Below are 115,343 nucleotides of genomic sequence, written 5' to 3' on the forward strand. Positions count from 1 at the left end.
ATGCATAATTTCAATTTGTTGCGGAAACCTGCCAGCCGCGCGCGACAGCGTGGTTGGCACCAACCTTTTTGGCACTGCAAACAAGAACGGCGGAAACGGGTGGTGTTACGTTGCTTGTCAGCAACACGGAGATGACGCCGTACTCGATTTTCGTTTATTTTAGACGACTACCCTTCCTGGCCCGGCCCAGGGCGTCCGCGACGATGAGGGCGTGCAGGACGTTTTCAGGACGGATCTGGATGCACCAGATGCGCAGGCCTTTTGCGCCACCTGGATCAATCCGGCCCGATCGACGTTCGCGAGGCCGAGGTCGTCCACGCAGACGAAATCCTGATCGGCACGGACGACGGGCAGATCGGTCTCGGTCAGGTCTTCGGGATTGGAGGCAAAGCCGCCGGTGAGGGCGAAAACGCCCGTGGGGGCGCGACCTTCGGCTTCCCTCTTTTCCGGTTCATCCGCGAAAGCCGCGTCCGGCGGATGTGCCCCCATCCGGCATGCGTTCCGTGGCGCTCTGGGTCAATCCGGCTTTTGCCCGTTACCTTGAGGGGCTCGCCGATTCGAAGCAAATGCAGGCTGTTACGCAATTCCACATCCAACGTCGAAGAACCGTTTATCTGAGTGTTGAAAAAGTCCTTATCCGGCAGTCCGTTCAAAAACCCCAAGTGCAAGGAGCAAAAAAAGTTCAAGGTCGAAGCGTATTTATTCATACGTGAGAGTTTGAACTTTTTGCAGCGACGCAGCAATTGGGAGTTTTTCAACGGACTGTTATTCCGGATCATCCTGGTTCCACGCCCCAGCCGAGCCCATGGACAGGAACAAATTGCTCCATATTCCCAATCAAGGGCAAATATGCTCACCTTTTGCGCCACTGCCGCAATCTTTGGTTTTATAAATGCAGTTATTTCTGCACATATTATCGTTTTTGCAAGCATTCAAACATTCAATGTATTGCAATCGACAGCGCAAAACTACAGGTTCAAAAGCCTTTTCACAGCATTGCTTACAAACTGTTTCATCAAGTTCGACGCAGCCTTCGATACACCTGTTGTAGGCCCTTTCCAGTGCCGTTGATGCTGCGACAGGAGAAACAAAAACAATAGCACAGAAAACAAGATTCATCATCACAATTCGCATTACAATCTCCTTATTTTTTAAAAATTGTGCTATATTACGAACAATTCTTACCAAATAGCGATTTTCTCAAATTATCACTAAGCAAAACGTATCCTCTCAGCATTTTTTGTGTCCGCTCTTGCTCCAACAATCAGGATCGGTATCGGGGTCGGTTTCGGAATCGGAACAGGAAGAATTTAGAACGCTCCCCGGCGTTTTCGATTCCGATCCCTATTCCGACTCCGACCCAGTCAACAGCATTACTCTGTGATGAGTAGTTACGTATCGAAAAATATGGAAGGTATCTGTATCTATTCCACCACGAAGTCAGAATAGATACCAGGGAACGGTTCATCGGCCAGGGTGAAGTGCCGCCATCATCATTGCTAATCGTTAATGCATTGCGGAAGGGAACTTCCGCTCATCTTCCCGCAGTTCCAGCCTGAATCCGGGTAATATCCGCATTGCGAGTTTCCTGAAGTTACCTGACCGATGACTCCGGGGGGAATATAGCTGGAGAGAGTGTCACGGGAGATGTCCCTTGTCACCGCGCCTTTGCTGCCACCGGCAAAACCGTTTCCGCAGTTGCCATATGAGGGTACGAACAGAATCCAGTATTTAATACCTTTACACCTACAGGCATAATTCTCGTCAGCCAATGCAGGCGTGACCGCTGTAAAGACCAGGGCGCAGGCGATGATCAGCGCACAGGCAACTTTTTTTGAATCTGTTTTCCACATTGTATTCATGATCGTTCCTCTTTGATTGGATGGTGAGATGCTGACTTGATAATGAATGTTCCATGCCTTGCAAAAAAAATACATAATTTAAAAATGTTAGAATAAAATACCAACCAGTTAAAGCCGTGCTGTTTGAGGAGCTTGGTGCAAAAAGTGCTTTTTGCACCAAGCTGTGGTCAGTGGTGAGTGGTTAGTTTGCTAGCAAAAACAATATGTTGCCGGAAGTCCATAAGGCATTTTGTTTGGTCCAAAGGACTTTTTGCACTGACCTCTAAAATGGTACAATGCCGCTGGTCGTATCGCCGGCCCCCATGCCTTTCGTTTTCGTGCCAGGACCGGAATAGGTTACCCGTACCATGCCATTATGGATACCGACAGTATTTATCGTGTAACCATAGCTTCTTATACAGCCCGGAATCTCATAAACAATATCAATGGTTGAGTTGGGTATTGTGTTTCTGTATCCCCAGGCATTCAGGTTAGTTCTCATGCAGCTCATTCCGGAATCGGCATCGGCCTTTGGCACAGTGACCACGCAGAACAAGACAATTGAGGCAAAGAGGACGCCTGACACAAAACAAAAGATACCGTTAATCAGTTTTTTATCTCCCATCATTTCCTCCGGTTCAGTGGTTGAACCACCACTTCTGAATTGTTTGAATGCCCCGGGTAGCTCCCCAGGACTGAAACACGATGTCACGCCATGATGCTTTTCATTCGATCGCGAGGCGATGCCGGAGAATGTCTATCAAATATCGAAATGACTCTACCGGTCATCCTCATGACAAAACCTGCACTCTGATGTCTTCGTCATACCCGGCTGCGGGCCGCCGGCCTTCCAGTGCGGGCAGTCGAATTCCCGCGTGTCCTGCTTGAGGCAATCGTTCCTGGCCATCATGCATGCGTCGAGACAGTCCATGTTCCCCGGCGGGCACAGAGCCTCGCAATTGTCCCGGTTCGCGTTACAGGTCGCCAGGATGCTGCTGAACGTCTCGTTGCAGCAGTTGGTGCAGACGATCAGGTCGGGACAGCCGTGGATGCAGTCGATGTAGGTGCCGGTGGCGGCATGAAGGTTGGGGGTTGCCATGAACAGCAGGGCCAGGGCCGCTGTTCCGAAAATCCTTCTCCACGTTTTTCTCATGACGATACTCCTTGGTTGAGTGTTGCAGGCATTATACTCTTTTTAGCACGATCCATGCCATGAAAAAATTAAACGATTTCATGATATTATAAAAAAGTGTCAACTGTATCAGGCCGCACAGTTTGCGCCCATTTTGTTGGCATTGCCAACATTGGTGGCAAAGTCGGCTGGTTCGGCCTGGGTTGCAACGACCAGGGCGGTCAGGTCGCTGCTGAACACTGTCTGGACCGCGGCCGAGAACGGGGACATGACGGTCAGCAGGGCGTAGCCACCAGGATCGCGGGCTCCACCGGAAGGCCAAGGGGCTCGCAGATGATGGGCAGAAGCAGAACATGGGACAAATGGCCAGGGCCCCGGTGGCGGCCACGGCGCTGAGGGCCGCGCCGAAGACGATGAACGCGTACTGGGCAAGCGTGAACTCCACCTGGGGCCACGCTTTCCATTGCGAATTTGTCGCGACAATTCCGTAATGGACTTGCTTATTGCCAGAGAGATGAAAGTTCATCCCTTCGCGCCAGGCCGAGACGTCCCGAAAACATCGGCCGAGGATGATTTCTGGTGAATCCTCTTCATGGCGTGTGCGAGTTTCGCGGCTTGACCCGTAGCAGAACGGCCAGGGCCAGGGCCGCCGCGGCCACGCCAACCGGGTTGGAGAGGCCCGGAGAGAGATTGAAGCCGATGGATGCCTGGAGAATGAAGGAGACGGTCACCGCGGTCATGAACAGGGCCGGGACCGTTGCGATCCAATGGAATTTGCCGCTTTGGCGCAGAAAGATCGCCGCGGACCACAGGACCAACATGGCCAGGGTCTGATTGCTCCAGCCGAAATAGCGCCAGATGAGATTAAAATCCTGGGTGCTGACGAGAAAGGCCACGATGAACAGCGGGACGGCCAGAAGCAGTCTTTTGGCCGCCCGGGCCTGGGGCAGGCTGAAGGTTTCCGCCAGGATCAAACGGCTGGATCGAAAGGCCGTGTCCCCGGACGTGATGGGCAGGATGATCACGCCCAGGATTGCCAGAAACCCGCCCACCGGACCTAGCAGGGTCCGGCAGACCTGGTCCACCACCAGGGAGGGCGTACCGCTTTGAATGACCTGAAACAAAGCCTCCGGGCCATAAAACAGGGTCATCCCGGCCGCGGCCCAGACCAGGGCGATGATCCCCTCGGCGATCATGGCGCCGTAGAACACCAGGCGTCCACTGGATTCATTGCGGATGCAGCGGGCCATGAGCGGGGATTGGGTGGAATGAAAGCCGCTGATGGCCCCGCAGGACAGGGTGATGAACAGCAGCGGCCAGATGGGCAGGCCTTGCGGGTGCGTGTTCACCGTCACGTCCAGGTTCGGCAGGACCGGGGCATCGCCCAGGGCCATGCCCACGAGCACGCCCAGGGTCATGAAGAGCAAGAGCGCGCCGAAAAAGGGGTACAAGCGGCCGATAAGCTTGTCGATGGGCAGGATGGTGGCCAGGAAGTAGTAGCCGAAGATGCAGGCCACCAGAAACTGGACGTTCAGGCCGGTCAGATTGCCCAGAAGCTGGGCCGGACTGAGGACGAACACCACGCCCACGAGGAGCAGCAGCAACAGGGAAAAGAACCGCATCACCCGGCGGGCGTGCAGGCCCAGGAAGGCGCCCACCACGTCCGGGATGGACGCGCCCTTGTTGCGTACCGAAAGCATCCCGCTGAAATAGTCGTGCACAGCGCCCGCGAAAATCGCGCCCACCACGATCCAGACCAGAGCCACCGGGCCGTACAGAGCGCCCAGGATCGGCCCGAAGATCGGTCCGATCCCCGCGATGTCCAAAAGCTGGATAAAAAAGACCTTCCAGGTGGGCATGGAAGCGTAGTCCACCCCGTCGGCCATGGTGGAACACGGCGTCGGACGGCTCGGATCCGGGTCGAATATCCGCTCAACCACCTTGCCGTAGGTGAAATAACCCAGAACGAGCAGGCCGATGCACAAGAGCAGAGTTGTCATAGGATTACCTGGTCGGATCAATGACGACGATCTCACCGGAGATGATCTTCGTCTTGGCCGATTCCACGGCATCGAGCACAGCCTGGGGGATGATGTCGCGGGTGTATTGAAAATCCGAGGTGCCGACTCCGCCTTCGGCCACGCCGAAATGTCGCTCTCCCGGCTGGAGATCCCCTTCCACCAGGCTTCGAATGGTTTCATAAACAGCGACGTCAACACGCTTGACCATGCTGGTTAGAACCGTGCCCGGAGCCAGATGGTCCTGTACCGAATCCACCCCGATAGCATAGAATCCATTTTCCTGGGCAGCGAATATGACTCCAATTCCTGTTGCACCACTGGCATGGTAGACGATATCGGCCCCACGTTTGTTCTGCGAGATGGCCAATTCCTTGCCCAATGCCGGGGCGCGAAAACTTTGCGCATAGTCAACCAGCACACGGGCATCCGGATTGACGGAGCCGACTCCCTGTTCGAATCCGCTTTGAAATTTGCGAATGATTGGAACCTCCAACCCACCGACAAAGCCGACGATATTGCTTTCCGTCATCATTCCAGCGAGGACGCCCACCAGAAATGAGCCGTCATGCTCCATGAAGACCAATGAGCTGACATTCGGGGCGGACACCACGCTATCGACTATGGCAAACTTGATGTGCGGGAAATCCTGGGCAACCTGTTTCAAGGCAGATTCATGTTGAAACCCGACCGCGAAAACCAGGTCGTAATTTTCCGTGGCAAATGCTATCAGGTGGTCTTCCAGGTGTTCAACATCCTTGGGCTCGATGAACTGGAAAGAGATACCCATATCTCTTTTGGCCTTCTGCAGTCCGTGTAGTGCGGCATCATTGAATGACAAATCGCCCAAACCACCCGTGGAGAAGACAATTCCCACTCTCTGTTCGGCTGATGCGGTAACAGTCATAGCCATCAACCCGACCAGAACGACAACCATCACACAACCTGATTTCCGGAACATACGAGTCACCTTTGTTTTAGAGATGTTCAGCACGGAATTTTCCTCGGAGTGGCCTTTGTCTGCGTACGTGGTGCTGATATTTTCAAGCGCGCTGCACAAATTTTTCTGATATTCAATGCTTCAGCTGCATAATGCTCATTTGTCCAATGCTGCGCTGATGCATGGCTGGAAAACAGCCTGTTAGGGTGTCTTGCCCATGTAATCATAAAGCTTCACTGATGGGCATGATGCCGGATTGCCTTGCGTCGTCGATGTCGATGATCGCGTAGCCTTCCGAGGTTTCCTCGTTCATGGAGTCGCTGATAAAGAAAGGCAGGGCTTTCAGGAATTGATCGTTGCCCGCGGACACGGCCTTCTCGAAGGATGCGATTCCGACCATGGTGGTCTCAATGCACAAGGTTTCTTCCTGCTCCTCATCCAGGTGAACGCAGACGAACATGTGGCCCGGCACGGAGACCAGAAACGGACTCATTTCCAGTTTGCGGAAGACCGAGGCAAAGAGCGCGCTGCCCTCGACGCAGTTGGCCTGGGCCGTGCGGACCTGCTGGCCGATCAGGCGGACGTGCTGCATGGCCACGACTCCGGATTCCCCGGAGGATCTGGTGATGTTGCTGTACTTGAACCCCCGGGCCTGGATGGCCCGGTAAACGGCCTTGATCTCCTCGGCCACTTCGTCGGCGTCTTTCTGATAACCGGCAAAGGAATCCACGTATCCGGCCTTGAGGGCCTCCCCCAGAAGCGCGTCCACCACCGGATGGTTCTCGTTGACGTAGGCGGCAAACAGCCATGACGTGTCCACGAAATCGCCCTCTTCGTCCTCAAAACCCAAGATGCAGTCATTGATGGTGCGCACGGGCACGCGCTTGCTTTTTTCGGTGTGGGGCTGACCGTTGAGTGCAACCCGGGCCGTGACCACCTCCGGGAAGGGCTGGTGAACGGCAAGCAGGGCGTCGTAATCGAACTTCAAGACCGGGTTGATCAGATAGGTCTCGCCCTTTTTGGGCAACAGGCCCTCCCAGACGCTGGGGCTGATCAGCTTGCCGCTGGAAATTTCCACGCGCACGAGTGTTCGGTCGGCGGGCGCGACGATGCTCACGCCCACGAAACCCCATGGGTCGCCAAGAATGGTGGGATCGGGGTCGTCGGCATCGTCGAGCAACGTGGAGGTGGCGATAATCAGCGAAGGGAAGATGCTGTCGTCGATCCCGACCTCGATATCCCATTCCAGATCAGCCGCGTGAACGGGCACCACGAAAAGCAGAGTGAGCAGCAGGGTGCAAAGCAGACGTGACAAGGTCATGATTGTTCTCCGTGGGGATTGCCGGGCAGGATCGGCAGGTTGAATGGGTTTGGGAAAAGGTGCTGTCCGGGAATACGGTGAAAATATTCCTGGCCGACGTATAGGCGATGTTGCCGTACCTTGGGAAGATGTTGAAATTTCGGGCAACCTGCTCCAAGGCCGGAGCAAGCTGAAAACCGACCGGGAAAACCAGATCGGAATCCAGTCTTTTCACCGCCCGGGCCTGGCCGAGGCTGAATCCGCGATGGGAATGCGGTGAATGATTCTGCCCTGAAACATGGTCAGGCTGGCCCTGGCCTGGGAGATTTCGTCGGGCGGGACCTTGAGGATGTCGCGGTCCAGGACAACGAGGTCGGCGGATTTGCCGACCGTGATGGACCCGGTGACGGCTTCCTGAAAGTCGGCATAGGCGCCGCCCAGGGTGTGGGCGTGGAGCATGGCGGCCAAGGGGACGCACTGGGTCGGGTTGTAGGCCTGAACCTCTTGCGGGTCCAGGCCGCGGCGGGTGACGCCGATCTGGATGGATTCCAGGGGATTGAAGGTGTTCAGCTCCCCGCTGAACGGCCAGTCCGTGCCGCAGGTCAGGGCCGCGCCGCTGTCCAGGAGATCCCGGACCGGATAGAGGCTCCAGGCCCGCTGCGCCCCCAGGGAGACCAGGGTGGTATGGGCAAAATGCTTTTCCTCGCAAAACCAGATCGGCTGGAGGTTGGCGATGACGCCCAGGGCCCGGAAGCGGGGAATGTCCCGGGGATGGATCAGATCGGCATGGGCGATCATATGCCGGGCGCCAGGACGTGTTTCCGGACGGCCGTTTTCACGTTGGGCCTGCTCTACTGCATCCAGGGCCAGGCGAACGCCCTGATCCCCAACAGCGTGAAAATGGATCTGGAAGCCGTGGGCGTCCAGGGCCGTGACAATCCGGTGCAGTTCGTCCAAGGCCCACAGGCATTCGCCCCGGTAGCCCGGCATGTCCGCGTAGGGCTCCAGAAGCAGGGCGGTGCGGCCTTCGATGACCCCGTCCACGAAAATTTTGACCGTGCGCGGCGTGATCAGCGCGGATTGAAAGGACTCCCGGAGATGGAGCAGGTGATCAATCTGGGCCAGGCCTTTTTCCGGTTCGCAGAGCAGGGAGGCCTGCACCCGCATGTGCAGGTCGCCGTCTCGCTCCAGGGCCTGATAGGCCAGGAGCTCTTCTTCATGGGCCATGGCCTCATGGACCGAGACAATGCCCATACCGGCGGCCCGCTGCAAAAAGGCCCAGCCGGCCATGACCCGATCCCGCAAGGTCGGGGCCGACAGGCGTGACTCCACCAGCTCCATGGCCGTCCACTCCCGGAGGATACCGGTTGCCTCGCCGCTGAGCGCATCCCGTTCGATGATCCCGCCGGGCGGGTTGGGCGTGTCCCTGGTGATTCCGGCCAGAACCAGGGCTCTGGTGTTCACCCAGGCGTTGTGGCCGTCAATGGATTTAAGCAGCACCGGACGGTCCGGAACAATGGCGTCCAGATGCTCGCGGCGCGGCGCAAGATCCGGCAACCAGCCCCCGCCCCGGATGAAGTCCTGGTCCTGGTTGGCCCGGGCATAGCTCGCGATATGGGCCAGGCAGGCATCCCGCTCCACCAGACCGGTCAGATTGCACTCCACCAGATTCATGCCGCCGAGGATGGGGTGGATGTGGGCGTCCCGGAACCCCGGCAGGATCAGTCCGCCCGCAATGTCAACAACCTCCGTGTTCGGCCCGATCCAGGCCCGAATCTCCCGGGCCGTGCCCATGGCCGCGATCCTGCCCTGGCGCACGGCCACGGCATCGGAGCGTGTTTCTGACGCGTCTTTTGGCGCATCATTTGGTGCGCCTGGCCCGGCAACACGCCCCGCCAACAGGACGCTGTCCGCATAGGGTCGTCCGTGATTCATGGCCTACAGATTCTCGTTGGGGTCATGGCGCCTGATGTAGGCCAGCAGGTCCCGGGCCAGGTCCGAAAAGACCTGCACCTTGTCGTAGTCAAAGGGAATGTTGTTCAGATACTGCAGGATCAGGGCGTCTCCCCGGCCGGCTTCGGGTTGGATGCCGGAGAAGAAGAAGCCGAGTTTTTCCAGTTCCGTTGTGACGAAACAGGTTGTCGGGTCATCCAGGGGCAATAAGAGGTCGATGGCCGCCACCTGCTTCAGGCAAAGCTCGCGGAGGATGCGCCGCACCTCGCGGACACAGTCCGAGCCATAGTCATGGACCTTGATCATGGCGCAATTTTCCAGGGGATACACCTTGGTATTGATGCGCGAGGCATGGGCAGCGAGAGACGGCGGATTTTGCGGCGGCGAGGCCAGGACATGGGGGGCGCCGATATGTTCGAGAATGCGTCCGATCATCTCCCGGTGGTGCGGAGGGGCGAAAACTTGACGCGGGCTGGGCTGTTCGAGGTAGACAAAGCTTACGACCACGCTGATCCGCTGGGTGCCGGGCTCGTCAATGCCCTTGAATTTCCAGGTGGCCGGGCTGGTGGCCAGGAGAATGCCGCAGTCCCGGTAACCCAGCTTGATCAACCCGCGCTGGGTAAAGACGTGATTGGCCACGGAATAGGAATACACCCCGGTCAGGGGACGGGTTTTGGGGGTTGTCAGCAGAAACCGGGTCAGCCGCTCCATGCAGCCCTGGTTGCGAAAAGCCTGGTTGACGAACAGAAAGGTGTACTCCGCGGTCCTGGCCTCGGCATCCTCGAACACCAGCGCGGCATGGCCCATGAACTCATTGGCTCCGGTCACGGCCACCGCGGAGATCATGTCGTCCGCGGCGTTCATTTCCGCCATCCGTTCCGGATAGTAGATGACCTCGTTGAAAAAGGTGTAGCCGTGGTTCTTGTACGCGCTGCGGGAAACCTCGATGGCCTCGTCCGCGGTCATCCGGCGCACGGTGTAGTCGATGCGCGGCGGAGACGTCTTCGGTGCGGGGGCGCTGTCCGTGGGTTGCGGGTCAAAGGCGGTCTCCGTGGGGTCCACGTCCTGTCCCTGGGCCTCGAAACCCGGGTGGACGCTTTTTCCGGGCAGGTATTTGACCAGGCGGGTTTCCTTGCCGTCCGGCCCCAGGTTGTGGAAGGCGACCTCGTCCATGGTCTGGCGCATCAAGGCCATGCCCATGCCCCTGGCGGAAACCTGCTCCAGGTCGTCGCCCTGCTCGAAAACAGGAGCCTTGCCCGGGTCAAAGGGGATGCCCTTTTCCCGGATGATGATCCGCAGGCCCAGGGTGACCTGCTCGCAGACAATATCAAAGGCACCCGGCTCGTCGTCTTCCAGAAAGGCGTGTTGCACGACGTTGGACACCGCTTCCTCCACCGCCAGTTCGATCCGGGAAATGTCGTCCCCGGCAAAGCCGACGAGTACGGCAGCCTCGCGCACGTATGCCAGGACAAGGGGAAGGGCCGCCATATCGCAGGGGGCGGTGAGCTTGAAGGAAAGGGAATGGTTGCGCATCAATCAACTCCTGTGTCTGTTCCCAGGAAAACCGGTAAAAGATTATCTGGTCGGATCAATGACGACGATCTCATACCATTTCCAATTCAAAGCTTCTCTTTCGGTATCGGTATCGGTATCGGGGTCGAATTAGGATTATTGGCGAACAAACAGTATCTATCCCGATCCCGATCCCGATACCGACGCCGACCCCGATAACTGCATTTTCTCAAGCGAAAAACGCATTGCCGAAGCTGACCCCGGCCCGGGATATCTCGCTTGGCGGGACCTCCAGGACATTGCGGTCCAGGACGACCAGGTCGGCGGACTTGCCGATACTGATGGACTTGGTGACGGCTTCCTGGAAGTCGACATAGGCCCCGCCCAGGGTGTGCGCGTGGAGCATGGACACGTGGCGCGGGCTATTCCCGTGTTTGCGTGATGGGCAGGTCCGCTGTCCCGGCATAGAAGACCACGATGTGCGCGGGTTCGTCGCCCAGGCTTTCGCCCCAGTGCCAGGTGCCGACCACCTCGACAATGGCCTCCCCGGCTTGCAAGTCCAGGACCTGGCCGTCCAGGGTATGCACCCGCAGGCGGCCGCTGAGCAGGATGCCCGCATTGATGACCGGGTGTTGGTGCACGGGCAGCTTTGTTCCAGGCGGAATGGTGATGCTCAGAATGCGGACCTCCGGCTGTCCTTCCGGGTAGGACGGCAGCAATGCTCCATCCCAGCTCGTTTCCGCCCTGGCCAGTTCCCGGACCAGAACACCCGTGCCTTTGGCGGCAACCGGACCAGGGCCAAGCCCAGAACCAAGGAAGACGAACCAACCGATGGCTAAAAGACTGGTCAAACGACGTCGCATGGGATGTCCTTTGTTGCGTTATTTTCAAGTTCAGCCGTCAATGAAAAAAGAAATGTACGTATTCCCGGAGAGATGGTAGTGCAACACGTCGCGGGCCATTTTGGCCAGCAGGAACAGCCCCAGTCGCGACAATTCCGCTTCGTTGGCGCAGGAGGGGTGGACGGGCGGGGGGCAATTGTCCACGTCTTCGACCCGTGAACCGCAGATGATTTCCACGAACATCCCGTCTTCCCTGCGCTGAATGTCGAACAGGCAGGTCTCGTCCCCGTCGGCGACGTGCCCGCAGAGATGATCGAACGTCTCTTCGCAGGCCAGGCGCAGGCGATGGAAGCTTCCGTCGCTCATCTTGAATTCGTGTCGAACATCCTCCAGCGTGGCCAGCAGCCTGGGCATTTCCTCCGACCGCGGCGCAAGCCGGAAGGTCTTGCGGGGCTTGGGAAAGAGGACCAGCAACAGACTCATGAACATGGCCACGAACCCACCCATGGCCACGCCGTTTTGCAGCATCGGGGCCAGAGCCACGGGCATCACCTCGGGAAAGAAACTGCGGGTTTCGGCCACGAGCCCCGTGCACAAAGACAACCCCAGGATCAGGCCGATTTGAAAATCCAGTCCGGAACTGATGATCAGACCGATGCCCGCGGCAAAAAGCATCCCGCAGATGACCACGAGCATTCCACCGATGACCGGGGCGGGCAGGTCCAGCAGAAAACCGGAAATCTTGGGCAGAAAGGCCAGGGCGAACAGGATGGCCGCGCCCATCAAGCCGACGCGGCGGGACGCCACCCGGGTCATCTTCAGTAGCGGCAGGTTGTCGCAGAACGTGGCCACCGGCGCGGCTCCGCTCACTCCGGCCAGAGCCTTGGCCGCGGCGTCGCCGTACAGCCCGCCCTGAACCTGCTGGTAGTCCACCTTGCGAAACCGACGCAACGAAAACTGCTGCACGAGCATGATGTTCCCGGTGCCTTCCATGGCACTGACCAGCGCGGCCATGACGAATGCGGCCAGCAGGGGGACATGGGTCAATCCCAGGTTGAGTTCGAGCCCGGGCCAGGCCCATTGAGGCAACCCGATCCAGGGCGCGGAGAGGACCTGGTCGAGTTGGAGAATCCCGAAAAACCAGGCCGCCGCGCATCCCGCGCCCAGGCCCAGCAGCGGAGTCCAGAGCCGCAACGTGGTGGTGCCGAACAGCATCAGCAGCACCAGGACGGCCATGGTGACCACGCCCACGACATAGTTGGGATACGAGCCGAATCCGGGCCGATCCGGAAAGCCGCCCTGCCACAGCTCGATGGCGATGGGCATCAGGCTCAGCGCCACGAGGATGATCATGATCCCGCCGATTTGCGGGGTGACGATATGGCGTAAAAACCGCAGGAAGTAGGAGTAGAAAAAAACCACCGGCGCGCTGAGCAGGGTCATGGTGGCCATCAGCTCCAGCCCGCCCATGCGGATCGCGCTCAGGGTGCAGGCCAGAAAGGCGGAATAGGAGCCCATGAAGAGCACGAACCCGCAACCGATGCGCCCCACCCGCAGGGTCTGGATCAAGGTGCCCAGGGCCGCGACCAGGATCGTGGCAAAGGTGACGAAGGCGACCTGTTCCGGCGGAGTGTGGGTGGCCTTGCCGATCATGATCGGCAGGAAGATGATCCCGTCGAAAATCAGGGAAACATGGGTCAAACCCAAAAGCAGCGACAGCCCCCAGCCCGGCTTGTCGTCCACGGCATGCAGGATGCGATCCGAATCGGCGCGTAGGGTCATGGATGGCTATCTTCTTGAAAAAATATGGAAGAGACTGTCTATTTTACCACAAAATCGAAATAGGTGTCCGGGAACGGTTCGTCGGCCAAAGTGAAGTGCCACCATTCCTTGTCATAGTATTTGAAGCCGTGTTTTTCCATGAGGGTCTTCAGCAGCAGCCGGTTCAGCCGTTGCCGGGTGGTCAGGTTGGAATCCTCCGGGTGGGAGCGTTCATGGAAGCAGTCAAACCCCGTGCCCATGTCGATGCCGTTGTCCGGAAAGCGCTGGTCCGCCGGGAGGAAGCATTCCTTTTGCCCCGTCTCGCCGAGGATGAATGCGGGCTGCTCCGCGGGCGGCAGTTCCACGATGGTCAGATCAACGGTGCTGCCCCGACTGTGTCCCGACCTTTCGGCAATGTAGCCGTCCCGGAACAGGTTTCTTTTATCCACCGTGGGATAGAATTCGGTCCTGGTGGCCGTGTCGTCCACGTCCTTGGCCCAGCGGACAAAATGGTCCACGGCGCGCTGGGGCCGGAAGCAGTCGTAGATTTTGATCCCGAAGCCGAACGGCGCGAGGTCCGCCCGCACCCCGGCCAGGGCCTGGGCCGCCTCCCTGGTCAGATAGCACTTGGGGGCCGCGTAGCCGTCCACCCGTGCGCCGACAAAATTGTGCTCGGTGAAATACCGGATATCCATGATCGCATCCGGAATCACCTCCCTGATTTCCACAAAGGCGTCCGGCCGCTCCGAGGCCTGGACCCAACCCGACACGACGACGGCAAGCAGCAGCATGATCATTCTTTTCATGATGTTAACCCGTGATACGCTGTTAGAGCTTTGGAGGATTGCTCCTCATAGCAACGGCCCCAAGTCCATGCCTCGACGACCCGCGAGGGCGTGGAGAAGCTGATGAGGCTTTCCTCAGCGACACCCCATCCCGCCTAACTGAGTGCTGTACCGACATATTTGTCGGGAGTCGGCGGCTTGACGTTTCTTGGAGCGCCTTAGTCCATTTCAGGCCGCACGGATAGTGGGGGGGGAGGGGCTCGTGTGGGTGCCGCAGCGCTGTTCGGGATTGCGGACCCTGTCGCTTCCGGATTTACGCGGACATTTCTTGCGCGGGGATTTCGAGGGTCTGGATGGGATTGAGGGCCGCGGCCCTGGCGGGCCGGGTAGGAGCCGAAGGAGATGCCCAGGGCCGAGACGAAATGGCCCCAGGGATTACTCGAAGGATTCAAACTGCCAGTGCGGCGTGGAACTGACGTTCAGCGTCTTTCTTGACAGGCGGCTGGCGGTCGGCTTTGAGGCGATATACGTTCGCCTCCAGCATCCTTTCCAAATCCTCCATCCGCACCGGCTTGGCCAAATAATCGTCCATCCCGGCTTCAATGAACTTCTCCCGGTCCCCGGTCATGGCATAGGCGGTCAGGGCGATGATGGGGACATCTTTCTTGGGACCGAGGTCGGTGGATGAGCGGATGGCTTTGGTGGCTTCCACTCCGTTCATCACCGGCATCTGAATGTCCATCAGGATAACGTCGAAATCCTGATCCTTGAACACGTCCAAAGCCTGTTGCCCATCCTCGGCCAGGGTCACGGCGTGGCCGGCTTTTTCCAGTAATTTACCGATCGGCAGGGCGTTGGACGGGTCGTCTTCGGCCAGCAGGATGCGCAGTTTGTGTTTGGATTCATGCGGTCGTGCCGGCCCATTTCGGCCATGTCGGCCATGGCGGCCATGGCGGTCAAGAGCGCTCTCCCCGGCGGTCGGTCTGAACGGCAGGACCACATGTACGGAGGTTCCTTTGCCGACCTCGCTTTCAACGGAAATTTTCCCATCCATCAGGGCCACGAGGCGTTTGACGATGGCCAGGCCGAGCCCGGCCCCCTGGAAGCCGCGGGCATAGGAGCCGTCCACCTGGACAAAGGGCTTGAACAGGCCGCCCAGCTTGTCGTCAGGAATGCCGATGCCCGTGTCGGATACGCAAAACCAGATTTTGCGGACATTGTCCGTGTCCGTGTCCGTGGCCAACGGCGCGATTTCCAGCCGGACGCTCCCCTGTTTCGTGAACTTCAGGGCATTGCCCACCAGGTTGAACAGAATCTGACGGACCCGCGCCTCGTCGCCGATGAGCCGTGAGGGGGTGTCTGGATCAATGGAACATTCCAGATGGACGCCCTTTTCCCTGGCCGCGACCTCGAACAGGTCGGACACGGAATCGCCAAGCTCCCGGACCAGGAACTCGGCCTCGTGGATGGTCATCTTGCCTGCTTCGACCCGGGACAGATCCAGGATATCCGAGAGCAACCGGGTCAATCGGCGAGCAGAGGATGTGCACAATTTGACGTATTCCTCCTGCTCGGCATCAAGGAGCGTGGTGTCCAGAAGCTGCATCATGCCCATAATGCCGTTGAGGGGAGTGCGGATTTCATGGCTCATGTTGGCCAGGAACTCGCTCTTCGCCTTGTTGGCGGCCTCGGCCTGGTGCTTGGCCTGGATCAGGGCGGCTTCGGCCTGCTTGCGATCCATGATATCCAGGCAGTGGCCGATATAGCCGAGAAAATTCCCCTGGGCGTCATAGCGGGGAGTGCCGTCGTCCTGGATCCATCGATATTCGCCGTCGTGGCTGCGCAGACGGTAATCCATGCTGAACGGCTCGCGGCGGTCAAAGGCCGTGGTGTAGATGTGCAGGCACCGATCAAAGTCGTCGGGATGGACGCCCTCGATCCACCCGTTGCCCAGTTCCTGCTCCAAGGGCCGCCCGGTGAAGGCCAGCCATGGCTGGTTGAAGTAGTCGCACTTCTTGTCCAGGCCCGCGGTCCAGATCAGGGCCTGGCCGAAGTCGGCCAGGTGCCTGTAGCGCTGTTCGCTCTCCCAGAGCGCCTCTTCGACCTGTTTGCGCGCGGAAATGTCGCTGATCACAAGGTGATAGACCCATGCGTCGTCTCCGTCCCGTGCGCAGGCGGCGGACAGATGCGCCCAGAAAAGCGCCCCGTCCAATTTGACCAGCCGCAAATCCCATTTCTGGGGTTCGCCCGTCTCAACGAGTGTTTTGCGATGCAGATAGAAGATGTCCTGGTCTTCGGGAAGGATGAAGCGGGTCAAGGGCTGCTTGGCCAGCTTGCTTCTGGTCGTGCCCAGCAGGGTGGCCATGGTCAGGTTGGCCTCCAGGATCCGCCCCTCTTCATTGACCGTGCAGTAGCCCGCCGGGGCCAGGTTATAGAGGTCGAAATAGCGTGCCCGGACCGTATCCAGTTCGGCCTGGGTCCGGCGCAGCTCTTCGTTCTGCAGCTCCAGTTCGATCTTGTGCACCCGAAGCTCATGGAGGGTTTGCCGGACTTCCTCGGGAACCTGGCCTTCCAAATTCCCGGACGACCAGTCGTCATTGTCCCGCAGGTAATCCTCGGCCCGTCGCCGCAGAAGAATCCGGTCAGCGGGGCCGCCCCTTTTCTTTGAAACAACGCTCCCGCCGCCTTGTCTTGCTTTCCGTTTGGTCATGGCTTCTCTCCTTGCGACGTGTCCCCGACATTTTTCGGTCTTTTGGACCGACGGTTGCTAGGGAGTGGCGGGTCCATGCCTGGACACGCACAACGCCCAGGCGGGCTTTCCATGTTCGTCGCTGACCGATTCAGCCTGCAACGTCGAGAACCTTTCCACTCCGGCGTCTGTAACGACCCTGCTCCGGATCTCTTCCTTCTTTCCCGTGCCCAAGACCCGGCGGACCAGGGCAAGCTGTTCCTCCGCCTGCTCAGGAGGAAAAAAGTCATGGGGCGTTTTCCCGATCAGTTCAGCGGGCTGGACATGCAGGACTTCGGCAAAGGCGTCGTTCACGAACCGGTATGTTCCGTCGCGATTGACGCTGAAGATCGGATCGCTGGAGAATTGGACAAGCAGACGGAACCGCTCTTCGCTCTGCTGCAACGCCTCACGGGCCTTTTTCATCGTCGTGATGTCCACGAAGGTCAGCACCGCGCCTTCGATGACGTTGTCCAGGGTGCGGTAGGGCTGGATGTGCATGGCGTACCACCGGCCCTCGGTTGTCCGCACCTCCACTTGCTTGGAGACCAGGGTGTCCAGCACGGACTGGGTGTCGGATACCAGCGTGTCGTAACCGGACAAGTTGGAGACGATGTGGGCCACGGGCCGACCGATGTCGCTCAGGATCAGGTTGATGATCCTGGTGGCCGCGGGGGTGAAGCGCAGGATGCGGAGTTGGTGGTCCACGAAAACCGTGGCAATGCCCGTGCCGGCCAGCAGATTGTTCATGTCGTTGTTGGCCCGGGACAGGTCGGCCACCTTGGTCTGCAGTTCGACGTTGACCGTGGACAACTCCTCGTTGACCGATTGCAGCTCTTCCTTGGAGGTTTCCAGCTCCTCGTTGGTGGATTGCAGTTCCTCGTTCACGGACTGCATCTCCTCGTTGGAGGACTTCAACTCTTCATTCGATGTCTCCAGTTCCTCGTTGGCGGCCTGAAGGTACTCATCCTTGGCCAGCAACTCCTGCTTCAGGGCCGCGATGCGGGCGTCGGCATCCCCCCTCTCCCCCGTGCCCGGCTCTAGGGACGGGATGCCATCCGGCCCGATGGCCATTGTTGCCGACTTCGGCTCTTGTGCCTGCTCCCGTGCCTGTTCCAGGACGACCAGGCACAGGGGGGGCTCCAGCGAGGCGGCAGGGGCGACGGGCACCGGACGGACAATCAGGTTGACGGTGATGAAGTCGCCGTTGGTTTTGACCCGCAGACCCGGATGGTGCACGGTTTCCCTGGTTTGCGAAACGTTGTGCAGGGCGCTCGTCAGGGCGCGGCGCAGGCCCTCGCGGGCCATCTTCAAGATGTTCAGGGTGTCGCTCTCCCCGGGGGCCGGTTCCAGGTACATGCCCGTGCGGCCGTGCAGGTAAAGGATGTCGCCCTGGGCGTTGACCAGGGCCCCGGCCTGGACGACCTCTTGCAGCAGGGCCTGTTCGGTCAGCTCGCGCACCGACGGTCTTTTGGGGGCGGACGTCCTTTCGGCACCCTGTGGGGATGCGGCCCCCATGGCCGTCATGGACGGCACGAACCGCCCCAGGCTCGTGCGCTGGCCCCCCGAAAGGTCGTCCTTGCGCTGGAAGAGCTTTTGCTTGCGCTCCAGCGCGGCAAAGATGTCCAAAAACTCGCCCACGGTCTCGGAAGACCCCAGAAAGAGAAAACCGCCCGGACGCAGAGCGTAGTGGAACAGCGGGATGATTTTTTTTTGCAGCTCGGCGCTCATGTAGATCAGCAGGTTGCGGCAACTGATCAGGTCGAGCTTGGAAAAGGGCGGGTCCTTGATCACGTTCTGCTCGGAAAAGACCAGCATGTCGCGAATCTTCTTGTGGATGCGAAAGGCGCTGTTGTCCGGCTCGGTCGTAAAAAAACGCTCCAGCCGCTCCGGTGAAATATCCGCGGCGATGGAAGCCGGATAGATCCCGGCCCGGGCCGTGGCAATGGCCCGGCTGTCAATGTCCGTGGCAAAGACCTGGACCTGGAAGTTCTGGCGGATGGCCGCCTGGTGTTCAGCCAGAAGGATGGCCAGGGAATAGGCCTCCTCACCGGTGGAGCAGCCCACGGACCAGACCCGGATGACGGCGTTGGCCGACCTGCCGGCAAAGAGCTTGGGCACGATCTGTTCCTCCAAAGCCTTGAAGGCTTCGGGGTCGCGGAAGAAATTGGTCACCCCGATGAGCAGGTCGCGGAACAGGGCGTCCACCTCTTTCGGCGCCTGTTGCGCGAACCGGACGTAGTCCTCCATGGTTTCGATCTGATGAACGGCCATGCGCCGTTCGATGCGCCGCAGGACAGTGGATGGTTTGTACTGGGAAAAGTCGTGCCCGGTCTGGCTGCGCAGCAGGACATAAATTTTTTTCAACGCCGTGTCGGCCTTGGGCGCGGGGGTCGCGGGCTTGGGAGGCCGACCAAAGGCATGGGCCGCGTAGGTGACAAGCTGGGCCGGCATCTCGGCCGGCGGCAGCTCGAAATCCACCAGGCCCGTGGCCAGGGCGCTGCGCGGCATGCCGTCGAATTCCGTGGATGCCGGGTTCTGGGCCATGACCATGCCGCCCTCGCCCTTGATATCCCGGACGCCAAGGGTGCCGTCGCTGCCCGTGCCGGAAAGCACGATGCCGATGGCCCGTTCGCGTTGATCATGGGCCAGGGAGCGGAAGAAGAAGTCGATGGGCAGACGATGACCACGCGGGGCGGCGGGCTCCAGCAACTGGAGCGAGCCGTTCAGGAAGGCCATGTCCCGGTTCGGCGGGATGATGTAGGTGCAGTTGGGACGGACCTGCATCCCATCCTCCACCTCGAAGACCTCCATCCTCGTGTAGCGCCGGATCAGGTCCGTGAGCATGCTTTTGTGATCCGGGGCCAGGTGCTGCACCAGGACAAAAGCCATGTCGGGGTCGGCATTCTCGGGCATGGCGGAGAAGAAGGCCTCAAACGCGGCCAGGCCCCCGGCCGAGGCCCCGATGCCCACGATGGGGAAGTCCGGGCCGTGACCTGGATCGGGGCCTGGATCGGGGCCTGGATCGGGCACGGGATCGGGCTGTTGCGACGCTTCAGCCGACTCCGGCGCGGCTGCTTCCTGTCCGGCGGCCTTGCTCGGCTTGGCCTTGCTTTTCTTGCTTTTCTTGCTTGTCTTGCTTGTCTTGCTTGTCTGGCTTGTCTGGCTTGGAGACATGACGTGGTCCTTGGCTAGAGAGATCGCTGAGAGTAAAGTGGGGAACTATCGCCCTCAGAATCGGGCCAGTCAAGGATAAGATGGAATCCTTGCAGGGCAATCATTGTTTCTCCTCAAAATCCAAATCGCGATCGAAATCGAAATCGAAATTGAAAAATACTGTTCATCTTCCCCCGTGATGACGCCATCTTCTTGGATATGACGCTCGATTTCGATCACGATTTCGATTTCGATTTCGATTCAGATAGCGGAATGGTAAAGGAAAACGTGCTGCCCTGGCCGGGAATGCTTTCCACCCGGATTTGCCCGCCGAGTTTCTCCACGAATTCCTTACACAGGACCAGTCCCAGGCCGGACCCTTTTTCTCCGCGAGTGCCGGGATGCGACGTCTTGTGGTCAACGGCGAAAATAGTGTCCATAAATTCCTGATTCATGCCGATACCGTTGTCCTGCACGGAAATCGTGACCATTCCGTCGTCTTGGGTCGCCGCGACGGCCACGTGGCCCCCGGGGCCGCTGAATTTGACGGCGTTGGAGATGAGGTTGCGCAAGACGGCGTTCAGCATATGCCGGTCGGCGAAGACCTTCAAACCTCGAGGAACGATGCGTTGCAAGGCTACGGCTTTCTGATCGGCTCTGGTTTTGGCCAGTACGAGGTTGTCTTTGACCAGATCGTCCACATCCAGCTCCACTGGTTCATATTTAAATTCCCCACGTTGCAAGGAGGACCATTCCAGCAGATTGTCCAGCAGGCGAAACAGTGTTTCCGCGGATTCCTTCAGATTTAAGAAAACATTTTTCAGCTTGTTCGGCGACCAGTCAACGACACCGTTTGCCAGGAGTCTGGCAATCCCGACAAAGCCGACCAGGGGAGAACGCAGATCATGGGCAATGATGGCAAATAATTTGTTCTTTTCGGCCAACGCCCGCTGAAGCTGCTCCTCGGCCTCCTTGCGCTTGGAAATATCGCTGATCACCATGCGGCAGACCGGCTTGCCGTTGTCGTCACGGGTACTGGAGGATGCCAGGTGCGCCCATGAATATCCTCCATCCGCCCGGACAAGCCGCAGCTCTCGCTCCAGGGGCTTGCCGGTCTTGAAAACCTGCCTGTGGTACAAGTGGTAGGCGTCCAGGTCCGCCTTGTGAATAAATCGGACCAACGGCTGGGTGACCAGGGCGTCTTGATCCGTGCCCAGCAGGGCGGCCGCGGCAAGGTTGGCCTGCTGGATCAGTCCCGGCTTGGAGATGGTGACATAGCCTACGGGGGCCAGATTGTAGAGGTCGTAGTAGCGGGCCTTGACGGCCTCGAGTTCATCATGGGCCGTGCGCAGCTCCTCGTTCTGCAGCTCCAGTTCGATCTGGTGCATCCGCAGTTCGTGGAGGGTCCGGCGCACGTCGTCGGTGGACAACGCGGCGGCCAGCTCCATGTTTTCCATCTCCAGCTTGATCCGCTGCACATGCTGTTCGCGAAGATATTCTTCAACCGACAAGGCAACCTGGTTGTCGGGTGGCGACTGCGAGTCCTGCTTGCGCACAATCGCTTCGGCCTTTTGGCGCAGTTTCTCGGCGTACCCGGGGTCAGATCTTTTTTTCATTGGTCCCACCAACCGATAAAAGCCAAATCTTCCCACCGCGTTCGTTTCAGCCTGATCACCCGCATGGTTCCTCTTTTTTCATGTTGGAGTGATCGAAAACATCAGCAACACGCTCGCCGAACTCCACCAGTTCGGCGTCCAGGACCAACAGTGATTCTCTGATGGTGTTCACGATGCTTTCGGCATATTCAGCGGCATGGCCGGTCGTGAACACGCCCACTCTCTTCAGTTCTTGTGCGGGCCGCTTTTCTGCCGTGTCGTCTTTCACCATAACCCCGCCGATTTGTCGTCCTGCCTCTTTTCCAGCAATCCGTCGCTTCTTCCACTCTGCTTTCAAATCTGTAGGGGCGGACCTATGTGTCTGCCCCCGCGGATGGTCGATCCTGCTGTTTATGATGCCGTTTGCAGCGTTTAGCCATTCAACCGTGGGCATTTTCCGCCCATGCGACGTGTCGCCTCAGCCCGCAAGGGGCGCACACACAGGTGCGCCCCTACGGCACGGTTGCTATTCCGATTTCGATTTCGATTCCGATTTCGATTTTGATCCAGTGCCGGCCTTGGCGATGCATCTTAAATTGAACGCAAACTACAATTACAACACCCGCAATTCGCAGACCCGCCGAAAATGGTAACCGTAGATGGCCAGGGTCACGGCCAGGGGCAGGGATCGTGGCCGCCGGAGCAGGGTCCAGAAGAACAGCTTCCAGTAGTGGAACCGTTCCTGACCCAGGATGCCAAGACGGATGATGGATCGGGACAAGGCCAGCAGACTTTCGGAGAGGCCCCGGATTTGCCATGGTTTCTTGGTGCTCGGCAGGTTGTACTCCCGCAAAAAGGTGATCACCCGCTGATAGTACGCCTCGGGCGAGTAGATGTTTTTCAGGATGTCCTTGTACCCGTCGCGCAGCGACTCCAGGGTCATGGCCGGCAGGATGTTCGTCGTTCCGTCCACGTTGTCGCCGGAAATGCCTTCCCGCAGCCGCCCGGCCTGCTTAAGCCTCTTGTAAAGCCTGGTGCCGGGAGGAGCCTGGAGCAGGCCGACCATGGCGGTTGTGATGCCGCTTTGCTGGATGAACTCCACGAGGCGGGTGAAAACGGCCGGTTCGTCGTTGTCAAAGCCGACGATGAACCCTCCCTGGACCTGGATCCCGAACCGCTGGATCCGCTTCACGTCCCGGATCAGGTCGCGACGGATGTTCTGCCCTTTGCCGCATTCGGCCAGACTGGCTTCGTTGGGCGTTTCAATGCCGATGAACACGGTATCGAACCCCGCCTCGACCATCATGGCCATCAGCTCTTCGTCGTCAGCCAGGTTAATGGACGCCTCGGTGCCGAAGGGCATACCCTTCTTGTCTTTTCGCCAGTTGACCAGGGCGGGCAGCAGCTCGGTTTTCAGCCGCCGCTTGTTCCCGATCAGGTTGTCGTCCACGAAAAAGATCCCGCCCCGCCAGCCGTTGGCATACAGACCGTCCAGCTCGGCGATCATCTGGGGGGCGCTCTTGTTGCGCGGCGTTCGGCCCAGCAGGGCCGTGATGTTGCAGAAGTCGCAACTGAAGGGACACCCTCGGGAGTACTGGACGCTCATGCTCGCGTACTGTTTCAACTCCAGAAGGTCCCACCGCGGAATGGGCGTTTGTTCGATATCCGCGTACGCATCCGAGGAGTAGACCCGTCTGGCTCGTCCCTGGGCCAGGTCACGCAGAAATTCGGGCAGGGTCAGCTCGGCCTCGTTGAGCACGAAATGATCCACCTCGGGAAACTGTTCATGCTCCACCGTGAACAGCGGCCCGCCGGCGACGACCAGCAGGTCGGCGTCCTTGCACAATTTGATCGCCCTGCGCGATGATTCCCGTTGCACGGTCATGGCGCTGATCAAGGCGTAGTCAGCCCAGATCAGATCATCCAGGGACAATTCCCGGATATTCAAATCCACCAGGCGCAGGTCCCAGTTTTCCGGTAGCATGGCCGCGATGGTCACAAGTCCTAATGGCGGCGAAGAAACTTTCTTGTCTATGAACTTCAAAGCGTGCTTGAAGCTCCAGAACGTATCCGGGATCTCGGGATAGACCAGCAGGACGTTCACGGTGCGCGGTGATGATGCAGGAGTCATGTGCTCTCCCTGTGATAGAGGCTGACAAGAAGTCCGAACAGGCTATTCTTGTGTATGGCAGCCTTTGCAGTCGACGGGTCCGCCGGGCTGTTCCCGTTTCTTAAAGTCCGCATGACAGCCGATACACAGATCATGATACGCCTTTTGAAAATACCTGACGTCCCTTCTCTGCTCGGGAGTCTCCACAACGAACATGTCGTGACAGCCGGTATCCTTGCACCCCTGATCGACCTCGGTGCCTCCGGAGGTGTGGTGGCATGCGATACATTCCATGGTTTCGTGCTTGCCGTGGGAGAAAACTACGGACTTCTGCCTGGTCTCGATTCCTTCCGGTTTGGCGATCAATTCGGTCCGGGCCGCCGAAGTGGACGACCACATAAAGAGCAGTGCAAAGGCTACCGAAGCCAGAATCGCGGACGATGATTTTTTCATGGGGGTGACTCCGTCGATAAAAACGCGGGAACAAATCGTGATTCGTTCCCGCGTGGCGTACCGCTCTACTTTCCCGCGGCCCTTTTCACATCGCCGACTTTTTCCTGCACGACTCCGCCGAGTTTTTCGATTTTGCCTTCGGCTTCCATTTCGGGATTGTTGACGGCCCTCCCGAGGACCTCTTTGATCTTTCCTTTTCCCTGATGCAACTTGCCTTCAGCCTCATCCATCGTGCTGGATTTCATGATGGTTTCTCCGTTATTGTCAGTGATTATCAAAAACTCGGAATGCTCCCAACGATTCCGGTCATCCAATCAACCCGAGAATACCGAATATGATCAGATAGACGGCGACGATGTAATTCAACAGTCTCGGAAACATCAGAATCAGGATCCCCGCAATGAGCGCAACCACCGGCTCAGGCGCGATGTTCAGTTGCATATTTTTCAACCTCCCATGAAAATAGCGGCGATTCATGGACCGCCTTGCCGTGATGCCGTGCATCATGACCATCTCAAATACGCCCCATGAGCAGGAGAATGACCAGGATCAGCAGGATCAATCCGATTCCGCCACTGGGGTAAGGTCCCCAGGATCTGCTGTGGTTCCAGGTGGGCAGAGCGCCGATGAGCAAAAGGACAAGGACGACGACCAGAATGGTTCCCATGACATGCATCTCCTGTTTTCAATGCTTTTTTAGCTAATAGATGATCGAACCCCGCTGAATCTGCTCTTTCCTGATGTTGTATTCCTGTTCGTTGATTCTTCCTTCACTGTAATCCAGCTCGAGCTGATCCATCTGCCGCTTATTTTGATATTCGTATGCCGCTCCCGCGCCAAGCACGCCTACGGCTGCTCCCGTGGCCGCGCCGCCTGTAAACCGATCACAACCGAAAAAGGCGAACGATACGGCGATCAACAAAGATCCGATAAGAATTCTTGATTTCATACAGCCTCCCGCACGAATAAATCTTCTGGCTATGTTTATCCATGTGGCTCACACCCCATGGTGACGTCCAGAACCGTGCGCTTCTTCGTGCCCGGTCCTGAAGGCCCCATGATCCACTATTTCAGGACCAGATCGTTCTTGATGGCGTCGACATTACGTAACTCTTCTTCCCTGAAGTACCTGAATCACGACGACAATGAGGGCGATGACCAGCAAAACATGCACAACGCCGCCCATAGTGTACCCTGTCATCAGACCAGCCAGCCATAAGACCAATAGAATGACGAAAATTGTCCACAACATATTGACCTCCTAAAATGCTGAATTCATCTATAATACTGAATCACAGCTACTGTTTCTCCATGGGCTGATCACAGCATACCAGTTCGCCTTCACCTGCTTCTTTCACTTCCACGACATTGCCGCATAATTCACACTTGTAAATCTCATTTACCTTGGTCATGATCTGTCCTCCATTTTTTATTTCCCGTTGCGAAATTGCATGCCTGGAGATCCTCTTTTTCATTTTCCGAACCACCAGCCGCCCTTGTTGAAAAGGATCCGCGAAGATATATTTCCCTTTCCAACACAATAGCATTTTGCTTGGCCGTGTCTGTAGGGGGATCACTTGTTTTCGCCCAGGAAAAATCCCGGAGAACGGGAATAATTCCCGAGTGGATTGCGAATTGGGAGATTGCATGCCGGTATCCGATCGGATACACTCGACTGCATGAATAGCTTTTACCGCTCCGACGAATTCGATTCCTGGCTCGCGGCATTGAAAGACAAGGTGGGTCGTGCCCGCATAGCCCATCGCATCCGGTCTGCCGAGCACGGAAATTTCGGTGACTGTGAGCCTGTGGGCGAAGGGGTCTCTGAAATGCGTATTCATTTCGGCCCCGGCTACCGAGTCTACTTCACCCGTCGCGGCGGGTTGCTCTATCTGCTTCTGTTGGGCGGCGACAAGTCCTCGCAGAAGCGCGACATCAAACGCGCCATTGAGATGGCGCGGACTTTGGACAAGGAGTGAACCATGACCAAATTTGCCCCCTTCGACGCTGCCGACTACCTGGACAATGAAGACACCATCGCGGAATATATAGCTGCCGCACTGGAAGATCCGAATCCCGACGTATTTCTCTCCGCGGTGCGTGATGTGGCTCGCGCCCGGGGCATGGCCCAACTCGCGAAAGACGCCGGCCTTGGCCGCGAGAGCCTTTACAAGGCGCTGACGCCCGGCGCCAAGCCACGCTACGACACGATGCTCAAGCTGTTACATGCTCTCGGCGTAAAGCTCTCAGCTTCCCCGATCCATTCGTGAGCAATTTACTGTTTCCCACCGTGAGGCCCGCGCCTGTGAAAAGAGGCAAGGCCTTTTATTGCTCCTTGCCATCAGTTTTTTGACCAACCCGCGCGGAATCTGGCTTCTTTCAACCGTTACCGCGCGCTCTTCATGTCCGGCCTGAACATCTGATAGTTGTTGCGCCCGTTTTTCTTGGCATAATACATCGCGGCGTCGGCATTGCAGAGCACCGTGTCCATGTCCTTGGCGTCATCCGGATAGATGCTGATGCCGATGCTCAGGGTCACCTGGTGGAAACTCTGGTCGCCGACAAGATGCGGCTCAGCCACGGCCTCGATCAATTTTTGCGCGGTGAGGGTAACGCCGCCGACATCCTCGACATCGGTCAACAGCACCACGAATTCGTCGCCTCCCTGGCGGCTGACGGTATCCGAGAAGCGGACGCACGTTTGCAAACGCTTTGCAACGGACTGCAACAACTGGTCGCCGATGGAATGTCCGAACGTATCATTGATTTGCTTGAAGTTGTCGACGTCCAGATACATCAGGGCGACCTTCGTGCCGTGACGCTCGGCGAGCGCTATCGACCGTTCCAATCGGTCGGCCAGCAGGGCCCGGTTCGGCAAGCCCGTGAGAAAGTCGTGCTCGGCCTTATGGGTCATTTGTCGGACGGTCTGCTCAGCGGCTTCAGCCGCGGTTTGGGCGCGGACCGTCGCGACGACGAGTTTTTCATTGACTTCGCGGAGCAATGCCTCGGGTTGCCCACCCTCCGCGAACGATGTTTTCTCATACAACCTCCCGGCACGCGAATCATTCCTGCGCGGTCCGAAAGTTTTCCTGCGCCGCTCCGCGAAACCTTGGCGCCTGTCAGTGTCCCTCCTGCGCCTGTCAGTGTCCCCTTTGCGCCTGTCTTCGACATGTTTGCCGACAAGGGCCGTTTGTCTGGCGGCAGCAGGTAAAGCCATACGTCGTGCAAGGTCGTTCATGATCGCCAAAGCAGGATATCCGGGGCTTACGCGCGTCGTTTGCCGCTCACCGGGAGCGGTATTGTGCCGGGAACGTCCATTCATGCGCATTGCTGTTTGCCTCCCTTGATCGTGTCTTCCGTCCTGATAAGCGACGGCTGACCACCAAGAATGCCTTCGTAGTCGAGCACCGGGTCGCCGATGACGATGCCCTCATCGGTTATCTCATACCGCCTGATCTCTTTGTTGTGAGCGCTGGCACGCACCTTGACCACCGCCATGACCCGCTGCAGACGGCTTCCCACCTCAATGTAGCGCTGCACGATGATCGCATCGGTGAGAAAGGCCGCCCCATAGGGGCTGAACCGCAAATCATTGTAGCGATCTTCGAGTTCCGACGTCATCAGCACCGTGACCCCGAGTTTGGACAGCACGGTGAACATCCGAAAAAGAGACTCTCGAAAGTCCTCGCGAAAGGTCGGCGCCACGGCCAACTCGAACCCGGACAATGAATCGATCACCACACGGGCGGCGTTCATGCGCTGAATGAGTTCGGTCAGACGATAAACAATCTCGTCGATGGACAGATCCAGGGAACGGGTATTGATCAGGCCAACTTGTCCGTTACAAATCATATCGTAAAGCGTGCGCATACAGGATTGATTCGGCGTTTGTTCAAAAGCAACGATCACGCCCGGCTCGCCCCGGCGGACGCCTTCGGCAAGAAAGGCCGTGGCCAGAACGGTCTTTCCCGATCCGGACGGCCCCGCCACCAACAGGGAATACCCCGACGGCAACCCACCGCCCAGCATTTCGTCGAGGCGCGCCACGCCGGTGGCCAGCCTCACCCTTCTGCACGGCTTCCCGGCCACCGACGAGGCGCCCCCGATGGTGTCCAGAACCAGCGCGGTCGGGTAGACGGCGATCCCCGCGCTGGTGATACTCAAGGTATGCATCCCCGGGCTCGTCGCCTGGCCGCGCATTTTCAGAACCTGAATTTTGCGGACCATGGAATTGCGATAGACGCTTTGATGCAGCGAGAGCAGGCCGTCGGCCACGGTGAAGACCGGATGGTATTCGCTTTCCGACGAGTATTCACCAATCAGAAAAGAGGTGGCCTGCCAGCAGCTCAGTTGGATTCCGAGCTGCTGGATGAACTGTTGCAGGTTGATGGTGTCCCTGGGAAGTTGCCGCGCCTCATACATCACCGAGCGGAAGGAATCGACGAAAACCAGACCCGGTGGTGAAACCTGGACTTCCTGGGCGATGCGCGCCAGCACCCGATCATAATCGCCGGATGCGATGTCCTCGCTCAGGCTGACGAAACGAATCGTGTCATTGACTTTGTCTGGGTTGAAGAACGAAAACTGCTGTTGATAACGCAGCATCTTCAGCGGCGGTTCGCCGAGCACGGTGAAAAACAATGCGGGTTTCTCCCGGGTTGCCAGGGAGAACATGATTTGGTTCACCAGCGTCGTTTTGCCGGAACCCGGGGGCCCAATAATGATGTTGAAGGAATATTCCGGCAAACCGCCGCCCAGGATCGCGTCAAGGCCCGCTACGCCCGTGGGCAGACGACGGATGACTGTTTTCTCGTTCACGATAATCTCTCCTGTTCAGACTGAGGAGATGCCCAAACCGGGCCCAACAAGCGCTCGACCAATGGCTCTCCAATCATGTCCACCAACAGTTTGATGAAGGTCGCAAGCAGAGCATGGCATGCCTCCGCCGCGGCATCCGGCTCACTGTTCGCCAAGCGCGTCTTGATCTCCGCGAGTACCGCGGAATTGTTGTCTGTATCCTCGGGAACCGCCAGCCACGGGTATGCCTTGCTCGTCATGTGCAGCGTGCAGGCAAAGAGAATGTTGAAGCCCCGCACGCCGATCACCGGCGAAAGCTGGGCACTCATCTGGAGCCAGATATCGAATACAGCGTCAGCGACGGCCGCGGCGTCCGGGGAGTCTCCGACGCGATCCGCCAGGGTTCGCCGAATCGCTTCTCGATCCAAGCCACTGTCTTTTTTCGGCATTGAAGCATCTCCCGTGACGCGGCGTTGACTTTGGAATCAGTAAAAAAATCAGTGCAATAATCCAATAAGATTCGTAACTACTCAGTACATTTTGTGTCCGATCTTGCTCCGGCAATCGGTGTCGGGGTCGGCGCTTCGCTATCGGAGTCGGAATCGAAACAGAAATTTAGAACGCATCCCAGCGTTTTCGATCCCGATCCCGATTCCGATTCCGACCCCGGTAACAGAATTACTCTGTGCTGAGTAGTTACTTAAAATTCTTGCCCCACCTGTCGTTGGGCTTGGGATGATTTTACGGCTGCGCGGATCCCAACAGAAAACGGATTTCATTGTCCGTCATGACATGACCGGCCTGTCCACGGGCCTGGTAGGTTCCTCTTCGGTCATTGCCGACCCGACGCTCCTCCGCGGCATCATGCTTGAATCCTTTCTTTTGTGAGGATTTTCCATCATTCATGTGCAGCGTCCCATGAACCCCACGCGCACGTCTTTCATCTTCCAACCGTCTGTCCAGGCCGCTTCTGCGGTCGGTCTGCTTCCTGCGATCCGTGTCCGGTTTTCGTCGCCCTGCGCCGGTACGCCCGTCCTGTTGTGTCTGCATACTCCCTGCGCCCTCCTTTGATTTCGACCTTCATCAGGAAAAACCCTGTTCCCGGTGTTTTTCGGCAATTGTGTCCGCCATGACATCAATGGCCGCAAACACCTCTTTCGTCGGCAGTCCCTTGCAAAGAACCGGATCGATGACCTCCACCTTGAGGTTGGGGATCATGGCGGAGAGTGTCTCCACCGTTTTGCCGCCCCACCCGTAGGACCCGATGATGGAAAGGTACTTGGCGCGGGGACGCAGGGCGTTGGCCAGAAACGCGGCATACGCGGCCAGGGGGTGAGGACCCGCAAGAACAGTGGGCGTTCCCACGACAATGGTTGCACCGTCCACCAGGGACATGGCCAGCTTGCCGATGTCGGTGACCGTGAGATCATACAGCTCGACCCGCACCCCGTTGTCGACAAGCTTGGTCGTCAGGTGATCGACCATGCGGGCCGTACTTTCATGCATCGACACGTAGGGCAAAACCACAAGATTTTTGGGCGGGGCGAACACCCAGTCCCGCCAGGCGTCCATGATCCATGCCGGGTCGTCATAGATCTGGCCGTGGGAGGGCGCGATCATGTCGATGTCGTACTTTTTCAGCTTTTCCAGATTCTTTCCGATCACGTCGCGAAACGGCATCATGATTTCGGCAAAGTACCGTTTGCCTGCCTCGTGTACACGGCCCTTATCCACCACGAACATGTCGGAGGTGGCGATGTGAGAGCCGAAAAAGTCGCAGGAGAAAAGGATCCGGTCTTCCCGCAGGTAGGTCACCATGGTTTCGGGCCAGTGCACCCAGGGCGTGTAGATAAATTCCAGGGTTTTGGCGCCGAGAGACAGCGTTGCCCCGTCTTCGACCGTGTGAAACGATTCCTCCGGAATATGCAGCAGATCCATGAGCATGCCCCGGGCTTTTGTGGTGCAGACCACCTTGGCATCCGGGTATTTCTCCAGAAGCATCGGAATGGACCCGGAATGATCCTGTTCGGCATGGTGGGACACGATGTAGTCGATTTTGGCTACGTCCGTTATCTGTGAAAGCAGGACATCCGCCATGCAGGGATCCACGCTGTCCAGCAAAGCCGTCTTTTCACTTCCGCAAACCATGTAGGAATTGTACGACGTCCCATCCGGAAGAGGGATCAGGGAATCAAACAGCCGCCGGTTCCAGTCCACCGCGCCGAGCAAAAACACATTGTCTTTCATTCTTCGCCTGTTCATTTTCCACCTGTTTTTTAACCGGTTATTGTCTGTTGCCATTATTTACGGACTGACGAATAAGGACTTCTTCAACACGCGATTTTGGAAATCCAGCAATCCAACGGAGTTTTCCGCAAAAAACAGATTCGTTCTTTTCAACGTCTTGTTCTTGCAAAAATCTAACCGGACAACACAGATATGATTTACTTTACACACTCCCTGTATTCAAAAACAGAAAATGCATCATCCAAATAGCTGCAAAAAGCCTGGAATAAAAATTTTCAAGTGTTGCCCGACTAGTATATTTAATCTTAACGCGGCGAAAGCTGGGCTGGAGAATATCGTTTTGGAAACCCCTCGTCTGTAGGAAAATCACATGGTTAGTGCGAGGAAAAATCACAGGCAACGGGAATAATTCCCGTGCGGAAGTGTTGAAATTAAATAAAAAAGGGGCCGAGGATGAACATCCTCGGCCCCTTTGATCATGAGCAGGCAAGTTCTTTGCCCCTCAATCCCCCTTCCGTCTCTTCCTGCGCTGCTCCACCTTTTCCATTTCCTCCTGGCGCAAGGCCCGCCGCAAAACCTTGCCCACCAAGGTCTTGGGCAATTCGGTCCGGAACTCCACCCGGCGGGGGACTTTGTACTTGGCCAGTTTCTGGGAGCAGAACTCGATGATTTCCGATTGTTCGATCACTTCGCCGTCCTTGGGCACGATGAAGGCCTTGACGATTTCCCCACGGGTGGGATGCGGGATGCCCACGGCCACGGCTTCCTTGACCTTGGGGTGCTCATAGAGCACCTCGTCCACATCCCGAGGATAGACGTTGTAGCCTCCGGTGATGATCAGGTCCTTCTTACGGTCCACGATGAAGCAGAAGCCGTCCTCGTCCATGTAGGCGATGTCCCCGGTGTACAGCCAGGTATTACGGATGGTGGAAGCGGTCTCGTCGGCCCGGTTCCAGTAGCCCTGCATGACCTGTGGCCCCCGGACCACCATCTCGCCCAGCTTGCCCACGGGTACGGGTACGGCCCCCCCTTCCATGTCCACGATGCCCGCTTCGGTACCGGGCAGGGGAATCCCGATGGAGCCGGGCTTGTGCTTGCCGTCCAGGGGGTTGAGGTGGGTCACCGGCGAGGCTTCGGTCAGGCCGTAGCCTTCGATGATCTCGGCTCCGGTCAATTTCTGGAATTTCTGCATGACTTCCACGGGCAGCGGCGCGGAGCCGGAAATACAGTAGTCGATGGAAGACAGCTTGAACCGGCCGAGATTCTTGTGCTGGACCATGGCCACGAAAATTGCCGGAACCGCCGGAAAAATCGTGGGTTTGTACTTCTGGATGGCCTTGAGCAGGTCCGGAACCACCAGCCTCGGAAAGGGGATAATGGTCGCGCCCAGTCCCACGGCGAAATTCATGCAGACCGTCAGGCCGAAAATATGAAAAAACGGCAACACGGCCAGCAGGGTGTGCCGGGACTTCGTGAGCCTGGGCAGCATGGCCAGACACTGCTGGACATTGGCGGTCAGGTTGGCATGGGACAGCATCACTCCCTTGGGCACGCCGGTGGTCCCGCCGGTGTACTGGAGCATGGCCAGATGGTTGCGCGGATCGTCGACGACCTGGCTATAGACCTCCCGACCTTTGACGATCTCTTTCCACGGAAGTATCGCCCCGTCATCGTAAGGCACGTCCTTGCCCATGCCCTGTTTCCAGGCCTTGAGCTTGTAGAGCTGGCGCAGGGGAAAGCCCAGGGCGTCGGCGATGCTGGCGACGATGATCTTTTTCAGGTGCACCCGCCGTCGCAACCCCGCGACCTTGGACCAGAGCAGATCCAGGGTGACCAGAAATTCCGCCGAGCTGTCCGATATCTGGTCTTGCAGCTCGTTTTCCATGTACAGAGGATTCATCATCACCACCACGCCCCCGGCCTTGAGGATGGCGAAGTAGGTGATCAGGGTCTGGGGCAGGTTCGGAAGAAGCACAGCGATCCGTGTCCCGGAGGTCAGGCCCAGCCGTCGCAGATTCGCGGCCATGACCCCGGTCAAACGATCGAACTCGGCGTAGGTTATGGACCAATTCTGAAAAACAATGGCCTTGCGCTGGGGATTCTTCCGGGCCGACCGGGCCAGCAGGTCATGGATGGCCATGGCTTCCGGCTCAAACGGGGAAGGAACTTCGGGGTCATAGAATTTTCGCCAGGGGCTTGGAACGTCGATCATGGTCACCTCGAGGCAATGGGGGTTGGTTAGCTGTTGGCGAGCTGCACGGGCAGCATCATGATGAAGGCACTGCCGCCGTCGGGTACGGATTCGGCCCTGATCAGGCCATGGTAGTGCTCAATGATGCTTCTACAAAGGGCAAGACCCAGACCGGTTTCCCGGGGAATCGTCATCCAGGATGCATCCCGGCTTTCCGCCGAGGGCTGGTGAAAGGGTTGGAACACTGCCTCCAGGTTCTCCGCGGCGATCCCGACACCCGTATCCTGAACCTGAATCCGGATAGTCTCGTCCACGAAATCGGAGGCAAGGGTCACGCAACCGGACGGCGTGAAGCGAACGCCGTTGGAAAGCAGATTGACCAGGACCTGGATCAGTCTGTCCCGGTCCATCCGGAGAATCGGCAAGGCGTCCGGCACGTTCACCTCCAGGCGCACCTCCGGCTTGGCGTCGTAGAGAGGCTGAACCTGTCGGACCGCTTCGGAGACGGCGTCCGACACGGCCACGTCCTGGTCGTGCCACTCCATGCGTCCGCTTTGAATCCGATGCAGATCCTGGACGTCCCCGACCAGCCGGGAAAGCCGCCAGCCGGCCTGCTCGATCATGGACAGATTTCTGAGAATTTTCCGACCGCGTTCACGGATTTTCTCGTCCTCCGCCAAAGGCAAAAAATGGCGCTCAAACCCTTTTTTGCCCAAGGCGGAAAAGCCCAGCAGCGAGGTCAACGGGGTGCGCAATTCATGGCAGACCGCGGCCCAGAAGGCCTCTGAAGCCTCGGGATCACCAGAATGTCCGCTGGAGACGTCGTCCCGGACAAGGTTTTGAGAACCGGGCGAATCGGCTGAGCAGGAACAGGGCTTCATCCCGTTCATTCTCCCCTTTGCCCGTGCCCGCCGACCGAGGAACCAAGGGCGTCCGCCTCCTGTTCTTCGGGCAGGATCATGATCAGCACGTCGTTGATTCTGGAGATGGCCCCAATCACTTCGGGGGGCTGGGCCCCTCGTCCGGGCAGGTATACCGTGCCCGCGAACTTGTCCGAAAAACGATCGGCCAACTCCTCGGGCCGGACATAGCGCAACTTTCCGGCGGCAATCATCAGCATGTTGCCTTCCGGTTTGGCATTGGGAACCAAAATGCACTTGCGCCCCTTGATCCGCCCGCCGCGGATCAGTCCCCGGACGGTTTGCACCAGCATGCTCTCGTCCACGGGCTTGGCCAAGGCCGCGTCCTCCCCACTGGAGCGTCGATGCGGATAGGCGGAAAGGATAACCACCGGAATGTCCTTGGTGACCGGGTTCTCCCGCAGTCGCCGGATGACCTCGCCGCCATCCATTCCGGGCATCATCAGGTCCATGATTATGCACTGGGGCAGGACTTCCTCGGCCACCCGCAAGGCCGTCACCCCGTCGGGCACGGTGACCACCCGGAAGCCCTCGTCCACGAAGAGCTGATCCAGATACTCCCGGATGGCCGGGCTGTCGTCCACGGCCATTACCAACGGAGCCTCTTGGGCCGTGGTTACTGGAGACGCCTGAACGATCGGCTCGGGGAACCGCTCGCGGGATTTCGGGCCGGCCGCCGGAAGGCGAAATTTAAAGCAACTGCCCCGGCCCACCTCGGACTCCACCCAGATCCGTCCTCGGTAGTGTTCCACGATTTCCTTACAAATGGCCAACCCCAGACCGGTCCCCTTGACCTCCTGCCCCTGGCCGCGCTGCTCCATTTGGTGGAACTTGTCAAAGACCTTGCTCAGCTCGGACTCGGGGATGCCCATCCCGGTATCGGCCACTCGAATTTCCACGAACTGGTTGTCCACGTTCAGGGCTTCCACGGTCACCCTGCCCCGGTCCGTAAACTTGGCCGCGTTGCTCAGCAGATTGATCATCACCTGGAGCATCCTGTCCACGTCCACAAAGACCATGGGCAGATCGTCCTCCACCAGAATGCGCAGTTCCAGGTTCTCCTTGGCCTCGAACTGGCCCTGCAGGGAATGGCCGGCATGGAACACGAAATCGGCGACATGGACCAGCTTGTCCTGCCAGTCCACCCGACCGGCCTCGATCTTGGTCAGATCCAGAAAATCGTTGATCAACCGAGCCATCCGTTCGCCCTCGTGGACGAGGATGTCGAGATTGCCGAGAATCTTGGCGGCCTGGGCGCGCAGTTTGTCGTCTTCCTGAACCAGTGGTCCGAAATGGCGGGAAAACGTCTTGCCCGTGATCTTCGCGAACCCCAGCAGGGAGGTCAGAGGAGTACGCAACTCGTGGGACACCGAGGATAAAAACGCGGACTTGATCTCATCCAGGTGCCGCAACTGTTGATTGGAAAACTCCAGTTCCTCGCTTTTTCTGGTCAACTGCCGGGTCCGTTTGCGGACCATGAATTCCAGGTTGGCGTGACGCTTGATCAGCGTGGCCACCATGTCGCTTTGCGTGATCAGACCGATCAGGAGACCGTCGGCGTCGTTGACCACAAGGTGACGCACCCCGAAATCGTTCATCGCCGCCACGGCCTCAAAAGCGTACATTTCCCCGGACACGGCATGCACCGGCTTGCTCATCACATCGCTCACCGGACTCAGAAGGGCGGACGCGTCCGACGTGGTCAACCGGCTCAAGTCCCGTTCCGTAAGAATGCCCACGGCGCGTCCGTGCTCCACCACCGGAACGCAGCTGATGCCGTGCTCCAGCATCAGATTCAGCACCGAGCGCACGGTGTCCTCTCGTGACGCGGTGACGGCATCCCTGGTCATCACGTCGCCCACGGTCTTGATTTCCGCCAGGTACTCTCGACCCAGACCGGACATCAGGTCCGTGAAGGTCTTGACTCCCGCCACGGCTTCCCGATCATCGGTGAGCACCAGGTGCCGGATGCGGTTGCCGCACATTCGAGAATAGATTTCGTAGAGATCGTCATGCTCCGAGGCGACGACCACCCTGGAACTCATCACGTCCCGGACCAGATAGCCTTCAAGGTCCAGCCCGGTATTCAGGACGATCCGCACCAGATCCCGTTCGGTGAGGATGCCCACGGCCACGCCGCCGCGCAGCACCGGCAAACAGGAAATGTTTTTCTCCCGCATCAGGGTCACGGCGGCCCGCAACGGTTGATCCGATTCAATGGAATAGACATGGGTCGGCATGATTCTCTCCGGTGGGTGCTCGGGCATGGCTACTCCAAAGCCAGCAATTGCCTGGCCAGTTCCAGTATATCGTCAGGGTCAAAGGGTTTGGTCATGTACCGGCACGCTCCCAGCTCCAGTCCCCGACGACGATCCAGATCCTGGCCCCTGGCCGTGAGCAGGACGATAGGCAGGTCGCGTAAATGCTCGTCCCGGGCCACCTGTTCGCAGACCTCGTGCCCATTCATATGGGGCATCATCACGTCCAGGAAAACCAGGTCCGGACGGTGCTCGCGAATCATCTCCACCGCCTCGCGACCATCCGAGGCGGTCAACAATTCAACGCCGTTTTCCTCGACCAGATCTTCCAGGGTCTGTTCCAGCAGCATTCGAAGGTGCGCCTCGTCGTCCACGATCAGAATTTTTTGGGGCATCGCTGTATCAAAGGTTATGGTGGCGTAACTATTCAGCACAGAGTAATGCCGTTGTCAGGGTCGGAGTCGGGATCGGTATCGGGATCGAAAACGCTGGGAAGCGTTCAAAATTTTTCCTGTTTCGATTCCGATTCCGATAGCGACCCCGACTCCGATTGCCGGAGCAAGGGCGGATACAAAATGTGCTGAGCAGATACATGGTGGCAAACATAGTAACGATCCAGCACATCCAGGGTAACGCCTCAGTCCGATGCTGGATTCATTCGATCTCGACGACTGGAAGAAGCGGGTCGCCTCCGAGCAGCCTGATTCGAGAAGCGCGTCGGCGTCCGGAAATCGAAATTGCTTTGCATAACAAAGAACGTTTGATTTCGAAAGGCCCGAAATGGCCCTCGCCGCTCCAGGACGAGCCGACGGGGCGCCCAAGCTTGATCCGAGTGTAGAAAAAATCCTTATCCGGCGGGAGAAAAAAAACGGCTCATTGAGGGGCGAGCGGCCAGGGAAGAACTAGCAAATATTTCTCGGCATGGCGGCGCCGATGGCCGCGGCCACGATGCGCAGCACGCTTTCCTCGGCCGCCGACCATATCCTGGGCGTGCGCACGGAGTCGAACCCGAGAAAGCCCCAGAAGCGATCCTCCACCTGAATCGGAACCACCAACAGGCTTTGAATCTCCTGGGCCTCCAGAATGAGCTTTTCCTGTTCCGAAAAATCCTGCACGAATCCCATGATGGAGTTCCCCGCATTCATTTCCCGCACCCAGCGCGGGGTCAGATCGCAAAGCGGAACATTTTGCAGCATCGGATTGTCGATCTGCGGGGTCACGCCGGATCTGGACCATTCCAGAATCTGGCTGGACAACAGCTTTCCGGTGGGTTCGTCCTGGTGATTTTTGAAGATGTAGACGCGGTCCGTGTTCGTGCGCAGACCCAACTGAGCCAAAATGTCCGGAAGCTTCCGTTCCGGACTCGACGAGCGCAGCAGCTTCAGCGCGGTCGTCGCCGCCAGTTCCAGAAGCAGATCCCGTTGCTGCAACGCGTCCTCGTCCTGCTTGCGGACGGTGACGTCCCTGCCCACGGCGTAGACGAGATCACCCATAACCTGGAGATTCCATTCAATGGTTCGGTAGCCGCCGTCCCTGGCGCAATATCTGTTGATGAAGGACCGCACGTATTTGGCGGTGGCCAGCTTTTCGAAGGTGGCGACGCTGTCCGTCTGGTCCGCCGGGTGAATGAACCGGAGGTACTTGTAGCCTTCCAGTTCGCTCCGAGGGTAGCCGAGGAGATGCTCCCAGGCCGGGCTGAGCCGCAGAATGGAACCGTTTTTATGTTTGATCGCCAACAAGTCCTGGGAAATCGAGAAAAAACAGTCCAGTTCCTGAATCTTGGCCCGCAGGGCCGCCTCGGTATGGCGCAGTTGTTCCTGGATCGTCATGACGTCCGTGACGTCGTGAATCGTGACGACTACGCCCACGATATCCCTGTCGCGTCGGCACGGCACGTAAGTCCGCTTCACGAACCGCGGCCCGCGACCATAATCCACCCATCCTTCGCGTTGGGCCTTGGCGCCTCGCAGCAAGGCCCGATCAAGGTGGAGGCGGATTTCCTTCTCAAAAAACTCATCTCCCCAGAATTGACGGAGAAAGTCGGCGTAGCAGGTACCGTGAAGTTCGTCCGCGGACACGCCGACAAGCTGTTCATACGCCTCATTGACCACGACGATGGTCCCGGAATGGTCGACAAAAGCCTGGGCGTCCTGGGAGTTGCGCACCATCAGCCCCCAGATGCGTTGATGATACTCGGCCTTCGCCTTTTCCTCGGTCTCCCGCTTGTAATTATCCAGGGCCAGAGCCAGGTCCTTGTTTCGCACCCGGACATGCTCTTCCAGTTCCTGCTGGTTCTGCATCAACGTTCCAGCCATGGCCGTCACGTCCGTGACGTCCTGAAGAATCAACAGCATCTCTCGACCCGTCTCCGACCGCATTGCATTCTTTTCTTCAAGACCTTTCTCCACACGGCCTTTGTCCACATGAATGGAAACGGTCCGCGGCCCCAGGGATTTGGTGTCCACTTGGACCAGTATATGGCGGCCACGCCCTTGCCCGGCCTCCTCAAAAAAAATCCGTGCTTCGTCGCACTGATCCGGGCGAACATGCTTCAGAAAGCGTTTCAACGTCGGTTTGACGGAAAAGGGCGGATACCCCAGAAGTTCAAAAACCGACGCGGACCAGCGCGTCTTTCCCGAACCGACCTCCAGGCTCCATACGCCGATCCTCGCGGGCGTACGGATATCCATGACCCAGGGACGATCCTCCTCCATGAAAGGGATTTTTTGCGAGGCCGGGGAACGACCAGGAGAGTCCTGATCGGGAAACAGAAACAGACTGACCATGCTGACGTCCAGCACCTGGCCGAATTTTTCCAACACCGCGAAGGACGGTGAGGACGATCCCTGTTCGATGCGGCTGATCTGACGCAGACTCAATCCGACCTTGTCGGCCAATTCCGCTTGCGTCATGTTCCGCAAGGTTCGCAAATAGCGCAGACGAGCGCCGAATCGGCGCGCCGTGAGAGAAGGTTCGGGCATGTCGTTGGTTTTTGGAGTTCAAAAAAGATTCATCCGACTGGAACGTCGCCGATCGGGCGATACCTTCCAGCCGGATGAATCTCAAGTATGACGGCGTCGCGAACCGTTCCTTCGCGGTCGCCTTTTGACGACCGCGAAGAAACAGTCCCTGCGCATCAAGCTTCTTTCAGCTGCCGGACCAGCTCCCGCAGCTCGTTTCCTTGCCTGGCCAGTTCGGACACGGCTTCGGCGGACTGGTTCATGACCTCGCTGGTTTGCGAGGCGATGCGGTTGATGTCCTCCACGCCGCGATTGATCTCCTCACTGGTGGCGGACTGCTGTTCCGCGGCCGTGGCGATGGACCGGACCTGGTCAGCGGCCTGTTCGGCCAGGGCCAGGATTTCCTTCAGGGCTTCGCCCGACTTGTTGGCCAGTTGCGTGGCTTCCTCAATGGCGGCCACGGACTGATCCATGCCCTGGATGTTGTTCCTGGTGCCCTGCTGGATGGCGGAAATGGCGTCGCCCACTTCCTTGGTGGCGTTCATGGTCTTTTCCGCCAGCTTGCGGACCTCGTCGGCCACCACGGCGAAGCCGCGTCCAGCGTCCCCGGCCCGGGCCGCCTCGATGGCCGCGTTCAGGGCCAGGAGGTTGGTCTGATCCGCGATATCCTCGATCACGTTCATGATCCGTCCGATCTGTTCGGCCTGCTGTCCCAGTTGACTGAGATTGTTTTTCATTTCTCCGGCCTGCCGCTGAACCTTGTTGATGGCGGCGACCGAGGCGCTGACCACGTCCGCGCCGTTCACGGCCTTGGTCCGGGCCATATCCGAGGCCTCGGCGGCCTGGGAGGCGTTCTTGGCAACCTCCAGAACCGTGGCGTTCATCTCTTCCATGGCCGTGGCCGTTTCGCCGGTGCGGGAGCGCTGCTCTTCCGCGCCCCGGCTGGCCTGCTCCACCTGAGCCGCCAACTGTTCGGAGGCCGATCCGACCTGTTCCACCACGCCTTCAATGCGTCCGGCGGCCTGGAGCATCCCGTCGCGTTGGGCTTGTTCGGCTTGGCGTTTGGCTTCCTCGGCCTCCTGAGTGGCCAGGTTGCATTCCTCGGCCTTCTGCTCCGCCTCCTTGGCCTTGACGTCGGCCTCTTCCATTTTTTCGATCAAGGTGCCGACCATGGATTGAATGCTCCGGTTCAGCTTCCCGACCTCGTCCTGTTGATCAATGTTGGACTGGGCGTGCAGGTCTCCACCGGCCACGGCTTCGGCGTACTTCATCAAACGATTGATGGGTCCGGTAATCCGGGAGGCCAGCAGCAGCCATAAGGCCACCACGGCGATCAGGGTCGCCGCGAGAACGCTCCAAATGACCATCCGGCCCTGGCTGTTCGTGGTCCTGATCAATTCCACATCCTGAAAAATTTCCTCGTCGAAAGTTCCCGCGCCGATAATCCAGTCCCAAGGCGCAAAGTAAGCGATGCTGACGGTCTTCATCCGGGCTTCGGCTTCCCCCGGATTTTTCCAGGGATAGCGGTCTTCGGCGAATTCCCCGGTTCTCAAGGCCTTGGCTCTGGCGATCATTTCTTGAACAAACAACCTGCCGCCGGCGTCCCGGGCCTCCCAGATGTTCTCGCCGTCCTGTGCGCCATGGTGGGAAATGATATATTGGCCTTTGGAGTCGACCACGAACACATAGCCGGTCTCGCCCACCGTGATCTCCATGATCTGTCGACGCAGACTCTCGGCGCTTTCTTCCGGCACTCCGACATACAACACGCCCACGACCCTGCCGCCATCGTCCATAATCGGCTCATAGGCCGTGACATACCAGGCGTTGACCACAAAGGCCCGACCGATAAAACGCTGTCCGGACAGCACGCGCTCCAAGACCCGGTTGGGGGTCCCGTCCGGGTTGCGCGCCGGAATGTAGGTGCCGATGGCCCTGTTTCCGTCCAGGGTCTGGACGTTGGTGCTCACCCGGAGCATGTCTCCGGCCTCGTTCATGCGTTGAAAAATGGTGGCGGTGCCGCCCACCAGTTCCCGGGTGTCGTCGACAATCGGCGAATAGCGGTCCACGTTGGCGTTCTGGCCCAGCCAGGTGTCGCCGACCATCATCCTCGGCAGGCGGATATTTGTCTCTTCACGGGAAAATTGATTGATCGCCCGCCATTGCACGGTGGCCTCCGCGAAATGCACCCGGCCGGTCCGGCGCAAAATGTCCCGGGCCACGTTCAGGTCGCTGATGGTCTTTTGCTCCAGCACTTCCTGCATGCTGGTGACCATGGCCACGACCCCGGACACGACGCCCTCGTTCTGATTCCTTGCGAGCTGCTCCACCGCGTGCGCCGCGATCTCCTCGGCCTGCTCGGCCTTCCACATGGCTATCCCCGCGATAAGCACCAGGGGAATGATGGTCGCCACCACCCCCGCGATGATCAGCTTCATTCGAATGGTCATGTTCTTCATTGCCTCGGTCTCCTTCTGTTTCGTTACGTGAGCGGCTATTCGAACCAACGCGCTTCAGGCCGGAAACAACCTAAATGCCGGCCAGCATGCTCTGTTCGCCCCTGCTCAACAGGCGATCCAGGTCCAACAGGATCAACAACCTGTCGGCCAGCTTGCCCACTCCGTTGATGTATTCGGATTCGATCCCCGAGATGATGGCCGGGGGCGGTTCCACCGTATTCGCCGGGATGCGCAGCACTTCGGAAACCGAATCCACCACGAAGCCGACGATGACGTTGTTGATTTCGATGACGATGATCCGGGTGTGCTTGTCGTGCTCCTGGGTCGTCATTCCAAAGCGCTTGCGCAGATCGATGATCGGAATGACCTTGCCCCGCAGGTTGATCACTCCTTCCACGAAATCCGGGGCCTTGGGCACCCTGGTGATGCCCATCATCCGGATGATCTCCTGGACCTTGAGGATCTCCACGCCGAATTCCTCTTCCCCGATGTGGAAGGTGACCAATTGCAGCAGTTCCGCTTCCGGACCTTTTTGAACGAGGTTCTCCTGTGCCATCCTGCCTCCGCGCATGTTTGTCGTGGCGGGACGCCGCCAACGACATGAAAAGTCCATGGCCCGATCGTCCGAACTCCGCGCCGTCGTGTCTCGCGAACGCCGCCGCATTTGACGAAGCGTCGTGATAAACTCTTTTTGTTTCAGCCTTATCGACAGGTCACGTGATTTTTTTAACAATCTTAACACGAGGGGCGACAAAAAGAAATGACACTGAATGTCTTATTTTTCCAAGCCTGAAATGCCGTTGTGTTTGCGTTTACAGGCGCTCTCTTGTAAACGACCGAACGGTTGATCCACGCGCCGCTGTATCGTGACCGGCTCGGCGAACAGTCCAAACCGGACGGCCTAAGGTCACGGCGCGACGCGTTCCCGTTCCAGGTCCATTCATTTCGCCACCACCCCAAGAACCCGTTTTCGAGACATTCCAACATGCCCAAACGAACCGATCTTCGCCGCATTCTGCTCATCGGCTCCGGCCCCATCGTCATTGGTCAGGCCTGCGAATTCGATTATTCCGGGACCCAGGCCCTCAAAGCCCTGAAGGAAGAGGGCTACGAGGTCATTCTGGTCAATTCCAATCCGGCCACGATCATGACCGATCCGGAATTGGCCGATAAAACCTACATCGAACCCATTGATCCGGAAGTGGTGGCCAAGATCATCGCCCGGGAGCGTCCGGACGCCCTGTTGCCCACTCTGGGTGGTCAAACCGGTCTGAACACGGGGCTGGCCCTGGCCGAGTCCGGGGTCCTGGACCAGTACGGCGTGGAACTCATCGGCGCGACGCAGGAGGCTATTCGCAAGGCCGAAAGCCGGGAAGAATTTCGCCAGGCCATGCACAACATCGGCCTGAACGTTCCCAAAAGCCTGATCGCCCGGAACATGGAGCAGGTCCGCCAAGCGGCCCGGGAGATCAGCTTTCCGATCATTGTCCGTCCGGCCTTCACCCTGGGCGGCACCGGCGGCGGGGTGGCCTACAACCAGGAAGACCTTGAAGCCCTGGCCGAACAGGGCTTGACCGCCAGCATGAAGACCGAGGTGATGCTGGAAGAGTCCGTCCTGGGTTGGAAGGAATTCGAGCTGGAGGTGATGCGGGACAAGAACGACAACTCCGTGATCATCTGCTCCATCGAAAATCTGGATCCCATGGGCGTGCATACCGGGGACTCCATCACCGTGGCCCCGGCCCAGACCCTGACCGACGCCGAATACCAGCGGATGCGCAACGCCTCCCTGGCCATCATGCGCGAGATCGGCGTGGAGACCGGCGGGTCCAACGTCCAGTTCGCGGTCAATCCGCAAAACGGCGACCTGGTGGTCATTGAGATGAACCCCCGGGTGTCCCGCTCTTCAGCCCTGGCCTCCAAGGCCACCGGCTTCCCCATCGCCAAGATCGCGGCCAAGCTGGCCGTGGGCTACACCCTGGACGAACTGCCCAACGACATCACCCGGGAAACCATGGCCTCCTTCGAGCCGGCCATCGACTACTGCGTGATCAAGATCCCCCGGTTCACCTTCGAGAAATTTCCCGGCTCCCAGGACTATCTGACCACATCCATGAAAAGCGTGGGCGAGACCATGGCCATTGGTCGGACTTTCAAGGAAGCCCTGCAAAAAGGCATGCGTTCCCTGGAAGTCGGAGTCACGGGGCTCAGCTCGGATCTTTCCCAGTCCGTCCCGGACCATGAAACCATTCTCAGCGGGCTGCGCCTGCCCCACTCCAAGCGGCTGTTCGTTCTGCGCCAGGCCCTGGTAGCCGGACTCGGCGAAGCCGAAATCGTGGAGGCCACGGGCATTGATCCCTGGTTCATCCGCCAGATCGCGGAGATCGTCGTCTTTGAGAACGAGCTGAAGCAGTTCGCCCTGGCCGAGAACCTCTCCGCCGCCAACCCGAACATGGCGGACATCCTGCGCCGAGCCAAGGAGATGGGCTTTTCCGACGCCCAGTTGGCCGCGGTCTGGAAGCGGGCCGAGACGGACATCCGCAAACTGCGCCAGGAGTTGAGCATCCTGCCCACCTACAAGCTGGTGGACACCTGCGCCGCGGAGTTTGAGGCCTACACGCCCTATTACTATTCCACCTACGAGCAGGAAAGCGAGACCCGGGCCGGCGCCCAAGGCAGCAACGGGCGCAAGGTGGTTATTCTGGGCGGCGGTCCGAACCGCATCGGCCAGGGCATCGAATTCGACTACTGCTGCGTCCACGCCTCCTATGCCCTGCGGGAAATGGGCGTGGAATCGATCATGGTCAATTCCAACCCCGAAACCGTGAGCACGGACTACGACACCTCGGACCGGCTCTATTTCGAGCCCCTGACCTTCGAGGACGTGCTGAACATCGTGGAGACGGAACAGCCCGAGGGCGTGATCGTCCAGTTCGGCGGCCAGACGCCGCTGAACCTGGCCGTGCCCCTGATGCGCGCCGGCGTGCCCATCCTGGGTACCAGCCCGGACAGCATCGACCGGGCCGAGGACCGGGAACGCTTTCAGGCCCTGCTTCAGAAGCTGAATCTGCGCCAACCGGCCAACGGCACGGCCATGACCCCGGACGAGGCCATCGTCATTGCCGGACGCATCGGCTACCCGGTGGTGGTCCGGCCTTCCTACGTCCTCGGCGGACGGGCCATGGAGATCGTCTTTGACGAGGCGCAGTTGCGCTCCTACTTCACCCAGGCGGCCCAGGTCTGCCCCGGCCACCCCATTCTCATCGACAAATTCCTGCAACACGCCATTGAAGTGGACGTGGACGCCCTCAGCGACGGCCGGGATACGCTGGTGGCCGGGATCATGGAGCATATCGAGGAAGCCGGAATCCACTCCGGCGACTCGGCCTGCGTCCTGCCTCCGCACACCCTGCCCGAGGCAATCATCGCCGAGATCCGTCGCCAGACTGAGGCCCTGGCCCGTGAACTGGGCGTGATCGGACTGATGAACATCCAGTTCGCGGTCCAGGACGGGACGATCTACATTCTGGAGGTCAACCCCCGGGCCTCGCGCACCGCGCCCTTCGTGAGCAAGGCCACCGGCCTGCCCCTGGCCAAACTGGCCACCCGGATCATGCTCGGGCAAAAACTGAAGGATCTGGGCATCCCGGCCCAGGTTCCGCTGAAGTACATCTCGGTCAAGGAATCCGTGTTTCCGTTCCGCCGCTTTCCCGGCGTGGACGTGCTCCTGGGCCCGGAAATGCGCTCCACCGGGGAGGTCATGGGCATTGACGAGAGCTTCGGCCTGGCCTTCATGAAGAGCCAACTCGCCGCGGGCCAACGCCTGCCCGAATCCGGCACGGTGTTCATCTCCGTGAACGACGCGGACAAGCAGGAGGTGCTTCCCGTGGCCAAAATATTCCAGGAACTGGGCTTCCGCATCCTGGCCACCAAGGGCACCGCCGGCCTGCTCCAGCAACACGGCCTCAGCGCGGAGCACGTCTTCAAGGTCCACGAGGGCCGTCCCCACGTGGTGGACCATATCAAAAACAAGGCCATCGACCTGGTGATCAACACCTCCTCCGGGAAGAAAACCGTGCACGACTCCTCCTCCATCCGGCAAACCACCCTGCTCTACGGCATCCCCTACACCACCACCCTGGCCGGAGCCAAAGCCATGGCCCAGGCCCTCCAGGAACTCAAAGGCCGGGGCATGGAAGTGAAGAGTTTGCAGGAGTATCATCGTGGGTGAATCTCATGAGCGAGAACACTATGCTGAAAGCCGATGAATTTGATCGACGTTTCGATGATGGAGAAGATATTTCCGATTTTCTCGAATTCTCTCAAGCATCAAGGCCAGGCTTGGAAAAACAGACCGTTTCCTTTTCCTTTCCGAGTTGGATGATTGCATCAATGGCTGATCAATCAAAAATCCTCGGGGTCTCCACGGAAGCCATGGTGACCATGTGGATTTCCGAAAAATTGCCGAAAACACACCGACACACTTTTCAGGAACACGCTCAATGAAACGAGAATACTGCGGACTCGTCGGCATTTCCGGGCATCCGGAGGCGGCCAGAATGGCCTATTTCGGACTGTACGCCCTGCAGCATCGCGGCCAGGAAAGCGCCGGCATCGTAACCTGGGATGGGACCAAGATTCGCGAGCAGCGGGGCATGGGCCTGGTGGCCGACGTGTTCAACGAGCGCCACCTGGGCAAGGAACTCAAGGGCTCCACCGCGGTGGGTCACATCCGCTACTCCACCACCGGGGCCTCCCTGCTGCGCAACGCCCAGCCCTTCATGGTCCGCTTCGGGGAATACCGTCTGGCCATCGGTCACAACGGGAACCTGGTCAACGCCCAGACCCTGCGTCAGGAATTGGAAGAGCAAGGATCGATCTTCCAGACCACCATGGACAGCGAAGTCATCGTTCACCTGATCGCCCGCAACCTGAACGGCAAAAGCCTGGAAGAAGCCATCGCCCTGGCTTGCTCTCGGATTCAGGGGGCCTATTCGCTGGTCATCCTGGCCAACAACAAGCTCATCGCCCTGCGCGACCCCCTGGGTTTCCGCCCCTTGTCCCTGGGCCGGATGGGCGACGCCTACGTGGTGGCCTCGGAAACCTGCGCCTTTGACCTGCTGGAGGCGGAATACCTGCGCTGCATCGAGCCCGGGGAAATGGTGATCATTGAGGATCGCTGTCTCAGCTCACGGCGCTTCGCCGAGGTCGCGCCCTCCAAGTCCTGCATCTTCGAGTTGGTCTATTTCGCGCGGCCGGACTCGTTTGTCTTCGGTCGGGAGGTCTACGCGGCCCGCAAGAGAATGGGCGAGCTTCTCGCCCAGGAAGCCCCCGTGGACGCGGACTTCATCATGCCGTTCCCGGACTCCGGGATGTACGCCGCCGTGGGCTACGCCCAAGCCTCGGGCATGCCCTTCGAACTGGCCATGATCCGCAACCACTACATCGGCCGGACCTTCATCCAGCCCTCCCAGGACATGCGGGACTTCGGCGTGCGCGTCAAACTCAACCCGGTCCGTTCGCTGATCAAGAACAAGCGCCTGGTGATCATCGAAGACTCCATCGTTCGCGGCACGACCATCCGGACCAGGGTCAAAAAGCTGCGCGAGCTGGGAGCTCGGGAGATCCACATGCGGGTCAGCTGCCCGCCCATCCGGCACCCCTGCTATTTCGGCATCGACTTTTCCTCCAAGGGAGAACTGATCGCCTCCAACCATCCGGTCCCGGACATCGCCCGCTACATCGGCCTGGACAGCCTGCACTACCTGAGCATCGACGGCCTGCTGACCTCGGCCGGCAAGGACATGGGCTATTGTCTGGCCTGCTTCGACGGACGCTATCCGTTGGACGTGGATCCCGCCTGCTCCAAGATGTGCCTGGAAGACAAGTGTTGCGGATAACCTCCGGAGGACGGCGATGACCCAGGTTCCGCCCCAGGCTGCACATCAAGCCCTGTCTCCCCCACCATCCCAGGCACCGGCCCGCGACTGGCTGGCCCTGAGTCGGGAAGTCCTGGACGTGGAGATTGCCGGCCTGGTCGCCGTACGCGACGACCTGGGCCGGGGCTTTCTGGACGCCCTGGAAACCCTGGCCGAATGCTCCGGACGGGTCGTGGTCATCGGCCTGGGCAAGTCCGGCCTCGTGGGCCGCAAGATCGCGGCCACCCTGAGCAGCACCGGCACTCCGGCCTTTTTTCTGCATCCCGTGGAAGGGGCCCACGGCGACCTGGGCATGATCCGTCCCGAAGACGTGGCCCTGGCCATCTCCAACAGCGGCGAAACCGACGAGTTGAACGCCATTCTGCCCACCCTGCGCTCCCTGGGAGTGCGCGTCGTGGCCCTGACCCGCAACGAGCACTCCTCCCTGGCCGGGTTGAGCGATATCGTGATCAAGGTCGCCGTGCCCAAGGAGGCCTGCCCACTGGGACTGGCCCCCACGGCCAGCACCACCGCGGCCCTGGCCGTGGGCGACGCCCTGGCCGTCTGCCTGATTCACTGGAAGCGCTTCGACGCCTGCGCCTTTCGGCGCTGCCACCCGGGCGGCACCCTGGGGCAGCGGTTGCGGCTGCTGATCCAGGACGTCATGCATCGGAAAAATCTTCCAGTGGTCCGCTCCGGAGTCGCCCTGGCCCAGACCCTGACCGCGTTGAACTCCGGCGGCCTGGGCACGGTGGCCGTGGTGGACGACCAAGGCCGTCTCACGGGCATTCTCACGGATGGCGACGTCCGGCGGCTGGTCTGCCAGGAGCGGCTTGACCCGGCGATCGCGGTGGACGCGGTGATGACCAAATCCCCGCGCAGCGTCTCTCCGGACCAGACCGCCGCCCTGGCCCTGGACGTCATGGAATCCGCCGCCATTACGGTTCTGCCCGTGGTGGACGCCGCGGGCCGACTCCAGGGCATGGTCCATCTGCACGACCTGCTGGGCAAGGGAGGCGTCAAATTTGCCGGGTGAGCCCATACGTGCGTCTGCTCAAAAAGATTCAATGAATACCCAGTCTGAACCAGTCGACATTTGCGGCCGATGCGCCGAGAAGTTTCCGACCTGTTGCCGGATCATTCCCGGGATGGAGGCCTCGTGCATCCCCATCAGCCCGGAAGAACGCTTGCGGCTGGAGCCCCACGCTTTGGAGCCCGGTGTTCCGGCATGCGTCGAGGAGCCCAATTCCGAAAGTTTTTTACGGGCCGTGCATAAGCTGTTTCCAGGCCGTCGCGAAGAAATCCAAAAGCTCTATCCATCCCGGAACACCCACTATCGTTTGTCGGTAACCACTGACGGAAGCTGTATTTTTCTCGACCAAAACGGCTGCGTTCTGCCCGTGACGGACCGTCCCTATTATTGCCGACTCTATCCATTCTGGTTTATTCATTCCAAGCTGTTCACGTTGACCTCGCCGGAATGCCTGGCCGTGAACACCTGTTCGTCAACTTCGGGGCTTCTCGCCCTGTTCAAGACCGATCCATCCGCCCTGCGTTCCTTGCACGACTCCTTGCTGACCGCCTGGGGGCTCTTCGCGGATGAACCGAGACCAAGATAATGCGTAAACTGTTGATCATTGGCCTTATACTGGTGGTTTTTCTGGTCCTGGCCGGGGCCGGAGGCCTCCTTGGACTGTATGTTTGGGCCGCGCGGGACCTGCCCAGCTTCAAGAAAATCACGGACTACAACCCGTCATTGGTTACCACGGTGCTGGCCCAGGACGGCGAAGTCTTGGGCTACTTCTACAACGAGCGTCGTTTTCTGGTGGAATCCTCCGACTTGCCCCCCCACGTCGTCCAGAGCTTCCTGGCCGCCGAGGACAGCAATTTCTATCAACATGAGGGCATCGACATCTCAGGGATCATGCGCTCTTTGATCCGCAATATCCAGGCTCGGGGCATCGTTCAGGGCGGCAGCACCATCACCCAGCAGGTGATCAAGTCTTTGCTGCTCACTCCGGAACGCAGCTATGAGCGCAAGCTCAAGGAAGCCATTCTGGCCTACCGGCTGGAGCGCTACCTGACCAAGGACGAAATCCTGACCATCTATCTGAACCAGATATTCTTCGGCGCCGGGGCCTACGGCATCGAAGCCGCGGCCAGGACCTACTTCAACAAACACGCCCATGAGCTGGATTTGGCCGAGGTGGCCCTGCTGGCCGGTCTGCCCAAGGCGCCTTCCTTGAACAATCCGTTGCGCAACGCCGCCGGGGCCAGATCCAGGCAAGTCTATGTGTTGGATCGTCTGCTGGCCCTGGGATGGATTTCCCCGGCAGAGTATTCGGCGGCCCTGGAACAACAGTTGGTCTTCGACAGCGGAAGCGACCCCTCCTGGCAACGCGGGTCCTGGTACCTGGAAGAAGTCCGCCGGGATTTGGTCGCCAAGTACGGAGAGGAAAAGGTCTACACCGGCGGACTGAAAGTCCGGACCGCGGTGGACCTGCGCCACCAGATCGCGGCGGAACAGGCCATGCGCTCCGAGCTGATCGCCCTGGGCAAGCGCCAAGGCTGGCGCGGCCCCATCGAACGGCTGACCGGCGCGGCGGCGGATATTTTTTTACAGAACCAGCATGTGGACATGGACGCCGTGCTGAGCGGCGACTGGATTCGGGCCCTGGTCACGGACGTGCGTGCCGACGGCGCATATGTCCGCTTCGGTCCGTATCATGGATGGCTGGACGTCGCGGCCATGGGCTGGGCACGAACTCCAAACCCGGCCCGAGCTCCGGAAGATGTTCCGCCGATCCGGGACGCTCAACGCGTCTTGGAGGTCGGCGACGTTGTGTGGGCCTCGTTGCTTCCCATGGAGAACGAGAGCCTGGACGAACTGGCCCTGGACTTGGAAGCGGAGAACGGCGAGCAGGCCGATGATATCGCCCAGGCCTTGCTGGGCAGGAAGTGGGAACTCGCCCTGGAGCAGGAACCCACCGTGGAGGGCGCTCTGGCCTCCATCGATCCGCTGACCGGCGATGTCCTGGCCCTGGTCGGAGGCTACAGCTTTCAGCGCAGCCACTTCAACCGAGCCACCCAGGCCGTTCGCCAACCCGGTTCCACGTTCAAGCCCATCGTTTATTCCGCGGCCCTGGATCACGGCTACACGGCGGCATCCATCGTGATGGACGCGCCCATCGTCTTTACGGACGCCGCGACCAGCGACACATGGAAACCGGAAAATTTCGAGGGCCGATTTTACGGCCCGACCCTCCTCCGGACCGCCCTGGTCAAATCCAGAAACCTGGTCACCATCCGGGTGGCCCAGTCCGTGGGCATCACCAACATTATCGCACGAGCTCGGGAACTCGGCCTCCAAGGCGACTTCACCCCCGACCTCTCCGTCAGCCTCGGTTCCATCCCGGTCAATCTGGTCAATATGTGCCAAGCGTTCTCCGCATTTGCCCGGGACGGCTCCACGGTCGAACCCCGAACCATTCTCTCCGTGCATACGGCCTGGGGTGAAGTGCTGTTGGAAAACGAAGTCCACGCCACTCCGGCCATATCCCCCCAGAACGCATACATCATTACCAACATGCTGGAGGAGGCCGTGCGCGACGGGACAGGGCGCCGGGCCCGCGCCCTGGGACGCCCGGTGGCCGGAAAGACCGGCACCACCAACAACCACCACGACGCTTGGTTCATCGGCTACACCCCGTATCTGCTGACCGGGGTGTATATCGGTTTTGACCAACTCGCCCCTCTGGGCCGCCTGGAGACAGGTTCGCGGGCCGCGCTTCCGGCTTGGCTGGCATACCGCCAGGAGGTGGAAAACATGTATCCCACGCAAAACTTCACCCCTCCCCCCGGGCTGGTCATGGCCCGGGTCGACGCCGGCAGTGGTCTGTTGGCCGGACCGGCCTGGGAGGGAGAAACTTATCTGCTGCCCTTTGTTTCCGGAACCCAGCCCCAGCAGGTGGCCAGCTCACGAAAGAACGGCGACGCGGGGCGACCGAGTTCGGAAGAAGACCTGTTGCGGCAAATATTTTAGCCAATATATCACATTGCCAACACTTTTTTTTGTGGCTTGTTGCCGGCCCGGCACCAATCCATCCAGGAGCACCATCCATGAGCATAGAAATCGCCAAGTCCTTCATCAAGGCGACAACGGAAGTTCTGTCCACCATGGCCATGATCACCCCCGTGGCGGGCAAGCCGTACGTCAAGAAGGACAGCATGGCCAAAGGCGATGTTACCGGCGTGATCGGCCTGACCGGGGACAAGAGCGGGACCATCTCCGTGACCTTCACGCAAAAATGCGCCTTGGCGGTGGTCAAGAACATGCTGGGCGACGCCATTGAAGACGTCATCACGGACACAAAGGACGCCGTGGGGGAAATCACGAACATGATTTCCGGGAAGTCCCGACAACTTCTGGCCGAAACCGGTCTGACCATCCAATCGGCCACGCCCACGGTGATCATGGGCAAAGGCCACACCATCCATCACATCTCCTCCGAGCCGATCATGGCCATCCCGTTCACCACGGATCATGGCGAGTTCACGGTTGAATTTTGTTTTCAATGATGCGAACCTCCCATGCCGACGGAGCGGAATAGACCTCCCGTGCTCCCCGCCCCAAGGACATCCAAGCATATTGCGGATGCCTCAACCTCAGGCTCCGCATCATCTGACTGAAAACATTTTTCCAGGATGGCGTATCATGCGACTACTCCGTATTTCTTTTCTTTTTTTCCTTTTCCTGCTTTTGGCCGCGTCGGTCCACGCCCGCCTGGACATCAACCCGCCCTCCGAGCTGACGGCCCGCAACTATTTTCTCATGGACGCCCGCAGCGGCGCGACCCTGGCGGACAAAGACGCGGATCAGCGCGTGGAACCGGCCAGCCTGACCAAAATCATGACCGCCTACCTGGTCTTCCGCGAACTGCAAGCCGGCAAGTTGACCCTGGACGAGAACGTACCGGTCAGCGAACAGGCTTGGCGCACCGGAATGACCGGAGCGTCCCGGATGTACATCGACGTGGGCAGCCACGTCTCCGTGGAGGACCTGATCCGGGGGATGATCGTCCAGTCCGGCAACGACGCCTGCGTGGCCCTGGCCGAACGGATCGCCGGAACCGAAGCGGCCTTCGTGGACCTGATGAATGCCCAGGCCCTGGCCCTGGGCATGAACGACACCCAATTCCAGAACAGCCACGGCCTGCCCAGCGAACAGACGCAGTACACCTCCGCCCGAGACATCGTCACCCTGGCCAGAGAGCTGATCATCAACTTCCCGGAATATTACGGTTACTACTCGGAACGCAGCTTCACCTACAACAACATCACCCAGCACAACCGCAACCTGCTTCTCGGCCGGGACCCCTCGGTGGACGGCGTGAAAACCGGCTGGACCTCGGCGGCCGGATACAATCTGGTGACCTCGGCCCAACGCGACGACATGCGATTGGTGGCCGTGGTCATGGGCATCGAAGCTTCCAGTTCCCGTGAAGGCGGACTGGCCCGGGCGGACCAATCCCAGGCCCTGCTGAATTGGGGGTTTCGGCAATTTGAAACCGCGACCATTCAACAACCCGGAGACATTCTCGTTGAACCTCGGCTGTGGTTTGGAGCGGAGACCCGCCTGCCCGTGGGCGTTGAAACGACGTTTTACGCCTCCATACCCAGAGGCAGCCGGGAAAATCTTCGCCAGGAGATGGCTCTTCAGGAACTGATTGAAGCTCCGGTGGAGGTCGGTCAGCCCGTGGGAGAGTTGCGTGTTTATCTCCAAGACGACCTGATCGCCGAGCATCCTCTGGTTGCCTTACGCACCGTGAGCAAGGGCGGCATCTTCCGCTATCTTCTGGACACGATTCTGCGTTGGTTTCAGTAAAGGCTCCGTTTTTTTGGAGCAGAGAGTCGAAGCCTTTTAGCCGAACATCCCCACCCGTCCCCGCCGCTCAGCGGTTGCCATTCACTTTTTCCGCGGCGGTACGCATTCCATGTCGCCTTCCCCCGACTCTTCCTCCATTCATTCTTCCGATTCCCCTCCACTCGATGCAGCGCCGCGACAAAGCGCGGTCGCTCGGTTACGCGGCGAGCGCGACGATCTTTTGCGGGCCACGTTGGCCGAAGGGCTGGTCCCAACTGATTTTCCGGTGTGCTTGTCCCGGCTTACGGACCGCTACTTCCAGACCAGGGTTTCGGAAATCCTGACGCAATCCACCGAGGATACAAGCCGGATTTTCGCTGACTCTTTCGTCGTTCTGGGCGTTGGTGGATATGGTCGGGAATCTCTGTGCCCCTATTCCGATCTGGACGTGCTGGTGCTGTTCCAGGATAGCGTGCCTGAAACGGCCGGGCCTTTTTGTCGAGAGCTCTTTCTCCCGCTCTGGGATCTGGGGCTGGATCTGGGGCACGGGGTTCGCGGCCTCCAGGAATGTCTCACCCTGGCCCAGGAAGACCATAAGACCTTCACCGCCCTGCTTTCAACGCGGTTTCTGGCCGGAAGCCGTCCCGTGATGCATCGGTTCGCCGAGGCCTTTATCGAACTGGCCGCGCACCACGACCTCGCACTCCTGGCTGATACAGCCATCGCGACCGATAGTCTTGGTGGTCGGGACAGGCATGGAGCGCATGGTTCCAATCCGGCGGAGTCCGCGCAGGAAGTTCCAGGGGAAGTCTCGGGGGAACTCTCAGAGGCACTCTCGGGCGGAGCTCGAAAACGAAACGCGGATTTCTTTTTCGACCTTGCGACGGAAAATCTCCTGGAACCCAATATCAAGACCAGCCCCGGCGGCCTTCGGGACTACCACGGCCTGCTTTGGCTGGCGATCCCGCGCTTGGCCCCGGGCAAGAACCAAATAACCACTCAACCGGCGGGGCCATTCTCTGAAGCGGACGTTCTCCAACTGGAACGGGACGTGACATTTCTGCTCCAAACCCGCACGGCCCTGCACCTAACGGTCGGCCGCAAGGCGGACGTGCTGCATCTGGAACTGCAACCCCGTGTCGCCCGTCTCCTGGGGTTCGAAGCAAACAACGCCGGGTTGGCCGTGGAGTTGTTTCTGAGCAAACTACACAAGGCCATGGAGCGCATCCGGGCCATGTACCTGGCAGTCCTGCGGACCATCCGCGGACTGGACCGTCCCCGGTCCGTTGTCCCCTGGCCGGAAAGAGAAAGCAAACAGGGCATCGTCCTGGCCGCGGACGGGTTGACCTTTGCCCAGATATTCCCTCCTCGGCACCTCCCGCCTGGAAAACAGGTCATGGCCCTGTTCACCGCTATGGGGCAAAACGGCCTGCCCCTTTCCTGGACGGTTCGTGAGGCGGTGGCTTCCGCCTGCACCACTCTGCTTCAGGACGTGGGAGAACGCTTCGAAACCCTCCAGGAACTGACGGCCATTCTGATGGCTCCCGGCGGTGTTCAGGCCGGACGCGACCTGCTCGCCTCCGGCGTACTGGGCGCCCTGATCCCGGAATTGGGCCGGGTCCAGGACCGAATCCAGTTCGACGCCTACCATCTGCGCCCTTTGGGGGCGCATACCATGGAAACTCTGGGTTGGCTGAACAGGTGGAACAAGAGGGGCGTGGAGGAGCAAACTGCCCGAAATGGGGAACGAAGGTCGGTGTTGGCGGGAGACATCCTGCAACGCCTGCCGGACGCCACGTCCTTGGTCCTGGGGGCGTTGCTGCACGACATCGGCAAAGGCGCTCCCGACCATGCCGCGGCCGGGGCGGAACTGGCCGCGAGGATACTGGGGCGCTTCCGGGTTCCGGAGCCGATCGTCCGGGAAACCATTTTCCTGGTCCGTGAACACCTGCTGCTGTTCAAGACCGCCACCCGCAAGGATCTGCACGACGAACAGGTGGTGGCCGCCTGCGCCGAGCGCGTCGGCGACGAAGCGCGGCTGGATCGCCTGTTCCTGCTCAGCATGGCCGACGCCCGGGCCACCGGCCCCAAGGCCTGGAACGAGTGGACCGCGTCCCTGCTTCAGGATCTCTACTTCAAAATCCGCAAGCTCTTCGCCCATGGCCCGCTGTCCGAACCCCAAGCCGTGAAGCGGGTCGAAAGGGTTCGAGAAGAGGTCAGGCACCTTTTCTTGGGACGCGACGTCCCCAAAAAACTGGATGACAAACTGGATGACAAGCTTGATGCCGACCTGGATGAACTCCTGCGAAAAATCCCCTTACGCTACCTGCTGACCACCCCGCCCGGCACCATCCGCGGCCACATCCACCTCGTCGCCCGCCTGGGTCGGGAGGTGGCCGAGGAAAGAAGACGCATTCCCGGCGGCCGCGGCGGCCTGGGGCTCGCAACCGTTGAAGCGGCGGACCTTCCGGAAATGGGCTGCCATGAAGTAACCTTCGCCGTCATGGGCCAGCCCGGCATCTTTCCGGTGCTCTGCGGCTCACTGGCCCTGCACGAGGTGAACGTCCTGGCCGCGGAAGTGGTCACCTGGCCCGACGGCGTGGTGCTCACCGTGTTCAAGATTCAGGACCCGCCGGACCCTTTGCACCTGGAAGAATTGGCCTTTCGCCTCAAACAGGCGGTCAAGTACGCCATGACCGGCAAACTTTTTCTGGACTACCGTCTGGAAGAAAAACGCCGTTCCCGGTTGAACGCCAAAGTCGTCCCCCACCCATTGCCGCCAACGGTCCACATCGACAACGAGACCAACGACTTTTCCACCCAGATTGAGATCATCGCCGACGACCGCCCCGGCTGCCTCTACCAGATCGCCGATTCCCTCGAACGTCTCCAGGTCCGGGTCCATCGCGCCAAAATCGCCACCCAGGCCGACCGCATCGCCGACACCTTCGACGTCCGGGACCACCTGGGCCAAAAAATCACCGACCCCGCCCACCTCCGCGAAATCCAAAACGCTCTGCTTTTCGCACTCCGAAGCAGTTCCTCTCCGACCCAAATTGGGTAAAATCGGCCAGTAGTGGAGAACAGAGCGATATCCTTCCCGTCGCGCTACACCGCCTCGTCGACGATCTGCCCCGCGGCCTGCTCCGGGGCCCTGGAGGCAGCAGCCAATTCCTCTTGGCGGCGAATATCCTGCTGTTGAAGCCGTTCCTGCTCCGCGATTTCCCTGCTCCGCTCGCGCTCCGCTTCAATTTTGGCCGCGGCCACCTGGGCCTGTGCCGAGGAAACGTCCATGGGCAACCTCCTTGTTCGGTTAAAGAAAAATGATCCAGCCGACCTCGATCGAGATCGGTCAAACCTTGTCTTGCTGACGGCGTTGCTCTACGATCAAGCCGTTCCCCCTACCCCGCAATGATCTGAAATCCTTCCAGACGGAGGCAACCATGGGCAGAGCGCAACCCGTCGAGACCATCAGCGTTCAGGAGTACCTGGCCGGTGAGTTGGAAAGCGACGTCCGCCACGAGTATATCGACGGCGCGGTCTACGCCATGGTCGGCGCCAGCGACCGGCACGGCCTGATCGCCCTGAATATCGCCACGGCCCTGCGGCCTCATGTCCGGGGCACTCCCTGCCAATTGTTCATGTCAGACATGAAAGTCCGCATCCAGCTTCAAGGCAAAACCATCTTCTACTACCCGGACCTCATCCTATCCTGCGACAAAAACGACCGACACACTTACTTCCGAACCAGCCCGTGCCTGATCGTCGAGGTTCTTTCCGCCTCTACACGCCGGGTGGATCAGCAGGAAAAGCTGTCCACCTACATCACCATCCCCAGCCTGCGGGAATACGTGCTCGTTGATCAGGATCGCGAACGGGTTCAGGTGCATCGCCGGTCCGACAACTGGGTCGGCCAGACCATGACCTCGGGATCGGTCCTGTTTGAGTGTCTGGCCGTGGAACTGCCGCTGGAATTGATCTACGAAGACGTCCCGCTTCCGGGCCCAGGCGTTGACGTCCTTCGGGAGCAAGATGCTTTGGAGTACGGCGAAGAGGCTGAAGCCCCCCTGCCCCACCCATGACGCCCCCGTCCGATCAAGTCGTTTTTTCCAGGATTTCAGCCAGGGCTTGACTGAACCGTCGCAAATCCGCCTCCGTAACGACCAACGGCGGAAGAAGCCGAAGCACCCGGTCCTGGGTCAGGTTCAGGACAAAGCCCGCTTCCAGAAGCCCACGCCAGACGTCCTGGCCGGGAAAAGACAGTTCGATGCCCAGCATCAGGCCGCGACCGCGCACGTCGACGATCTTGCCCGGATGGGCCGCCTGAACCTGGCGGAACAGTCCCTGAGCCAGATCGCCAAGGCTCGCGGCCCTGCCGGGCAGGTCGTCCCGGAGCAGGATGTCGACCACCTTGGCGGCCACCATGGACACCACCGGCCCGCCGCCGAAGGTGGTGGCGTGACTGCCCGGCTCGAACCCCAGGGCCGCCTCGTCGGTGCAGAGCATCGCCCCCATGGGCAGGCCGTTGGCCAGGGCCTTGGAGGTGGTCAGAACATCCGGACGAAGCCCGGCATGCTGATGGGCCCAGAATCTTCCGCTGCGTCCCATCCCGGTCTGCACCTCGTCCACCATCAGCAACACGCCCCGCTCCCGGCACAGTTCCTGAACAGCGGCCAGGTAGTCGTCGGTCAAGGGCCGCACCCCGCCTTCCCCCTGGATGATCTCCAGGAGCACGGCGGCGGTTTTCCCGGACACGGCCCGCTCCAGGGCGGAAAAATCCCCGAACGGAACGGTCAGAAACCCCTCCGGCAACGGCGCGAAGCCGTCCTTGACCTTGTCCTGTCCCGTGGCCGTCAGCGTGGCCAGGGTCCGGCCATGGAACGACCCGGCCAGGGAGATCACCTCGTAGGCCTCGCGGCCCTTGACCTTGCGCATGTACCGACGAGCCAGTTTGATGGCCGCCTCGTTGGCCTCGGCTCCGGAATTGCAGAAAAAGGCCTTGTCCAGGGAGCAGGTGGCCAGCAACTTCTCAGCCAGGATCAACTGCTCCTCCTGATAGAACAAATTACTGACATGGATCAGCCGCTCGGCCTGGTCCCGCATCGCGGCCAGCAGTTCCGGGTGGGAATGCCCGAGGTTGCACACGGCGATTCCGGCCAGCAGGTCCAGATACTCCCGTCCGTCCGGATCGACGAGGGTACATCCCGAGGCTGAAGCCACGGCCAAAGGATAGCGACCGTAGGTCCGACACAATACGCGCTGTTCGCGCTCCTGAAGCAATTCAAGGGAAGATGTCATAGGCATAATTCGTCAGTTACACGTTGCATGTTGGTGAATTCCACTCCACTTTCCAAACGACATGAGCAATCAGACTTGGCATTGGAGCCGGAATCGAAATCGGTATCGAAATCGAAATCGAAAATAGCCCCGTCATTGAATGGCGATGATGCCGATCTCGATTTCGATCGCGATTTCGAGTACGCCCCTGGCTCTATTCACCCCGTATGCCCAAACCCCCCGGCCCCGCGCCGGGTGGCGGTCAGCTCGTCCCGGACCGTGAATTCGGCCGGGAAAAAGGGCTGAAAGATCAACTGGGCGATGCGCTGGCCGCGGGTGATGGTCCTTTCCTCCCCGGAGGTGTTCAGCAAGGAGACGATGATCTCCCCGCGATAGTCGGGATCGATCACGCCCACGCCCTGGCTGACCACCAAGCCCTGCTTCGTGCCCAGCCCGCTGCGGGAGTAGACGAACCCGGCGATTCCCGGTCGGCGGATGTCGATGGCCAGACCGCTGGGTACCGCCGTGCGTTCTCCCGGAAGCAAGACCCGCTGTTCTTCGGTAAAACAGGCCATCAGATCCAGTCCGCAAGACCCCGGCGTGGCGCCCCGCAGATCGGACTGGGACCACAGCGGGCTGAGAAGGCGTACATCGACTGGAATGGAATGCATGGAAAAAATCCTCGGTTTTTGAAATGTATTTTTTCGGCGTGCCGCCGCGTTTTTTTCAATAGCCCTTGCGCCCAGCCCTCGCAAGTAGGGCGACGTGATGTGCGGAGTAATTTTATTCTTGACTTACCCCCTGTGAAATCAAGATGATACAGACCCAGCGTTTACAGGACGATTTATCGCGGTCGAAATCGAAATCGAGATCGAAATCGAGATCGAAATCGAGATCGAAATCGAGATCGAAATCGAGATCGAAATCGAGATCGAAATCGAGATCGAAATCGAGATCGAAATCGAGCGTCATATCCATAAAGATGGCGGCTTATCGAGGTGATACACAGCTATTTTCCGATTTCGATTTCGATTTCGATCGCGATTTGGATTTTTGATGAGAACAAAAGAACATATTTCCCCTCCTCGACGACATTCTCAACCATTGAATTTTCGGACGTTCCCTGGCACAACTCCAAAGCAAGCCCGGATATTGCCCTGACCATTTCACCGCACCCTCGGCAACGGCCCGCGGGAACGGGCCTTCCGGGAAACTCCCGGCCCTCGCCAAACGTGTTCGATTCAGGAGAACCCCATGAAACCGCTCCGCACCTATAGCGTCATTCCCAAGCTCCCCGCCAAGCTGCACGCCTTGTGGGACTTGGCCTACAACGTCTGGTTCGATTGGAACCACGAGGTGACCGGGCTCTTTTCCCAGATCGACCCCAAGTTATGGGCCAGAAGCTACGGGAACCCCATCGCCTTTCTCAACCATCTGCCCCAGGCCACCTTGGAATCCCTGGCCAAGGACGACTTTTTCCTGGAGCGCCTGCGTGCGGTCAAACACAGCCAGGACATCTACATGGAGCGCAAGAGCACCGCGCTGCCTTTTGCCTACAAGGAAAACCAGCCTTTGGTGGCCTACTTCAGCCTGGAATACGGACTGAGCCTCTGCCTGCCCATCTATTCCGGGGGCCTGGGCATCCTGGCCGGAGATCACCTCAAGTCCGCCAGCGATCTGAACATCCCCCTGGTGGGCGTGGGCCTGGCTTATCAGCAGGGCTACTTCCGGCAGTACCTGACCGCGGACGGTTGGCAGAACGAACGCTACCCGGACTACGACTTCTCCCAGATGCCCATGGAGCTCGTCCGCGACACGGATCAGAAACCGATCACCGTCAGCGTGGATCTGGCCGGTCAGCCGCTGTCCGCCCAGATATGGAAGGTCCGGGTGGGCCGGATCCAGCTTTATCTGTTGGACTCCAACATCGCCGAGAACCCGCCCCACTTCCGGCAAATCACCTCCCGGCTCTACGGCGGAGATCTGGAAATGCGCATCTGGCAGGAAATCCTGCTGGGCATCGGCGGGATCAAGGCCCTGAACATCCTGGGCCTGACGCCCCGGGTGATCCACATGAACGAGGGCCACTCCGCCTTTGCCGGCCTGGAGCGCATCCGGGTGTTCATGGCCGAGTACGGGCTGTCCTTTGAGGCGGCCATGGAACTGACCGCCTCCACCAGCGTGTTCACCACCCACACCCCGGTCCCGGCCGGCAACGACCGCTTCCCCGCGGAGCTGATGCAGCGCTATTTCGACGGCTACGCCCGCAGCCTGGGGCTGGCCTTCAAGGTGCTTTTGGCCCTGGGCCGGGAAGATCCGCGCAACGACGGGGAATGGTTCTGCATGACCGTCCTGGCTCTGCGCCTGTCCCGGTTCAACAACGGGGTCAGCGAGCTGCACGGCCATGTTTCCCGGCGGATGTGGCAAAAGGTCTGGCCTCAGTACCCGGTGGAGGACATCCCCATCGGCACGGTGACCAACGGCGTGCACATCGCCTCCTGGGTGGCCCGGGACATCGCCATGCTCTTCGAGCGCTACCTGGGCGGCAACTGGAAGGAGGATCCGGACTGCACACGGGTCTGGCAGCAGGCCGAGACCATCCCGGACGGGGAACTGTGGCGGGCCCATGAACGGCTGCGGGAACGGGTGGTGGACTACGCCCGCTTTCGTCTGCGCGAGCAACTGGTCCATCGCGGGGCCCGGCGCAAGGAACTGCAGGAAGCCGACGAAGTGCTGGATCCGCAAGTCCTGACCATCGGCTTTGCGCGGCGTTTCGCCACCTACAAGCGGGCCACCCTGCTCCTGGCGGACCAAGAGCGCTTCCTGCGCCTGCTCACGAACCCCGACCGACCGGTACAGTTCATTTTTGCCGGAAAGTCCCACCCCCACGACAACGAGGGCAAAAAGTTCATGCAGCAGCTTGTCCAGTTCTGCCAGCAGCCCGAGGTGCGCAAGCGGGTGGTCTTTCTGGAGGACTACGACATGGAGGTGGCCGAGTACATGGTCCAAGGCTGCGACGTCTGGCTGAACACTCCCCGCCGCCCCCTGGAAGCCTGCGGCACCAGCGGAATGAAGGCCATTGCCAACGGTGTACTCCAGGTCAGCACCCTGGACGGCTGGTGGGTGGAGGCGCACCGCATGGACAGCGCCGTGGGCTGGGCCATCGGCCAGGGCGAGGAGTATGAAGACTCGGCCTACCAGGATTTCGTGGAAAGCCAGATCCTCTACACCCTCCTGGAAAAGGAGGTCATCCCCACCTTCTATGAGCGCGGCCAGACCAACCTGCCCCGGGAGTGGATCCGTCGGATGAAAAAATGCCTCCAGCTCTTCACCCCGGTCTTCACCTCCCACCGGATGGTCGCGGATTACGTGAAGAACGCCTACCAGCCGGCCTACAAGAACTCCGTCAGCCTGATGGAGGAGAACTTCGCCCCGGCCAAGCAACTGGCCTCCTGGCGGATGGAAATCATGACCAAGTGGAACGCCCTGCGGATTACCAACGTCCAGGCCAGTGCCCCCGATGTCCTGCATGTGACCCAGCCCATGGACGTCCAGGCCGACGTCTACCTCGACGGCCTGACTCCGGAGGACGTCCGGATGGAAATCTACGCCGGTCCGGTCACCGCGGACGGCTCCTTCGCCCAGCGCGGCACGGCCCGCATGGACCTGACCGGGCCTCTCAAGGACGGCTGGTACCGCTACTCCGGCCAGTTCATCCCCGAGGTCCCCGGACGCTTCGGCTTCACCGTGCGCATGCTCCCCAACCACAAACTCCTCCTGGACCCGCACTCCCTGGGATTGATTCATTGGGCGCAGTGAGGGGGGGAATCAGAAGTCAGGATTCAGTAGTCAGAAGTCAGAAGTCAGGATCGAAATCGAAATCGAAATCGGAATCGAAATCGAGCAAAACAAGTCCGTCACTTGAATGACGGCGATTTCGATCTCGATTTCGATTTCGATTTCGACGAAACCATTCAAACCCTTCAACCATCACCCCAAATGCCCTTCATCCCCCAAACATCGCCCGAACAACTGATCGACATCCAGACCGCCGGGCTGCGCTGGACCGTGGAACACGCCTACGCGGGCAGCCCGTTTTACCGTGAGCGCATGGACCAGGCCGGAGTGCGGCCCGAGGACGTCCGGACTCTGGACGATCTGCACCGCCTGCCCTTTTGCGACGCCGGGGATTTGCAGACCGGCTACCCGTACCCCCTGCGCAGCGTGCCCTTCGAGGACATCGTCCGCATCCACGCCTCTTCCGGCACCACGGGCAAGCGCAAGGTGCTCTGCTACACCCAGCGGGACATTGACGACTGGCGGAATATGTTCGCCCGCTGCTACGAGCTGGCCGGGCTGACCCCGGCGGACCGGGTCCAGATCGCCGTGGGCTACGGACTGTGGACCGCGGGGGCCGGATTTCAGCTCGGGTGCGAGCGGTTCGGGGCCATGGCCGTGCCCCTGGGGCCGGCCAATTCGGACATGCACTGCGAAATGATGGTGGACATGGAAACCACGGTCTTTTGCGCCACGGCCTCCATGGCCCTGCTCATGGCCGAGGAGCTGCACCGCCGGGGCCTGATCGACCGGGTCAAGGTCTCCAAGATCATCCTCGGCGCGGAACGCCACGGCGACTCCATGCGCCAGCGGATCAAGGAACTGCTGGGCGTGGAGCACATCTTCGACATCTACGGCCTGACCGAACTCTATGGTCCGGGCACGGGGCTGGACTGCGCATTGCACCGGGGCATCCATTACTGGGCCGACTATTTCATCCTGGAAATCCTGGACCCGGTCACCCTGGAGCCGGTCCCACCCGGTGAACCCGGCGAAATGGTCGTCACCACCCTGCGCAAACAGGCCGCCCCGCTGATCCGCTACCGCACCCACGACGTAAGCCGCCTGATCCCCGGCGAGTGCCCCTGCGGCGTGGATTTTCCGCTACATGACCGGGTCCTGGGCCGTACGGACGACATGTTCATCTACCGGGCCGTGAACATCTACCCCGGCCAGATCGACGACGTGCTCAGCCGCATCCCCGGCCTGGGCAGCGAATATCAGATCCACCTGCTCCACCGGGACGACGGTCGAGACATCATGACCCTGAAGGTGGAACGCGGGCCCAACGTGGACGCCTCCGCGGACAAGGACCTGGCCGAGGCCGTGGCCGGAGAGATCCGACGCAAAATCATGGTCCGCTCCCAGGTCGAAATCCTGGATTACGCGGCCTTGCCCCGTACCGAGCGCAAGAGCAAACGGGTCTTCGACCATCGGGAAAGCATGTCCAGCTTTTTGGACCAGGCCGAGGCCAAGACCGAGACCAAGACCGGGTGAACGTGATGAGCGCAGCTTCCCAAGCCCCTTCAGAGCGCCCTCTCTACCGCCATACCCAACGCGGCACCCTGATGATCGCCTCTTTCGTGCTGGCCGGGGCCTTTGTCCTGCATCAGCTGATCCAGGGCGGAGCGTCCTGGCTCTGGGCGCTGCTGGCCGTGGCCGTGGCAATCGGCTTCACCTTTTCCAGCCTGACCGTGACCATCACCTCCTCCGTGCTGACCGCCGCCTTCACGCCTGGCTGGCCACGCAAGGTTGAGCGCCTGGAAAACATTGCCCAGGCCCGCGTGGTCCGCAACCCGTGGTACTACGGCTGGGGCATCCGCCTCACGCCCCACGGAACGCTCTACAACGTCTCCGGCCTGGACGCCGTGGAAATCCGCACCAACCAAGGCAAAACCTTCCGCATCGGCACGGACGAACCTGAAGCGATGGTTCAAGCGATACAGAGGGCAACCGGGCGCTCTGTCGGCATGGAGTCGAAGCCGGGAGCATATCCTTCTCCGCAAGTGAAATGATCACCAGCTTTTCGCATAAAGGTCTTGCCGAGTTGTTTGCAAAGGGGTTCACGAAAAAGATCAATCCGGAACTCCATGCTCGGATACTTCGACGCCTGGAAGTGCTGGATCAAGCCGAGACATTGCGAGACCTTCACTTGCCGGGCTTCTTCTGTCATCCTCTTCAAGGAGAACCACCAAAGCGTTACAGCATATCCGTGAATGGTCCATGGCGCATCACGTTTGAATGGCAAGACGGAAATGTTCTCCGCGCCGACCTTGAGCAGTACCACTGAAGGAGTTTATAGCATGTCTGAATATTTCGTTAATCGCCCACTCCACCGCGCTCCGGTCCACCCTGGAGAAATTTTGCGTGAAGACGTTTTGGAGCAGTTGGGAATTTCGACGCATGAAGCGGCGGAACGACTCGGCGTTTCCCATCAGCATCTGCGCCAAATACTTGACTGCTCTCACCCCATCACGGCCGAAATGGCTTTGCGAATCGGCAAGTTCGCTGGGAATGGGCCGGGGATTTGGCTTAGATTACAACAGAATTATGATATTTGGATGGCGGAACAGCGCCTTTCCGATGAGCTGTCTCGTATCGAAACAGCCTCCGTGCCTTGTTACACCGCTTGACCCCACAACCTTCAACCCCACTGTATTGGGAGGAATAATCAATGGATATCCGCATCGAACCGGCCCCGGAGGCCCAACGTCGCGGCAAGCCGACGGACGAGAGCAAGCTGGTCTTCGGCAATACCTTCAGCGACCACATGTTCCGGCTGGACTACCGTGAGCCCCAGGGCTGGGTGGACGCGCGGGTCGCGCCGTACCAGAACATCACCCTTGATCCGGCGGCCATGGTCCTGCATTACGGCCAGGGCATCTTCGAGGGCATGAAGGCCTACCGCTGTCGCGACGGTCGGATTCACCTGTTCCGGCCTTTCCAGAATTTCGAGCGCATGAACCGCTCGGCCACCCGGCTGTGCATGCCCACCATCGACGTGAATGACCAGCTTGCCGCCCTGGAGACACTGCTGCGCGTGGACCACGGCTGGATTCCCCATAGCATGGGCTCGTCCCTGTACATCCGCCCGACCATGATCGCCTCGGAACCGCACATCGGGGTCCGACCTGCCAAGGAATACATCTACTACATCATCACCGGACCGGTGGGCGCCTACTACGCCGAGGGCTTCAGCCCCGTGAGCATCTACGTGTCCGACGAGTTCGTACGGGCCGTGCGCGGCGGCGTGGGCGAGGCCAAGACCATGGGCAACTACGCGGCCAGCCTCTTCGCCGCCGAAGTGGCCAAGAAGAAAGGCTTCACCCAGGTGCTCTGGCTGGACGGCATCGAACGAAAGTACATCGAGGAAGTGGGGACCATGAACATCTTTTTCCGGATCGGAGACACCCTGGTCACCCCGCCCCTGACCGGCTCCATCCTGCCGGGCATTACCCGGGATTCAGTCCTGACCCTGGCCAAAAAATGGGGAATGGACGTCCAGGAACGGCTGATCGACATCCAGGAGTGCGTGGACGCCATCCAAAGCGGAACCATGACCGAAATCTTCGGTTCCGGCACCGCCGCGGTCATTTCCCCGGTGGGCTCCATTTCCTACAAGGACAAAAAATACACGGTCCGGGACGGCGGCGTGGGCGACCTCGCCCGGCGGCTGCATGACGAGATCGTGGGTATCCAGTACGGCGAAAAGGAAGATGTATTTGGCTGGGTGCATGAAGTGAAAATCTAACCGAGGCCATAGCCATGACGCGAAACACCCCAAAGCCCGGCACACGGGCGACGCGAATTCTGTCTGCCCTGATCCTGGCCCTGGTTCTGGCCATAATCCCCTTGGCGGCATCCGCCCAGGACGCCGCCTCACCCGCCCCCGAGGGGGCTCAACCGTTGGAGAAGATGATGACCAAAGTCGTGATGACTACCAGCCATGGAGCGTTCACCATTGAGCTGGACGCTGAAAAAGCGCCGATAACCGTGGAGAATTTTCTGCGTTACGTGGATGATGGCTTTTTCCAAAACACCATTTTTCACCGCGTGATCCCCGGCTTCATGATCCAGGGCGGCGGCATGACCGAGGACATGACGCCCAAAAGCGGCCATCCGCCTATCAAGAACGAGGCGGACAACGGCCTGAAAAACCTGCGCGGCACCCTGGCCATGGCCCGCACCGCGGACATCAACAGCGCCACCAGCCAGTTCTTCATCAACCTCAAGGACAACGCCTTCCTGGACCATGGTGGCCGGGACTTCGGCTACGCCGTGTTCGGCAAAGTGGTGGAGGGAATGGACGTGGTGGACGCCATCGCCGGAGTCAAGACCGGTAACAAGAGCATGCACCAGGACGTCCCGGTGGAACCGGTGCTGATCACGGACGCTGTCCGCGCCGAGTAGTAGCCGCAGGGAAATCCGCCGGACGCTCGCTGGCGAGCTCGCCCCACAAAAAAGGTCGCTCACTGAAACCGACCAGCCATGCTTGGCTGGATGCAGGTTTCACGAGCGACCTTTTTTTATCTCCCGATCCGAGAGTGCTCCACCTCGGCATACCCGCCGGGATGTATGTCAACGCTGTACATTGGCGTTCCGGTAGAGTCGATCTCGCACCTCTTCCCACGGAACGCATTTTACGGTGCCGTTGTCGATTTCGTGCAACCGCTTATCGATCTCCGTCCGCCAAGCAAGTTCGACCTCCCTGTCCGTGGGAACATCGAGACTTGCAATCAGCGCCTCGGCGATCCGTGCCTGGTCAGTCTCCGATTGCTTGAAAGCGCACATCAGCGCGGCCGCTGGGCTGACTTGAGTGCGGAGATGTCCTTGAGTCCGCCGGAAACAAACTTGTGCAGGACACTGGACACCAGGGACTGGTAGGGAAGCCCCTCCTCCAGCGCCCGGCGCTGAAGTGCTTCCAAATCCCGGCTGGAGATTCGGACATGAATGCGCTTGTCTTTCTTGAACGTTTCTTCTGCTGCCCTGGCAAGAGACTCCCTCCGGTCGGCATTCAGATCCGATTCAAACCCACCTGACTCATAAGCTTCCAGCAACTCTTGCTCTTCCGGGTCCAATCTTGTCTTGGTCATACTCAACGTTTGAGCTGCATCGCCTCCGTAGCAGGTCGGCTGCAGCAAAGAGTTTAGGCCTCATCGCTGGGAAAGACGACGGGGACCGAGAACTTTATCCGCGAGTGCGAGGACGACTCTCCATGCGACGAACCTTGGGAACCAAGGCCGACAGTCCCGAGAAAGACACCGATTCCGCCTTTGGTGTCTTTGGCGCTCGCCTCGGCAAGAGCGATGTCAAACTCAACCGTTGTGACAGGACGGTCCTTTTCGTCGGTGATCACCTTCGCATCTTTGACATGACCATAGACGCGGTTTGAGCCGACGTTGGCTCCGTGCTTGTGCGCTTCTGGGCGGGCATCGGCAACGCCCGCGATTATGTCGGCGAGCGCGGTCTTGACGAACTCTTGAAGATTCACATTCGACTCCAATGGGGTAACTTAACAACAAATACATTCTACAGTCTGCTGAAAAACAGTAAATACTACTCTCCATCAACCGTTCCCGTATCGGACATCGCAAAGTATCTTGAACACCTGACCAGATCAAGGGAGCAGTGGCGGATTGAACAATCCAAGTTGCGAGGACATGCCGAAGCCGGACCCCAGGCCGGTGTTTCGGCGGGGTCCGGCCAAGGACGGCGCTATGAAGTGCGGCGTCCAGGCTGGAGGAACAGCACGGCCAACAGCCCGATGAAGCCGGTCAAGGCAACGGGGATAAGGTCCGCAAGTCCCGGCAGGGTTTCGTTGCGGGCGCGACGGATCAGCAGGAGGGCGGCCAGGGCCGTCAGGATTCCGCCGATGGACCAGGGGCCGCCGAGCTGGATGTGAGGGTCGGCTTGGCCGCGCCAGGGGCTTTGTAGGTGCAGCTCGACGGGGAAGAGAAACTCGCGCATCCGGAGAACCCAGGATGGTGAGGAGTCCCGGCGGGGGAGCTCGAATCGGTGGAGGGGTTCGTAGGCCGTGTTCATGGCCACGCCGAATACGCTGCTGGCCGAGCTGACGGTGACGGTTCGGTACAGGGGATCGATGAGCAGTTTGAAGTCCATGCGGGCGGGATCGTAGCCTTGCACCGGCAGGTGAATCAGCCGGTAGTCGTCCCAGGCAATCAGGAACGCTTCGCCCTGCCTGGTGATGATCACCCCGTGAAACTCCCGGCGCTCGTTCTCGTTGACGATGATGTCCAGCACGTCCAGGGACGGATCAATGGCCGTGGCGACCACCTCGGGCTGGTTCAGGACCCGTTTGACGTGGAATATCCGCCCCACGGCGTCACGGATGAAGTAGCCGTCGTCAAAGGGCTTCAGGTTCGTGGGCTTGCCGCCGATCACCGTGGCCGGGAAGAAAAAACCTTGCTCCTTGAGGGCATTGGTGAAGATTTCCGTCAGGTCGTGGTCGATGCGGTTGAAATCCGCATTGAGGAATTCCATGGCCGAATCCGTGAACCGGAACATCTCCACGGGAAAGCGCATCATGGCGATTGCCGGGTCGATGTTGAACAGCGGATAGAGGTCGATGCGCGGGTGATGGCCGCGCAGGTGGCGGGCCCGGATTTCCAGGCCCTGGCGGTCGGCGGCAATGGCTTCCGTGTCGAAGGTTCGCCCGGCGATGGTCATGGGCAGCAGGTTGCGCCGTTCCAGATTGCGAAAATAGACAAAGGGCAGTTGATCCTCGAACTCCTGCCGACTGTAGTCGCGGCCCTGTTCATCCCGATACACGAATTGGTGGCCTCCCAGGGACTCTTGATAGATGAAGCCTTCCGAAAGCGGACTGTAAAACAGCAGCGGCTCGTCCCCTCCGGATCCCGCGACCTTGTTGAAAATCGCGGGCAGAAGAAAGCTCAGGGCCAAGACAGCCAGGACGGCCAGGACCGTCGTGCTCCACCGCGAGACCGGGGTCAGCACGCGGGACGGTATAAGTGGGGACATCACGCGCCTCCCTGGTGAAATCGGCGGCAGGGTTCAAAGACGCCAAGCAGCGCCAAGGGCAAAAGAATCACCAGCCAGGGCAAGGCCGGGGTGAACCAGCCGTAACCGAGGCCCATCAGGAGGACGAAAGCCGCCGTCCCGTACATGAGCCCCAGGAACAGGCGTCGCGGCCAACCGGGCTCCAGGAACAGGACCGCCGCTCCCAGGTAGCCCATCAGCCCGGCCGCGTACCAGGGAGCCATGGTCGCCAATGCGGACAGGCTCACCTCGGCGGGAAAATATCTGGTCATGGTCAGATGGGTCAGTCCGGCGACCATCCCGATCACGACCAGGACATGCCCCAGGCCCGCCAGCAGGCACCAGACAAGCATGGTTTCCCTGGCAACGGGCAGATGCAGGGCGATGCGCATCCGGCGGCCCAGCAGTTCGGGAACGAACTGGGCCGCGGCCAGGGCCAGGCCCGTGAGCAACGGCAGGTGGCGCATCTGATACTGGAACACGGTCTGGAGATGAACGGCCTGGTACCAGACCATCTGGGCGTGCTCCGTGTTCATCTGCTGCCGGATGTCCAGGAACACCTTGACGCAGAACGCCACGTTCACGGCCAGGGCCGCCAGAAACACCCAGCGCAGTTTCAGCCCTTCCTTGAGCAGTATGGATCGAATCATTCCCCCTCCCGGTCAATATTTGCCCATCAGGCCGATAAATCCATCCTCCAGGCTCATGGACGCTCGGCAAAGCTCCAAGGGTTGGATGCCCAGGCCGACCAGATGGCGCTCCACGGTCTGGATGTCTTCGTAGGAATACACCGAAATTTTTGTCCCCCGCCGTTCAAAGCCCTTGATCACCTCGTCCTGGGGCGGTTCGGCCACGGTTTCGCCGTGAAAGACGTACTTGCAAAACGTGCCCATGAACTCGTCCAGACCGACCTGCATGATCTCGCCCCGGTCGATGAAGATGATGGAGTCCACCAGTTGCTCCAGATCCTGGACAATGTGACTGGTGACGAAGATGGTCTTGCCCTTCCCGGCCGCGAAATCGTGCAGCACGTCCAGGAACAGCCGCCGGTATCCGGCGTCCAGGCCCATGGAATAGTCGTCCAGGATCAGCAGGTCCGGGTCCTGGGCCAGGATCACGCCCAGGACCACCTGGGAACGCTGGCCGCAGGACATGTTGCCCACCTTGTGGTCCAGGGGCAGGCCCATCTTGTTCACCAGCCCGAAAAACACCTCCGGATTCCAACGGGGATAGAAACCGCGATAAAAACGTTCGGTCTGGGCGATGGTCATGAACTCATAGGCCAGGTGCCCTTCGTGGAGCAGGCCGATCCGGGCACGCACGGACGGAGGCAGGTCGTGGGAATCCTCGCCCAGCACCAGGCACTCTCCCTTGAAGGGTTTGAGAAAGCCCATCAGGATGTTCACCAACGTGGTCTTGCCCTGCCCGTTCTTGCCCAACAATCCGCAGACCGACCCCTCCGGGACGCTGAAATTGAGGTTCTCGTAGATCGTTCGTCCGTCGTACCGGTGGCCCAGGCCGCGGACCTCGATGGCGTTGCTCATTGGGCGATCCGGCTGCCCGGCACCCGCAATTGATGCTCGGGGCCCGCGTCAAAGACCACGAGGAAATCCGCTCGGGGCTTCATGAAGGTGAATTCCGAGCTGTCATCCATTCGGCCTTCCTGCAACACGCGCCCATCCGGGGACTTGATCCGCATGATCACCCCGGCGGCGGACGAACCGTCGGAAAATCCGCCCTGGCAGGTGATGGAATTGTCGCCGTTGTCCATGCACAGACAAAGCGGCATATGCGCCCAGGCTGGGGAACCGGCTGAGAGCAGCAAAGCAAATGCCAGACAAATGATCGTTCTTTTCAAAATCATCCTACACCTCGATGTATTTATTCTTGTAGTCCAGTCGCGAAAACCAGATTAATCATATCAATCACCAAACCCAAAAAGTCAATGGTGATGAAAACAATTTTCATAATACTGATTTTAATTTGATGTCACTTCTTTACAACCCACAAACTATTCGCTAGTCAAAAATCTTTACACTCAAACAATATTTCCAAACACAAACCTGCTTCACTATCCGGAGTTGACCATGATCGGCCGCTTCGCCACCCTGGGCGTGTACAGGGAGTTGTTCGTCTTTCGGGATTTTCAGGTGTGTCTGGCCGGAGGCGGGTTGGCCCTGGCCGGGTATCTTTGGGAGGTCTTCGGGCCGGTTTGGGCGTGGCCCGTGCTCGTGCTCTACGCCGGGTCCATCGGCCTGAACGGCGGGCCGATCATCTGGGGGGCAATCCAGGGCCTGCTGGAGCGCCGGGTGAACGTGGACGAGCTGGTCAGTCTGGCCTTGATCGCCTGCCTGATCCAGGGCGAACTGCTCACCGCGGCGGTGGTGGCCTTCATCATGACCCTGGGCACGCTGATCGAGGAGGCCACCAGCGATTCGGCCCGCCGCTCCATCCATGAACTGATGCGCGTGGCCCCCCGGACCGCCCTGCTTCTGGACGGCGACGGTCAGCGGGAAATCGCGGTCCGGGACATCGCCCCGAACGACCTGCTCCTGGTCAAGCCCGGAGACCGCATTCCCGTGGACGCCCGGATCGTTTCCGGGGCCTCGGCCTTGGACGAGTCCGCCATCACCGGGGAATCCCTGCCCGTGACCAAAAGCGAGGGAGACGAGGTGCTGGCCGGAACCCTGAACCACAACGGCGTGCTGCGCATCCGGGCCGAGAAAGTGGGAGAGGACACGCTCCTGGGCCGGGTGATCCGCCTGGTCGGCGAGGCCGAGCAGCACAAGCCCCTGGCCACCCGGTTCATCGACAGATACGCCGCCTGGTTCACTCCGGTGATCCTGGGATTGGCCGGACTGGTCTGGTACTGGTCCGGCGATTGGAGCCGGGCCGTCAGCGTGCTCATCGCCGGTTGCCCCTGCGCGCTGATCATGGCCGCGCCCACGGCCACGGTGGCCGCGGTGGGCCGTCTGGCCCGGGCCGGAGTACTGGTCAAGGGAGGTCGCTACCTGGAGCAGGCCTCCAAGGTGGACGCCCTGCTCTTCGACAAGACCGGCACCCTGACCAGCGGACGACCCAGGGTGGAGGAAGTCCGGGCCGATGCGGGATGCACGCCGGAAGAAGTCCTGGCCTGCGCGGCCTGCGTGGAACAGGACGTCAGCCATCCCCTGGCCCGGGCCGTGCTCAAGGCCGCCCAATATGCCAGGATCACCGTGGACAAGGCCACGGAAGTCGTAGCCGAGGTAGGCCGGGGCGTGCGGGCCGTGGTCCGGGGCCGACACATTGAGGTGGGAGGCGCAGCCCTGGATACCGGGCCCGGAGCCGGGGCCGGATCTTTGCCGCCGGACTTGCGAACCTGCCTGGAAACCATCCAGGCCAGGGGCGCCACCCCGCTGCTGGTCTACCGGGACCAGCACCCCATCGGCGTGATCGGCGTTTCGGACACGATCCGGAGCGAAGCCGCCCAGACCATGCACCGCTTGCGCAACCTGGGCATTTCACACCTGGGGATTCTCTCCGGGGATCATGACCGATCCGTGCGACGGGTGGCCGAACAGCTCGGCATTACCTGGACCAGGGCGGGGCTCAAGCCGGATCAGAAACTGGAAGAACTGCGTCGGCTCCAGGAAGCCGGTCACAAGGTCATGGTCGTGGGCGACGGCATCAACGACGCCCCGGCCCTGGCCCGGGCCAACGTGGGCGTGGCCATGGGCGCCGCGGGCACGGACGTGGCCCTGGAAACCGCGGACATCGTCCTGACACGGGACGACATCTCCCGGTTGCCGCTGCTGATACGCCTGAGCCGGAAGATGTTGACCGTGATTAAAATCAACGTGGTCCTGGGACTGAGCTTCAACGCTCTGGCTATCTGGGGCGGGGCCGCGGGAATCCTGGGACCGATCCAGGCCGCGGTGATGCACAACGTGGGGGCCGTGATCGTGGTCTTCTCCTCCGCGGCCCTGGCCATGGGCAAGGATGACGATCAGGAGGAACGCAATGCAACATGACGAGGAATTGACCTCCCTGCTGGTGGAATTTCACGAAAAATTCGCTTCCTGGGAGCAATGCGTGGTCCGGGGCAAGCCGCTGACCCTGCAGCAGATCCACGCCATGGAGATCCTGTGCGGACACGGTCGGCTGACCATGAAGGAACTGGCCGAAAAAATGGGCGTGACCACCGGCTCCCTGACCGTGCTGGTGGATCGCCTGGAAAAGAAAGGCATCGTGGAGCGCCAACCCCACGAATCCGACCGCCGCTCCATCCGCCTGGGCATGACGGCCAAAGGCGAACAATTGGCAGCCGAACACCACGACCTGCACCTGGGACTGACCCGCGAACTCACCGCCTGCCTGAGTCCCGAGGAAACGAATCAACTGATCAATCTGCTGCGGAAGATGTTGCCGTTTTTCTGAATTTAATCCTTCCGTGGCTCTCTCGTGCATCCCTCTCTCGCCCTCAGCAGGGTAGAGCAGTCCGTTGAGGCCATCCGCCTTTTCCGCTTGGAAAGGAAAGGCAAGCACCAGGGCTCCGTCATAGTTTCTACACGTTTGGTAACTACTCAGCACAGAGCAATTCTGTTGCCGGGGTCGGAATCGGAATCGGGATCGGGATCGAAAACGCTGGGATGCGTTCTAAATTCTTCCTGTTTCGATTCCGACTCCGATAGCGAAGCGCCGACCCCGACACCGATTGCCGGAGCAAGATCGGACACAAAATGTACTGAGTAGTTACCACGTTTGTTCGAAAAGGCAGGGGCACGCAGCTGAGAATCGCGGAAGCGAGATTCATCGCACCGGCTTTGAGGCTTTGTGCAAGAATGGAAAACAAGGTCTTGAGAATGATCGGTATCCTCACCTGACTTTGACGGGTCTCTGGCGTGGGCAACCGTCAGATTGACATGTCTCTCCATGCCTGATTAACAGACCAACCGGAAATATGCCTTTTTCCACCAGTCTCTTTTTTGTCAGGACATTTCATCCTGAAATCGCGCATGGCCTGAAGAGCGTTTCCTGGGCGAACTCCGTGGGAGGAATTTTTTCGGGCATCCCCGGACCTGACTCATGCCCCGGGGCTGACGATGGCCCGGACAAGGCCGGACCGGTTGGTGATCGGCGCCACGATTTCCGGTTAACGCGAATGAAAAAATGTAAATTTTGGCTGGGAGCTACCGATGCAGCGGATTGACATCCTGGTTACGGGCGGAACCGTCCTGACCATGGACGAAGCGGACACGACAATCACGGACGGCGCCCTGGCCATCCAGGGCACGGATATCGTGGCCGTGGGGCGCAAGGAGGATCTGTCGCGCGCCTTCACGGCGGACACGGTCATCGACATGCCGCTGTCCATCATCATGCCCGGTCTGGTCAATGCCCATACCCACGCGGCCATGACCTGCTTTCGGGGCATCGCGGACGACATGGAACTGATGGACTGGCTGAACAACTATATCTTTCCGGCCGAGGCCAACAACGTCGATCCGGAACTGGTCTACTGGGGCAGCCTGCTGGCCTGCGCGGAAATGATCCGATCCGGAACCACGACCTTTTCAGACATGTATCTGTTTGAAGAAGAGACCGCCAAAGCCGCGAAACAGGCCGGCATGCGCTGCGTGATCGGCGAAGTCCTGTTCGACTTTCCCTCGCCCAACGCCAAAACCTCCCAAGAAGGCTTGGCCTACACGGAAAAAATGCTTCAGAAATGGGCCGACGATCCCCTCGTGAACGTCATGGTCGAACCCCACTCCCTGTACACCTGCTCGCCTGATCTCTGGAAAGCGGCCACGGCCCTGGCCGATGCGTACCAGGCCCCCCTGGCGACCCACCTTCTGGAAAACGGGGCCGAGTCCAGACAGATCCTGGAAAAGCTGGGACAACGGCCGACAATGTTCCTGAAGGAAATCGGCGCGCTCAATGAGCGGTTTTTCGCGTTTCATTGCGTGACCATGGATGATGAAGACATGCGGATTTTTGCCGATCATGGCTGCAAGGTGGTCCATAACCCTGAAAGCAACATGAAGCTGGCCTCAGGCGTGGCCCCGGTCCCGGCCATGCTTAAGCAGGGCATCCCCGTGGGCCTGGGCACGGACGGCTGCGCCAGCAATAACAATTTGGACATGTTCCAGGAAATGGACACCGCGGCCAAGCTGCATAAATCGGCACTGCTCGACCCCGTGGTCATGTCCGCGAAGACGGTGGTTCACATGGCCACCCGCGAGGGAGCCCGGGTTCTTGGTCTGGACCGGCAAATCGGCGTCCTCAAGACCGGCATGAAGGCGGATGTCTGCGTCATCAACATGAACAAGCCCCACCTGACCCCCCTGTACGATGAATATTCCCACCTGGCCTATGCCGTTTCTGGCTCCGACGTGGACACGGTGCTGATCAACGGACGCATCGTGATGCGCAACCGCAGCCTGACAACCCTGGACGAGGATGCGATCATGGCCCGTGTCCGTGAAATCGCCCTGAAAATCCGGGCCGGTCTGCGGCCGAATTCCTGACCCGTCACACTGCCGACAACCATGAGCATCCTGATCAAAAACGCCCTGCACGAAGGCCGGGAAGTCGACGTCCTGATCCAGGGCGAGCAGATCGTCGCGGTGGGCCCAAACCTGGAGACCCCGCCGGAATGGGCCGGGACGGTCATCGACGCCGCAGACAAGGCCATCGTTCCCGGGCTGATCAATGCCCATACCCATGCGGGCATGACGCTGCTGCGCGGATACGCCGACGACATTGACCTGCATACGTGGCTGCATGAGCACATCTGGCCTCTGGAACGGAAATTGTCGAAGGAAGACGTCTACTGGGGCGTAAAACTGGCCTGCCTGGAGATGATCAAGACGGGGACCACGTTTTTTTGCGACATGTACTGGCATATGCCCGGCGCCGTCCGAGCCGTGGAAGACATGGGCCCGCGGGCCATGCTCTCCCTGCCGTTCATCGACTTCAACGATTCGGGACAAGCATCCAAGTTCAAGCAACGGGCCCAGGATTTTTTCGACCAGAAACACGAAACCTCACACCGCATCCGATACGCCCTGGGGCCCCATGCCATCTATACCGTGTCCAGGGATTCATTGATCTGGCTGGCCGAATTCGCCCGGGACAAGAATTTGATCCTGCACATCCATTTGGCGGAAACCCAACGGGAAGTTGAGGACTGCGTGGCGGCGCACGGCACGACGCCTGTTCGTTATTTGAAGGAGATCGGCTTTCTCGGCCCGAATGTCCTCGCGGCCCATGCCATCTGGCTGGACGACGAGGAAATGCGCATCCTGGCCGATCAGGACGTCAAGGTCGCCCACTTGCCCGCTTCCAACATGAAGCTCTGCTCCGGGGCCTTTCCGTATCGTCGGCTGCACGGCCTGGGTATTTGCATCGGCCTGGGCACGGACGGCTGCTCCTCCAACAACAATCTGGACATGTTCGAGGAAATGAAGTTCGCGGCCCTGAGCCGCAAAACCGTGACCGGAGACCCCACGGTCATGCCCGCGCCGGAAGCCTGGGCCTGCGCCACGGTCAACGGGGCGAAAATTTTCGGCCTGAACGCCGGACGCATCGCCCCGGGCATGCTCGCGGACTGCCTGCTGTTGGACTTGAATCATCCTCAACTCGTCCCGAACCACAACCTGATTTCCAACCTGGTCTACGCCGCCAACGGCGACTGCGTGGACACCACCATCTGCGCCGGGAAGATCCTTATGCAGGGCCGCCAGGTGCCCGGAGAACGGGAGATCATCCAGGAAGTCAAGGCCCGTGTCCGCGCCCTGCTCCAGCGGTAGCTTCGGCAAACTCATGTTTCAAGGGGGCGACGGCATCAATCGAAATCGAAATCGCGATCGAAATCGAAATCGAAACATGCCTGTCGTCGGCATTCCCTGATGCACACTTCTAAAGACCGATTTCGATTTCGATCGCGATTTCGATAGCGATACGTGGAAGAATCAAGACATCCCCCGTCCTGCTCTCCTCCCCTTGCAACAGCCCGCCGAGACCCTCCAGTGACCGAACAACCCCCATCCGCCCCCGCATCCTTCACAGGCCGCATCGCCCGCAACGCCTCCGTGGTCGCCGCGGGTACCGTAGCCAGCCGGATCCTCGGTTTTTTGCGGGATATGACCATTGCCTTCGCCCTGGGCGCGGGCATCTGGGCGGATGCGTTTTTCGTGGCCTTCCGCCTGCCCAATTTGTTGCGCAGACTGTTTGCCGAAGGGTCTCTGACCATGGCCTTTATCCCGGTCTTTTCCCGGACCTGGCGGGAAAAAGGGAGCCAGGAGGCCTTTGTCCTGGCCAGGTCCGTGCTGGTCTGGCTGACGGCGATCCTGACGGTGATCTGCGTCGCGGCCATGATCTGGGCCGAACCGCTGACCCTGCTCATTGCCCCGGGCTTCGGCCGAGACCCGGAAATCCTGGCCGGGACCGTAACCCTGGTCCGGATCTGCTTTCCCTACATCCTGTTCATCTCCGCCGTGGCCCTGTGCATGGGCGTGCTCAACTCCCTGAACCACTTCTGGGCCCCGGCCGCGGCCCCCTGCATCCTGAACCTGGGGCTGATCTTCTCCGCCCTGCTGGCCATGTTCATGGGCTGGGATGTGGCCCTGGCCCTGGCCTGGGGAGTTTGTCTTTCCGGGTTGGGGCAATGGCTGCTCCAGCAGCCCTATCTGCGTCGGTTCGGATTGTCCTGGCGCGGCCCGGTGGATCTGAAGCATCCCGGGGTGAAACGAATCGGGTCCCTGATGCTGCCCACGGTGTTCGGGGCGGCGGTCTACCAGATCAACATCGTCATCGGCACCTTGCTGGCCTCGTTGCTGGCCGCCGGGAGCATTTCCTACCTCTATTTCGCGGACCGGCTGGTCCAGCTTCCCCTGGGAGTATTCGGCGTGGCCCTGAGCACGGCGGCCCTGCCCAGCCTGTCCCTGCTGGCCGCGGGCAAGGACATGGAAGGATTTCGACGGACCTTGAACACCACCCTGAGCATGACCCTGTTCGTCTGCCTGCCCTCGGCCGCGGGTCTGGCCGGGATGAGCCTGCCGATCATCGACGCGGTGTTCGGACGAGGGGCCTTCGGCGACGAAGCCGTGCGGGCCACGGCCTGGGCCCTGGTGGGATACAGCGTCGGCCTGCCGGCTTTCGCCTGCGTCCGGCCCCTGGTCTCGGCCTTTTACGCCCTGGAGGACACCCGCTCCCCGGTCCTGGTGGCCGCGGCTTGCCTGCTGATCAACGTGGCCTTGAGCCTGGTGCTGATGCGCTACCTGGCGCATGTCGGCCTGGCCCTGGCCGCGGCGCTCAGTTCCTGGGCCAACGTGCTCCTTCTCGGACTGATCCTGCGCCGCAAGGTCGGCCCCTGGCTGACCATCGGTCCACAACTCGCGCGGATGACCGGGCTCAGCGCGGTCTTGGGCGGCGCGGCCCTGGCGGCTTCCATGCTGGGCAAGTCCGCGTTGCTGTTCATCCCGGTGCTGACGGTCCTGTACGGGCTGACCGCTCTGAGGTGGAACATCGACGAAGCCCGGATGACCTGGGACCTGTGCCGCAAGTTGCGGAGCAGGTATCAACGTCGCCCCGGCGAGCCGACCTGACCCCCTCTCACACGACGCGGACCGGCTATCCATCCTCTCATTTCTTTCGCATCCCGGCTCGTTTCCCTGCTGGCAAAAAAAAGAATAGTCTGATAAGAGTCTTACCGAAGCCTCGGACACACCATACCGTCTTAGATAAACAACCTTATACCCGACACCCCATGGTCCATCATCCACGCGACACGCCTTTGGTGCTGATCATCGACGATGATCCCACGAATCGAGTGGTCCTCCAGCGAATCCTGGCCTCTTCCGGGTTCGCGACGCTTCAGGCCGGAACTGGAAGTGAAGGCCGAAGCCTGGCCCTGACCCACGGCCCGGACCTGATCCTGCTGGACATCATGATGCCGGGGGAAAGCGGTTTTGAAACATTGCTCCGGCTCAAGGAAGAGCCGGTCACCGCCTCCGTTCCGGTCATTTTTCTTTCCGCGCTGGACGACGTGAGCTCCAAGGTCAAGGGATTTGAACTGGGCGCGATGGATTACGTCACCAAACCCTTCGAACCCCTGGAAATTTTGGCCCGAGTACGAACCAACCTGAAGGTGGCGCGGGCCTACCGGAGCGTGATCGCCGAACAGGCCGAGAAGCTGCGCCAGATCGGCGAGGCCCAGCAGTCCATGCTCACCAAGCCCGAAGAGCATCCCGAAGCCAAATTCGCCGTCTTCTACGAGCCCATCCTGGAAGCCGGAGGAGACTACTACGACGTGTTTCCCGTCAGCGGCGGGTTCGGCTATGTCGTCGCGGACATCAGCGGACACGACCTGAAGACGTCCTTCATCACCTCCGGGGTCAAGGCCCTGCTGCGCCAAAACGCCAGCCCGCTGTTCACGCCCGTGGAAACCCTGACCACCATCAACAACGTGCTCCATGACGTTCTGCCGCCGGGGAGATTCCTCACGGCGGCCTACGCCGTGCTCAACGGCAGACGCGACCACCTCACGGTCCTCTCGGCCGGTCACCCGCCGCCGATTTTCGTGGGCAAAGACGGCGAGGTGGAAATCCTGCGCGCCGAGGGCGATATTCTCGGCCCGTTCCCGCACATCTACCTGAACCCAATTTCCCGCCCTGTAACCAAGGGTGACAGGATTTTTCTCTACACCGACGGCCTGCTGGACGTGAAAAACAACCAAGCCCGCATCGTTCACGACGACATCCGGACCCTGATCCAAGCCTGCGAAGAATGCCGTTCTCTGCCCTTGTCAACTTGCCCCGGCCATATTCAGGTCCGAATATTGCAGAAGGCCACGGCTCAGGACGATGTCGTGCTGCTGGCCGTCGAGGTGTGATCATGCTGATTTTATCGCGGACCGAAGACCAAGTGGAGCTGAACTTCCCTTCGCACCTCGCGGAGGTGGATCAGGCCTGCCTGTTGGTTCAAGGTTTGCTGCGGGACAAACTGCCCAATGAGGATCATTTCATGATTCTCCTGGCTCTGCGCGAAGCCTTGACCAACGCCGTGATCCACGGCAATCGTTCCGATCCCGCGAAGTCCGTAACCTGCATGGTCGCCATCCATCCGGACCGGCTTGAAGTCATGGTCCAGGATCAAGGGTTCGGCTTTGCATGGCAAAACCATAACTGGAAACTCCCTCCGCCCAGCAGCGAATCCGGCCGAGGCTTAGCCATCATTCGCGCTTTTTTTGAACAAGTCGAATTCAATTCTTCCGGCAACCGGATGACGCTGCGCAAGGAACGAGAACCTTCAGGAGTAACAAACATGCTGCAACTCAGCCAAGATGGACCAAGAACCGTGGCCAGAGTGTCCGAAAACATGGTCGGCTCGAAAATCGAGGAACTGCGGGTGGAATTGTCAAACCTTATCAAGAACGACCATGCCGATCTGACCCTCGATATGAGCGTCGTGGAGATGGTGGATTCCCTGGGCATGGGACTGCTCGTGGCCACGCACAACTCCCTGAAAGCCAAACAGGGCCGCCTCACCCTGGTGAACGTCAAGCAGGACATCTACAACGTGCTCGTCGTCATGCGCCTGGACAAGCACTTCACGATTCAAAAGGCCGCATGACCCGCACTGCCCATGCATGCCTGCCGGATCCCGTTACTTCGACGACCGCCGCCCCTGACCCCAAACAGTGAGATCGCTTTATGTCCGACGAATTGATGGACGCGTTTATCGAGGATTCCAAGGAACACCTGGAAAGCATCGAATCCGACATCATGGCTCTGGAGGACTTGGAAGGAGCTTATGACGAGGAACTGATCAACCGAATTTTTCGAACCGCCCATTCCATCAAGGGCGCGGCCGGTTTTTTCGGCCTGGAGGCCATCGGTTCCCTGGCCCACAAGCTGGAAAACGCCCTGCACTTGATGCGTGATCAAAAACTCCGCCCGGATCGGCCGACTTGCCAGATCCTTTTGGAAGGCTTCGATCAGCTCAACGCCATGATCAACAATCCCGGAAATAGCGAATGCCTGGATATTTCAGATAGTCTATCCCGAATTCAAGGGCTGCTCACCCCGGAAACCAAGCTCAGCACGGAAACGCCCATGAGCCTGCCGTCCAGCCAAGGTCAGTCCATTTTCGACGTGGACATGTTCACCCTGGAACAGGGGCTCAAGGGCGGAAAATTTCTCTACCACATCGAATTCGACCTGATCCACGACATCCACCGTAAGAATAAAACGCCCTACGACATCATCAAAACTCTCCAAGACTCCGGCCTGATCCTGGACTGCAAGGTGGATTTCGTGGCCACGGGCACCCTGGAAGACGGCTTTGCTCAACGCATCCCCCTGAACGTTCTGTTCGCCTCGATCATTGATCCCGACGTGGTCGGGATGTTGATCGACGTACCGGCGGAACGGATCAGAGAACTGGAAAAGTCCATGTTTCAGATCCAATCGTCTCCAAGCGAGACGGCAAGCCGGGAAGCGACGATCGCGGAAACCTGTTTCCAGGGCGCTGATTCACCCTGGAAGATGGTCGGCAACCAAGCCGTCCTGCTCTTCGGGGAGCGCTTTGAACTGTCCCAAATCGAGGAATTTCGGAGCTGCTTCCACACCGCCCCGGCCAAAGCCGCAAGCCTGCGTCTGGACCTGAGCGCCACCCGATACGTGGACGCCGCCGGTCTGCAAGCCCTTGCCTCGGCCCTGAAGACCAGCGCCCGTCTGGATCGCGGGCTAACCTTCGCTCCAGCGGACGAACTTCTCGAGCAATTCCAAAACCTCGGCTTCGCCTGGATGCTGGAGAGCGGCTCATGAGCACGAAATATAAGTTGTTCATCGAAGAATGCCAGGAGCTATTGGCTGAGTTGGAAAGCGCCCTGCTGGAACTGGAGACCGAGCCGGGCAACATCGACGGCGTGCACCGCGTTTTCCGCTCCCTGCACACTATCAAGGGCTCCGCGGCCATGCTTGGCCTGGAGGACGTCCGGGAGCTGACCAACGATCTGGAGACCCTTTTCGACCGGGTGAGATCAGCGGAAATCGCCTGCACTCCGGCGCTGGTCTCCCTGTCCTTCCGCTACAAGGATACGTTGACCGATTATCTCCAGGCCCCGGAGAACGGCCTGCCCCAAGACAAGACCACCGAAATTCTGATGGCCCTGGAGCAGGTCATGGACGCCCGGGAACACGCCGCCCCCGAGCCCGCCGAACCCGCTTTCGAAGACTGCGCGCCCTGCCGACCCAATAACGACAACAATGCGGACACGCTCCCTCGGCTCTATCACCTGCGCTACCACCCAGTGAAAGAATCCTTCGACTCCCTGGATCCCTTGGATTTTTTAAGCCAAATACAACAACTCGGTTCATGCGAGATCCATGCATCTCCAGAGCATGTTCCTGCGCTGGACAACCTGGAGCCTTCGCGTTGCGTCACGAGTTGGGACGTGATTCTCCAAACCGGCGCGAACGAGGAAACGATTCGCGACGTATTCCTGTTCTTGGACGACCCCGACGACGTGAGCCGATTTAGGGAAATCGACGCCGACGAGGCGGCCCTGCTCCGCCAAGCCCAGGCCGAGCAAACCGCCGAACTGCTGGCCGCGGCGGCACGGTGTCAAGCTCCGATCCAGCCCGTGGCCGACATCGTGGCCAATGACGCACCCGCCCCAGCCACCGACACCGCCCAATCAGCCAAAACACGACCCACGCCTCAGCCGCGAAAGCCGGACGTTCCGGCCCACCCCGCATCGTCGCGGCAACCCGCTCAAGCATCCCCTCCCCGGACTTCCGCACCTTCCGGACAACCCCAGGAAGCGCTTTCTCCACCCCAGGCCACACCCCAGGCCTCCCAGGCCGGAGAACGGAAAGCCACTCCAGCGGGAGGAACAACGGCCGAAGAGATCGCCTCCATCCGGGTCAGCGCCACGAAACTGGACGACATGGTCGATCTGGTCGGGCAATTGGTCATTGTCCAGGCCCGACTAAAGCAGATCGAATCCGAGCTGCACAATCCGCTGCTCACCGCGGTCAGCGAGGAAATCGAACGCTTGAGCGGCGACCTGCGCGAGCGGACCCTGTCCCTGCGCATGCTGCCCATCGGTTCGACCTTCAACAGGTTTCGCCGCCTGGTCCGGGACTTGTCCTCGGAGTTGGGCAAGGAAATCGAACTGAAGACCAACGGCGCGGAGACCGAGCTGGACAAGACGGTCATCGAAAAGCTCAGCGACCCTCTGGTGCATATCCTGCGCAACAGCATCGACCACGGTGTCGAGCCCGCCGATGTTCGCCAGGCCCAGGGCAAATCGGCCAAGGGCACGATCACCCTCTCCGCGATGCAGAGCGCCGGCCAGGTGCGGATCGTTATCGAGGACGACGGCGGGGGCATCGACCCGGACAAAATCTACGCCAAGGCCGTGGAACGGGGGCTGGCCAGGGCCGATGCCCGACCTTCGGACCGGGACGTGCTCCAACTGATTTTCGCCCCCGGCTTTTCCACCGCAGAAAAGGTCACCGCTGTTTCCGGACGCGGAGTGGGCATGGACGTGGTCAAACGCTCCCTGGAGTCCCTCAAGGGCACGGTGGAGATCGACAGCCGCCCCGGCCAGGGCACGGCCATCAGCATCGGCCTGCCTCTGACCCTGGCCATCATCGAAGGTCTGCTGGTCACTCTGGGCGACGAATACTACGTTATCCCGCTTTCCGACGTCCTGGAATGCGTCGAGATCCAACGCGGGGACGACGACCCCGAGCGCATCGCCAAGGCGTACGACGTACGCGGCGAACTGCTGCCCTGTCTGGTTCTGCGCAACTGGTACCACATGGGCTCCAGCGGGCCGGAAATCGAACAGGTGGTGGTGGTCCAGGCCGGCAACCGCCGCGTCGGCCTGGTCGTGGACAGCATCGTGGGTCAGCTCCAGACCGTGATCAAGGGCCTGGGCCGAGTATTCAACGGGATGAGGGGCCTCTCCGGGGCCACGATCATGGGCAACGGCGCCCTGGCCCTGATCCTGGACGTGGCCTCCCTGGTCGCCGAGCTGGAACAGCACGAAGAAGCCGGAACGCGCCGGAACAGGCGCTTGTAGCCCGCATTGACATTCCATTTGACATCCAAAACGTTGGGACTACCATGCGGAAGTCGGTGAAACCAACCGCCAGGCAAACCCAATACCCGCATCAAGGAGCAACCACGATGGAAAGCGCGACCCTTTCAGCAAGCAAGGAAGAACGCAGGGCCAAAGTGATCGAGGTCCTGAACAAGGCCCGGGCCATGGAACTGCACGCCATTACCCAGTACATGAACCAGCATTACGGCCTGGACGACATGGACTACGGAGAACTGGCCGCCAACCAGAAACTCATCGCCATCGACGAAATGCGCCATGCCGAGATGTTCGCGGAGCGGATCAAGGAACTGGGCGGAGAACCCACCACCGATCCCGCGGCCAAAACCCAGAAGAATCAGGACATGGAAACCATCTTCACTTTTGACGCCGATCTGGAAGACAACACCGTGGACGTTTACAACCAATTTCTGCTGGTCTGCCGGGAAAACGGCGACAGCATCAGCATGAAGCTCTTCGAGCAGATCATCGACGAGGAACAGGCCCACTTCAGCCACTTCGACAACGTGGCCGGCCACATCAAGAACCTGGGCAACGTCTACCTCTCCAAAATCGCCGGCACCTCCGCCTCCACCGGCGGATTCGGCAAGGGCTTCGTCATCAATCAGGGCGCGGCCTGATCAGCCTCAAAAAAGGGCGGCTCGTGCGGGCCGCCCTTTCCGATCATTCTTGACATGCACTGCTTATAAAAATACCGGTCAGAGTTGATGGTCAACATGGACGTTTTCGTTTCCATCGAACCCTCAACAAAAGGCAAACCGCATGACCGCCTATCCTCAGTTCCAAGAAACTCCGTACACCTATCGCGACTACCTGGAATGGCCGGACGATCAACGCTGGGAGCTGATCGACGGCACCCCACAGGCCATGACTCCCGGTCCATCCGTGACCCATCAGCAGGTGGTGCTCTCCATAGCCGCACAAGTGGAACGAGCGCTTTCTGAAAAAGAATGCCGTCCGTTCATCGCACCTCTAGAGGTCTTGTTTCCCAAACCTATTGAAAATGAAGACAATGTTCGGACGGTTCTCCAGCCGGATCTTTTTGTGGTCTGCGATCAGCGCAAAATCAAATCCAACGCCGTTGTCGGCGCGCCGGACTGGATCGTGGAGGTTCTCTCCCCGAAAACGGCCTCACGGGACCATATCGCCAAGCGCCGGATCTACGAGCAGGCGGGGGTACGGGAATACTGGCTGGTTCATCCGGAGGACCGGGTGGTGATGATCTATCGGCTGGAAAAGGAAGGATTTGGCAAGCCGGACGTTGTGCCCATGGAAGGTGAAACCGGAGTGGGGATTTTGCCGGAGGTGGTCATTCAGTGGGACTGATCGAGGTTTCCCACCAAGAATAAAAGTTCCCTCCTAACTGTCGAATGTTTTTAAGTCGCATTTATTCAGCGCATTCCATGTATGCCACACACCGATGCCGGACTCCCGTCTTCCTTTCTCTTCGCCCCGTAAAACAACGTATACATCACCGGAATCACCACTAAGGTAATCAACGAGGAACTGGCCAGGCCGCCGATGACCACGCGGGCCATGGGGGCCTGGGCTTCGGCGCCTTCGCCCCAGCCCAGGGCCAAGGGGGTCAGGGCCAAGGCCGTGGTCAGGGTGGTCATCAGGATCGGACGCAGTCGGCGTCGTCCGGCTTCCTGGACGGCGTCCATGGGCGAGAAGCCTTTGTTCTTACGCAGGTTCGAGGACTGGTCCACGATCAGGATGGCGTTGTTGACCACGATCCCGCCGAGCATGATGCAGCCGATGAAGCTCTGCACGTTCAGCGTGGTTCCGGAGAGCAGCAGCATCAGGACCACGCCGATGGCGGCCAGGGGCACGGCGAACATGACCACCAGCGGATCGCGCAGTGATTCGTAGAGGCAGGCCATGACCATGTACACCAGGACCAGGGCCAGGATCAGGGCCAGGGTCAGTTCTCCGAAAGCCTCCTGCTGCTCCTCGTAATCCCCGGCAAAGACGATTTCATAATCCCGAGGGACCGGAATCTCCCGCAGGACCTCGCGCATGTCCCCGGCCACGGCCCCCAGATCCCGTCCACTGATGCCCGCGGAGACCGAGGTGATGCGCTGCTGGTCCTTGCGGTCGATCTGGATCGGACCGCGGCCGCTTTCCACGGTGACGACGTTGCGCAGCATGACCTGCTCCCCGGCAGTGTTGAGCATGGTCATGTCCAGAATGTCCTCGATGCCCATCCGCTCCGCCTCGGCCAGCTTGACCAGGATGCGGTATTCATAGCCGCCCTCCCGATAGTTCGCGGCCCGGCTCCCGGCGATGGCGGTTTCCAGGGTTCGGGCGATCCTGGTGGCGGACAGGCCCAAGTCCGCGGCCCGGGTCCGGTCGATGTGGAAAAGCTCCTGGCGCACTCCGGCCTCCCGGCTGAGCCGGACGTCGGTGATGCCCGGAACGTTCTCCATCCGTGCGGCCACCTCGGAAGCCAGGGCGTCCAGGCGATCCAGCTCCCAGCCGCGGACCTCCACGACCATGCTGTCGCCGTCTCCCGCGCCCATGCGCAAAATGAACAAGCCCTGACCGGCCCGGGTGCGGATCACGGTTCCGGGAATTCCGCTCAAGGCCGGGCGCAGGGCCGCGGCGATCTGTTCGCTGCTTCGGGTCCGCTGGGCAGCCGGAACCAGGGCCATGCGAATTTCAGCCCGAGACCCGCCTCCCCCACGCCAGCCCGAAGCGCCCACGTTGACGACCATGTTTTCGGCTTCGGGCACCAGTTCCCGGACGATCTCCTCAATCCGTCGGACCTGGGCGTCCACAACCTCCAGGCGGGTGCCCACCTCCATTTCGATATTGACCCGCACTTCGCCCTCATCCGTGCTGGGCATGAATTCCGAACCAAGATGCGGGATCAGGGTCAACGCGCCGACGAACACGACCACGGTCAGTCCCAGGGTGATCATCCGGTGCTGCAAAACCCATTGCAGTAAATCCAGGTAGGCGTCCTCCAATTCCTTGAACATCCGCCCGCTGAGAGCGTACATCCGTCCCCGTACGCCCGTGATGGGGGAGGCGGTCCCGGCAGTGGGTTGCAGCAACCGCGCGGAAAGCATGGGGACCACGGTCAGGGCCACCAGCAATGAACAGATCAAGGCAAAGGCCACTACATAGGCCAACTGTCGGAACATCACCCCGGCGACACCTTCCAGGAAGACCATGGGCAGAAAGATCACCAGCGTCGTGATGGTACTGGCCGTCACCGCCGCGGCCACTTGACTGGTCCCCTGAACGGCCACGGCCTTACCTTCGCCGCCCCGTTCACGAAGGCGGTAAATATTTTCCAGGACCACGATGGCGTTGTCCACCATCATTCCCACCCCCAGGGCCAATCCGCCCAGGGTCATCAGGTTCAGGGTGAAGCCGCCGAAATAGATCAGGGTAAAGGTGGCGATAATGGAGATGGGGATGCCCGTGGCAATGACCAGGGTGCTGCGAATGTTGCGCAGAAAAAAGAGCAGGACCAGCACGGCCAGGGTTCCACCGAACAGGATGGACCGGCCAACGTTCGTGATGGACTGTTGGATGTACTTGGAGGTGTCGATGATCGAGGTGATCTGTATCTGGGGGAAGTCCGCGTTGATCCGTTCCAGCTCCCGAAGCACGGTCTGGGCCACCTGAACGGTATTCGTCCCGGCCTGCTTGCGAACGGCCAAGCGTACTCCGGGCTCGCCGTTGATGCGGATGATCCTGGTCTGGCGCTGGTGCCCGTCCAGGATCTCGGCCAGTTGACCAAGATAGATGGGCGCTCCGTCCCGAACGGCGACAACGGTGGAGCGGATTTCCTCCAGGCTGGTGAACTCTCCGGGAGTGCGCAGGGTGACCTCGAACCGGCCCTGGTCGATGGTCCCGGCGGGCACGTTGATGTTGGCTTCGCGCACGGCCTGGACGATCTGATCCAAGGAAAACCCCAGGGCCAGGACGCGGTCCGGATCGACGTTGATCTGAATTTCCCGCTCCAACCCGCCCCAAATGTCTAGGGCGGCCACGCCGGGAATCCGCTCGATGCGCTGTTTGACTTGGTTGTCGATCACCAGGCGCATTTCCACGGGGTCCAGGCGGCTGGACGCACCGAGGATCAGAATTGGAAACTGGGCCGCGTCGAACTTGAACAATTGCGGCCGATCCGCGGCGTCGGGAAGCCGACCGGCGATCCGGTCCAGCCGGTCGCGAATGTCGTTGGACGCCGCGTCCAGGTTCGTGCCCCAGGAAAAGGAAACCCGCACGGAACTCCGGCCCTCGGAAGAGATCGACGTGATCTCTTCCACGCCTGGAACCGCGGCCACGGCTTCCTCCACCAGCCGGGTGACCAGCTCTTCCATTTCCTCGGGGCTGGCATTCTCGTAGGACGTCACCACGGTCAAGGTGGGATAGGTCAGTTCCGGCATCAAATCGATGGGCAGCCGGGACAGGGACACCCCGCCCAGGATCACCACGATCAGGACGACCATGATGGTGAAAATCGGGCGGGAGACGCTTTGTTGGGTGATGTGCATGGGGCGTGAGGGTAAGAAGGGAAGTGCTGATGGCTCTTTCGGGGTCGGTATCGGAATCGGGATCGAAATATGATTAGAGGCGAACAAACAGTATCGATTCCGATACCGATACCGACCCCGACACGATACCTGTGGAATTACTGATCATGAACGATGCGCACCGTGGAGCCGTCCTCCAGGAGGTGTTGCCCGAGAGTGACGACATTGCCGGAAAGATCTTCGGGCTCCAGGATCTGGGACATGCCCTCCTCGGAAATACCGACTCGCACGGCAACCAGCCGGGCTGTGTCGTCGTCCTGGATCACGAAGACGCCCTGTTGGCCGTCACGCCGGACCAAGGCCGCGGAAGGCAGCAGGACCGCGTTCTCGGCTCGGGACAACTCCAACCGCGCCCGGACGAACATGCCCGGCTTCATCAGCCCTTCGGGGTTGGGCAGTTCCAGTTCGACCCTGGCCTGGCGGGAAGCCTCCCGAAAGACCGGGGCAATCCGAGCCACCTGGCCCTCGAACTGGTGTCCGGGCAAGGCGTCCACGGTCACCAGGGCCTGTTGCCCGACTCGAATCCGGGCATAGTCCCGTTCCGTGACGTGGAAGACCGCCAGCACGGCACTGACATCCAGGACGCTGAGCAAGGGGGTGTTGGCGGACAAGGTCGCCCCCTCGTCCACGAACCGTTCGCCCACCACCCGTGGAGGCTGGGGGCCGTTTTCAGGCCAGGAAGCCTCGATCCGGGCATAACTCATCCGAACCTCGGCGGCCCCCAACGCGGCCTGGCGTTGTTCGACCTGGGCCGTGGCCACGCGCAGGCGGGCCTGCTGGGCGAGATACCGGGAACGGGTCAGATCCAGCTCTGCTTGAGAAGTGACCATTTGGCCTCGTAAGGACTCGATCCGGACATATTCCTTTTCCGCGACGTCCAGTTCACTGCGGGCCTCTTCCAGATTGGCCCGAGCCACGGCCAGCTCGGCCCGAGCCTGCTCCACCTGCTGCACGAACTCCGCGTCCTCCAACTGCGCGACAAGTTGACCGCGTCCGACCGGGTCGCCCACGTCCACGAACAGTTTTTCCACCCGTCCAGAAATCTTTGACGCGACATCGAATTGAGCCCGAGGCGACAAGGTTCCGGAAAAGGTCCGAATATCACGAACAACTCCAAGTTCCACGGACTCGGCTTGGACGGCGACGGCCGGACTTCCGGCGGGCCTTCCGGCTCCCGGCTGTTGGGAATCGGGTTGCAGCGCCCGGTAGGTCATCCAGCCCAATCCAGCGAAAAGAATCAGCAAAACAAGCGGCAAAACCACCCGCCGCGGTCGTCGAGACATGTTCATGCTCCGTGGTTGATCAAGAAGTGATTCCAAGGTGGAAGAGAGCGCTCCGGCACGAAGCTTCTTCCGACAATGGAAGACTGTAGCCATGGCCTCGAAAAAGGCAAGTCTTAGGAATTATCAAAACGGAAGAATGGAATCAGACGTGGGATGAATGACGGAAAATTCCGTTTCAACGCGCCCAGAGCAACCAGCGCGTCGAAACGGAAAAAAGGATCAGTTATACAGTGTCACGCTCAGTGCCGCATGAGCGCACGAAGACAATACGGAGGGCATCCGTGGGAAATCGATTAATCGATCACGCCGCGGAACAACTTTTTGAACACGGAACACCCGCAATATCCGGTTTCCTGGGCCATGCGCAGGGCACGTGAGTCTCCCAAGGCCGCGGCGGAACGAAAATCACGGCAGGCCAGGTCACGCTTGTCCATCTTCATATACAACAGCCCGCGGTTGTGGAACGCAGAAGCTTGGCTTGCATCCTGAAGGATGGCCTTGGAGAAGTCCGCTATGGCCTTGTCCGGAAACCCGGCGTCGGCCAGGGCCAGGCCACGTTCATTGAGCAGTTCGGGGTTGTCGGGAGCGATATCCAAGGCCCGGGTCAGGCAGTCCACGGCGGCCTGAGGATCGGTATACCGCTGACAGTTCCACAGCAGACGGGCTTGGCGCAGCCAGTCCTGAGCGCTTTTTTCCGGCTTGGCTGCGACGACAGGAGGAGAAGATTGTTCCTCGGCTTGCTTGGACGGCGCCGGAGCAGCGGGGGCTTCTGGAGTCGGGGCCGACTTTTGAACCGCTTCGTGCAATTCCTTGAGCTTGTCGGCCAGAGTAGTGCGCTCCCCTTCCAAGACGACCAAGCGTTCCTCTTCGCTCGCGAAACGTTCTTCCAAAGCGCTTTCCAGTGCATCCAGGCGAGCATCCAAGCGGCTCCCCAGGGCAAGGATGTCCTGCTCTCGGTCAACGGGAAGATTGGCGGCTTGCTCCGCCATCCGGCTTTCCAGATCGGCCACACGTTGCGCGGTATCTCTAGAGGCTTCTTGGGCGGCTTCTTGGGCGGCTTCTTGGGCGGCTTCTTGGACCGCCTTCTTCAAATCCCCGATATCCTTCCGTAAGCTTTTCTCCAGATCAACAACTTTTTGAGTAGTAGCCTTGAGCGCATTTTGCAGTTCCTCAGCGGTCTTCTCCCAAGGGCGACCTCCCAAGACCGCGAGTTCCTTATCCAGGCGCTGTTGCGCCAAAGCGGCCATTTCTCCCACGGTCTGAAGCTGCTTCTCGTTGATGTTCCACCTGGAGTCGAAATCCGCGAGGCTCTGTTCCAAGCGCCCCAATCCAGTCTTCAAAGCTTCGAGTTCCTGTCCGCTGGACGCTTGAAAAGTCTGTTGCCCCTCGGCGACCTTTTTCAACTCCTCGCGAAACTCAAGGGCAATGGCTTCAAGTTCAGCCTTGGTCAGCTTTGAACTGGAACCGGAACCCGCACTGGAGCTTGCGCTGGGTTTGCTGGAACTGGATTTACTTGTTTTCTGCTTCGACACGTTGATTCATCCCCCTTTAGATGTCTTTGGAGACAAGAGCTTGGACGAAACCCGGTTTGCATACGCCTTGTCTCCAGCCTCGTTTCGGCGGCGATCCATCGCAATACCGGCTTGGACGCGAAAAACGCGTTCCGATCAGCGGTTGAGCGAACCGGCGATCCCGATGATCACTTTGTGAGCATCATTTTCGCGACCCTTTTCCGATTCCCAAGACGCCGGCTCGCCAAATTTCTCAATCTTCATGGCAGGACCAGGCTAGCGCCCGCCCCCGGCGTCTTCAAGTTCCTTGGCCAATGACTGGAGCATCTCCTCAACCCGTTCCAGGGTATCGCGTTGCTCATCGGTCTCCACCTGGGACCCCAAAAACGCGGTCTTTCCCGCGGTGTCCCGCAGAAACCCGGCCACAAGCTGTTTGCGAAATATCTCGGGCAGGCCCTGCAAGGCCAGCATCTGCTCTTCCAGGGTTTCGACCTCGACACCCAATTGCTGCTGACCTTGCCCCAGGGACTCGAGTTCATCGCGAACCGACACCCGTTCGCGCTCCCAGGTCCGTCCCATTTCCTCCTGGGTCGAGGCCATATGACCGCTTTGAATGTGCAGGTCTCCGAGCTGTTCGGACAGTTGAGTCATTTGGTTGTTAAGCACGATGTAAACCCCGCTGCTCACGACCAAGGCCAAGGCGACGGAGAGGAACAGGACGGCCCCCCACCCCGGGCCGGACGGACGTTCCAGGACTTCATCTTCCTTGAATTCCGATCGGTTTTCGGATGCGTTGCCGGACCGGGAAGGATCGGAAGCTTGTTTATCGAGAGATTCCGAAATTGATTCCAAAACAGTTTTGGAAGGGTCGGATGCGTCGGTTGCATGGGAATACTGGGTGGATTCCGGAGTTCCTTCCTGAACTTCAAGGGAAGATGCGGCGGTATTTTCAGCGGAGGCCTGTTCCGAATTCTCGGCAAGGACTTTGTCTTCCGATTCCGATGTGGTTTTCTTTTCCATCGTGGACTCCATGGGCGGCTGAAGGGTTAGCGTGGAAGTTTCCGTGGATGAAATGTCGGCGGCGGCCCCCCGGCGGGATGTCGCCGAAGAATTGTCCCGGTGCTCTTCCGGTTCGGAGGTTTCGAGCGTCGAATCGGGTTCCGGCTCTGGCTCAGGCTCTGGGCGCAGTTCGCGTTCAAGGTCCGCGACCTCTCGCTTTGTTTCAGCCACCGAGCGTTTCAAGCGCCGATGCTCGCCGAGATACGGCAGGCTGGTTACGACGAACCCCGCAACGAAAAGGATCGAAATCAGGACAAAAATGGGTAAGCTGAACTCGACGCTCAGCAGCTCCGGCCAATGGACCACCATGGGCAGGGCCGGGGACAAGATTTCGGCGTTCTGCACCGCGCCCAGGGCGATGGCCACACAGAACAGAAGGAAGAACAGGATTTTGACATGTTTCATATCAGCTCCATTTCCCGACTTCGCGAAAAAGCGCCCGAAAAAACTCGGTATCAGGCCCGAAGGGCGGCCAGTTCCTTGTACTCCAGGTTAACCCGTTCCCGAACCAGGGTCAGCGTCTCCAGGGCCTGTTCGTGGGCCTTGCGATCGCCGGCCTCCAGCATCTCCCAAATCCTGGCCGGATGGGCTTCCAACGCGGCCCGCCGTTCCCGCATGGGCTCAAGGAACGCACCGAGGCTTTTCAAAAGCAGCTTTTTGCAGTCCACGCATCCCAACGTGGCCTGGGTGCAGCCGGAGACGATCTCGGAGCGCTGAGCGGCATCCGTCATCAGCATGTGGTAGGGGAACATGTTGCATTGATCCGGGTTGCCGGGGTCTTTTTTGCGCATCCTGTTGGTGTCCGTGAGCATGCTCATGATTTTCGGCGTAACCTGCTCCATGGACTCCGAAAGGTGGATGGCGTTGCCGTAGCTTTTGCTCATTTTTCTGCCGTCCAGGCCGGGCAGCTTCTGGGCTTCGGTCAACTTGGCCTGGGGCTCCGGAAAGAGCGGAGTATAAAGGAAGTTGAAGCGCCGGGCGATTTCCCGGGTCAGCTCCAGGTGGGGCAATTGGTCCTGGCCCACCGGAACGAGCTGCGGACGGTAGATCAGGATGTCCGACGCCATGAGCACCGGGTAGCCCAAAAAGCCGTAGGTGCTCAAGTCCTTGGAGCCCTCAAGTTCGCCTTTCACTTCCTTGTAGGTGGGGTTGCGCTCCAGCCAGCCCAGAGGGGTAATCATGGACAGCAGGAGTTGCAGCTCGGCATGCTCCTTGATCTGGGACTGCAGGAACATCGTGCATTTTTCCGGATCCAGTCCAGCGGCCACCCAGTCCATGACCAGTTCGGGCACGAACTGCCGGATCCTCTGCGGGCTGGCGTACTCGCTGGTCAGGGCATGCCAGTCGGCCACGAAGAAAAAGCACTCGTACTCTTCCTGCAAGGCGATCCAGTTGACGAGTACGCCGAAGTAATGGCCCAAGTGCAGCGGCCCGGTGGGCCGCATTCCGGAAACAATGCGTTGCGGGGTCGTGGACATGAAACCGATCTTCCTCAGTAATAAGTGGTTTAAAAATTCATAAAAACTCGACCCACTGCGCAAATGGATCGATCAAAGCAAAATATTGGTAAAGAATCGGACCATCGGCAGCAGAACACTTTGCAGCACACCGGTCATCAGCAGCAAGATAATAACGACAAAGCCGTACCGCTCGAAACTGTAGATCATGCGAACGCCGCCGGCGGGCAGAAACCCGGCCAGGATCTTCGCGCCGTCCAAAGGCGGGATGGGGAGCAGGTTGAAAATCCCCAGAATCAGATTGACGAGCACCCCGTACTGGGCCATCAGGGCCAACGGTTCGATCACGCTCATCCCGGCCCCGCCAAGGGTCACGGCCAGAAAGATCAAGGCGTGAAACAGGAAGGCGAAGGCCAATGCCAGAGCGAAGTTGGTCCCCGGACCGGCCAGGGAGACCAGCATCATCCCTTTGACCGGGTTCTGGAAATAGCGGGGATCCACCGGAACCGGCTTGGCCCAACCGAAAAGAAAGGGGCTTTTAATAAGGACGAGAATCAGCGGAAAAAGTATCGTCCCCACGGGATCGACGTGGCGGATGGGATTGAAGGTGAGCCGTCCGGCGTTTTTGGCGGTGGGATCGCCCAAACGCCACGCCGCGTAACCGTGCGCCGCCTCATGACAGGTGATGGCGATGAGTACCGGTACGGCCATAATCGCCAGTTCGCGGATGAAAGATGCTATGTCGAACATATTTCATCAAAATACCACGCTTGGCCGATGGAAGCAAGGAATGGCCGCGTAGCGTCCATTTTCAAAGGTTTTCTCAGCTTGGCCAGACCGGGCAGGGCAAATTTTTTCTCAAGCCAAGGCTCTCTGGATCGGTATCGAAATCGAAATCGTGATCGAAATCGATTGCTGGTAACTTTCCGATTTCGATAGCGATTTCGATTTCGATCTTTCCTGCTCCAACCAGGGCGATATCCCCCTGGCCCCATTTATCCTGACAAATTTGAAATTATTGCGAGTTTCCCGAGAAAAAAAGCCCTGGCCGGACCGGCCTCCCGCCTTGAACAACATCACGCTTGTCGGTTACGTTTTCAAACCACACAGGGAATCTCCCCTGCACCACTGATATCCAATAAGGCACGTCAAACCCCAAAGGACCCATACCATGCCCGTCGAATCCATCTACCCCGAGGAACTGCCCGCATTCAGCGCCAAGCTGAAAGAGTCCGACTATGCCCTGGTGGACGTCCGCCAGCCAGGCGAATACCGGGAGGGCCATATCCCCGGGGCTCGATTGCTACCGTTGCCGGAAATTGAAGCCCGCCTGGACGAACTCGCCGCCACGTCAAACCTGGTTTTCTACTGCCGCAGCGGCGCGCGGTCCCAGGCCGCGGCCAACCTGGCCCAGACCGCCCTGCCTCCGGATACCCGCATCCTGAACATGGTCGGCGGATTCCTGGCCTGGGACGGCCGGGCCTTGACCGACATGCCCCGCCTGGAAGTGTTCGAGCCGGCCCGGGAGTCGTATCAAAACACGTCCCAAGCCCTGTTGCGGGCCATGGAACTGGAAAAAGCCGCCCAGCGATTCTACCAGGCCGCGGAAAGCAAGGCCAAATCCCCGGAAATGGCCACGACCCTGGCCACCTTGGGCAAGGTGGAGCGCACCCACGCCCGGGTGATCTTCCACCGCCTGCAACGCGCCGACGCGGAATATTCCGACCAGGATTTTGAACTCTGCTTCGATGAATTGAAAGGGGACATTCTGGAGGGCGGGGAATCATTGGAGGACGCCGTGGCGCGACTTGCCCCCCCTGGTTCAGACGGGATGGCCGATGAGTTTTGCCTGACCGTGACCGAACTGGCTCTGATGATCGAAACCGCGGCCTATGACCTGTACAAAAACCTGGCCGGAATTCATGCGGGGACGGAACTGGAGTCGGTCTTCCTGGAGCTGGCCGAGGACGAGCTGAAGCACCAACGCCTCCTGGCTCGACTCTTGCCGGAGTGCGCAGCGTGACGACGCGCTCCGCCGCGGACGTGCAGCAAGCCATCCATCAGGAAAGACCGCTCATCCCCGTGGCCCTGACCCGTTGCGCGGCCTACGAGGCGGATCGACTTGCCGAGTCCATTCAGGCTTGCTGGAACGCTTTGGGCCGCGCCTTTCGTCCCGGGGATACGGTCCTGGTCAAGCCCAATCTGGTCACCTCCCGCCGGGCCCATCTCTCCTGCACCCACCCTCAAGTGGTCCGGGCCGTGTGCGTCCTCCTGTTGGATCATGGGGTCCGCGTCCAGGTGGGCGACTCTCCGGCCTTCGGCACCGCCGGACAGGTGGCCCGGGCCGCCGGCCTGACCGAGGCCTTGGGCGACCTGCCCGTGCCGGTGCGCAACCTGAACCGACCGGTTTCGGTCCGCCTGACCGGCGCTTCTCAGGCCGGCAGCTTCCAGGTGGGCATCTCCCGCCACGTCCTGGAGGCCGACCTGCTGCTCAACCTGCCCCGGCTCAAGGCCCATTCCCAAATGTTCATCACCGCGGCGGCCAAAAACCTGTTCGGATGCGTCTGCGGGGTGCGCAAGGCCGTGGCCCATATGCGCCACGGCCAGGGCGACGACCTGGCCGGACTGATCCTGGACCTCCAGCCCCACCTGCCGCCCACCACATCCCTGCTGGACGCGGTCACGGCCATGGACGTCTCCGGCCCGGCCAGCGGACAGCCGTGCTACCTGGGCCTGCTGGCCGCCTCGGACAACCCCGTGGCCCTGGATACCGCCGTCTATACGGCCCTGAGCCTATGTCCGGAGCAGGTTCCCCTCTGGCGCGAGGCCCGCCGGAAAAATCTGCTTGGCCACCACCCGGACCAGATCACCACCCCTCTGCTCTCCCCCGCGGACCTGGACCTTTCCGCCTTCCAGGCCCCGAATCGCCTCAACCCGATCTCTTTCCACCCCCGGCAGGTCGTCAAAAGCATGTGCCGTCGAGCTTGGCTGGGGCTTCGCGCTGTAGCAGCGGGCAGATGATAACGAGCAGAGGAGGGACTGCGGGATCGGCTCGAAGCCGGGGGAACATCCCCAGACTTCGAGAGTGTGGTCATTTATCCGTAATACTTCGAAAAACACCTGCTCTGGCATTTTCAATCAACTCTTCGGAAGAGACCTCTCCGAAGTTGAAGTTGATAATCTTCCACTCATTTTCCGGCTTGTAGAAAATAAATTCCATCCGCAAGGATGCTTCCGCGTTGTACATGAGGTAGGTGAGGACATGAATTCGGCTGCTGTATTCGTAAAGCCCGATGCGTTCCCGACCGGTGTAGGCTCCAAACGTTTCCGGCAACAACTCCAGTTTTGACGTTGTTTCCGCTATGCCTTCACCGCCAGCATACCAATTGGGATTGGTTGCTATCAATCCGCCAATTGCCTCCGATGCCTTGCCTTCCGTCAACAAAGAAAAAAACGCGTCCAATGCCTCGTCATACGAAGCAGCGGCGAATGCCGGGCCGCTCAGAGAAATTGCAAAAAAGACCGCCAAGCCCATAAACCACCGCCTCGCGGTGGCCGTTCGATTGATCTGAGGCATGCTTCCTCCATCTTTTAAAGTATATAGAAAACTGCGCCCGCTCCAAAACGTATAAACTACCCAGGGCCGGGAAGCTTCGCAACTCCGGCCCTAACCAAAACCAAACTCGCCCAGAGCTTCGCGAACCCGCCCCATCTCCGCCCAGGTTCTTGACCTGACGGGGCCAACTCTTTACAGGCACACGGTGTGGAAGATGATGTTTCTCTCCACATGATATTCATCTCAACGCAAACGAATGGAGGTTTTGGAGCATGTTGAAGCGTTTTCTTCTGACAGGACTGCTGTTGGCGGCAATGACGTCCACGGCCTGGGCGCAGCGCACGATCACCTTCGCGTCCGACTGCACGTGGCCGCCCATGGAAATGATCAGCGAAGACCGCGAGTGCGTCGGATTCGGGCCGGATCTTGTCAATGCCATGGCCAAGGCCGGCGGATTCGAAGCCGTGATCCAGAACACGGCTTGGGACGGAATTTTCGCAGGATTGGCTACCGGGCGGTACAACGCCATCTCCTCCTCCGTGTCCATCACCGAGGAACGCAAGAACGCCATGGACTTTTCCGATCCCTACTTTGAAGTCAAGCAGGGCGTCGTGGTCCGGGACGGCTCGGACATCAAGACCGAGGCCGACCTGGCCGGCAAGACTCTCGGCGCGCAGATCGGGACAACCGGCTACTTCGCCGCCATGCGCATTGCCGGAAACAACGCCAAAAGCTATGACGAAGTGGGCTTGGCCGTCACCGACCTGGCCAATGGCCGCCTGGACGCGGTGATCGCCGACGATGCCGTGGCCGCGGACTATGCCCTGACCCATCCGGACTTCTCCAAGACCCTGACCCTTGCCTTTTTGATCGAGCCGGACGAGCCGGAGTACCTGGGCTTTGCCGTGAAAAAGGGTGACACAGAAACCCTGGAACTGATCAACAGCGCCTTGGCCGGGGTCAAGGCCAGCGGTGAATACGATCAAATCTTCAAAAAATGGTTCGGCGGGGAATAACCCAGTTCCCTGATGATCACCTCTCTCTTCATGCCGGATGCGGCCAGCCTCCGGCATGAAGAGGCTTGATCCTTCTTGAATCCTCAAGCGACGCCAAAGGGAAACGATGGCCGAAAAGCAAGTCGTCATTGACGTTGGAGACGGAGCGGCCCTGCCGCGCAAGCAAGACCGAGGACTTTTCAGCGCCTGGTGGATCGCCCTGATCGGCGCTCTGGGCATCATTGCCTATCTGTGCATCTCCCGCCCAGATCCATACTTGCGGGTTCTCAAATTTCTCCCGGACGGGATCGTGGTCACCTTTCAGGTCACCATCCTGTCCATTCTTCTGGCCCTGGTCCTGGGCCTGTTCACCGGTCTGGGGCGGATTTCCAAGAATCGGGTCATCAACCTGATCGCCTCCACCTATGTCGAAGTAGTTCGCGGCATCCCGCTGCTGGTCCAACTCTTCTACATCTATTTCGCTCTGGGTCAGGTCTTCGCCAACCTTCCGGACTCCAACGCCCTGTTCATCTTCCTGAAAAACATGCCGCCCCTGGTGGCCGCGGTGATCGCCATGGGCATCTGCTACGGGGCCTACATGGGCGAAGTTTTTCGAGCCGGGATCGAATCCATCGACCATGGTCAGACCGAGGCGGCCAGATCCCTGGGCTTCAACCGCACCCAGACCATGTTCTACGTTATCCTGCCCCAAGCCTGGCGGACCATCCTGCCCCCCGTGGGCAACGAATTCATCGCCCTGCTCAAGGACAGCTCCCTGGTCTCCATCCTGGCGGTGTCGGACATCCTGCGCCGCGGTCGGGAATTCGCCAGCGTGACCTTCAACTACTTCGAAACGTACACCATGGTTGCCCTGGTCTATCTGGTGATCACCCTGCTCCTGTCCAAAGTCGTGAGCACCATGGAAGAAAGGTTGAATTATTATGAGCGCCGCTGAAAAAATCATCAGCATCCGCAACGCCAGCAAATTTTTCGGCGACCTCAAGGCTCTGAACGACGTGTCCCTGGACATCCATGCCGGGGAAAAAGTGGTGATCATCGGACCCAGCGGCTCCGGGAAAAGCACCCTGTTGCGGGCCGTCAATCGGTTGGAGACCATCGACCGGGGCGTCATCACCGTGGACGGCAAGGACGTCAACGACCCCAGAAACGACATCAACGTTTTGCGCATGGAAATGGGCATGGTTTTTCAAAGCTTCAACCTCTTTCCACACAAGACGGTGCTGGAAAACCTGACCATGGCCCCCATCAAGCTGAAGAACATTCCCCGCGCCCAAGCCGAGGAACGGGCCATGGCCCTGTTGAAGAAAGTGGGCATCGATGAAAAATCCGCGGTTTATCCGGTCAAGCTCTCCGGCGGCCAAAAACAACGGGTGGCCATTGCCCGTGCCCTGGCCATGAACCCCAAGATCATGCTCTTTGATGAGCCCACCTCCGCCCTGGACCCGGAAATGATCGGCGAGGTGCTGGACGTCATGGTCACCCTGGCCAAGGAGGGCATGACCATGGCCGTGGTCACCCATGAAATGGGCTTTGCCCGGGAAGTGGCGGACCGGATCGTTTTCATGGACCAGGGGGAAATCGTGGAAGTCGGTGCACCGGACCACTTTTTCGAACGCCCCGAGCATCCCCGGCTGAAAAAGTTTTTGAGCCAGATTTTGTGAGGGTTCAGCTATTCAACGGTTCACGGTTCAACGGTTGGTTTTGGCCAGGACATGCAAACCTGCTTTCCATGACGATCTTTTGATCCGAACCTCACTCGCCCTCAATCACGACCGTAACCGTTGAACCGTGACCCCCTGAACAGCTGAACCCTTATGGACACCCTTTTCGCCCCCTGGAGAATGGAGTACATTCTCGGTCCCAAGGCGGACGAGTGCGTGTTTTGCCTTCCGGAATCCACCGCGCGGGATCGCGATCAACTGGTTTTAGTTCGCGGAAGGCTTTGCTTTGTGATCATGAACAGGTATCCCTACACCAACGGCCACCTGATGGTGGCTCCGTACCGCCATGTTCCGGACCTGACGGATATGAACGAGGCGGAAGCCGGTGAAATGACGGATTGGCTGCAACGCTCCGTCCGGGTTCTCCGCGAGGCGCTCGGGCCGGACGGCTTCAACATCGGTTTGAACTTGGGAAGCGTCGCCGGCGCGGGCATTCAGGACCACCTGCATATGCACGTCGTCCCCCGCTGGCACGGAGACACCTCATTTATGACGGTTTGCGGCCAAACCCGCGTCGTCTCCGAGCACCTCTCGGCGACGCACGCCAAACTGGCATCGCTGTTTCTTACCATCTCACCCACACTCTAACCCCGCATAAGGAGAGGCTGTATGCGCTATTTGAAGGTCTTGCTGCTGACACTTTTTTTCTTCGTCTCCATGGTGTTCTTTATCCAGAACAACGACATGTTGTCCAACGAACTCGTTCTCAAATTGGAACTGTTCGACCTGAGCTTCGTTTCCCGCGAAATGCCCTTTTACCTGATCGTCCTGGTGAGTTTCGTGATCGGCTCGGTATTCAGCATGAGTTATTTCCTGGCGGAAAAAATCCGGCTTACCCATGAGTTGAAATCCTCCAAGGCCAAACTGGCCGCCCTGGAGCAGGAAGTGACCTCCCTGCGCAACCTGCCGTTGGAAGAGGAAGTCTATCCTTCCAGCTCCAAGACCGAAACCGCCTTCTCCACGGCATCCTACGCAGACGAGTCGGCGCAGCCCTATTCCGAGAAAAAGCGCGAAGACGGCGTGGCATAAGGTCATTGTCCCACGTCGCGCCTCCTCTCGGCGCGTTGTTGGCCGCCATCGGGTTCACGAAACGCATCTCGGCATTCCGGGCCGCGCGTGAACCCGGTGGTGTTTCCTTTTGACCGCCTTTTTCATTGAGTTGTAACGAATGCGCGATTGGATAAAAATGGTTTTCTCCTCCAGGTCCATGGGTCAGAATCATTTTCCCAACGAATCCCACGCGGACGGGTTGTTGCCGCCCTCCGAGGACACCTTCGCGGCCATCAGCGAACTGAGCCGGGTGGTCAAGAACAACCCGGACGCCGTGGAAATTTATCTGGCTCTGGGCAACCTGTACCGTTCCCAAGGGGAAATCGAGCGGGCCGTTCACATCCGCCAGAACCTGATCCTGCGCCCCGGCTTGCATCAAGAGTTCAAAGCCCGTGCATATTATGAACTGGGCCGGGACTACAAACGCGGCGGCTTTGTGGACCGGGCCTTCGACGCCTTGCGCCAAGCCCGTAAGATCGCCGGCAACAACCCGGCCATCACCCTGGAACTGGCCAAACTCAGCGCCGAATCCGAGGAATACGTCCAGGCGGCCAAGTATTACCAGGAGTTGGGCAACTCCGTTGCCGAGGCCCATTACATGGTTCGGCAGGCCCAAAAAGAGTGTCGGGACGACCCCAAGCGCTTCCCGGCTGGTAAATGGCTCGACCGGGCCCTGAAGGTTTCCCCGGGATGCATGGAGGCTTGGCTGGAAAAACTGCAACGCGCCTGGGGCGGGCTGGAAAAAACCAAGCCGGCCACTATCCTGGACAAGGCCATGGCCCTGGTCCCGGAACAGATGCGCTTCATGTTGCTTGAAGGACTTCTCAATACTTCGAGCAACAACGACCGTTCCGGCAACGCCCTCTCTTCCGCCCCGGACTTGGACGCCGCCCTGGCCGTGCTGTCCGGCTATCCCCAGGACATGCTGCTCCAGTATTACGGAGGCCTGCTGCTCCTGAACCAAGGCCACGAACAGGACGCCCAGGCCTGGTTCGAGCGCTGCCTGATCCTGGAGCCGAATTTCTGGCTGGCCCGCCTGGAAATCCTGAATCTGGCAAAAAAACACCACGATTTGCCAAAAACCCTGGCCGTGCAACTGGATTTTTTTCTTTCCCGTGCCCGGGAAGTCAAACGATTCTCCTGCCGTCAGTGCGGACTGAAGCGGGAATCGATCTTTTTCATCTGTCCCCGCTGTGGTTCCTGGCACTCCATCACCTTTCGCCGCAATCTGAATGAGTGATCCAAGTCCGCCCAAGCTGACGCCCATGCTGGAGCAGTACCTGGGCATCAAGGCCGCCCATCCGGACGCCCTGCTGTTTTTCCGCATGGGGGACTTCTACGAGCTGTTCTTCGAGGACGCCGAAACGGCGGCCCGGGAACTGCAGATCACCCTGACCAGCCGCAACCCCAACGCCGAAAACCCCGTTCCCATGTGCGGGGTGCCCTATCACGCCTGCGAATCCTACCTGACCCAACTCCTGAACAAGGGGCTCAAGGTGGCCATCTGCGATCAGGTGGAAGACCCCAAAGAGGCCAAGGGACTGGTCAAACGGGCCGTGACCAGAGTCCTGACCCCGGGCACCCTGGTGGAGGACGCCGGCCTTGAGGCCAAGGAGCACCATTTTCTGGCCGCGCTGTTCTGGGACGCCCAGGCGGACTTCGGCGGACTGGCCTGGGTGGACGTGTCCACCGGGGCGTGCCGGGGCATCCGGGTTCGCGGCCAGATGCCGCTGTGGTCCTGGGTGGCCAAGCTCCAGCCACGGGAACTGTTGCTGCCCGACCATCTCCGCCCCCCGGTCCAGGCCGGGGATGTTTCCACCCGGATCACCCCGCTGCCCGTGCGGGGCTTCTTCGAATTCGGTCAGGCCAAGGAACGGGTTCTGCGGACCCAGGGCGTGGCCGATCCGCACGTCCTGGACCTGGAGAACAAGCCGCAGCTCATCCAGGCCTTCGGGGCCCTGCTGGCCTATCTGAAGCAGACCCAGAAACACGATCCGAACCACCTCCAGTCGTTTCAAGTCATCCAACCCGGCGATTTTCTGCTCCTGGACGAAGTCACCCTGCGCAACCTGGAAATTTTTCGCCGCCTAGACGGCGGACGCGGACCGGGCACCCTGCGCCACGTCCTGGACCAGACCCTGACGCCCATGGGCGGCCGCCTATTGGAATCCCGACTCCACTACCCCTGGAAGGAGCCGGAGCCGATCCTCCAAAACCAGGCCGTCGTCGCAGCACTGTTGGAAAGCGACGCATCCCGCTCCGAACTCGCCCAGCGACTGTCCACCACAACGGACCTGGAACGCATCGCCACCCGGATTTCCATGAACCGGACCTCGCCCCGGGATTTCGCGGCCCTGCGTCAAGGCGTCGCCCGGCTGCCCGGGCTCCGGGAAGCCTTGAACACTCTGACCCAGACTGGTCAAAATTCCGACGTGCCGGGAAACGGATCCTCGGTGGTTTCACCTTCCGACCATGGACCGGGCAACTTCGACGACATGCCCCCGCAACTGCTCCAGGACGTTTTGCGGACATGGGACGATCTTGACGACCTGGCGGACCTGCTCCAGCGGGCTCTGGTAGACTCTCCGCCCCTGCTGATCACGGACGGCGGCATTTTTCGCCCCGGATACGACCCGGATCTGGACGTTCTGCTGGACCTGGCGGAGCACGGACAGGATACCTTGCGGGAGATGCTGGCCGGGGAACAGGAGCTGACCGGCCAGCCGAAGTTGAAGATGGGCTACAACCGGGTTTTCGGCTATTATTTCGAGCTGCCCAGGTCCCAGACCAAGGAATTACCCGAACGTTTCCAGCGGCGGCAGTCCCTGGTTTCCAGTGAGCGCTTCGTGACCGAAGAGCTGAAAGAGCTGGAGGATCGCTTGCTGGGTGCCTCGGATCGGCGCAAGGTTCTGGAGCACAAACTGTTTCAGGAACTGCGGGACAAGGTAGACGGATTCCGGCCACGGGTCATGCGCATGGCCGAGACCGTGGCCCGCCTGGACGTCTGGTTGGCCTTGGCCGAAGCGGCCAGGAAATGGTCCTGGTCCCGCCCCGCCGTGGCCACGGACCTGAACATCTCCATCATCGGCGGCCGTCATCCGGGCATCGAGGCCTGCCAGGGCAGCGCGGACTACATTCCCAACGATGTGCACCTGGACGACCAGCGGAGGGTGCTGATCATCACCGGTCCGAACATGGGCGGCAAGTCCACGGTGCTCCGCCAGACCGCGCTGATCTGCATCCTGACCCAGATCGGCTCCTTCGTCCCGGCCGCCCGGGCGTCCATCGGCCTCACGGATCGGATCTTCACCCGTGTGGGGGCCTCGGACAACTTGAGTCTTGGGCAAAGCACCTTTATGGTGGAGATGATTGAGACGGCTCGCATCCTGCGTCAGGCCACCCAACGCAGTCTGGTCATCCTGGACGAAATCGGCCGGGGGACCAGCACCTACGACGGCCTGGCCCTGGCCTGGGCCGTGGTGGAGGAACTCTCCGGCCAGGGGGTGAAACAATCCAGAGGGCCCGTGCGGACCCTGTTCGCCACCCATTACCACGAACTGACCTCCCTGGAAGGCCGGTTGCCCGGTGTGCGCAACTACAACATCGCGGTCAAGGAGTGGAAAGGCGACATCATTTTTTTACGCCGACTGGTCCCAGGCCCTTCGGACCGCAGCTACGGTATTGAGGTGGCCAAGCTGGCCGGCCTGCCGCGCGGGGTCGTGGCCAGGGCCAAGGAGATTCTGGAGGAACTGGACGCCGCGAAGCAACCTCGAAAGCTCCACCAGTCATCCAAACCGACGCGACAACAACTGCTCCGCGATCCCTTGCCCGGCTTGGGAATCACGCCACCCTCCCGCGAGAATCCGGAAGAAACCGAAATTTTGAACCGATTACGCGACCTGGACCCGACGCACCTCAGCCCCATGCAGGCGTTGACCCTGCTCCAGCAATGGAAGGAACGCCTGGAAGGCGACGTTGGAATCTGAATCGAAATCGAAATCGCGAAAAGCAAATAACGAGCTCGAATGTCGACGATAGCGATTTCGATACCGATTTCGTCTCCAGGCAAAGCCTGAATGTACGACCATATTGAACGTAAAAAATGAATGAAGGAGAATCGAACCCATGCATCACTTTACATATCGCAATGGAGAACTGTACGCCGAGGATGTGGCGGTCCGGGATTTGGCCGCTCAGTACGGCACCCCGCTGTACGTCTATTCCACGGCCACCTTCAAGCGCCACTTCCAGGCCTTTGACTCCGCCTTCGCCGATTTGCCGCACATGACGTGCTATTCGGTCAAGGCCAATTCCAACCTCTGCGTACTGCGCCTGCTCAGCGAACTGGGCGCGGGCATGGACATCGTTTCCGGGGGCGAACTGTTCCGGGCCCTTTCCGCCGGGGTCCCGGCCCGCAAAATCGTCTATTCCGGAGTGGGCAAACGAGCCGAGGAAATCCGGGAAGCCCTGCTGGCCGACATTCTGATGTTCAACGTGGAGTCCATGGACGAGCTGCGGCGGATCAACGATATCGCCCTGGAACTGGGCAAGGTCGCCCGGATCAGCCTGCGCATCAATCCGGACGTGGACCCCAAGACCCATCCTTACATTTCCACGGGGATGAAAAACAACAAGTTCGGCCTGGACATCAAGCAATCCCTGGAAGGCTATGAACTGGCCCTGAAGCTTCCAGGCATCGAGCCCGTGGGCATCGACTGCCACATCGGCTCTCAACTCACCTCCATCGAACCGTTCCTGGAAGCCCTGCACCGGATCAAAGACTTCAGCCAAAAGTTGAAAAAAATGGGCGTGGATGTTCGCTTTCTGGACCTGGGAGGCGGCCTGGGCATCACCTACGACCAGGAAGAGCCTCCGCATCCCAAGGAGTTCGGCCAAGTCCTGGTCCGGGAACTTCAGGACATGGACGTCACCTTGATCCTCGAACCGGGGCGGGTCATCGCCGGCAACACGGGCATTCTGGTCACGGAAGTCGTGTACACCAAGTCCACGGAAACCAAGCATTTCGTGATCGTCGACGCCGCCATGAACGATCTGGTTCGGCCATCCTTGTACCAGTCCCATCACTCCATCGCCGAAGTGACGCCCCAACGTCGGCCGGCACGGAACGTGGACGTGGTCGGGCCCATCTGCGAGTCAGGCGACTTCCTGGCCCGGGACCGGGATCTGCCCGAGGTCCGCTCCGGAGAACTGCTGGCGATTTTTTCCGCCGGTGCTTACGGCTTCACCATGTCCTCCCAGTACAATTCCCGCCCCCGGGCCGCGGAAATTCTGGTGGACGGCTCCCAGACAATGCTGGCCCGCAAACGCGAAACCTACAGCGACCTGATTGCCCTGGAGCGTCAATGTCTCAAGGAATGAACACCCTCTTCGAGCGGTTGCCGTCCGTGCCGGTCCCCATGGACCGGCTGCGCGGCTTTCAAAGCCAATTGGGCATCGATCAGGAGGACTTCGTCCGGATGGATCACCTTTCGGACGCGTTCTTGCCGGAAAAGGAGCGATTCGCCCAGCGGGTCTTCGATCATTTTCACGGCATCCCGGCGACTCGCGTCGTCCTGGACCACGGCCCGTCACATGAACGGATGATCCGGATCTGGTCCCATTGGTACGAATCCTTTTTCCAGAACCGCAACCAAGACGCTTTTTTGGTCGCCCAGTGGCGCAGCGGCTTGAACCACGTGGCCGCGGGCATCGACCATCGCTACATCAGCCTGGGCTACGCCATGGCCCGCAAATTCATCCATGAAACGGCCTTTGCCAAGCTGGACCCGGAACCCTGCTCAGCGGCCATCGACCTGATGGATCGCCTTCTGGATCTCTGCCTGCTGGTGGAGACGGACGCCTTTATCACTTCCCTGACCAAGTGCGATATGGAGATCATTCGCGGCATCGCCCATCAGGTCCGCAATCCCTTGATGGTCATCGGCGGCAACGTCCTGCGTCTGCGCAAACAGCTTCCCGCGGACGACCCCAGGCACGAAGTGTACGAGACCATGCTGCTGGAGGCCAACCGCCTGGAGCGGATGGTTCGCAATGTGAACACCTACAACGAGGTCTTCCAACGCGAGCCCCGGCCCAACACCTGCGACCTGGACTCCGCGATCAAGGCCGCCCTGGCGGAACTGCTCCCCCAGGAGAGGGTTCGTATTGAAATCCGGCTGGACCCGCACCACCCCAACGTACTGGCGGATCCGGAAGACCTGCGGGTCATTCTGTATCACCTGATTCAAAACAGCCTGGAAAACGCGGCGGACGCCTCCACCCCCGAGGTCCGGATCAGCTCCGCCCCAAGCGAGACCAACGGCGACTTTCTGGATCTCCACATCTTCAACAACGGCCCGACCCCGGATCCGGACAGCCTGGAGAGCCTGTTCACGCCCTTTTACTCCACCAAGGCCCTGGGCACCGGCTTCGGTCTGCCCATCGCCAGGCTGGCCGTACGTAAGAATCACGGCCACCTGACCTTACGGTCCCAACCTGAGGAAGGCACGACTTGTCTGGTCACCTTACCGATGTGATGGGGTGATGTTTGGCTCACGCGAAGGCGCGAAGACGCGAAGCCGAAATGATATGTACATCCTGAGCGTCTTCGCGCCTTCGCGTGAGCCCCTTTAACATTTACCCGGAGAACGACGACATGGAAAAACCATTACGTCTGGGCATCAGCTCATGCTTGCTGGGCAACAACGTCCGCTATGACGGCGGACACAAGCTGGATCGATTCCTGCGGGACACCCTGGGCAAGTACGTGGAATTCGTGCCGGTCTGTCCCGAGGTGGAGTGCGGCATGCCCGTGCCCCGGGAGGCCATGCGGCTGGTGGGGAACATCGAGAATCCGCGATTGCGGGCCATTCGCTCCGGCGAAGACCTTACGGACCAAATGCTGGCCTGGACTACGGAGAAGAATAAATGGCTGGCCGGACAGGACCTTTGCGGGTTCATCTTCAAAAGCAAATCGCCATCCAGCGGCCTGCAAGGCGTGAAGGTCTACTCCGAACAAGGCATGCCCCAGCAAAAAGGGGTGGGTATTTTCGCCAAGACGTTCATCACCCGTTTTCCGGACATTCCGGTGGAGGACGATGGACGCTTGAACGATCCGGGCCTTCGGGAAAACTTCATCGAACGGATCTTCGTGGCCCGTCGCTGGCAAGACGTAGTCGTGGCCAAACCCGCTCTGGGCCCGCTGGTTGCCTTTCAAGCACACCACAAGTATCTTATTTTAGCCCACAGCCCGAAACATTACACAGCCTTGGGCCGCTTGGTGGCCCAGGCCTCGGAAATGGATCGGGACCAGGTCTTCGCCGAGTATGGTCGCCTGCTGTCCGAGGCCCTGCGAATACGCACCACCAAGGCCAAATTGTTCAACGTGCTGGAAAAGAGCATGGGCCATTTCAAAAAGCAGATTACGGCCTGGGAAAAGCAGGAACTGCTGGACGTCTTCCGACGCTTCAAGGAAGGCCAAATCCCGCTGATCGTCCCGATAACCTTGCTCAACCACTACATCCGCAAGTATGATGAACCGTATCTCACAACACAGTTCTTCTTCCATCCGCACCCTTTGGAACTCAAACTGCGCAACCACGCCTAGCCCCTACTCACCTTTTCCCACGCCCACGCCATGCGCCTGATCCGGGACTGGTTCCAACGACATTTCAACGACCCCCAGGTCGTGATCCTGGTGGGCATGCTGATCGTGGTGTTCGCCGGGATCTACTTCCTAGGGCGGATGGTTGTACCCTTTCTGACCGGGCTGGTCATGGCCTATCTGTTGGAAGGATTAGTGCGGTTTCTAACCAACTGGCGAGTTCCTCGACTCCTGGCCGTGCTGATCGTCTTTTTCGGGTTCTTGACCGGATCGTTCATCGCCTTGTTCTGGCTGCTGCCCATGCTCACCAAGCAGATCGCCCAACTGGTTCAGCAGATCCCCGGCCTGATCACCCACACCCAAGCCCTGCTGCTCCAGCTCCCGGAGCGCTACCCCAAGTTCATCAGCGACGAACAGGTGGTCCAGTTCACCACGGCGCTGCGCACCGAACTGTTCACCTTCGGCCAAAAGCTGCTGACCTTTTCCGTGGCCTCGGTCACGGGGTTGATTACCATCATCGTGTACTTGATCATCGTGCCCATGCTGATCTTCTTTTTCCTCAAAGATAAAGAGAAAATAGTGAGCTGGCTGCGAGGCTTCCTGCCCAAGGAGCGGAACTTGGCTAAGCAGGTTTGGCTGGAAGTGGACAACCAGATCGGTAACTATATTCGGGGGAAGTTTTGGGAAATCCTGATCGTCTGGGGCGCTACCTACGCAACCTTTCTCTGGCTCGGCATGCAGTACGCCATGCTGCTCGGGCTGGTGGTCGGCCTGTCGGTGCTGATTCCCTACATCGGAGCCGCCGTGGTCACCCTGCCCGTGGCCATTGTGGCCTATGCCCAATGGGGGTTCGGGGACGAATTGTTGTACGTGCTCATTGCCTACGCCGTGATCCAAGCCATCGACGGCAACCTCCTCGCCCCCCTGCTCTTTTCCGAAGTGGTGGACATCCACCCCGTGGCCATCATCCTGGCCATCCTGGTCTTCGGCGGACTCTGGGGCTTCTGGGGCATTTTCTTCGCCATTCCCCTGGCCACAGTGGTCCAGGCCGTACTCCGCGCCTGGCCCAGATCCATGGCTCCGCCTCCGGAGGCATCAGAACCCGGCACGCAGTCCACAGAATAAAGAGCGGAGGGGAGAGACAGCCTTTTTCCCTTCCCATCCTTTTTAACCGTCCTTCGTCTCCGCTACAGTGCGACGCAACCGAGGAACCTCCCGGACTTGGGCCCAGACCATCCCCAGGTACTCGTAGACGGCACGTTCGCTGCGACGTAACGCGGCGGCGGACGGGAAATAATCACCAGGATGGCGCTCCTTCTCCAAGGACTGCTTGACCAGAAAATCCGTCGGAGCCGGGATCGGAGCCAGTCCGGCGGCCTTGGCCAGGGTCACGGACCTCGGCATGTGCGATGCCGAGGTCACCAGCAAAAAAAGCTCATCCGCCGCGATCACCTCCCGCAACGCCAGCATCTCCTCCGCCGTATCCCTGGGTTGGTCCAGTAGAATCCTCGGCTCCAACTCTCCCAGCTCTCCAGCGGCCTCAGCCATGACCTGAGCATGGGAAAACGCATCGAAAACCGCTCCTCCAGTAAAAACCAAAACGCTCTCCGGAAGCTGTCGATGCAGCCGGATTCCTTCGACGAGTCGGGCAAGCGAGGCGTCGGACAATTGCATTGTCGCGGGCAAGCGAGGATCGGAACGATGCCCTCCGCCCAGCACGACGACAAACCTGACGTCCGCCAAACCCCGAACATCCGTCACGGGTTCGTAACGACGCTCCAACGGAGTCAGAAGGCGATCCGCCACCGGAGACGAGGCAAAGCCCACCGCAACCATCGTCCCCAATAGCAGCAACAACCCGGCTGGCTTCCGGCCTTTCCCGAACCACAGCAGCGCCAACCCGGCAACCAACAGAAATCCAGCCACGCTCAGGGGCATGCAAAACTGGCCGATGATTTTTTTCAACAGGATCATTGGAGATGGTTCAGGATTCAAAGCTTCTCCTTCGGTGTCGGGGTCGGTATCGGAATCGGGGTCGAATAAGGATCATGGGCGAACAAACAGTATCGATCCCGATCCCGATCCCGATAGCGACGCCGACCCCGATAACTTTTTTTCAAGTGAATAACTCACTACCGAAGTAAACTTGGTATAAATCACTCCGCCCCCCGGATCATATCCATCATCTCCTCCACGGACAGTTTGATTCCGCTGTCCGTTCCTTCCAGCAAACTGGTGGCCAGGTCGCGTTTGTGGCGGTGCAGATCGAGGATTGATGGCCTGGGGACCGGAAGTCGAATCAAGAAATACGAGTGGTTCGCGTCTTGCATCGGCTCTCCTTCATTCGCAATTATAAAAATCACTCGACTCTGCTCAACACAGCCCCACTCTTCCCATTCGTCGCAACGGATTCGATATTACTCCGGCTTGTTATCCTGATCCGAAGTGTTGTGTACCGAATTCAAGGGGCATTTCACGCGCCTGGTCATGCCTGCTCACCTTCAATGATACAGAGGACTCTTGCCAGGTCAACATCCTTGAACAAGCCCGCCCACTTCTCTTCGCGCCTCGCGCTCTCTTTTTCTTTAGACTTTCCTCAGCCCAAACCATCCTCCCCCCGCCCAACAGCCCCGGTGAGGTCGAAAGTGATTTTTGCGCCCTGAAGGTAAAAAGGCTAACCTGGCATTTTTCACGAGACATTCTCCTTCAACCTTCCAACCTTCAACCATTGAGGAATACAATGAAGATTTTGCGTGCATCACGCATGGACCGATGCATCGGCTGTCACTCCTGCTCTTTGGCCTGCGCTCGGCAGGTGCACAAGAAGCTCTCCTGGAGCATGGCCGGCATCCGGATCAAGTCCAGCGGCGGCATCACCACCGGCTTTGAAGCCCGGCTTTGTCTGGCCTGCGACCCGGCCCCCTGTGTCAAGGCCTGTCCCACCGGCGCTTTTTCCCAGCGCAAAGGCGGCGGAGTAATTGTAAAAATGAAGCTGTGCATTCAGTGCGGCAAATGCGCCCCAGCCTGTCCGGTGGACGCCGTCTATCTGGACGAGAAGACACAGCCATACGTGTGTATTCATTGCGGCCGATGCGTGGAGTTCTGCCCCCACGACTGTCTGGAAATGCGCCAAAAACAGGAACATGTCCGCCAGGGAGGTGGTGCCAATGACTGATACCGCGTTTCGTATCTGCATCGTCCACTTGGACCGGGACAAAGGCGAAATCATCTCCTTTGGCGACAAGAACGTCCACATCGGCGGCAGCGGTTTAGCCGCAGCTTTGTTTGAAACCTACGGTCTACCTGAAGAACCATGGTCTCACCCGGACCAGCCCTTGATCTTCGCCATCGGTTGCCTGACCGGCTATTTTCCGCTGATGTCCAAGGTGGTCTGCGGCTTCAAGTCGCCCCATCACGACCAGTACGCCGAATCCCACGCCGGTGGCCGTCTAGCCCTGGCCATGCGCTTCGCCGGATACGACGCCGTGGTGCTGCGCGGCCGGGCCGAGGTGCCCGTGGCCGTACATGTGGGCTCGAAGATCATCGAAACCAAGGACGCCAACTACCTCTGGGGCGCCAACGCCCTGACCACGGGCCGAGTGATCCGCAGGGCCTTTCCCGGGGCTTCCGGTCATCGCAGCATCTTACGCATCGGCCCGGCCGGGGAGACCTTGTCCGCCTACGCCTGCATCAACGTGGACACCTTCCGCCATTTCGGACGGCTGGGCGCGGGGTCGGTCATGGGAGTGAAGCACGTCAAGGCCCTGGTGATCTCCGGGGATGGCGACCAGGAATTGCCGGGCGCGGACACCAAGGCTTATGCCAAGCTGTTCAAAAAAGTCCACGACGACATGACCGATACGGAAATGATGAGCAAGTACCACAACCTGGGCACCCCCGGAAACGTGGCCCCGCTCAACGCGCTCAAGTCTCTGCCCATCCGCAACTTGACCCAGACCACGGACCATGAGGTGGACGGCATTTCCGGCGAAACCTTTGCCAAGGACCTGCTGATCCGCAACACCGCCTGTGCCGGTTGCCCGGTGGGTTGCATCCACGTGGGCATGCTCCGGGAGCAGTTCCAGGACGAACACCGCTTCCAGATTCGCCAAGTGGCCTACGACTATGAACTGATCTTCGCCCTGGGCTCAATGCTCGGCGTAATGAACGCGTCCGAGTGTCTGGCCCTGATGGATGAAGTGGAAAAGGAAGGACTGGATGCCATGAGCACCGGCGTGGCCCTGGCCTGGGCCACCGAGGCGTATCAGAAAGGACTTTTGAGTAAGGAACAGGTGGAGGAAGAATTGGTCTTCGGCAACACCGCGGCCTACAAGGAAGCCATCTGGTGCCTGGGCCATGCCAAGAACGAATTCTATAAGGATTTAGCCAAAGGCGTGGCCCACGCCGCGGCGAAATACGGCGGAGAGGACTTCGCCTGCGTCCTGGGCCAGGAAATGGCCGGGTACGCCACCGGAGAGACCTTTTTCGCCTCCCAGTCCCTGTCCTTCCGCCACTCTCACCTGGACACCGGAGCCTATGGCTATGACCAGAAAAAACACGACAAGGACCCGGAAAAAGCCACCCGCTATTTCGTGGAGGACGAACGGGAACGTGTCTTGTTAACCTCCCTGGTCTCCTGCCTCTTCGCCCGGGGGGTCTACAAAAAATCGCTTCTGGCCGAATGCTTGAAGGTCGTCGGCCTGCCCGAACTGGCCGAGAACATGGACAAAGCCGCCGATGAAATGCAGCGATTGCGCTGGCGGATGCGCTTGGCCACGGGATATGAGCCGGAAAAAACCACCATTTCGAAGCGATTCCTGGAAGTGGAAACCTGGGCCGGCAAAATGGACCCGGAATACCTGGAAGCCCTGCGCCGATCCTACACCAAAGCCATCCGGGAACTGGGCGCTCCACTCCCGGCCAAGGAAGATGAGTCGACGTAAGCTTTCAGAGCGATTCAAGCAAGTCTGTCGGCGATACCCGACGTATGGACAAATAACCCTGGCTCCACAGGAGCCAGGGTTATTTTGAATCTCATGCCCAAATGGACATGCAGGAATCCAAAAAAAATATTGTTTTTCAGTGGATTGAGGTATTGAAAAGAAAAAAGGGCTTCCGGTTTCATCGGAAGCCCTTGTTTTTCTTTGGTGCGCCAGGGAGGGATCGAACCCCCGACCCTCGGCTTAGAAGGCCGATGCTCTATCCAACTGAGCTACTGGCGCGAAGCGGTTATCTCTACTGTAAGCTTATGAACCTGGTCAAGAGTGAGGAAAGCATCTGTCTTCAGCAAGCGCGATCATCAGCGGGATACACAACGGGCCCGAGGATCGTCGCCAGCCCGGACCATGATCAGAACGGCGAATATGATCAGCATCGCTCCCAAAATACCAAGATAGCCCAATCGCTCCCCCCACCATGCATAGGCGACCAACGCGGCCACCACGGGTTCAAACGTGGCCACCACGGAGGCGCGAGTGGCTTCAAGGCGACGCAATCCCGCGCAATAGGCCAGGAAGGCCCCATAGGTGGAAACGAGAGCCAGAACGGCC

At 59.7% G+C, this 115,343-nt stretch carries 105 protein-coding genes and 1 tRNA gene (1 of these 106 cut by a window edge); 45 read left to right on the top strand and 61 right to left on the bottom strand.

The annotated features are described in order from the left end of the window. Positions 1–159: 159 nt before the first annotated feature. The 27 genes from DESLA_RS0106395 to DESLA_RS23430 all read right to left on the bottom strand — a co-directional run bounded on the left by DESLA_RS0106395 (position 160) and on the right by DESLA_RS23430 (position 25,967). Positions 160–489 carry a dehydroquinate synthase/iron-containing alcohol dehydrogenase family protein gene (locus DESLA_RS0106395; RefSeq protein WP_028571808.1) on the bottom strand — a complete coding sequence of 110 codons (330 nt, stop codon included), beginning with the start codon at positions 487–489 and terminating at the stop codon, positions 160–162. Between the two features lie 348 nt (positions 490–837). Further along, entirely contained in the window at positions 838–1,134 is a 297-nt protein-coding gene (locus DESLA_RS22810) for a hypothetical protein (protein ID WP_156932887.1), read from the bottom strand. 365 nt (positions 1,135–1,499) lie between these two features. After that, complete coding sequence (locus tag DESLA_RS22815) at positions 1,500–1,862, bottom strand: hypothetical protein (RefSeq protein WP_156932888.1); 363 nt, start codon at positions 1,860–1,862, stop codon at positions 1,500–1,502. A 262-nt stretch (positions 1,863–2,124) separates the two neighbouring features. Continuing rightward, the gene (locus DESLA_RS0106405) at positions 2,125–2,469 is read right to left on the bottom strand and encodes a hypothetical protein (RefSeq protein WP_156932889.1); all 345 of its coding nucleotides are present in this window, start codon (positions 2,467–2,469) and stop codon (positions 2,125–2,127) included. Between the two features lie 150 nt (positions 2,470–2,619). Next, positions 2,620–2,994: a hypothetical protein gene (locus tag DESLA_RS0106410; RefSeq protein ID WP_028571811.1), complete on the bottom strand. Its 375-nt coding sequence runs from the start codon at positions 2,992–2,994 to the stop codon at positions 2,620–2,622. Positions 2,995–3,102: 108 nt separating this feature from the next. Further along, positions 3,103–3,243 carry a hypothetical protein gene (locus tag DESLA_RS22820; protein WP_156932890.1) on the bottom strand — a complete coding sequence of 47 codons (141 nt, stop codon included), beginning with the start codon at positions 3,241–3,243 and terminating at the stop codon, positions 3,103–3,105. A 320-nt stretch (positions 3,244–3,563) separates the two neighbouring features. Beyond that, positions 3,564–4,973: a carbon starvation CstA family protein gene (locus DESLA_RS0106420; protein WP_028571812.1), complete on the bottom strand. Its 1,410-nt coding sequence runs from the start codon at positions 4,971–4,973 to the stop codon at positions 3,564–3,566. Positions 4,974–4,977: 4 nt separating this feature from the next. Further along, entirely contained in the window at positions 4,978–5,985 is a 1,008-nt protein-coding gene (locus DESLA_RS0106425) for a BMP family lipoprotein (protein ID WP_211239037.1), read from the bottom strand. A gap of 169 nt (positions 5,986–6,154) precedes the next feature. Further along, positions 6,155–7,252 (bottom strand): hypothetical protein, encoded by a 1,098-nt coding sequence (locus DESLA_RS19140; RefSeq protein ID WP_051434452.1) that lies wholly within the window; start codon positions 7,250–7,252, stop codon positions 6,155–6,157. 210 nt (positions 7,253–7,462) lie between these two features. Further along, complete coding sequence (locus DESLA_RS19145) at positions 7,463–9,166, bottom strand: amidohydrolase (protein WP_084031938.1); 1,704 nt, start codon at positions 9,164–9,166, stop codon at positions 7,463–7,465. Between the two features lie 3 nt (positions 9,167–9,169). Next, the gene (locus DESLA_RS0106445) at positions 9,170–10,717 is read right to left on the bottom strand and encodes an ATP-binding protein (RefSeq protein WP_028571815.1); all 1,548 of its coding nucleotides are present in this window, start codon (positions 10,715–10,717) and stop codon (positions 9,170–9,172) included. A gap of 208 nt (positions 10,718–10,925) precedes the next feature. Beyond that, the gene (locus DESLA_RS22825) at positions 10,926–11,102 is read right to left on the bottom strand and encodes an amidohydrolase family protein (protein WP_337833228.1); all 177 of its coding nucleotides are present in this window, start codon (positions 11,100–11,102) and stop codon (positions 10,926–10,928) included. 16 nt (positions 11,103–11,118) lie between these two features. Further along, entirely contained in the window at positions 11,119–11,559 is a 441-nt protein-coding gene (locus DESLA_RS0106455) for a cupin domain-containing protein (protein WP_028571816.1), read from the bottom strand. Between the two features lie 30 nt (positions 11,560–11,589). After that, positions 11,590–13,320 carry a uracil-xanthine permease family protein gene (locus DESLA_RS0106460; protein WP_028571817.1) on the bottom strand — a complete coding sequence of 577 codons (1,731 nt, stop codon included), beginning with the start codon at positions 13,318–13,320 and terminating at the stop codon, positions 11,590–11,592. A gap of 38 nt (positions 13,321–13,358) precedes the next feature. Continuing rightward, positions 13,359–14,105 carry a M15 family metallopeptidase gene (locus DESLA_RS0106465; protein ID WP_035261458.1) on the bottom strand — a complete coding sequence of 249 codons (747 nt, stop codon included), beginning with the start codon at positions 14,103–14,105 and terminating at the stop codon, positions 13,359–13,361. A gap of 427 nt (positions 14,106–14,532) precedes the next feature. Continuing rightward, positions 14,533–16,794, bottom strand: coding sequence for a PAS domain-containing hybrid sensor histidine kinase/response regulator (locus DESLA_RS21585; protein ID WP_051434454.1), 2,262 nt, complete (start codon positions 16,792–16,794; stop codon positions 14,533–14,535). A 57-nt stretch (positions 16,795–16,851) separates the two neighbouring features. After that, a complete protein-coding gene (locus DESLA_RS19160; RefSeq protein ID WP_084031939.1) occupies positions 16,852–19,989 on the bottom strand; it encodes a chemotaxis protein CheB in 3,138 nt (1,045 codons plus the stop codon). 215 nt (positions 19,990–20,204) lie between these two features. Next, a complete protein-coding gene (locus tag DESLA_RS21590; RefSeq protein ID WP_051434455.1) occupies positions 20,205–21,584 on the bottom strand; it encodes a PAS domain-containing sensor histidine kinase in 1,380 nt (459 codons plus the stop codon). Positions 21,585–21,639: 55 nt separating this feature from the next. Next, entirely contained in the window at positions 21,640–22,017 is a 378-nt protein-coding gene (locus DESLA_RS22830) for a hypothetical protein (protein ID WP_156932892.1), read from the bottom strand. Between the two features lie 159 nt (positions 22,018–22,176). Then, positions 22,177–23,694 (bottom strand): B12-binding domain-containing radical SAM protein, encoded by a 1,518-nt coding sequence (locus DESLA_RS0106490; RefSeq protein ID WP_245590016.1) that lies wholly within the window; start codon positions 23,692–23,694, stop codon positions 22,177–22,179. A gap of 42 nt (positions 23,695–23,736) precedes the next feature. After that, the gene (locus DESLA_RS0106495; RefSeq protein WP_028571821.1) at positions 23,737–24,126 is read right to left on the bottom strand and encodes a cytochrome c3 family protein; all 390 of its coding nucleotides are present in this window, start codon (positions 24,124–24,126) and stop codon (positions 23,737–23,739) included. Positions 24,127–24,191: 65 nt separating this feature from the next. Next, entirely contained in the window at positions 24,192–24,404 is a 213-nt protein-coding gene (locus DESLA_RS0106500; protein WP_245590017.1) for a CsbD family protein, read from the bottom strand. Between the two features lie 28 nt (positions 24,405–24,432). After that, a complete protein-coding gene (locus tag DESLA_RS19170; protein WP_281172400.1) occupies positions 24,433–24,633 on the bottom strand; it encodes a DUF3096 domain-containing protein in 201 nt (66 codons plus the stop codon). Positions 24,634–24,640: 7 nt separating this feature from the next. Beyond that, the gene (locus tag DESLA_RS22325) at positions 24,641–24,793 is read right to left on the bottom strand and encodes a DUF3309 family protein (RefSeq protein WP_084031940.1); all 153 of its coding nucleotides are present in this window, start codon (positions 24,791–24,793) and stop codon (positions 24,641–24,643) included. 33 nt (positions 24,794–24,826) lie between these two features. Beyond that, on the bottom strand, positions 24,827–25,075 hold the full coding sequence (locus tag DESLA_RS0106515; protein ID WP_028571823.1) for a hypothetical protein: 249 nt from the start codon (positions 25,073–25,075) through the stop codon (positions 24,827–24,829). 153 nt (positions 25,076–25,228) lie between these two features. Beyond that, positions 25,229–25,378 carry a lmo0937 family membrane protein gene (locus DESLA_RS22835; RefSeq protein ID WP_156932893.1) on the bottom strand — a complete coding sequence of 50 codons (150 nt, stop codon included), beginning with the start codon at positions 25,376–25,378 and terminating at the stop codon, positions 25,229–25,231. Between the two features lie 46 nt (positions 25,379–25,424). After that, positions 25,425–25,967, bottom strand: coding sequence for a desulfoferrodoxin FeS4 iron-binding domain-containing protein (locus DESLA_RS23430; RefSeq protein WP_245590018.1), 543 nt, complete (start codon positions 25,965–25,967; stop codon positions 25,425–25,427). Here DESLA_RS23430 and DESLA_RS0106530 point away from each other — a divergent pair. Together DESLA_RS0106530 and DESLA_RS0106535 are read left to right on the top strand one after the other, a co-directional pair. Further along, positions 25,866–26,105 carry a type II toxin-antitoxin system RelE/ParE family toxin gene (locus DESLA_RS0106530; RefSeq protein ID WP_245590019.1) on the top strand — a complete coding sequence of 80 codons (240 nt, stop codon included), beginning with the start codon at positions 25,866–25,868 and terminating at the stop codon, positions 26,103–26,105. The genes DESLA_RS23430 and DESLA_RS0106530 overlap by 102 nt on opposite strands. 3 nt (positions 26,106–26,108) lie before the next feature. Continuing rightward, positions 26,109–26,396, top strand: a complete 288-nt coding sequence (locus DESLA_RS0106535) for an addiction module antidote protein (RefSeq protein WP_028571826.1) — start codon at positions 26,109–26,111, stop codon at positions 26,394–26,396. A gap of 116 nt (positions 26,397–26,512) precedes the next feature. Here DESLA_RS0106535 and DESLA_RS0106540 read toward each other — a convergent pair whose 3' ends face one another. The 12 genes from DESLA_RS0106540 to DESLA_RS0106595 form a co-directional block, all read right to left on the bottom strand. Then, positions 26,513–27,454: a GGDEF domain-containing protein gene (locus tag DESLA_RS0106540; RefSeq protein WP_245590020.1), complete on the bottom strand. Its 942-nt coding sequence runs from the start codon at positions 27,452–27,454 to the stop codon at positions 26,513–26,515. Continuing rightward, positions 27,445–28,944, bottom strand: coding sequence for an ATPase domain-containing protein (locus DESLA_RS0106545; protein ID WP_028571828.1), 1,500 nt, complete (start codon positions 28,942–28,944; stop codon positions 27,445–27,447). The genes DESLA_RS0106540 and DESLA_RS0106545 overlap by 10 nt, the downstream gene beginning before the upstream one ends. Then, positions 28,941–29,372 carry a hypothetical protein gene (locus tag DESLA_RS0106550; protein WP_028571829.1) on the bottom strand — a complete coding sequence of 144 codons (432 nt, stop codon included), beginning with the start codon at positions 29,370–29,372 and terminating at the stop codon, positions 28,941–28,943. The genes DESLA_RS0106545 and DESLA_RS0106550 overlap by 4 nt, the downstream gene beginning before the upstream one ends. Positions 29,373–29,664: 292 nt before the next feature. Further along, the gene (locus DESLA_RS0106555; protein WP_028571830.1) at positions 29,665–29,973 is read right to left on the bottom strand and encodes a hypothetical protein; all 309 of its coding nucleotides are present in this window, start codon (positions 29,971–29,973) and stop codon (positions 29,665–29,667) included. A 33-nt stretch (positions 29,974–30,006) separates the two neighbouring features. Further along, on the bottom strand, positions 30,007–31,170 hold the full coding sequence (locus DESLA_RS0106560; protein ID WP_245590021.1) for an FprA family A-type flavoprotein: 1,164 nt from the start codon (positions 31,168–31,170) through the stop codon (positions 30,007–30,009). Between the two features lie 502 nt (positions 31,171–31,672). After that, a complete protein-coding gene (locus DESLA_RS0106565) occupies positions 31,673–33,382 on the bottom strand; it encodes a long-chain-fatty-acid--CoA ligase (RefSeq protein ID WP_028571832.1) in 1,710 nt (569 codons plus the stop codon). Positions 33,383–33,408: 26 nt separating this feature from the next. Next, complete coding sequence (locus tag DESLA_RS0106570; RefSeq protein WP_028571833.1) at positions 33,409–34,242, bottom strand: sensor histidine kinase; 834 nt, start codon at positions 34,240–34,242, stop codon at positions 33,409–33,411. Between the two features lie 5 nt (positions 34,243–34,247). Continuing rightward, positions 34,248–36,548, bottom strand: coding sequence for a hybrid sensor histidine kinase/response regulator (locus DESLA_RS21595; RefSeq protein WP_084031942.1), 2,301 nt, complete (start codon positions 36,546–36,548; stop codon positions 34,248–34,250). A 2-nt stretch (positions 36,549–36,550) separates the two neighbouring features. Next, a complete protein-coding gene (locus DESLA_RS0106580; RefSeq protein ID WP_028571834.1) occupies positions 36,551–36,934 on the bottom strand; it encodes a response regulator in 384 nt (127 codons plus the stop codon). 507 nt (positions 36,935–37,441) lie between these two features. Beyond that, positions 37,442–39,520, bottom strand: coding sequence for a PAS domain S-box protein (locus DESLA_RS0106585; protein ID WP_028571835.1), 2,079 nt, complete (start codon positions 39,518–39,520; stop codon positions 37,442–37,444). 155 nt (positions 39,521–39,675) lie between these two features. Next, positions 39,676–41,958, bottom strand: coding sequence for a methyl-accepting chemotaxis protein (locus tag DESLA_RS23435; protein WP_051434457.1), 2,283 nt, complete (start codon positions 41,956–41,958; stop codon positions 39,676–39,678). 70 nt (positions 41,959–42,028) lie between these two features. After that, positions 42,029–42,514, bottom strand: coding sequence for a chemotaxis protein CheW (locus tag DESLA_RS0106595; protein WP_028571836.1), 486 nt, complete (start codon positions 42,512–42,514; stop codon positions 42,029–42,031). Positions 42,515–42,943: 429 nt separating this feature from the next. Between DESLA_RS0106595 and carB the strand changes: the two genes are divergently transcribed. The 9 genes from carB (at position 42,944) to DESLA_RS0106640 (ending at position 56,803) form a co-directional block, all read left to right on the top strand. Further along, positions 42,944–46,189 carry a carbamoyl-phosphate synthase large subunit gene (carB, locus tag DESLA_RS0106600; RefSeq protein ID WP_028571837.1) on the top strand — a complete coding sequence of 1,082 codons (3,246 nt, stop codon included), beginning with the start codon at positions 42,944–42,946 and terminating at the stop codon, positions 46,187–46,189. A 5-nt stretch (positions 46,190–46,194) separates the two neighbouring features. Continuing rightward, positions 46,195–46,464: a type II toxin-antitoxin system BrnA family antitoxin gene (gene brnA, locus DESLA_RS0106605; RefSeq protein WP_211239038.1), complete on the top strand. Its 270-nt coding sequence runs from the start codon at positions 46,195–46,197 to the stop codon at positions 46,462–46,464. After that, a complete protein-coding gene (gene purF / locus DESLA_RS0106610; protein ID WP_028571839.1) occupies positions 46,461–47,858 on the top strand; it encodes an amidophosphoribosyltransferase in 1,398 nt (465 codons plus the stop codon). Before brnA ends, purF begins: the two co-directional genes overlap by 4 nt. Positions 47,859–47,874: 16 nt before the next feature. After that, entirely contained in the window at positions 47,875–48,912 is a 1,038-nt protein-coding gene (locus DESLA_RS0106615; RefSeq protein WP_211239039.1) for a KpsF/GutQ family sugar-phosphate isomerase, read from the top strand. A gap of 31 nt (positions 48,913–48,943) precedes the next feature. Then, positions 48,944–49,495, top strand: a complete 552-nt coding sequence (locus DESLA_RS0106620) for a YkgJ family cysteine cluster protein (RefSeq protein WP_028571841.1) — start codon at positions 48,944–48,946, stop codon at positions 49,493–49,495. Beyond that, positions 49,495–51,918 (top strand): penicillin-binding protein 1A, encoded by a 2,424-nt coding sequence (locus DESLA_RS0106625; RefSeq protein WP_028571842.1) that lies wholly within the window; start codon positions 49,495–49,497, stop codon positions 51,916–51,918. Before DESLA_RS0106620 ends, DESLA_RS0106625 begins: the two co-directional genes overlap by 1 nt. A 77-nt stretch (positions 51,919–51,995) precedes the next feature. Beyond that, entirely contained in the window at positions 51,996–52,454 is a 459-nt protein-coding gene (locus DESLA_RS0106630; protein ID WP_028571843.1) for a chemotaxis protein CheX, read from the top strand. A 136-nt stretch (positions 52,455–52,590) separates the two neighbouring features. Next, positions 52,591–53,760 (top strand): D-alanyl-D-alanine carboxypeptidase family protein, encoded by a 1,170-nt coding sequence (locus tag DESLA_RS0106635; RefSeq protein ID WP_028571844.1) that lies wholly within the window; start codon positions 52,591–52,593, stop codon positions 53,758–53,760. 109 nt (positions 53,761–53,869) lie between these two features. Continuing rightward, positions 53,870–56,803 (top strand): [protein-PII] uridylyltransferase family protein, encoded by a 2,934-nt coding sequence (locus DESLA_RS0106640; protein ID WP_084031943.1) that lies wholly within the window; start codon positions 53,870–53,872, stop codon positions 56,801–56,803. 44 nt (positions 56,804–56,847) lie between these two features. Here DESLA_RS0106640 and DESLA_RS0106645 read toward each other — a convergent pair whose 3' ends face one another. Then, positions 56,848–57,033, bottom strand: a complete 186-nt coding sequence (locus DESLA_RS0106645) for a hypothetical protein (protein ID WP_028571846.1) — start codon at positions 57,031–57,033, stop codon at positions 56,848–56,850. A gap of 149 nt (positions 57,034–57,182) precedes the next feature. Between DESLA_RS0106645 and DESLA_RS19190 the strand changes: the two genes are divergently transcribed. Further along, a complete protein-coding gene (locus tag DESLA_RS19190) occupies positions 57,183–57,821 on the top strand; it encodes a Uma2 family endonuclease (protein WP_051434460.1) in 639 nt (212 codons plus the stop codon). A gap of 13 nt (positions 57,822–57,834) precedes the next feature. On the opposite strand, the gene DESLA_RS0106660 is transcribed toward DESLA_RS19190, so the two are convergent. The 3 genes from DESLA_RS0106660 to DESLA_RS19195 form a co-directional block, all read right to left on the bottom strand. Beyond that, the gene (locus DESLA_RS0106660) at positions 57,835–59,037 is read right to left on the bottom strand and encodes an aspartate aminotransferase family protein (protein ID WP_028571847.1); all 1,203 of its coding nucleotides are present in this window, start codon (positions 59,035–59,037) and stop codon (positions 57,835–57,837) included. A 197-nt stretch (positions 59,038–59,234) separates the two neighbouring features. Further along, on the bottom strand, positions 59,235–59,687 hold the full coding sequence (dut, locus tag DESLA_RS0106665; RefSeq protein ID WP_028571848.1) for a dUTP diphosphatase: 453 nt from the start codon (positions 59,685–59,687) through the stop codon (positions 59,235–59,237). A gap of 112 nt (positions 59,688–59,799) precedes the next feature. Continuing rightward, positions 59,800–59,994 carry a hypothetical protein gene (locus DESLA_RS19195; RefSeq protein WP_035261466.1) on the bottom strand — a complete coding sequence of 65 codons (195 nt, stop codon included), beginning with the start codon at positions 59,992–59,994 and terminating at the stop codon, positions 59,800–59,802. A 276-nt stretch (positions 59,995–60,270) separates the two neighbouring features. Here DESLA_RS19195 and glgP point away from each other — a divergent pair, with 276 nt between their 5' ends. The 7 genes from glgP to DESLA_RS0106710 all read left to right on the top strand — a co-directional run bounded on the left by glgP (position 60,271) and on the right by DESLA_RS0106710 (position 67,263). Continuing rightward, positions 60,271–62,835: an alpha-glucan family phosphorylase gene (gene glgP, locus DESLA_RS0106680; RefSeq protein ID WP_028571849.1), complete on the top strand. Its 2,565-nt coding sequence runs from the start codon at positions 60,271–60,273 to the stop codon at positions 62,833–62,835. A 180-nt stretch (positions 62,836–63,015) separates the two neighbouring features. Then, positions 63,016–64,350 carry a phenylacetate--CoA ligase family protein gene (locus DESLA_RS19200; protein ID WP_051434859.1) on the top strand — a complete coding sequence of 445 codons (1,335 nt, stop codon included), beginning with the start codon at positions 63,016–63,018 and terminating at the stop codon, positions 64,348–64,350. Between the two features lie 5 nt (positions 64,351–64,355). Continuing rightward, complete coding sequence (locus tag DESLA_RS19205; protein ID WP_156932894.1) at positions 64,356–64,868, top strand: hypothetical protein; 513 nt, start codon at positions 64,356–64,358, stop codon at positions 64,866–64,868. Next, positions 64,865–65,143 (top strand): type II toxin-antitoxin system RelE/ParE family toxin, encoded by a 279-nt coding sequence (locus DESLA_RS0106695; RefSeq protein WP_028571850.1) that lies wholly within the window; start codon positions 64,865–64,867, stop codon positions 65,141–65,143. The genes DESLA_RS19205 and DESLA_RS0106695 overlap by 4 nt, the downstream gene beginning before the upstream one ends. A gap of 13 nt (positions 65,144–65,156) precedes the next feature. Beyond that, positions 65,157–65,486 (top strand): HigA family addiction module antitoxin, encoded by a 330-nt coding sequence (locus DESLA_RS0106700; protein WP_028571851.1) that lies wholly within the window; start codon positions 65,157–65,159, stop codon positions 65,484–65,486. 41 nt (positions 65,487–65,527) lie between these two features. Beyond that, complete coding sequence (locus tag DESLA_RS0106705; RefSeq protein WP_028571852.1) at positions 65,528–66,604, top strand: branched-chain amino acid aminotransferase; 1,077 nt, start codon at positions 65,528–65,530, stop codon at positions 66,602–66,604. A 164-nt stretch (positions 66,605–66,768) separates the two neighbouring features. Beyond that, positions 66,769–67,263, top strand: coding sequence for a peptidylprolyl isomerase (locus tag DESLA_RS0106710; protein ID WP_035262658.1), 495 nt, complete (start codon positions 66,769–66,771; stop codon positions 67,261–67,263). Positions 67,264–67,431: 168 nt separating this feature from the next. Here the strand turns inward: DESLA_RS0106710 and DESLA_RS23665 are convergent, their stop codons facing one another. The 7 genes from DESLA_RS23665 to DESLA_RS0106745 form a co-directional block, all read right to left on the bottom strand. Next, positions 67,432–67,644: an addiction module protein gene (locus DESLA_RS23665; RefSeq protein ID WP_035261470.1), complete on the bottom strand. Its 213-nt coding sequence runs from the start codon at positions 67,642–67,644 to the stop codon at positions 67,432–67,434. Then, positions 67,644–67,946, bottom strand: coding sequence for a hypothetical protein (locus DESLA_RS0106720; RefSeq protein WP_028571855.1), 303 nt, complete (start codon positions 67,944–67,946; stop codon positions 67,644–67,646). The genes DESLA_RS23665 and DESLA_RS0106720 overlap by 1 nt, the downstream gene beginning before the upstream one ends. A gap of 53 nt (positions 67,947–67,999) precedes the next feature. Next, entirely contained in the window at positions 68,000–68,344 is a 345-nt protein-coding gene (locus tag DESLA_RS0106725) for a hypothetical protein (protein WP_028571856.1), read from the bottom strand. A 224-nt stretch (positions 68,345–68,568) separates the two neighbouring features. Continuing rightward, on the bottom strand, positions 68,569–69,852 hold the full coding sequence (locus tag DESLA_RS0106730; protein ID WP_028571857.1) for a DUF4857 domain-containing protein: 1,284 nt from the start codon (positions 69,850–69,852) through the stop codon (positions 68,569–68,571). Continuing rightward, positions 69,852–70,520: a hypothetical protein gene (locus tag DESLA_RS19210; RefSeq protein WP_051434462.1), complete on the bottom strand. Its 669-nt coding sequence runs from the start codon at positions 70,518–70,520 to the stop codon at positions 69,852–69,854. The genes DESLA_RS0106730 and DESLA_RS19210 overlap by 1 nt, the downstream gene beginning before the upstream one ends. 12 nt (positions 70,521–70,532) lie before the next feature. Further along, the gene (locus DESLA_RS0106740) at positions 70,533–71,414 is read right to left on the bottom strand and encodes an ABC transporter ATP-binding protein (RefSeq protein ID WP_028571858.1); all 882 of its coding nucleotides are present in this window, start codon (positions 71,412–71,414) and stop codon (positions 70,533–70,535) included. After that, a complete protein-coding gene (locus DESLA_RS0106745) occupies positions 71,411–71,734 on the bottom strand; it encodes a hypothetical protein (protein WP_035261473.1) in 324 nt (107 codons plus the stop codon). The genes DESLA_RS0106740 and DESLA_RS0106745 overlap by 4 nt, the downstream gene beginning before the upstream one ends. A 223-nt stretch (positions 71,735–71,957) precedes the next feature. On the opposite strand from DESLA_RS0106745, the gene DESLA_RS0106750 reads away from it, so the two are divergent. The 11 genes from DESLA_RS0106750 (at position 71,958) to DESLA_RS0106810 (ending at position 86,311) form a co-directional block, all read left to right on the top strand. Beyond that, positions 71,958–73,880, top strand: a complete 1,923-nt coding sequence (locus DESLA_RS0106750) for a heavy metal translocating P-type ATPase (RefSeq protein ID WP_028571860.1) — start codon at positions 71,958–71,960, stop codon at positions 73,878–73,880. Then, positions 73,870–74,286, top strand: coding sequence for a MarR family winged helix-turn-helix transcriptional regulator (locus tag DESLA_RS0106755; protein WP_028571861.1), 417 nt, complete (start codon positions 73,870–73,872; stop codon positions 74,284–74,286). Before DESLA_RS0106750 ends, DESLA_RS0106755 begins: the two co-directional genes overlap by 11 nt. A gap of 758 nt (positions 74,287–75,044) precedes the next feature. After that, complete coding sequence (locus tag DESLA_RS0106760; RefSeq protein WP_028571862.1) at positions 75,045–76,376, top strand: amidohydrolase; 1,332 nt, start codon at positions 75,045–75,047, stop codon at positions 76,374–76,376. A 21-nt stretch (positions 76,377–76,397) separates the two neighbouring features. Further along, complete coding sequence (locus DESLA_RS19215; protein ID WP_035261476.1) at positions 76,398–77,660, top strand: amidohydrolase; 1,263 nt, start codon at positions 76,398–76,400, stop codon at positions 77,658–77,660. 219 nt (positions 77,661–77,879) lie between these two features. Then, the gene (gene murJ / locus DESLA_RS0106775; RefSeq protein ID WP_051434463.1) at positions 77,880–79,457 is read left to right on the top strand and encodes a murein biosynthesis integral membrane protein MurJ; all 1,578 of its coding nucleotides are present in this window, start codon (positions 77,880–77,882) and stop codon (positions 79,455–79,457) included. 161 nt (positions 79,458–79,618) lie between these two features. After that, a complete protein-coding gene (locus DESLA_RS0106780) occupies positions 79,619–80,743 on the top strand; it encodes a PP2C family protein-serine/threonine phosphatase (protein ID WP_028571864.1) in 1,125 nt (374 codons plus the stop codon). Positions 80,744–80,745: 2 nt separating this feature from the next. Beyond that, positions 80,746–81,483 carry an ATP-binding protein gene (locus DESLA_RS19220; protein WP_035261478.1) on the top strand — a complete coding sequence of 246 codons (738 nt, stop codon included), beginning with the start codon at positions 80,746–80,748 and terminating at the stop codon, positions 81,481–81,483. An 80-nt stretch (positions 81,484–81,563) separates the two neighbouring features. Beyond that, complete coding sequence (locus DESLA_RS0106790; protein WP_028571865.1) at positions 81,564–82,679, top strand: STAS domain-containing protein; 1,116 nt, start codon at positions 81,564–81,566, stop codon at positions 82,677–82,679. Beyond that, the gene (locus tag DESLA_RS19225) at positions 82,676–84,946 is read left to right on the top strand and encodes a chemotaxis protein CheA (RefSeq protein WP_035261480.1); all 2,271 of its coding nucleotides are present in this window, start codon (positions 82,676–82,678) and stop codon (positions 84,944–84,946) included. The genes DESLA_RS0106790 and DESLA_RS19225 overlap by 4 nt, the downstream gene beginning before the upstream one ends. 107 nt (positions 84,947–85,053) lie before the next feature. Continuing rightward, positions 85,054–85,605, top strand: coding sequence for a ferritin-like domain-containing protein (locus DESLA_RS0106800; RefSeq protein ID WP_028571866.1), 552 nt, complete (start codon positions 85,054–85,056; stop codon positions 85,603–85,605). A gap of 142 nt (positions 85,606–85,747) precedes the next feature. Further along, positions 85,748–86,311 (top strand): Uma2 family endonuclease, encoded by a 564-nt coding sequence (locus tag DESLA_RS0106810; RefSeq protein ID WP_028571867.1) that lies wholly within the window; start codon positions 85,748–85,750, stop codon positions 86,309–86,311. Between the two features lie 65 nt (positions 86,312–86,376). Here DESLA_RS0106810 and DESLA_RS0106815 read toward each other — a convergent pair whose 3' ends face one another. From DESLA_RS0106815 to DESLA_RS0106845, 6 genes are all read right to left on the bottom strand, one after another. Beyond that, positions 86,377–89,499, bottom strand: a complete 3,123-nt coding sequence (locus tag DESLA_RS0106815; RefSeq protein WP_028571868.1) for an efflux RND transporter permease subunit — start codon at positions 89,497–89,499, stop codon at positions 86,377–86,379. Positions 89,500–89,636: 137 nt separating this feature from the next. After that, positions 89,637–90,821, bottom strand: coding sequence for an efflux RND transporter periplasmic adaptor subunit (locus DESLA_RS0106820; protein WP_035261482.1), 1,185 nt, complete (start codon positions 90,819–90,821; stop codon positions 89,637–89,639). Between the two features lie 293 nt (positions 90,822–91,114). Continuing rightward, entirely contained in the window at positions 91,115–92,353 is a 1,239-nt protein-coding gene (locus DESLA_RS0106825; RefSeq protein ID WP_028571870.1) for a tetratricopeptide repeat protein, read from the bottom strand. A gap of 255 nt (positions 92,354–92,608) precedes the next feature. Then, positions 92,609–93,796, bottom strand: coding sequence for a lipopolysaccharide assembly protein LapA domain-containing protein (locus DESLA_RS0106835; protein WP_028571871.1), 1,188 nt, complete (start codon positions 93,794–93,796; stop codon positions 92,609–92,611). 50 nt (positions 93,797–93,846) lie between these two features. Beyond that, complete coding sequence (trpS, locus tag DESLA_RS0106840; protein WP_028571872.1) at positions 93,847–94,869, bottom strand: tryptophan--tRNA ligase; 1,023 nt, start codon at positions 94,867–94,869, stop codon at positions 93,847–93,849. Between the two features lie 72 nt (positions 94,870–94,941). After that, positions 94,942–95,598, bottom strand: coding sequence for a site-2 protease family protein (locus DESLA_RS0106845; RefSeq protein WP_028571873.1), 657 nt, complete (start codon positions 95,596–95,598; stop codon positions 94,942–94,944). Positions 95,599–96,019: 421 nt separating this feature from the next. On the opposite strand from DESLA_RS0106845, the gene DESLA_RS0106850 reads away from it, so the two are divergent. Both DESLA_RS0106850 and DESLA_RS19230 read left to right on the top strand, forming a co-directional pair. Then, the gene (locus DESLA_RS0106850) at positions 96,020–96,871 is read left to right on the top strand and encodes a rhodanese-like domain-containing protein (RefSeq protein WP_035261484.1); all 852 of its coding nucleotides are present in this window, start codon (positions 96,020–96,022) and stop codon (positions 96,869–96,871) included. Further along, the gene (locus tag DESLA_RS19230; protein ID WP_051434464.1) at positions 96,868–97,869 is read left to right on the top strand and encodes a DUF362 domain-containing protein; all 1,002 of its coding nucleotides are present in this window, start codon (positions 96,868–96,870) and stop codon (positions 97,867–97,869) included. The genes DESLA_RS0106850 and DESLA_RS19230 overlap by 4 nt, the downstream gene beginning before the upstream one ends. Positions 97,870–97,939: 70 nt before the next feature. Here the strand turns inward: DESLA_RS19230 and DESLA_RS0106860 are convergent, their stop codons facing one another. Then, positions 97,940–98,425: a hypothetical protein gene (locus tag DESLA_RS0106860; RefSeq protein ID WP_028571875.1), complete on the bottom strand. Its 486-nt coding sequence runs from the start codon at positions 98,423–98,425 to the stop codon at positions 97,940–97,942. A gap of 251 nt (positions 98,426–98,676) precedes the next feature. On the opposite strand from DESLA_RS0106860, the gene DESLA_RS0106865 reads away from it, so the two are divergent. The 11 genes from DESLA_RS0106865 (at position 98,677) to DESLA_RS0106915 (ending at position 110,919) form a co-directional block, all read left to right on the top strand. Further along, on the top strand, positions 98,677–99,420 hold the full coding sequence (locus DESLA_RS0106865) for a basic amino acid ABC transporter substrate-binding protein (RefSeq protein WP_028571876.1): 744 nt from the start codon (positions 98,677–98,679) through the stop codon (positions 99,418–99,420). Positions 99,421–99,526: 106 nt separating this feature from the next. Next, positions 99,527–100,354, top strand: coding sequence for an amino acid ABC transporter permease (locus DESLA_RS0106870; protein ID WP_028571877.1), 828 nt, complete (start codon positions 99,527–99,529; stop codon positions 100,352–100,354). Then, on the top strand, positions 100,341–101,081 hold the full coding sequence (locus tag DESLA_RS0106875) for an amino acid ABC transporter ATP-binding protein (protein ID WP_028571878.1): 741 nt from the start codon (positions 100,341–100,343) through the stop codon (positions 101,079–101,081). The genes DESLA_RS0106870 and DESLA_RS0106875 overlap by 14 nt, the downstream gene beginning before the upstream one ends. Positions 101,082–101,234: 153 nt before the next feature. Further along, a complete protein-coding gene (locus DESLA_RS0106880; protein WP_028571879.1) occupies positions 101,235–101,729 on the top strand; it encodes an HIT family protein in 495 nt (164 codons plus the stop codon). Between the two features lie 21 nt (positions 101,730–101,750). After that, on the top strand, positions 101,751–102,170 hold the full coding sequence (locus DESLA_RS0106885) for a LapA family protein (protein ID WP_028571880.1): 420 nt from the start codon (positions 101,751–101,753) through the stop codon (positions 102,168–102,170). Between the two features lie 139 nt (positions 102,171–102,309). Further along, positions 102,310–103,431: a tetratricopeptide repeat protein gene (locus DESLA_RS19235; RefSeq protein ID WP_051434465.1), complete on the top strand. Its 1,122-nt coding sequence runs from the start codon at positions 102,310–102,312 to the stop codon at positions 103,429–103,431. Beyond that, positions 103,424–106,177, top strand: a complete 2,754-nt coding sequence (gene mutS, locus DESLA_RS0106895; protein WP_028571881.1) for a DNA mismatch repair protein MutS — start codon at positions 103,424–103,426, stop codon at positions 106,175–106,177. The genes DESLA_RS19235 and mutS overlap by 8 nt, the downstream gene beginning before the upstream one ends. A 139-nt stretch (positions 106,178–106,316) precedes the next feature. Continuing rightward, on the top strand, positions 106,317–107,570 hold the full coding sequence (gene lysA / locus DESLA_RS0106900; RefSeq protein ID WP_028571882.1) for a diaminopimelate decarboxylase: 1,254 nt from the start codon (positions 106,317–106,319) through the stop codon (positions 107,568–107,570). Further along, the gene (locus DESLA_RS0106905) at positions 107,555–108,727 is read left to right on the top strand and encodes an ATP-binding protein (RefSeq protein WP_084031946.1); all 1,173 of its coding nucleotides are present in this window, start codon (positions 107,555–107,557) and stop codon (positions 108,725–108,727) included. Before lysA ends, DESLA_RS0106905 begins: the two co-directional genes overlap by 16 nt. 119 nt (positions 108,728–108,846) lie before the next feature. Next, a complete protein-coding gene (locus DESLA_RS0106910; RefSeq protein ID WP_028571884.1) occupies positions 108,847–109,797 on the top strand; it encodes a YbgA family protein in 951 nt (316 codons plus the stop codon). Between the two features lie 30 nt (positions 109,798–109,827). Beyond that, complete coding sequence (locus tag DESLA_RS0106915; RefSeq protein ID WP_028571885.1) at positions 109,828–110,919, top strand: AI-2E family transporter; 1,092 nt, start codon at positions 109,828–109,830, stop codon at positions 110,917–110,919. Positions 110,920–110,961: 42 nt separating this feature from the next. Here the strand turns inward: DESLA_RS0106915 and DESLA_RS19240 are convergent, their stop codons facing one another. Next, positions 110,962–111,789, bottom strand: a complete 828-nt coding sequence (locus DESLA_RS19240) for an ElyC/SanA/YdcF family protein (protein WP_169732604.1) — start codon at positions 111,787–111,789, stop codon at positions 110,962–110,964. A gap of 161 nt (positions 111,790–111,950) precedes the next feature. Continuing rightward, complete coding sequence (locus DESLA_RS22845; RefSeq protein WP_156932897.1) at positions 111,951–112,124, bottom strand: hypothetical protein; 174 nt, start codon at positions 112,122–112,124, stop codon at positions 111,951–111,953. A gap of 410 nt (positions 112,125–112,534) precedes the next feature. Here DESLA_RS22845 and DESLA_RS0106930 point away from each other — a divergent pair, with 410 nt between their 5' ends. Continuing rightward, positions 112,535–112,969: a 4Fe-4S dicluster domain-containing protein gene (locus DESLA_RS0106930; RefSeq protein WP_028571886.1), complete on the top strand. Its 435-nt coding sequence runs from the start codon at positions 112,535–112,537 to the stop codon at positions 112,967–112,969. Continuing rightward, positions 112,962–114,737: an aldehyde ferredoxin oxidoreductase C-terminal domain-containing protein gene (locus tag DESLA_RS0106935; RefSeq protein WP_028571887.1), complete on the top strand. Its 1,776-nt coding sequence runs from the start codon at positions 112,962–112,964 to the stop codon at positions 114,735–114,737. The genes DESLA_RS0106930 and DESLA_RS0106935 overlap by 8 nt, the downstream gene beginning before the upstream one ends. 202 nt (positions 114,738–114,939) lie before the next feature. On the opposite strand, the gene DESLA_RS0106940 is transcribed toward DESLA_RS0106935, so the two are convergent. Further along, positions 114,940–115,016 (bottom strand) — tRNA-Arg (locus tag DESLA_RS0106940). Between the two features lie 77 nt (positions 115,017–115,093). After that, on the bottom strand, positions 115,094–115,343 hold the final stretch of the coding sequence (locus tag DESLA_RS0106945) for a DMT family transporter (RefSeq protein WP_028571888.1). It continues 656 nt past the right edge of the window; the window shows 250 of its 906 coding nt (coding positions 657–906); its start codon lies off the right edge, out of view — the gene reads right to left on this strand; its stop codon occupies positions 115,094–115,096.

The sequence above is a fragment of the Desulfonatronum lacustre DSM 10312 genome (assembly GCF_000519265.1).
Lineage (GTDB): Bacteria > Desulfobacterota > Desulfovibrionia > Desulfovibrionales > Desulfonatronaceae > Desulfonatronum > Desulfonatronum lacustre.

Coding starts and splice junctions, on each gene's coding strand:
- DESLA_RS0106410 (WP_028571811.1), bottom strand. CDS start 2,994: ATGAGAAAAACGTGGAGAAGGATTTTCGGAACAGCGGCCCTGGCCCTG.
- mutS (WP_028571881.1), top strand. CDS start 103,424: ATGAGTGATCCAAGTCCGCCCAAGCTGACGCCCATGCTGGAGCAGTAC.
- DESLA_RS22835 (WP_156932893.1), bottom strand. CDS start 25,378: ATGTTGTGGACAATTTTCGTCATTCTATTGGTCTTATGGCTGGCTGGT.
- DESLA_RS0106490 (WP_245590016.1), bottom strand. CDS start 23,694: ATGACTCCTGCATCATCACCGCGCACCGTGAACGTCCTGCTGGTCTAT.
- DESLA_RS0106700 (WP_028571851.1), top strand. CDS start 65,157: ATGTCTGAATATTTCGTTAATCGCCCACTCCACCGCGCTCCGGTCCAC.
- DESLA_RS0106720 (WP_028571855.1), bottom strand. CDS start 67,946: ATGACCAAGACAAGATTGGACCCGGAAGAGCAAGAGTTGCTGGAAGCT.
- DESLA_RS0106910 (WP_028571884.1), top strand. CDS start 108,847: ATGGAAAAACCATTACGTCTGGGCATCAGCTCATGCTTGCTGGGCAAC.
- DESLA_RS0106780 (WP_028571864.1), top strand. CDS start 79,619: ATGGTCCATCATCCACGCGACACGCCTTTGGTGCTGATCATCGACGAT.
- DESLA_RS0106515 (WP_028571823.1), bottom strand. CDS start 25,075: ATGAAATCAAGAATTCTTATCGGATCTTTGTTGATCGCCGTATCGTTC.
- DESLA_RS22810 (WP_156932887.1), bottom strand. CDS start 1,134: ATGCGAATTGTGATGATGAATCTTGTTTTCTGTGCTATTGTTTTTGTT.
- DESLA_RS22825 (WP_337833228.1), bottom strand. CDS start 11,102: ATGCTCCACGCGCACACCCTGGGCGGGGCCTATGTCGACTTCCAGGAA.
- DESLA_RS0106835 (WP_028571871.1), bottom strand. CDS start 93,796: ATGAAACATGTCAAAATCCTGTTCTTCCTTCTGTTCTGTGTGGCCATC.
- DESLA_RS0106555 (WP_028571830.1), bottom strand. CDS start 29,973: ATGCAGACACAACAGGACGGGCGTACCGGCGCAGGGCGACGAAAACCG.
- DESLA_RS0106625 (WP_028571842.1), top strand. CDS start 49,495: ATGCGTAAACTGTTGATCATTGGCCTTATACTGGTGGTTTTTCTGGTC.
- DESLA_RS0106405 (WP_156932889.1), bottom strand. CDS start 2,469: ATGATGGGAGATAAAAAACTGATTAACGGTATCTTTTGTTTTGTGTCA.
- DESLA_RS0106660 (WP_028571847.1), bottom strand. CDS start 59,037: ATGACATCTTCCCTTGAATTGCTTCAGGAGCGCGAACAGCGCGTATTG.
- carB (WP_028571837.1), top strand. CDS start 42,944: ATGCCCAAACGAACCGATCTTCGCCGCATTCTGCTCATCGGCTCCGGC.
- DESLA_RS22845 (WP_156932897.1), bottom strand. CDS start 112,124: ATGCAAGACGCGAACCACTCGTATTTCTTGATTCGACTTCCGGTCCCC.
- DESLA_RS0106790 (WP_028571865.1), top strand. CDS start 81,564: ATGTCCGACGAATTGATGGACGCGTTTATCGAGGATTCCAAGGAACAC.
- DESLA_RS0106885 (WP_028571880.1), top strand. CDS start 101,751: ATGCGCTATTTGAAGGTCTTGCTGCTGACACTTTTTTTCTTCGTCTCC.
- DESLA_RS0106495 (WP_028571821.1), bottom strand. CDS start 24,126: ATGAAAAAATCATCGTCCGCGATTCTGGCTTCGGTAGCCTTTGCACTG.
- DESLA_RS0106905 (WP_084031946.1), top strand. CDS start 107,555: ATGTCTCAAGGAATGAACACCCTCTTCGAGCGGTTGCCGTCCGTGCCG.
- DESLA_RS0106395 (WP_028571808.1), bottom strand. CDS start 489: ATGGGGGCACATCCGCCGGACGCGGCTTTCGCGGATGAACCGGAAAAG.
- DESLA_RS0106930 (WP_028571886.1), top strand. CDS start 112,535: ATGAAGATTTTGCGTGCATCACGCATGGACCGATGCATCGGCTGTCAC.
- DESLA_RS0106595 (WP_028571836.1), bottom strand. CDS start 42,514: ATGGCACAGGAGAACCTCGTTCAAAAAGGTCCGGAAGCGGAACTGCTG.
- trpS (WP_028571872.1), bottom strand. CDS start 94,869: ATGTCCACGACCCCGCAACGCATTGTTTCCGGAATGCGGCCCACCGGG.
- DESLA_RS0106540 (WP_245590020.1), bottom strand. CDS start 27,454: ATGCGCATGAATGGACGTTCCCGGCACAATACCGCTCCCGGTGAGCGG.
- DESLA_RS19225 (WP_035261480.1), top strand. CDS start 82,676: ATGAGCACGAAATATAAGTTGTTCATCGAAGAATGCCAGGAGCTATTG.
- DESLA_RS0106730 (WP_028571857.1), bottom strand. CDS start 69,852: ATGTCCCCACTTATACCGTCCCGCGTGCTGACCCCGGTCTCGCGGTGG.
- DESLA_RS19190 (WP_051434460.1), top strand. CDS start 57,183: ATGGGCAGAGCGCAACCCGTCGAGACCATCAGCGTTCAGGAGTACCTG.
- DESLA_RS0106445 (WP_028571815.1), bottom strand. CDS start 10,717: ATGCGCAACCATTCCCTTTCCTTCAAGCTCACCGCCCCCTGCGATATG.
- DESLA_RS0106710 (WP_035262658.1), top strand. CDS start 66,769: ATGATGACCAAAGTCGTGATGACTACCAGCCATGGAGCGTTCACCATT.
- DESLA_RS0106915 (WP_028571885.1), top strand. CDS start 109,828: ATGCGCCTGATCCGGGACTGGTTCCAACGACATTTCAACGACCCCCAG.
- DESLA_RS0106620 (WP_028571841.1), top strand. CDS start 48,944: ATGAATACCCAGTCTGAACCAGTCGACATTTGCGGCCGATGCGCCGAG.
- DESLA_RS19200 (WP_051434859.1), top strand. CDS start 63,016: ATGCCCTTCATCCCCCAAACATCGCCCGAACAACTGATCGACATCCAG.
- dut (WP_028571848.1), bottom strand. CDS start 59,687: ATGCATTCCATTCCAGTCGATGTACGCCTTCTCAGCCCGCTGTGGTCC.
- glgP (WP_028571849.1), top strand. CDS start 60,271: ATGAAACCGCTCCGCACCTATAGCGTCATTCCCAAGCTCCCCGCCAAG.
- DESLA_RS22815 (WP_156932888.1), bottom strand. CDS start 1,862: ATGAATACAATGTGGAAAACAGATTCAAAAAAAGTTGCCTGTGCGCTG.
- lysA (WP_028571882.1), top strand. CDS start 106,317: ATGCATCACTTTACATATCGCAATGGAGAACTGTACGCCGAGGATGTG.
- DESLA_RS23430 (WP_245590018.1), bottom strand. CDS start 25,967: ATGAATACGCATTTCAGAGACCCCTTCGCCCACAGGCTCACAGTCACC.
- DESLA_RS0106740 (WP_028571858.1), bottom strand. CDS start 71,414: ATGAGCAACGCCATCGAGGTCCGCGGCCTGGGCCACCGGTACGACGGA.
- DESLA_RS0106465 (WP_035261458.1), bottom strand. CDS start 14,105: ATGAAAAGAATGATCATGCTGCTGCTTGCCGTCGTCGTGTCGGGTTGG.
- DESLA_RS19145 (WP_084031938.1), bottom strand. CDS start 9,166: ATGAATCACGGACGACCCTATGCGGACAGCGTCCTGTTGGCGGGGCGT.
- DESLA_RS0106420 (WP_028571812.1), bottom strand. CDS start 4,973: ATGACAACTCTGCTCTTGTGCATCGGCCTGCTCGTTCTGGGTTATTTC.
- DESLA_RS0106695 (WP_028571850.1), top strand. CDS start 64,865: ATGATCACCAGCTTTTCGCATAAAGGTCTTGCCGAGTTGTTTGCAAAG.
- DESLA_RS0106565 (WP_028571832.1), bottom strand. CDS start 33,382: ATGATCGACGTTCCAAGCCCCTGGCGAAAATTCTATGACCCCGAAGTT.
- DESLA_RS0106745 (WP_035261473.1), bottom strand. CDS start 71,734: ATGATTTTGAAAAGAACGATCATTTGTCTGGCATTTGCTTTGCTGCTC.
- DESLA_RS22820 (WP_156932890.1), bottom strand. CDS start 3,243: ATGTCCCCGTTCTCGGCCGCGGTCCAGACAGTGTTCAGCAGCGACCTG.
- DESLA_RS19170 (WP_281172400.1), bottom strand. CDS start 24,633: ATGATGCACGGCATCACGGCAAGGCGGTCCATGAATCGCCGCTATTTT.
- DESLA_RS0106760 (WP_028571862.1), top strand. CDS start 75,045: ATGCAGCGGATTGACATCCTGGTTACGGGCGGAACCGTCCTGACCATG.
- DESLA_RS19140 (WP_051434452.1), bottom strand. CDS start 7,252: ATGACCTTGTCACGTCTGCTTTGCACCCTGCTGCTCACTCTGCTTTTC.
- DESLA_RS19215 (WP_035261476.1), top strand. CDS start 76,398: ATGAGCATCCTGATCAAAAACGCCCTGCACGAAGGCCGGGAAGTCGAC.
- DESLA_RS0106705 (WP_028571852.1), top strand. CDS start 65,528: ATGGATATCCGCATCGAACCGGCCCCGGAGGCCCAACGTCGCGGCAAG.
- DESLA_RS0106750 (WP_028571860.1), top strand. CDS start 71,958: ATGATCGGCCGCTTCGCCACCCTGGGCGTGTACAGGGAGTTGTTCGTC.
- DESLA_RS0106615 (WP_211239039.1), top strand. CDS start 47,875: ATGACCCAGGTTCCGCCCCAGGCTGCACATCAAGCCCTGTCTCCCCCA.
- DESLA_RS0106755 (WP_028571861.1), top strand. CDS start 73,870: ATGCAACATGACGAGGAATTGACCTCCCTGCTGGTGGAATTTCACGAA.
- DESLA_RS19195 (WP_035261466.1), bottom strand. CDS start 59,994: ATGGATATGACGCTCGATTTCGATCTCGATTTCGATCTCGATTTCGAT.
- DESLA_RS0106820 (WP_035261482.1), bottom strand. CDS start 90,821: ATGTCTCGACGACCGCGGCGGGTGGTTTTGCCGCTTGTTTTGCTGATT.
- DESLA_RS19235 (WP_051434465.1), top strand. CDS start 102,310: ATGCGCGATTGGATAAAAATGGTTTTCTCCTCCAGGTCCATGGGTCAG.
- DESLA_RS0106865 (WP_028571876.1), top strand. CDS start 98,677: ATGTTGAAGCGTTTTCTTCTGACAGGACTGCTGTTGGCGGCAATGACG.
- DESLA_RS0106850 (WP_035261484.1), top strand. CDS start 96,020: ATGCCCGTCGAATCCATCTACCCCGAGGAACTGCCCGCATTCAGCGCC.
- DESLA_RS21590 (WP_051434455.1), bottom strand. CDS start 21,584: ATGAAAAAAAGATCTGACCCCGGGTACGCCGAGAAACTGCGCCAAAAG.
- DESLA_RS0106870 (WP_028571877.1), top strand. CDS start 99,527: ATGGCCGAAAAGCAAGTCGTCATTGACGTTGGAGACGGAGCGGCCCTG.
- DESLA_RS19160 (WP_084031939.1), bottom strand. CDS start 19,989: ATGTCTCCAAGCCAGACAAGCCAGACAAGCAAGACAAGCAAGACAAGC.
- DESLA_RS0106645 (WP_028571846.1), bottom strand. CDS start 57,033: ATGGACGTTTCCTCGGCACAGGCCCAGGTGGCCGCGGCCAAAATTGAA.
- DESLA_RS22830 (WP_156932892.1), bottom strand. CDS start 22,017: ATGCCCACGGTTGAATGGCTAAACGCTGCAAACGGCATCATAAACAGC.
- DESLA_RS0106640 (WP_084031943.1), top strand. CDS start 53,870: ATGTCGCCTTCCCCCGACTCTTCCTCCATTCATTCTTCCGATTCCCCT.
- DESLA_RS23665 (WP_035261470.1), bottom strand. CDS start 67,644: ATGTGCGCTTTCAAGCAATCGGAGACTGACCAGGCACGGATCGCCGAG.
- DESLA_RS19220 (WP_035261478.1), top strand. CDS start 80,746: ATGCTGATTTTATCGCGGACCGAAGACCAAGTGGAGCTGAACTTCCCT.
- DESLA_RS0106810 (WP_028571867.1), top strand. CDS start 85,748: ATGACCGCCTATCCTCAGTTCCAAGAAACTCCGTACACCTATCGCGAC.
- DESLA_RS0106845 (WP_028571873.1), bottom strand. CDS start 95,598: ATGTTCGACATAGCATCTTTCATCCGCGAACTGGCGATTATGGCCGTA.
- DESLA_RS0106630 (WP_028571843.1), top strand. CDS start 51,996: ATGAGCATAGAAATCGCCAAGTCCTTCATCAAGGCGACAACGGAAGTT.
- DESLA_RS0106455 (WP_028571816.1), bottom strand. CDS start 11,559: ATGCGACGTCGTTTGACCAGTCTTTTAGCCATCGGTTGGTTCGTCTTC.
- DESLA_RS0106860 (WP_028571875.1), bottom strand. CDS start 98,425: ATGCCTCAGATCAATCGAACGGCCACCGCGAGGCGGTGGTTTATGGGC.
- brnA (WP_211239038.1), top strand. CDS start 46,195: ATGAGCGAGAACACTATGCTGAAAGCCGATGAATTTGATCGACGTTTC.
- DESLA_RS0106550 (WP_028571829.1), bottom strand. CDS start 29,372: ATGCCGAAAAAAGACAGTGGCTTGGATCGAGAAGCGATTCGGCGAACC.
- DESLA_RS21585 (WP_051434454.1), bottom strand. CDS start 16,794: ATGACCAAACGGAAAGCAAGACAAGGCGGCGGGAGCGTTGTTTCAAAG.
- DESLA_RS0106935 (WP_028571887.1), top strand. CDS start 112,962: ATGACTGATACCGCGTTTCGTATCTGCATCGTCCACTTGGACCGGGAC.
- DESLA_RS0106880 (WP_028571879.1), top strand. CDS start 101,235: ATGGACACCCTTTTCGCCCCCTGGAGAATGGAGTACATTCTCGGTCCC.
- DESLA_RS0106800 (WP_028571866.1), top strand. CDS start 85,054: ATGGAAAGCGCGACCCTTTCAGCAAGCAAGGAAGAACGCAGGGCCAAA.
- DESLA_RS0106815 (WP_028571868.1), bottom strand. CDS start 89,499: ATGCACATCACCCAACAAAGCGTCTCCCGCCCGATTTTCACCATCATG.
- DESLA_RS0106570 (WP_028571833.1), bottom strand. CDS start 34,242: ATGAAGCCCTGTTCCTGCTCAGCCGATTCGCCCGGTTCTCAAAACCTT.
- DESLA_RS0106580 (WP_028571834.1), bottom strand. CDS start 36,934: ATGCCCCAAAAAATTCTGATCGTGGACGACGAGGCGCACCTTCGAATG.
- DESLA_RS0106460 (WP_028571817.1), bottom strand. CDS start 13,320: ATGACCCTACGCGCCGATTCGGATCGCATCCTGCATGCCGTGGACGAC.
- DESLA_RS0106585 (WP_028571835.1), bottom strand. CDS start 39,520: ATGCCCGAACCTTCTCTCACGGCGCGCCGATTCGGCGCTCGTCTGCGC.
- DESLA_RS22325 (WP_084031940.1), bottom strand. CDS start 24,793: ATGGGAACCATTCTGGTCGTCGTCCTTGTCCTTTTGCTCATCGGCGCT.
- DESLA_RS21595 (WP_084031942.1), bottom strand. CDS start 36,548: ATGCCCGAGCACCCACCGGAGAGAATCATGCCGACCCATGTCTATTCC.
- DESLA_RS23435 (WP_051434457.1), bottom strand. CDS start 41,958: ATGAAGAACATGACCATTCGAATGAAGCTGATCATCGCGGGGGTGGTG.
- DESLA_RS0106635 (WP_028571844.1), top strand. CDS start 52,591: ATGCGACTACTCCGTATTTCTTTTCTTTTTTTCCTTTTCCTGCTTTTG.
- DESLA_RS19205 (WP_156932894.1), top strand. CDS start 64,356: ATGAGCGCAGCTTCCCAAGCCCCTTCAGAGCGCCCTCTCTACCGCCAT.
- DESLA_RS0106535 (WP_028571826.1), top strand. CDS start 26,109: ATGACCAAATTTGCCCCCTTCGACGCTGCCGACTACCTGGACAATGAA.
- purF (WP_028571839.1), top strand. CDS start 46,461: ATGAAACGAGAATACTGCGGACTCGTCGGCATTTCCGGGCATCCGGAG.
- DESLA_RS0106875 (WP_028571878.1), top strand. CDS start 100,341: ATGAGCGCCGCTGAAAAAATCATCAGCATCCGCAACGCCAGCAAATTT.
- DESLA_RS0106560 (WP_245590021.1), bottom strand. CDS start 31,170: ATGAAAGACAATGTGTTTTTGCTCGGCGCGGTGGACTGGAACCGGCGG.
- DESLA_RS19210 (WP_051434462.1), bottom strand. CDS start 70,520: ATGATTCGATCCATACTGCTCAAGGAAGGGCTGAAACTGCGCTGGGTG.